Source organism: Pseudomonas sp. 910_23, assembly GCF_052850795.1.
In genome coordinates this window covers 1-113,443 of sequence record NZ_VXCZ01000016.1, presented here as the reverse complement: position 1 = coordinate 113,443, position 113,443 = coordinate 1, and the positions used below count along the sequence as shown (strand labels likewise).

Sequence of the window (113,443 nt, the reverse complement as noted above, 5' to 3'; positions counted from 1 at the left end):
GCGAGATCGTGGTCAAGGGCCTGGGACCACAGTTTGCCGGGGTACAGGGCGTGCCCGGTGCGACCATCCTCGGTGATGGCCGCGTGGTGTTGATCATTGACCTGCTCGCGCATATCCGCGCCCGCCAACCGGCCTTGCCGGCCCAGGCAGTGGATGTGCCACTGGTCCTCAACGACCCGCTGAAAAAACGCCCGCTGCTGGTACTGGTGGTGGACGACTCGGTCACCGTGCGCAAAGTCACCAGCCGCCTGCTGGAGCGCAATGGAATGAACGTGCTTACCGCCAAGGACGGCATTGATGCCCTCGCGGTGCTTGAAGAACACACCCCGGACCTGATGCTGCTCGACATCGAAATGCCGCGCATGGACGGCTTCGAAGTGGCTATCCAGATCCGCAACGACCCGCGCCTGATGCGCCTGCCGATTATCATGATCACCTCGCGCACCGGCCAGAAACACCGCGACCGCGCCATGGCCATCGGCGTCAACGACTACCTCGGCAAGCCGTACCAAGAGTCGGTGCTGCTGGAAAGCATCGCCTACTGGAGCAAGTCCCATGCTTGACCACCGCGCCAGCCAACTCACCGGCCTGCTGCTGCCCCTGGCCGACCGCCACCTGGTGCTGCCCAACGTGGCCATCGCCGAGCTGATCGACTTCCAGCGCGGCGAACCGGCCAGCGATGCACCGCCGTGGTACCTGCGGCAAGTGACCTGGCGTGATCGGCAAATCCCCTTGATCAGCTTTGAAGCCGTGTGCGGCGAAGCCAGCGTGACCGGAGAGCGCTCACGGATCGTGGTGCTGAATGCCTTGGGTGGAAGGCCGACGTTGAAGTTTATTGCGCTGGTGATCCAAGGCATTCCCCGCTCTTACAAGCTCGATAGCGAATTGAGCTATGTGGACGTGCCGCTGTGCCCACTGGAACTGGCGGCGGTGCAGGTGGGCGAGCAGGTGGCGAAGGTGCCGGATTTGATGGGGCTTGAAGCGCTGCTGGTAGAGTCCGGCCTGGCCTGATCCTAAGCCTTGTGAAATTCCAATGTGGGAGCTGGCTTGCCTGCGATGGCGGCTTGTCAGTCACTGCATCAACAACTGACCCACCGCTATCGCAGGCAAGCCAGCTCCCACACTGAATTGTGTTCAATCGCGCGTCAGGGTTTTCGTGACTAAAAAATTGTTGTTGATGATCTTACCTTTTGGCCATTTCGGATCTGCATCATGATGCAGATTGATCGCTCGCATGTCGGAATGGTTTGGAGTTGCTGTAGGCAAGTTCTGCATTTGGGTTAAGCGGGTTTTCAGGCCGGAGTGGAGTGGCTAGTTTCTGCGCTCCTCACTGCCAGCAAGGACTCGCAAATGGCCGTACCGTTAATGCCGCCCGGTGTTTCAATTCTTGAAAACATGGCGATGTCCCAATCCAAACGCATTCATCTCAAGCCCGGCTCCGCATTCGCCTATTCCTGGTTTTATTCTCAGGTCCGAGCGGCTGGCCCTTGGAACTACAAGAAGCGGGGGCGTCAGTATGAAGCTTTTGGTAACTTCAATTACGGTGCCACGGGCACGGTGCTGGGCATTCCCGAAAATGTGTTGCTACGAGCCGCCGGTGTGGCTCAAACCGTCGCCAAAACTACCCGTCCGGATTTTGGATTATGGTGGCGCGGTGAGCCTTTTGGTGATGACCCACGAGATCAATATTGGATAAGAAGAGGTATTGAATATGCCATTTCGCAAGGCCACTAAGCGCCTCATACCTGTTCTGCGTAATTGCCTGCTTGTGGTCTGCCTGATCTACATCGGCGGCAGTTGGATTTTGTCGCCCGGAACACCGGACCTGGATGAAGTGGTGTTGAAGCATTCCTTGGGCAACGGCATGTCGATTTATGGTGCGCGAGATGGTCAAGGTGGCGCGACGGTGGGATTTTCCTACAGGTACTACGTGCATAAGGATTTGGGGAGTGATCAGGAAATACTCAGCGCATTAGTGTCTGCACATCCTTTTCTCAAAACAAAAGAGCCGGATGTCCAAGTCAATAATGAAGGTGGTGCCCTGCAATTGGTTATTCAGGGAAGAGTGTATGAGTACCACAGTTATGCACTGGAGGGGCTGGGGAAGGTCAAGGTGATGATGGTGTTGTGATGGGCGAGTCCTCGGATTTTTCCTGCAAACTGTCGGGCTGTGCATGAACTTGTTGTGGGTAGTCGTGGCGGCTAGTCTTCGCTTCGTCATCGCAAAAAACGGTGACACGGACGTGCAAGTCCGAGAAACCTGTTTAGGCGCACAAAACGCCTAGAACCAAGGCGTTCCTTAATGAACCATTCAGGAACCGCGTATCATGTCGAACTCTTCCTCATCCAACATCTTCACCGTCAACCCCCACCAAACCACCGAAACCCTGCTGGTCAATGCCAGCGAAACCCTGTCCTCCCTCAACGCACTCACCTGCAACCTGGCCTTTGACCTGGAGACTTCCCAGCGCGCCATCATGCTCGGGATTCAGCAAATGGCAGAGTTCGGTCAGTTGTTGGTCGATAGGGCTCTGGAGCAAATCAGCCCTTCGCCGGAATTTTCAAGCGGTCCCAAATAGGGACTGATCGGTCCTCGTTTGGGGCCGATATCTAACAAACAACACTGAGCAAATGTGGGAGGGGGCTTGCTCCCGATTGCGGTGAGTCAGCAATAAGTTTGTCAACTGACACACCTCTATCGGGAGCAAGCCCCCTCCCACATTTTGAGCTTTGTTACTCCAGGCGTAACGGTCTGTCGCTGAGCTTGATTGATGGCCCCCGAATTCACTCCTAAGGTACAGCCCCACGACAGCAAACCCCGTGGAGCGACCATGACAACAACCATCACCCCCGACTCGCGCTGGACGCGGCGGCGCGACGAGAAGCAGCGGCGGCTCGGGCTGGTCAAACAGTATGCAGACGGGGCGGTGTTGCCCAGCGACAGGATCGTCGAGGCCCTGGAAGCGCTGATCCTCCCCGGCGACCGCGTGGTGCTGGAGGGCAACAACCAAAAGCAGGCCGACTTTCTCTCGCGCTCCCTGGCCAAGGCTGACCCGGCCAAGCTCCACGATTTGCACATGATCATGCCCAGTGTCGGGCGCGCCGAGCACTTGGACTTGTTCGAGAAAGGCATCGCCCGCAAGCTCGACTTTTCCTTCGCCGGCACTCAATCCCTGCGTATCAGCCAGTTGCTGGAAGACGGCCTGCTGGAAATCGGCGCGATCCATACCTACATCGAACTCTATGCGCGCCTGGTGGTGGACCTGATCCCCAACGTGGTGCTCTCGGCCGGCTTCATGGCCGACCGCGCCGGCAATATCTACACCGGCGCCAGCACCGAAGACACCCCGGCGCTGATCGAACCCGCCGCGTTCAGCGATGGCATCGTCATTGTGCAGGTCAACCAGTTGGTGGACGACGTCACTGACTTGCCCCGTGTGGACATCCCCGCAAGCTGGGTGGATTTCGTGGTGGTGGCCGACAAGCCTTTCTACATCGAACCGCTGTTCACCCGCGACCCGCGCCATATCAAGCCGGTGCATGTGTTGATGGCGATGATGGCGATCCGTGGCATCTACGAAAAACACAATGTGCAGTCGCTCAACCATGGCATCGGCTTCAACACCGCCGCCATCGAATTGATCCTCCCCACCTACGGCGAATCCCTGGGTCTGAAGGGCAAGATCTGCCGCAACTGGACCCTCAACCCACACCCCACGTTGATCCCGGCGATTGAAAGCGGTTGGGTCGAGAGCGTGCATTGCTTCGGCACCGAGCTGGGCATGGAAAACTACATCGCCGCCCGCCCGGATGTGTTCTTCACCGGCCGCGATGGCTCGATGCGCTCCAACCGCATGTTCTGCCAACTGGCCGGCCAGTACGCGGTGGACCTGTTTATCGGCGCCACCCTGCAAGTGGATGGCGATGGGCATTCCAGCACCGTGACCCGTGGCCGCCTTGCCGGTTTCGGTGGTGCGCCGAACATGGGCCACGACCCACGTGGTCGTCGGCACGGCACACCGGCCTGGCTGGATATGCGCCATGACGATGCGCCCGAGGCCTTGCTTGAGCGCGGCAAAAAACTTGTGGTGCAAATGGTCGAGACCTTCCAGGAGGGCGGCAAACCGACCTTTGTCGACACCCTCGACGCGGTGGAAGTGGCACGTAAAAGCGGCATGCCGCTGGCGCCGATCATGATCTACGGCGACGACGTTACCCACTTGCTCACCGAAGAAGGCATCGCCTACCTCTACAAGGCGCGCTCCCTGGAAGAGCGCCAGGCAATGATCGCTGCCGTCGCCGGGGTGACGGCAATCGGTATGCGCCATAACCCCAAGGACACCGCCCGTATGCGTCGCGAAGGCTTGATCGCCTTGCCCGAAGACTTGGGTATCCGCCGCACCGATGCCACCCGCGAATTGTTGGCCGCCAAGAGTGTGGCCGACCTGGTGGAGTGGTCCGGTGGCTTGTACAACCCGCCCGCCAAATTCAGGAGCTGGTAAATGCGCGCTCTAAAACAGCATGAATTGAGCCTGGCCGATCGCCTGGCGGATATGGCCGTCGACGCGCTGATCGATGAAGCGGATTTGTCGCCTAAACCCGCCTTGGTAGACCGGCGCGGCAACGGCGCCCACAGCGATTTGCACCTGGGCCTGATGCACGCCTCGGCGCTGTCGTTGTGGCCGATGTTCAAGGAAATGGCCGAGGCCGCCCTTGAATTTGGTGAAGTCGGTGTACCCCTGCGTGAAGCACTCGGCCGTCTTGGCCGCGAAGGCGAGCAAGCGATGCTCATCACTACCAACGGCGTAAATACCCATCGCGGCGCAATCTGGGCCCTTGGTTTGCTCACCGCAGCAGCGGCCCTGCAACCACGCGCCGTAACCCTGACCGCGGCCAAACTAGCTCTGCTCGAAGACCGCTTCGCGCCGCAACCACTAAGCCACGGCGCACAGGTCGCCCAGCGCTACGGCGCACGCGGTGCCCGTGAAGAAGCGCAACTGGGCTTCCCCGCTGTGATGCAACGCGGCCTGCCGCAACTGCATAAAAGCCGCGGGCAAAACGCCGGTGAGCAGAATGCCCGCCTGGATGCCTTGCTCGCGATCATGACCGAGCTGGCCGACACCTGCGTGCTCTACCGCGCCGGCACTGTAGGCCTTCAAGCCATGCAGCAAGGCGCCCAGGCCGTGCTCGACGCCGGCGGTAGCGCAACTCTCGCCGGTCGTCGCCAACTGCACGCACTGGACCAGCAACTCCTGGCCCTGAATGCCTCCCCTGGCGGCGCTGCCGACTTGCTCGCCGCTTGCCTGTTTATCGACCGCCTCGACGGAGCGTTGTGATGGAAACCTTATCCTTTGAATTCCCCGCGGGCCAGCCGCCAAAAGGCCGCGCGCTGGTGGGTTGCGTCGGTTCGGGCGACCTCGAAGTGCTGCTGGAGCCGGGCACTCCCGGCACGCTGACCATCCAAGTGCAGACCTCGGTCAACGGCGCCGAGCAACGTTGGCAGCACCTGTTCGAACGCATCTTCCAGGAGCAGACGCCACCTGCCTTGAACATCGATATCCACGATTTCGGCGCCACCCCCGGCGTGGTGCGTTTGCGCCTGGAGCAAGGTTTCGAGGAGGTCGGCCATGACTGATTTGCTCAACAAACACAGCTTCGTCGAACTCGGTGCGCGGCAGCGCGCCAAGGCGTTGTTGGATGCTGGCACTTATCGTGAACTGATCGACCCGTTCCAACGGGTCATGTCGCCGTGGCTCAGCCGCCAGGGCGTGGTGCCCCAGGCCGATGACGGTGTGGTGATTGCCAAGGGCAGCATCGGCGGTTTGCCGGTAGTGGTCGCCGCTATCGAGGGCAATTTCCAAGGCGGCAGCCTCGGTGAAGTCGGTGGCGCAAAAATCGCGGGGGCACTGGAACTGGCCGCCGAAGACAACCGCAACGGCATCCCGACCCGCGCCGTGCTGCTGCTGGAGACCGGCGGCGTGCGTTTGCAGGAAGCCAACCTGGGCCTTGCCGCGATTGCCGATATTCACGCGGCGATTGTCGACCTGCGCCAGTATCAGCCGGTGATCGGTGTGGTGGCGGGCAGTGTCGGCTGCTTTGGGGGCATGTCCATCGCGGCCGGGTTGTGCAGCTATTTGGTGGTCACCCGTGAAGCGCGCCTGGGGTTGAACGGGCCGCAGGTGATCGAACAGGAGGCCGGGCTGGAAGAATACGACTCCCGCGACCGCCCGTTTATCTGGAGCCTCACCGGCGGCGAACAACGTTTCAACAGTGGCTTGGCCGACCGTTACGTGGCGGACGATGTGGTGCAGATCCAGCAGACCGTGAGCGCGCTGTTGCAACACGGGGCGCCCGAACAACCCCGCAGCCGGCGCGCTGATTTCTACCTGGCGCGGCTGGCCGAACTCGACACAGCGGCGCAAATCGAGCCCGCGACGGTTCGCGCTCTGTATCAGGGAGAACGCCCATGAGAGGGTTACAGTGGTTCAATGCATTGAGCGCTGGCGCAGCACCCGTAGAGGGCTTGCCGGACTCATTGAAAGTCGCAGACGGCGTCTTGGGTGAACAGGCGGTGCGCTTTATCGCGGTGGTCACCGACCCGAATAACCGCTTCCCGCGTGCGCGCAATGGCGAAGTCGGGTTGCTGGAAGGTTGGGGGCTAGCCAAGGCCGTCGATGAAGCCATCGTGACGGGTGACAAACGCCCCATCATCGCCATCGTCGATGTGCCCAGCCAAGCCTATGGCCGTCGTGAAGAAGCCCTCGGCATTCACCAGGCCCTGGCCGCCGCCGCCGACAGCTACGCCCGCGCACGCCTGGCCGGGCACCCGGTGATTGCGTTGCTGGTGGGCAAGGCCATGTCCGGTGCGTTTCTGGCCCACGGTTACCAGGCCAACCGCTTGATCGCCCTGCGCGACCCTGGGGTAATGGTGCACGCCATGGGCAAGGCCTCGGCGGCGCGGGTGACCTTGCGCAGTGTTGAAGAGCTGGAAGCCTTGGCCGCCAGTGTGCCGCCGATGGCCTATGACATCGACAGTTATGCCAGCCTGGGTTTGCTCTGGGAGACCTTGTCGGTGAGCCAGATTGAACAGCCGACAACGGACGATGTGGCGCGGGTCAGCGATTGCCTGGTGCAGGCGATCAAAGATGTCGTGCAACCCGATTTAAAAGGACGTCTCGGTGCGACTAATCGCACCGCCTCAAGCCATGTACGCCAACTGCTGCGGGAACAATGGTGAACGCCCATGACTTGCTCTGGGGCATGACCCCGGCGCACCTGCCTGCGGATGCTCCGGCCTGGGTGCGGGCCGCGCTGAGCGCCGGCCATCCAGTAGTGGTGCGGCGCGCCATTACCAAAGCAGGTCAAGTGGCGGTTGGCGTACGTGGGCGTCTGCGTGAGCAGCGTTATGGGGCGGTGATGCCTGTTGCTGCGGTGCAACGGCGCGTGGCGCCCGAAGACTTGCGCCAGGTGATCTCGCCACGGGATTTACCGGCGCTGCGGGCGCTCGATCAACTGCGGCCAGTGTTGGCGCAGTATCACTGGGGCGTCAGCGGCAGCGCCGGATTTGAATTGGCGAGCGGCGTCGAAGCGTTGCATGCCATGAGTGATCTGGATTTGATCCTGCGCACTCCCGAACCGCTTGATCGCAACGCGGCGCGTGCATTGCTGGCGAAATTCGACACCGCACCGTGCGCCGTGGACCTGCAACTGCAAACCCCGTTTGGCGCCGTGGCCTTGCGCGAATGGGCCGGCGGATCTCGTCGTGTGCTGCTCAAAACCAGCAGTGGCGCGCACCTTGTACCCGACCCTTGGCAGGCTGTGGCATGAGCAGCCTCTTGGTGTTTCCGGGGCAGGGCGCACAACGCGTGGGTATGCTTCAGGCGCTGTCGGCCGAGGTTCTGGAAGAAGCCAGTGATGCCTTGGGTGAAGATGTTCGTCAACTCGATTCGGCGCAAGCCTTGGCGAGCACGCGTGCGGTACAACTGTGCCTGCTGATCGTCGGCGTCGCCCATGCCCGCCAGTTGCACCCTACGCCTGACTACGTGGCGGGCCTGTCCATCGGCGCCTACCCAGCCGCTGTCATCGCCGGTGCCCTGGACTTCGCCGACGCGGTAAAGCTGGTGAGCTTGCGTGGCGAGCTGATGCAGCAGGCTTATCCACAGGGCTACGGCATGACCGCCCTGATCGGACCCGACTTATCCACGGTTGAAGCCTTGCTGGCAGATATCCATAGCGACGCAACTCCGGTGTATCTGGCCAATATCAACGCCGATAACCAGTCCGTGATCGCCGGCAGCAATGAAGCGATGCAGCGTGTCGCCGAGCGCATCAAAGGCAACGGCATCGCCAAGCGTCTGGCAGTGAGCGTGCCGTCCCACTGTGCGCTGCTGGAAGCGCCGGCCAAGGTGCTTGCCCAAGCGTTCGTCCCACTCAAGGCGCCGTGCATCACCTATCTGAGCAGCACCCGCGCACGACCCATCCACAACCCCGAGCAACTGCGCGACGACCTGGCCTTCAACATGTGCCGCGTCGTCGACTGGCGCGGCACCGTGCAAAGCGCCTACGAGCGTGGCGTACGCCTGCAAATCGAACTGCCCCCGGGCGCGGTGCTCACCGGTCTGTCACGCCCCGTTTTCGAACAAGGCACGGTGATCGCCTGCGAAGGCGCACGCCTGGACACCTTGCAGGCCCTGCTGCAAGAGGAGGAACGCCGCCACCGATAAAGCAGTACCCAAGGCTTTCGAAGCACAACAACAACAATTTCGAACGAGCACTTTGAGGACAACAATAATGATTATCTACGGTGTGGCGTTTCTGGCGCTGTGTACCTTGGCTGGCCTGTTTGTCGGTGAGCTGCTGGGCAAATGGATGGGTATCCCGGCCAACGTCGGCGGGGTGGGTATCGCCATGTTGCTGTTGATCGGGCTGGGCAGTTACCTCGGTAAGCGCGGCTTGTTTACCGGCAAGTCGGAGCAGGGCGTGAGCTTCTGGGCCGCGATCTATATCCCGATTGTGGTGGCGATGGCGGCCCAGCAAAACGTATATGGCGCCATCAGCGGCGGGCCCATGGCGATTCTGGCCGGGACCGTTGCGGTGGTGCTGGGCTTTGCCTTGGTGCCGGTGCTGGTACGCATCGGCAACCGCGAGCCCGCTGCGGTTGTTCCCACCAAAGAAGCCGGGTGACCGCCATGTACGAATCGATGATGAAAGTGATCACCGGCTACGGCTTGATCAGTGGTTTTGCTGTGATCGGCCTGACCATGTGGGTCTCCTACTGGATTTCCGACACCTTTACCAAAGGCCGCCTGCATGGCTCGGCGATCGCCATTCTGCTGGGCTTGGCGCTGTCGTATGTGGGCGGAGCCTTTACCGGCGGCTCGAAGGGCGTGGTGGATATTCCGCTGTTGTCAGGTATCGGCCTGTTGGGCGGTGCCATGCTGCGGGACTTTGCCATTGTCGCCACGGCGTTTGGCGTGAGTGTCGATGAGCTCAAGCGCGCTGGGTATGTTGGCGTACTGGCGTTGTTTGTCGGCGTGGGTTCGTCGTTTATTGCCGGGGTCGGAGTGGCGATGGCGTTCGGTTATACCGATGCGGTGAGCCTCACCACCATCGGCGCCGGAGCCGTGACTTATATTGTCGGCCCGGTGACCGGCGCGGCGATCGGTGCCAGTTCCGAGGTGATGGCGCTGTCGATTGCCGCCGGGTTGATCAAGGCGATTCTGGTGATGGTGATGACACCGTTCGTGGCGCCGCTGATCGGGCTGAACAACCCGCGCAGTGCGGTGATCTTCGGCGGCTTGATGGGCACTTCCAGCGGTGTGGCGGGCGGGTTGGCGGCGACTGATCCGAAGTTGGTGCCTTATGGGTGTTTGACCGCGGCGTTTTATACAGCGCTGGGGTGTTTGTTGGGGCCGTCGTTGTTGTTTTTGGTGATGAGGGGGTTGGTGGGCTGACTTGGGATTTTCGCTGTTTGGTCTGACACTATCGGGGGCAGGCCCCCGATGGCGTTCTCAAGCCTGGCGATTGGCATACATCCGACACTCCGCCAGCAACGCCAGCAAGTTCGGATCACGCTCCTTGGCCTTCAAGAACACTACGCCGATCTGCTGCTGCAACCGATACCTGGGTTGCAGCGGTATCAGCTTCACGCGGTTCTCATACACCGCCGCAATCCGCCCAGGCAGCAGCGCATAACCCACCCCCGAGCTGACCATGCTCAGCAAGGTAAATATATCGTTCACCTGCATCGCCACCTTCGGTTCGAACCCCGCCTGCTTGAACACCCGGTTGCCATCCTGGTGCGTGGCGAAGCCCTGGGTGAGGGTGATAAAGGTGGCGTCACGCACGTCGGCCAGGTCGATTTCCTGATGACGGTCCAGGGGGGAATCGGCCGGTGTGGCAAGGAAGATGTCATCGCTGAACAGCGCGATCTGCTCACAGTCCGGATCGGTGGCGTGATCGTCCAGAGAGATGAGGATCGCATCCACCTCCATGTTCTTGAGCTTGTAGAACAGGTCGAAATTGGAGCCCAGGATCAGGTCGATATTGAGTTCGCTGCGGCGGATCTTCAGGCCCATGATCAGTTGCGGCACGGTCTTGACCGTCAGCGAGTACAGCGAGCCGAGCTTGAAGCGTTCGGCGCAGAAGCCGGCGGCTTCGCGGGTCAGGCGCACTCCCTCGACCACATCGGCTATCAGCTTTTGCGCACGCTCTTCGAGCACGTAGGCGCTTTCCAGCGGGGTGAGGTTGCGCCCTTCATGCTTGAACAGCGGGCAGCGCAAGGCACTTTCCAGGGAGTGGATGGCGCGGTGCACGCTGACGTTGCTGGTTTGCAGTTCGGCGGCGGCGCGGGCCAGGTTGCCGGTGCGCATGAACGCCAGGAAGATTTCCAGCTTCTTGAGGGTGAACTCTTCGTCGATCAGCATGGCCGTGGGCTCTTGTTCGATTGCGCTCGATTGTGCCTGCAAACGCAGCCCTCGTCGCTGGAACGTCACACGCTGCTTGCACTCTTATGCGCAAGGCTGGAGGCTTGCCGCCAGTCGTCAACGATGAGGGGAGGTTAACGATAGATGTATCACGGGGAACGGTTCAACGCCTGGAGCCATTTGCTCGGTGCAGTCGCGGCGTGTATTGGCGCCGTGTGGATGTTGGTGGTGGCGAGCCTGGACGGCAGCCCCTGGAAGATCGTCAGCGTGGCGATTTATGGCTTTACCCTGATGGTGCTGTACAGCGCGTCGACCGTTTACCACAGCGTGCGGGGGCGGCGAAAAGAGATCATGCAAAAGGTCGATCACTTTTCGATCTACCTGTTGATCGCCGGCAGCTACACACCGTTCTGCCTGGTGACTCTGCGCGGGCCCTGGGGCTGGACGCTGTTCGGGATTGTATGGGGGCTGGCGGTGATCGGCATCCTGCAAGAGATCAAGCCGCGCTCGGAGGCGCGGATTCTGTCCATCGTGATCTACGCGGTAATGGGCTGGATCGTACTCGTGGCAGTCAAGCCGCTGATAGCGGCGCTGGGCACGGCAGGGTTTATCTGGTTGGCGTCGGGCGGCGTGTTGTACACCGTGGGCATCATCTTTTTTGCCCTGGAAGATCGCCTGCGCCATTCCCATGGGATCTGGCATTTGTTTGTGATTGGCGGCAGCCTCCTGCATTTTGTGGCGATCATGCATTACGTGCTCTGAATGTGGGAGGGGGCTTCGGTGGTATTAGAGACGTGCCAGTAGCTCACAGGCGCGACTGCCGAAGATCTGCAGCAGCTTGGCCAGCATATGCGGCGGCGGTTCATCGCCACGGGTCAGGGCGTAGAGGGTGATCGGCAGGGGTGGCGTGAGGGTGCGGATGCAGGTGGTTGCCGTCGATGCGCCGAGGGCGGTAAAGGGGTCAATGACCGTCAAACCGGCGCCGGACTCCACCATCGCCCGGGCCAGGGAATAGGTTTGTACCGAGATGGTCACGCGTGGCGGTGGATCGACGTTCTCCAGGTAGCTGTCCAGCTTGGTTGCCAGCGGATCAGCACTGGAAAGCCCGATCAATGGCGCGCCCGCCAGTTCGCTCAGCGGCAATGGCTGGTTGATTTCAGCCGCCGACCAATAGCCCTTGGACGCCAATGCAACCAGCACGCCATTGGCCAGCACCTGGGTGGTCAACCCAGGATGGCCGGAAAAGTTGAGGGTCAGCGCCAGGTCGATTTCGCGCATCAGCAGCTTCTGGACCAGCTCACGGCTATGGTCGCTGGACAGCTCGCAAGCCATGTCGGGGTATTCGCGCTTCCATTCCAGAATCGCCGGAGGCAGCAGCGACAAGGCCAACGCCGGAATCGCACCAATGCGCACGCTTTGCCCTGGGGCGCGGCGCAGGCTCTTGGCTAGACGCCTTACACCTTGCAAGCTCTCGGTGACTTTCTCGACTTCACTTTCCAGTGCCAGGGCTTCCGGCGTGGGCTGCAATTTGCCGCGCACCCGCAGAAACAGCGCAAAGCCCAGCTGCAATTCGGCGTGCTGCAACACTTTGGTCACCGCTGGTTGCGAGACGTGCAGCAACTGCGCGGCAGCACTGATCGAGCCAGTCTGGCGAATGGCCTGGAAGATTTCGATATGACGCAAGCGCATGGCAAGTCCATAACCTTTGTTTATAGGTGACCCATCTTTATTCATTGTCGGTGGCCTGTCACCTGCGCCTACGCTTGGTCTTCAGTTAATCAACGGTCGGGGGCTGGGATGGCCAGGCAGGTTTGCATCATCGGTGGTGGGGTTATCGGCTTGGCCAGTGCTTATGCTTTGGTACGGGCTGGCCATGAGGTAACGGTGATCGACGCCCGCGATACCTTGGGCAGCGAAACCAGTTTCGCCAACGGTGGGCAGCTGTCCTATCGCTATGTTGCGCCATTGGCCGACGCGGGCGTGCCGCTGCAGGCGATTGGGTGGCTGTTGCGCGGCGACTCGCCGCTGAAGCTGCGCCCACGGCTTGACCTCCAGCAATGGCGCTGGATGGCAGCGTTCATCGGTGCCTGCCGGGGCTCGGTGAACAAGCGCAACGCTGCCCACTTGCTGCGGCTGGCGAGCCTGAGTCAAGGCACCTTGCAGCAATGGCGTGTCGATGATCGCCTGGACGGCTTCGACTGGCGGCGCAACGGCAAGCTGGTGACCTTTCGCAACGCCGAGACGTTTGAGCGTGCACGCAGCAAGGTCACCGACGTCCTGCAGCAGCAGGTGCTGTCTGCAGTGGATTGTACGCACCTGGAACCGGCGTTGGCGGCAGGTGGGTTTGTCGGCGGCATCTATACCCCGAATGAGGAAGTGGCGGACTGTCATGCTTTTTGCCAACGGCTGGCAGCTCGGTTAAAGGCTTCAGGGCGCTGTACATTTTTGCTGGGTCGCAAGGTTACCGGGATTCGTCACGCCGACGGTGCGGTGCAGGCCATCGAAATGGGCCATGACGTGATGCCGGTCGAACAGTTGGTGCTGGCTGCCGGGCATCGCAGCGCCGAGTTGGCGTTGCCGCGCTTGTCGCTGCCGCTGTACCCGCTCAAGGGCTACAGCCTGAGCGTGCCGATCGGCGCGCAGCACAAGGCGCCGAACGTGAGCATCACCGACTATGACCGCAAGATCGTCTACGCGCGCATTGGTGAGCAACTGCGGATCGCGGCCATGGTGGATATTGTCGGCTTTGATGCGCGTCTTGAGCCCAAGCGCCTGGCCTTGATAAAGCGTCAGGCGCTGGAGACGTTTCCTTTGGCCGGTGACTACGCCCACGCGGTCGAGTGGGCCGGTATGCGCCCGGCAACACCGACGGGCGTGCCGTTGATCGGTGCCAGCGCCTACCGCAATTTGTGGTTGAACCTGGGGCATGGCGCGCTTGGTTTTACCCTGGCCTGTGGCAGTGGCCAGCTATTGGCTGAGTTGATCAGCCAGCATGTTCCTTCCATTGATATGCAGGGCCTGGCGCCCCGCGCCGCTTGAGGATGCAGCCATGACTATCACCCGAATCAACAGCAACGAGCGTCTTAGCGCTGCCGTGACCTTCAAGGATTTGGTGTTTCTCTCGGGCCAGGTACCGGGCGATGGCCAGGACGTAGGCAGCCAAACCCGAGAAGTGTTGGCCAGGATCGACGCGCTGTTGGCCGAGGCGGGCAGTGACAAGGATCACCTGCTCAACGCGACGATTTACCTGAAGGACATCGGTACCGGTTTTACGCCGATGAATGAAGCCTGGTCTGCATGGCTTTCGCCAGGCATGGCGCCCACGCGTACCACCCTGCAAGCAGAGCTGGCGCGACCGAGTGTGCTGGTAGAAATCAGCGTGATTGCAATACGTAAATAACCGATCTACCAACGGAGAATAACAATGAAAAAAATCCTGTTGACCGGCTGCGCTCTTGGACTTTTTTTGAGCGCAAACGCCCATGCGACCGAAGCGCCTCTGGAGGGCACCTTGAGCAAGATCGCCAGCGCCAAGGCCATCACCCTGGGGTATCGCGATGCGTCGGTGCCGTTTTCCTACATTGGGGATAACAGTGGCAAGCCGATGGGCTACTCGGTGGACCTGGCGAACAAGATTGTCGAGCGCATCCAGCAGAAAATCGGGGTGAGTGAGCTCAAGGTGAAGTACAACCTGGTGACCTCCCAGACCCGAATTCCACTGGTGCAGAACGGCACCGTCGACCTGGAGTGCGGCTCCACCGGCGTGACCGCCGAGCGGCAGAAGCAGGTGGCATTTTCCTACGGGTTCATTTACGTGAAGGGGCAGTTGCTAACGGCCAAGGACAGCGGGATCAAAGGCTTTGCCGACCTCAAGGGCAAAAACGTGGTGACCACTGCCGGTACTACCAATGAACGCTTCCTCAAAAGTTACAATGCTGAACACAAAGCCAATATGTTCGTGATCAGCGCCAAAGACCATGGCGAGGCTTTCAAGATGCTCGAGACCGGCCGTGCGTTAGCGTTCTATATGGATGATGCGTTGCTCTACGGCGAGCGCGCCAAGGCCAGGGACCCGCACCACTGGGTGGTGGTGGGCGAGGAGCAGTCGCGGGAGATCTACAGCTGCATGGTGCGCAAGGACGACCCGCAGTTTCTCGCCGTGGTCAACGAGACTTTGGGTGATCTGTACCGTTCGGGAGAGATCAACGGGATTTACCAGCGCTGGTTTGAGCAGCCGATCCCGCCGAAGGGCCTGAACCTGGAATTCCCAATGACCAGCGAGTTGAAGGCGATCATTGCCAAGCCGGTGAGTGATCCGGTGGAGTGATCGCTCCGTTTAGAAATCACCCCAGAGTTGCTGGGCGACCGACAGCGCCACCACGGGCGCGGTTTCGGTACGTAATACCCGTGGCCCCAACCGCGCAGCATGGAAGCCAGCGCCTTGGGCGGTGTCGACTTCGCCGTCGGTCAAGCCACCTTCCGGCCCGATCAGAAACGCCAGGCTCGAAGGCTTCGCGTGACTGATCATCGGCTCGGCGACTGGGTGCAGCACCAGTTTCAGGTCGGCCTCGGTTTGCTTCAGCCAGTCGGCCAGCAACACCGGTGCGTGAATCACCGGCACCGTTGAACGCCCACACTGCTCGCACGCGCTGATGGCAACCTGACGCCAGTGCAGCAGGCGTTTGTCGGCGCGTTCGTCCTTGAGGCGCACCTCGCAGCGCTCGCTGAAGATCGGTGTGATCGCATTGACGCCCAGTTCAGTGGCTTTCTGGATCGCCCAATCCATGCGCTCACCCCGGGACAGGCCCTGCCCGAGGTGGATATGCAGCGGCGATTCATCTTGGCCGGCAAAGCTTTGCGTCAGTTGCACGGTGACGCGTTTTTTACCGACTTCCAGCAGCGTGCCACTAAACTCCTGGCCAGAGCCGTCGAACAGCTGTACGGCATCGCCTTCACCCATGCGCAACACACGGCTGATGTAATGCGCCTGGGCTTCAGGAAGTTCATGATCGCCGAGGCTCAGCGGGGTGTCGGTGAAAAAGCGGGACAGTCTCATTTCTGTTCTCTGAAGAGGTGTATGCAGGAGCGAGCTTGCTGTGGCAAGTCGGTTCTTACAGGGGTTGGTATCAACCCGGGTCACGAAAGCCAGGATGGAAATCTTTCGGCACAGCCACACTGACGTTGCTGTTAGTGGCGATATCAATCCCCTCGCTGGCCACTTCGGCCAGGAAGTCGATCTGCTCCGGTGTAATCACATAGGGCGGCAGGAAATACACCACGCTGCCCAGTGGCCGCAACAGCGCGCCACGCTCCAGTGCGTGTTCGAATACCTTCAAGCCACGGCGTTCCTGCCACGGGTAGGCGGCCTTGGTGGCTTTGTCCTGCACCATCTCGATCGCCAGCACCATGCCCGTCTGGCGCACTTCCGAAACGTGAGGATGGTCCACCAGGTGCGCGGTGGCGGTCGCCATGCGCTGGGCCAGGGCCTTGTTGTTTTCGATGACGTTGTCTTCTTCAAAGATATCCAGCGTCGCCAAGGCTGCCGCGCACGCCAGCGGGTTGCCGGTGTAGCTGTGGGAGTGCAGGAAGGCGCGCAGGGTAGGGTAGTCGTCGTAGAAGGCACTGTAGACATCTTCGGTGGTGACCACGGCGGCCAGCGGCAAGTAGCCGCCAGTGAGGGCCTTGGACAGGCACAGGAAGTCCGGGCGGATGCCGGCTTGTTCACAGGCGAACATGCTGCCGGTGCGGCCGAAGCCCACGGCGATTTCGTCGTGGATCAAGTGCACGCCGTAGCGGTCGCAGGCTTCGCGCAGCAGCTTGAGGTACACCGGGTGGTACATCCTCATGCCGCCGGCGCCCTGGATCAGTGGCTCGACAATCACTGCGGCAACGGTATCGTGGTGGTCAGCCAGGGTCTGTTCCATGGCGAGGAACATGTTGCGCGAGTGTTCTTCCCAGCTCATGCCGTCGGGGCGCAGGTAGCAATCGGGGCTCGGCACTTTGATGGTGTCGAGCAGCAGCGCCTTGTAGGTCTCGGTAAACAACGGCACGTCGCCTACCGACATCGCGGCGATGGTTTCGCCGTGGTAGCTGTTGGTCAGGGTGACGAAGCGCTTCTTGTTCGGCAGGCCACGGTTGAGCCAGTAGTGAAAGCTCATCTTCAATGCGACTTCGATACAGGATGAACCGTTATCGGCGTAGAAGCAGCGCGTCAGGCCTTCAGGCGTCATCTGCACGAGGCGCTCGGACAACTCGATCACTGGCTGGTGGCTGAAACCGGCGAGGATCACATGCTCCAACTGATCGACCTGGTCCTTGATGCGCTGGTTGATGCGCGGGTTGGCGTGGCCGAACACGTTGACCCACCAGGAGCTGACGGCGTCGAGGTAGCGTTTGCCTTCGAAGTCTTCCAGCCATACGCCTTCACCGCGCTTGATCGGGACTAGCGGAAGTTGCTGGTGGTCTTTCATCTGGGTGCAGGGATGCCACAGCACCGCGAGGTCGCGTTGCATCCACTGGTTGTTCAAGCCCATCGGTGATCTCCTCGAAGCGATCCTGCGGCGCGCGCAGGCGAAACAATCGCGCAAGCCTATGCAATGGTGGCGCGTGTCACAAGCCATTGTGGGGCAATTGGCGGTAAATGCAGGACGGTCTGTCGCGTTTCTTGGGAATAGTCTTAATCCCTTGTTAATTTATGATACCTAGCCTCTTCATCGTATTTCTCGATATTTCAAAGCGAAATTTTCCGCTTTAATTCGATAGGTAAAACGCTAGTCTTGGGCACAGTTCTTACGGGATTAAGTACATGCAGCTACGCAATTCTCCCGCCCGGTACGGCTGGGTCAGCATGGTTCTACACTGGGGCGTCGCCTTGGTGGTGTTTGGTTTATTCGCATTGGGCCTGTGGATGGTCGGCCTCGACTACTACAGCGCCTGGCGCAAAGATGCGCCTGACTTGCACAAGAGCATTGGCATCACGCTGTTTGCCATCATGCTGGTGCGTATCGTCTGGCGTCTGGTCAGCCCGCCGCCACCGCCGCTGGCCAGCTATAGCCGTATGACGCGGATCGGTGCTGCATTTGGCCATGCGTTCCTGTATCTGGGGCTGTTTGCCGTGATGATTGCCGGTTACCTGATTTCCACCGCCGACGGTGTCGGTATCCCGGTGTTTGGTTTGTTTGAAATTCCTGCCGTGGTTTCCGGTCTACCGGACCAGGCAGACACAGCCGGTTGGGTGCATCTGTACCTGGCCTGGGTGCTGGTGGTCTTCGCCGGTTTGCATGGCGTGGCTGCATTGAAACACCACTTTATCGATCGTGATGCGACCCTGACACGAATGCTGGGGCGCAAAGCCTGATGTTCAACCTCGACTCACAAGGAATAGAAAGCATGTTGAAAAAAACACTCGCTGCGCTGGCAATCGGTTCTGCTCTGCTGTCCGCAGGTTCGGCGATGGCCGCTGACTACGTGATCGACAAGGAAGGCCAGCACGCCTTCGTCGATTTCAAGATCAGCCACCTGGGCTACAGCTACATTACCGGTACCTTCAAGGACCTGGATGGCAAGTTCAGCTTTGACGCCGCCAAGCCGGAAGACGCCAAGATTGAAGTTAACGTGCGTACTGCCAGCGTGTTCTCCAACCACGCCGAGCGCGACAAGCACGTCAACACCAAGGACTTCCTGGAGTCGGGCAAATTCCCTGATGCCAAGTTCGTCTCCACCAGCGTCAAGCCAACTGGCAAAAATGCTGATGGCAAGCTGACTGCTGATGTGACCGGCGACCTGACCTTCCACGGTGTGACCAAGCCGATCCTGGTCAAAGCCACGTTCCTGGGCGAAGGCAAGGATCCATGGGGCGGCTACCGTGCCGGCTTTGAAGGCACCACCAACATCAGCCGCAAGGAATTCAACAAAGACGGTATGGACGTAGGTCCACAGTCTGACAACGTTCAGTTGTACATCACGTTTGAAGGTGTGAAAGCGAAGTAATTTTCGCCGCGCATAAAAAATGCCCTGCATCGAAAGATGCGGGGCATTTTTTTGGCTGGGGATTCGTGTTGCCTAGCCGGGCCTCATCGCAGGCAAGCCAGCTCCCACACTTGAAATGCATTCCCTTGTGGGAGTGGGCTTGCCCGCGATGGCGATGTAACAGTCAACGCCTATGGCTTTGGAACTCAGCGGTTGCGGGTCAGCAGCGCCGGTTTCTCACCACGAGGACGGCCTGGCAGTTGGTCCAACTGCTCGGGTGTCGGGAAGCGATCAGCTTTCGACTCCTTGTGGATGATCTTCGGCGCCGGGCCACCACGCGGGTTTTGCACCGCTGGCTCGGACAGGCGTGGCTGGTCGTCACGGGCCGGGCGGCGGTTGTTGCTGCGCGAATCTTCGCGACGCGCCTGGCCGTCACGCGGTGCACCATTACGCGGGCCGCTGCGCTTGGCAGGCGGAGTACCGGTGCTGCCGCCGCTGCTGTTGCGCGGGCCGTTCTGACGGCCACCCTGTGGCTGGCCGCCACGCGGAGCACCCGCACCGGCGCCTTGTGCCGGGGCACCTGGACGACGGCCACGGCCCTGGGCCGGCTTGGCCTGGGGCACGTAGTCGACGCGGTTACCGAAGTTATCCACATCGTCGTCGAGGAACTCGTCCGGGGCACGGTCAGCGGCGGCGCGTGGCGGCTGGCTCGGCTGGCGCTGTTCGCGGGCCGGGGTGCCTTCACGTGGCTTTTGCTCACGGGCCGGGCGTTCACCTCGGCTGCTGGTGGCGGACTTTTCCTTGCCCTTGTCCTTGCCTTTGTCGCGACGACCACCGCCGCCATTCGGGCCATCGCCCTTCGGACCGCGTGGGTTGCGCGGGTTACGCACATCCGGACGCTCGCGGGCTTCAGGTTTCTCGGCCTCCACGGCGCTGGCATCGAAGCCCATCAGGTCGCCGTCGGCGATTTTCTGCTTGGTCATGCGTTCGATACTTTTCAGCAGTTTTTCTTCGTCCGGTGCGACCAGGGAAATGGCCTCGCCCGAACGACCGGCACGGCCAGTACGGCCGATACGGTGCACATAGTCTTCATCGACGTTCGGCAGTTCGAAGTTGACCACGTGTGGCAACTGGTCGATATCCAGGCCGCGGGCGGCGATATCGGTGGCGACCAGGATGCGCACAGTGCCGGCCTTGAAGTCGGCCAGGGCTTTGGTGCGAGCGTTCTGGCTCTTGTTACCGTGGATGGCAACAGCGGTGAGGCCGTGTTTGTCCAGGTACTCGGCCAGGCGGTTGGCGCCGTGCTTGGTGCGGGTGAAGACCAGCACCTGTTCCCACGCGCCGTGGGTGATCAGGTGCGCCAGCAGCGAGCGCTTGTGGCTGGCGGCGAGGCGGAATACGCGTTGCTCGATACGCTCGACCGTGGTGTTCGGTGGCGTGACTTCGATGCGCTCCGGGTTGTGCAGCAGCTTGCCGGCCAGGGCCGTGATGTCCTGGGAGAACGTTGCCGAAAACAGCAGGTTCTGACGTTTGGCCGGCAGGCGTGCGAGGACCTTTTTCACGTCATGGACAAAGCCCATGTCGAGCATGCGGTCGGCTTCGTCCAGCACGAGGATTTCCACGTGGGACAAATCGACGCTGCCCTGGCCGCACAGGTCGAGCAAACGACCCGGGCAAGCGACCAGTACGTCAACGCCGCGGGACATGGCCTGAACCTGTGGGTTCATGCCGACACCGCCGAAGATGCAGGCGCTGACGAACTTCAGGTCGCGGGCGTACAGCTTGAAGCTGTCGTGGACCTGGGCTGCGAGTTCGCGGGTAGGGGTCAGGACCAGTACACGCGGTTGGCGCGGGCCGTGACGCTGGGATTTGTCCGGGTGACCGTTGGGAAACAACCGCTCCAGAATCGGGAGGGCGAAACCACCGGTTTTACCGGTACCTGTCTGAGCCGCGACCATCAGGTCGCGACCTTGCAACACGGCGGGAATGGCCCGCTGTTGCACCGGAGTAGGCTCGGTATAGCCCGCTGCCTCGATGGCGCGGACTAAAGCCTCGGAGAGACCGAGGGAAGCAAAGGACATGAGTAATCCTGTTTTAGTTAGGGCTTGGCCCAAAGGGATAATCTTGCCGGGCGTGAATGGCGCTTAGGGGAGCGCAATCCCGTCCGGTCCTGCTGTGTCTGGCGGGCACTCCACCGGCTCGCGCGGGCTGCAAAGCTGCGCAGTAGCTGGGTTGGGTGCCTTTTTCAAGACCCGAGCGGCCGGGCGTAAGCCTGGCGGAAAGGCCGGAGTATAACAGAGCAATCACGGCGCGCTGCTTTCCTGCTGCTCAACGGCGTGTTCGGAGGCTGATATCGGGGAGGTTTGCGCCTGCATCCCACCATATTTGGCGCTCAAGGCGGCATAGGCCGGCTCTTGCTTGAAGCGCTTGAGCTCGGCGGCAAAGCGCTGTACCAACAGGTCCATGCCGGCTCCACGGCGCACCGCGAGAAATTGTTGTTGGCGGCTGACCACCACTGCCGCCTGGCTGACTTTGCCCTCAAGGCCCAGCGTCTTGATGATGTGCTGCCCCACTCGCCGGTCAGTCACGACCATGTCGATGCGTCCGAGCATCAGCTTGCCGAAATTGGCTTCATGGCTGGGGGCAGGCTCGCGCTCGAATGCGCTGGACCCACTAAACGTCTCGCCATAGAGGTAGCCGGGTGAGATGCCGACAGTCAGGCCACGCAGCTCATCGAGGGTTGTGGTGGGGTGAGGGCGATCATTGGCGTAGAACAGGACGAATTCGACTTCCGACAAGGGTTCACTGGGGTAGAGCAACTGGGCGTCGCGTTCATGGCTGTGGAAAATATCTAGCGCGCCATCGGCGTGACCCTGCTCGAGCATCGCCAGGCAGCGCTTCCAGGGCAGGAATTGCCATTGCACTTCCACGCCCAGACGTTGGAACACGGCCACTGTGGTTTCGTAATCCAGGCCGGCCCTGGTGCCGTTATCGTCGTAGACATAGGGCGCCCAGGGCTCGGTGACAATGCGCAGTTTCTCGCCATGAGCGACCAGGCTCAGGCAAGAAAAAAGCACGGCGGTCAGTAGCTTGAAAATGGCGGGCATACCTTGAGGTTACGACGCTCCCGACAGAAAGAGAAGCTCTACCACGCGCATTGGCGGGCGGTGTTATTTCGCCGGAGCGTCCAGCAAGTGTTCGTGGATCGCGGCGCGACGCTCGCCCAGTATCAGCCGCACCACGGGGTTGGCGAACCAGTGTTCCAGTTGGTGGGCATCCAGTGGGCGCTTCTGGCGTTCTTCCTGGTTTTGTCGTGCCTTGTCCCACCAAACCGGACCGCAGGCCTGATCGAACTCGTTTTCGTGCTCGTAGCAACCATAGAGGATTTCACGAATGAACTGTTGCTGGTGCTTGGGCAGCAGCAGGGTGATCAGCTTGTACATCAAGCGCTGCAAGCGCGGCGGGCGCGGCAGGTGCGAGGAGACCTGGCGGGTATCGGCCAGGGCCTGCGCACTGGTTGGGGCACTGGCGTGTTTGGCGATCCACGCCTTGACCTTGGCCCGGAACAGCTGTTTGCGGCTCCAGTAATGGTGGATCAGGTCCGGGCATTCGCGCACGTTGACGGTGCGGTAGGCGGCGATGGACAGGCAGAACTCTTCCAGGGTGTAGGCGCCCTGGGCGTGGGGGAACAGTTCATCCATCAATTCGATGGAGCGGTCGAGGATGTGTGCATCCTGTTGGGTCAGGCCCATGACCCCGGAATTGAGGGTCATCATGTCATCGTCGGCCACGCCCATCTCCAGCAGGCGCTGGTGCAGGGCGGTGTAGAGGATGCTTTCGTGGTTGTCGCCGTACTTGGTGTAGAAGGCGTTGCACAGCAGGGTGCCGGGCTGCACGCGCTCGAACAGGGCCATGGGCGAATGGTGGAAGAACGTGTCGGTGTCGATCAGCAGCGCCACCTGCGACTCTTCCAGTACCTGGCGCAGTACCACGTGTTTGGTGCGGAAATGATAACCGTGGGGCTCGCTCCAGCGTTTGCGAGTGGCCTCGTCCAGTGGGCGCACGCGTACCGGCAGCAAGTGATAAGGCTCGGGATTGTCGGTGAACACCTGGATGTCCACGTTCGCGTCCGGGGTGTCCTGCAGGAACGCCAGTGCGCTGGCGATGCTGAATACCGCTTCCTGGTGGTAGGTCTGGGCACCGAAGACCAGATAGACCAGTTGCGGGCGGGAAGTCGGGGACACTGTATTCATGGACTGCGGGGTTCCGTGGGTCACGTAAAACGACAAAGGCCCTCGTCTGAGGGCCTTGGTACAACCGAACAGACCTCAGCGTGGCAGCTTGAGGTTGTTCCAGACAGCAAGACTGGGTTCAGATTGGTTCAGGGTATAGAAATGCAACCCTGGCGCACCACCCTGCAACAATTGCTCACACATCTCGGTGATGACCTGCTCGCCGAAGGCCTGGATGCTTTTGACGTCGTCGCCATAGGCTTCCAGTTGCTTGCGCACCCAGCGGGGGATTTCGGCACCGCAGGCGTCGGAGAAACGTGCCAGCTTGCTGTAGTTGGTGATCGGCATGATGCCCGGCACGATCGGGATATTCACACCCATCGCTTGTACACGCTCGACGAAGTAGAAGTAGCTGTCGGCGTTGAAGAAGTACTGGGTGATCGCACTGTTGGCGCCGGCATTGGCCTTGCGCACGAAGTTCTGCAAATCGTCTTCGAAATTGCGCGCCTGGGGGTGCATCTCCGGGTAAGCGGCCACTTCGATATGGAAGTGATCGCCGCTTTCTTCGCGGATGAAACTCACCAGGTCATTGGCGTAGCGCAGCTCACCGCTGGCCATGCCCATGCCGGACGGCAGGTCGCCACGCAAGGCGACGATACGCTTGATGCCGGCAGCTTTGTATTGGGTCAGCAGACCACGCAGGTCGGCCTTGCTGTCGCCCACGCACGACAAGTGCGGAGCGGCGGGAATTTTGACTTCGCTTTCCAGCTGCAACACGGTGTTGATCGTGCGGTCGCGGGTCGAACCGCCGGCGCCGTAGGTGCAGGAGAAGAAGTCGGGGTTGTAGCTGGCCAGCACCTTGGCAGTGGCCATCAGCTTTTCATGCCCAGCATCGGTCTTGGTCGGGAAAAACTCGAAGCTGTAGCGACGGTCTTGGGACATGGTCATACCCTTTGAAACCCAGAATTGCGGAGTGTGTACACCGTCGATGTGGGAGGGGGCTTGCTCCCGATGGCGGAGTGTCAGTTAATAAATATATTGACTGACCCACCGCCATCGGGAGCAAGCCCCCTCCCACATTAAAGCCCGTTCCCCCACAGGGAGAGTGGGCAGCAGGTGTATCAGTAGCGGTAAGCGTGCGGCTTGAACGGGCCCTCAACCGTCACACCGATGTAGTCGGCCTGGGTCTTGGTCAGTTGAGTCACGACGCCGCCGAAGCCGCGGACCATTTCCAGGGCCACTTCTTCGTCGAGTTTCTTGGGCAGTACTTCAACGGTCAGGCGCTCGGCTTTCTGGGCTGGCGACAGGTCGGCGTACTTCTGTTCGAACAGGAAGATCTGCGCCAGCACCTGGTTGGCGAACGAGCCGTCCATGATGCGGCTTGGGTGACCGGTGGCGTTGCCCAGGTTAACCAGGCGGCCTTCGGCCAGCAGGATCAGGTAGTCATCGTTCTGCGGGTCGAAATTGCCGGCGCCGGTACGGTGAACCTTGTGCACCTGCGGTTTCACTTCTTCCCATGCCCAGTTCTTGCGCATGAATGCGGTGTCGATCTCGTTGTCGAAGTGGCCGATGTTGCAGACAACGGCGCGCTTCTTCAGGGCCTTGAGCATGTTCGCATCGCACACATTCACGTTACCGGTGGTGGTGACGATCAGGTCGATCTTGCCCAGCAGGGACTTGTCGATGCTTGCTTCGGTACCGTCGTTGATACCGTCGATGAACGGCGAAACCACTTCGAAACCGTCCATGCAGGCTTGCATGGCACAGATCGGGTCAACTTCGGAGACCTTGACGATCATGCCTTCCTGACGCAGGGACTGGGAGGAACCCTTGCCCACGTCACCGTAGCCGATCACCAGGGCTTGCTTGCCCGACAGCAGGTGGTCTGTGCCACGCTTGATCGCATCGTTCAGGCTGTGACGGCAGCCGTACTTGTTGTCGTTCTTGCTCTTGGTCACCGAGTCGTTGACGTTGATGGCCGGGATCTTCAGCTCGCCCTTGGCCAGCATATCCAGCAGGCGGTGCACGCCCGTGGTGGTTTCTTCGGTCACGCCGTGGACGCGGTCGAGGATCTGCGGGTACTTCTTGTGCAGCAGTTCGGTCAGGTCGCCGCCGTCGTCGAGGATCATGTTGGCATCCCATGGCGCGCCATCCTTGAGGATGGTTTGCTCCAGGCACCACTCGTACTCTTCTTCGGTTTCGCCCTTCCAGGCAAATACCGGGATACCGGCGGCAGCGATAGCGGCGGCGGCCTGGTCCTGAGTCGAGAAGATGTTGCACGAGGACCAACGCACTTCGGCACCCAGGGCAACCAGGGTTTCGATCAGTACGGCGGTCTGGATGGTCATGTGGATGCAGCCCAGAATCTTCGCGCCCTTGAGCGGCTGTTCAGCGGCGTACTTGCGACGCAGGCCCATCAGGGCCGGCATTTCGGATTCGGCGATAAAGGTTTCGCGACGGCCCCAGGCAGCGAGGGACATGTCGGCGACTTTGTAGTCGTTGAAATCTGCAGGCGTCATTACAGCGCTCATAGAGAGCCTCCATTCGTAGTGTGCGAATGGGCGCCGTTGTGCGTTTAGTATCAGGCCAGGGCAACCAGGCCGGACAACGCCCCATCCGAGCCTGACAGGTTGAACCTGCTGCAGCGCCCCTCGGACAGGTGGCGGGAGAACGGTATCAATCGAAGATGACCGTTTTGAAACGGAGGCGATTATAGCCGTGTATGTGGCACTTCCCAAGCCTTTCTGTCGGCGGCATGAAGATCGTGCATGAGGGCGATAGGCAATGGCTCATAGAGCTTGGGCCCTGGCTCTGCCATGATGTTGCCCATCATTTGGCAAGACGCTTTGGAGTGATCATGAACTTCCACACCCGCAAATGGGTAAAACCCGAAGACCTCAACCCCAACGGCACCCTGTTCGGTGGCAGCCTGCTGCGCTGGATCGATGAAGAAGCAGCCATTTACGCGATTGTCCAATTGGGCAACCAGCGCGTGGTGACCAAATACATCTCCGAAATCAACTTTGTCAGCGCCTCGCGCCAGGGCGACATCATTGAACTGGGTATCACCGCCACTGAGTTCGGCCGCACCTCCATCACTCTGACCTGTGAAGTGCGCAACAAGATCACCCGCAAAAGTATCCTGACGGTGGAAAAAATGGTCTTCGTCAACCTGGGCGAAGACGGTTTGCCGGCGCCCCATGGCCGTACCGAAATCAAGTATGTGAAGGACCAGTTCCAGGACGACGGTCTTTCTGAGTAACACCTGCGCGACGTGATTTGCGTTACCAAATCATTCCGTGTGGATCCTTCCGAGGCTCTCTCATCACTCAGGCCTACACCCTGTAGAGAGAGCCTCATGTATGAAAGTCTCCAGTTCTGTTGTAGAAAATAAGCCTCTTTCGTCTCAAACCTTCAGCCAGGACGTGAAGACGCCTTTGGTCAAGGGCGTGGGCGAGCGCAACCTGAGTATTTATCGGCATAGCGATGGCCGCGTCGAGGTGGTGCTGTCACCGCCGCCGCCCGCTCACTTGGTGCTCAGTGGCGGTGGCGCCAAGGGCATTGCCTTTCCCGGGATGGTGCAGGCGCTTGAAGACGCCGACAAACTCAAAGGCGTCAAGGTGGTGTCGGGCTCGTCTGCCGGTGCGATTTCTGCAGCGTTACTCGCCAGTGGCATGGACGCGAAGGCGTTCACGCAGTTGTCGAACAGCCTCGACTTGCCCAGCCTGCTCAATAGCAAAGATCCGATCCTGGCCTGGCTGCAGGATGCCAGTTCCAAACTTGGCAAGCTTGCGGGCAATCTACCTGGCCCGGGCGGCAATATTTCGCAACTGCTGCTGACCCTGCTGCCGCGCCTGCAAACCGAGGGGCAGCCCCTGGAAGAATTGATTCGCAACCAGTCACGTCAATCGATTCTTGCCCATATCGAGCGCATGCCCAAGGCGGACCGCTCGCCTGAAGTCACGCAAATCGCCGACCGGCTCAAAGCCGGAGCCGCGCCCACCTTTCGCGACCTGGAGGTGTTGAGCCGCCATATTCCGGCGATCAAGCAACTGAACATCACGGGCACAGGCATGTTCGACGGTCGTCCACAGTTGGTGGTGTTCAATGCCAGCCTGACGCCAGATATGGACATCGCCCGTGCTGCGCTTATTTCGGGGGCGTTGCCGGGCCTGTTCAAGAGCCCGTCCGAACAGGGCCACGGGTTTCAGGCGGATGCAGAGGTTACGGCGTTTCAAGACGGAGGGCTGCTCCTCAATACCCCTGCCCCCGGTGTCATTGAACGTTCGTTTCCGGAGAGCCCTTTGGGCAAGGACGAATCGCTGATCGTCAAGTTCGAATCCGAGCAGAGCTCACCACCGCGCCAGAGCGGTGGCTTTTTCAGCCATTTGGCTGACAAGTTCACAGGCACGCCGCATACCGCGGCTGAAACCTACCAAGATGACCGGCTCAAGGCGTTTTCGGATCAAACGGTGACATTGCCGTTGAACTCGAACAAAGGCGATTTTCGCGGCCTGCTCAACGGCACCGTCAACTTCACCATGACGCTTGAACAGAAACAGCATTTGCAGGCCCAGGCTCGCCAATCGGTGTCGAGCCACCTGCAAAAGCGTGAACTGACACGTGAGCGCCATGAGTTCGCCTCCCTGGACGATGCTGTGTTGGCGATGGATGATCAAATGCTTGCCAGCGTGCAGGGTGAATTGCGCAAGGACCCCGCCAGCGCAGACGCACTGCGGTTTCGCGATGAGGCGAAACAGGCGTTGGAGGCGTTGGACAGTGCAATTACCGAAGCCAACCAATCCGACACGTCCCTGAAGATTACTCCGAAGATTGCTACGGCCTTACGCAACCTGGACTCTCTCGCCAGCAGGCCCGAGCACATCGAGTGGTTGGGCAAACGTCTGAATACGCCGGGCCAGCGTAATTTCCAGCAGCTTTTACAGGTGGGCGCCAAGCAAAAATCGGGCAGTGTGCCAAGTATGTCCAAGGTATTGAGCAGTGCCGTCGCCGAGATGCAAAGTCGGGATATCGGGGTGAAAGCTGAAAACTTTACGCGGGAGGTCATCTACCCATCGCTGTACCGTCCTGGCCAGCCGGCATCCAACGTTGAGCTGCTGCAACGTGCGGTGCGTGACTTAAAAGAGGCGAAGACGCCACAAGACTTCAATAGCGTGCTCGATGGCATCATCAAATACTATCAAGCGCGCAATAAACCTTGGAGCAAACCCGTGAGTTCCACCACCGTGGAACAGGCCAAGGCGTGGCGCATTCCGGTTTAATTGCCGGGCCATTGAACAGCCATCGTCGCGGCATGTCGTAGCTTCAGGCACCCCTCGGACTTTGGTACATCATGGCCACTCAAGCAGACGGCAAGACCCCCAACCTGTCGCAGGAAGAGCAGCAGGACGTCGACAAGAACCAGCCGCCCCGCGCGGCGGTTCTTCACGAAATCATCCGTACCCAGGGTGACCAGGAGCTGGAGCGCAGTGTCGCCGCCTTATGGTGGTCGGCACTGGCCGCCGGACTCACCATGGGCCTGTCGTTGATGGCGATGGGTTTGCTCAATTCACGCCTGCCGGACGCCGAGGGCTTCAAGGTGATAGCCAGTTTTGGCTATTGCGCGGGGTTTCTGGCGGTGATCCTCGCACGCCAGCAACTGTTCACCGAAAACACCCTGACCGCGGTGCTGCCGGTCATGAGCAAACCCACTCTGGGCAATGCTGCACGTCTGCTACGACTATGGACAGTCGTGCTGGTAGGCAATCTGTGCGGCACTTTGCTGGTGGCTTACGTGATGTTGCATTTACCGATTTTCGATACCAAGACCGACCTGGCCTTTCTTGAAATCGGACGCAAGATCATGGAGAACGATTCTGGCCAGATGTTTGCCAAGGGCATCGTTTCCGGCTGGATGATCGCCACCATGGTGTGGATGATCCCATCAATGGAAAGCGCAAAGATGTGGATCATTATCCTGATCACATACCTGATGGCCCTGGGTGACTTCACGCATATCGTCGTCGGTTCGGCGGAAGTGTCATACCTGGTGTTTGCCGGCGAGCTGCCGTGGAAGGATTTCTGGCTGGTGTTTGCCGGACCGACCCTGGCGGGCAATATCATCGGCGGCAGTTTTATCTTCGCCCTGATCAGCCATGCGCAGATTCGCAGTGAGAGCGGGGCACCCCGCTCTGATAAGCCGGGGCCCGGTGAGCGTCGTGCGAATCGATCCGAATCAGCAAAGGGTGAATGACCGCTGCCCGCATCAGACCTGGACGGGAGGAGCGGCGGGTTCTACCGGCTCCTCACTGTTCGGCGCCCTGAGTTGGCCTTCCCAGCGAGCGATAACCAGTGGCGCAAGCGCATTGCCCAGCACATTGAGCGCCGTCACCGGCATGTCCATCAACCGGTAGACACCGGCGATGATCGCCACCCCCTCCACTGGCAAACCGGCCGCTGTCAAGGTTGCAGTGAGGATGATGAACATGAAGCCCGGCACGCCTGCCGCACCTTTTGATGTCAGCACCATGATCAGCACCAGCATCGCCTGATCAGCCAGGCTCAAATCGATCCCGTAGGCCTGGGCAATGAATAGCGTGCCCAACGCGGCAAATAAAGACGCGCCGTCCAGGTTGAACGAGTACCCCAGTGGAATGACCATGCTGGTGATCGAACGAGGCGCGCCGTAATGCTGCATCTTTTCGATCAGTTGTGGCATTACCGTCGCCGACGCGGCGCTGCTGTAGGCCAGCAACAGCTCGCTGCGGATTTCTCGTATCAAGTGGAAAAAACCGACCCCTACCATGCGCGCCACCAGCCCCAGAACACAGAGCGCAAACAGTGCGACAGCCACATAGGTGATACCGATCAGCTTGATCAGGGGTAGCAAGGCACTGAGACCGAAACTGGCTACCGTCACACCGATCAAGCCGAAGATGCCGATCGGTGAGTAGTGCATAACCAGGTGGGTGACCTTGAACATGGTGTCCGAAACGGTTTGCATGACGGCCACCAGTGGGGCTTTTTGCTGGGGTGGCAGCAGTGATAACGCACAGCCGAACAGGATGGCGAAGAACAAAACCGAGAGCAGCTTGCCCTGTGACATTGCCAGCACAATGTTGTCCGGTACGATGTTAACCAGGACGCGGCCCAGGCTTTGCGCTTCGCCGCTGGTGGTCAAGCCCGTTACCGGTGTCTGCAATGTACTGCTGAAGTCGGCGCCGGCGCCGGGCTGGAACACATTGCCGATGATCAGGCCGAACACGATGGCGATGCTGGTAATCGTGAAGAAATACGTGAATGTCTTGATACCGATGCGACCCAGTGCGCGGGTACTGCCCGCCCCGGCAATGCCGACGACCATGCAGGCAAACACCAGCGGCACGACGATCATCTTCATCAACCGGATGAACAAGTCACCGGCCGGTTGCAGCAGGTTGTCGATAAACCAGGTTTTGTGCTCCGGGAATTGATTGAGCAGGATGCCCACGATCACGCCGGCCGCGAGGCCTATCATGATGCGGGTGACAAGGCTGGAGGATGGTTTTGTACTCATGCTGTAACCCTTTCTTATTGTTTTGGTGAGGGGAGGTCAGTGGGCGAACAGGCCCTCGAAGTCCTTGAAACCCTTGACTTCGATCGGGTTGCCGCTGGGGTCGAGAAAGAACATTGTCCGTTGCTCGCCGGGTTCGCCAGCAAACCGGATCACGGGTGGGATTTCGAAGGTAGTGCCCAGTCGGGTCAGGCGCTCGGCCAATTCCAGCCATTCATCCAGTGGCAGCACCACGCCCAGGTGCGGCATCAGTACATGGTGTTCGCCGACCAGGCCGGTACGTGTGGTCGCAAAGGGTGTACCCACGTGCAGTGAAAGTTGATTGCCGAAAAAGTCGAAGTCGATCCAGGTCGCACTGCAACGGCCTTCCGTGCAGCCCAAAACATCTCGATAAAAAATGCGCGCCTTGTCTAAGTCATAAACATGGTATGCAGCGTGAAAGGGTCTGTGCATGGTGGAATCTCCGAATGTGAGAGTCCCCAGATTAAACAGGCCTTATAAGCGGGTAAAACGTCTTCGCCTTAGTCTGAGCGAAAGGAAAACTGATGGATGTCCGATTCCTGAGAAGCCTGGTCGCTGTGATTGAAACGGGGTCCATAGCCGCCGCAGCGCGCCGCGAAAACCGCACTGCCGCTGCGATCAGCCAGCGGGTCAAGGCGCTTGAGCGCACGCTGGGTTGCACGCTGCTCACGCGCACGGCGCATGCCGCATGGCCCTCGGACCAATGCCTGCGCCTATTACCAAAAATTCAGGCCGTCGTTGAACAAGCGCGCGAGTTGGAGGAATACCTGAGCCGGGACGAGATATCAGGGGAGATCAAGATCGGCGCAATTTCAACGGCGTTGACTGGCGTTTTGCCGGGAGTGATCGAGCGCCTGACGGTGTCGGCACCGAAACTGAGGCTGAAGATCACACCCGGTGACTCCAGGAGCCTCTACGAGAAGTTACTTAACCAGGAGTTGGATGCGGCGATACTTGTCAGGCCGCCGTTTCAACCGCCTAAAGCCTTGTCGATGGACTTGCTGCGCGCCGAGCCATTGATTCTGGTTGCGCCCACCGAATGCAAGACCCAGGCATTTGCCGCCTTGCTGCGCGAACGCCCGTTTATTCGCTACGACGCCCGCTCTTGGGGCGGGCAGATCGCCCAGCGTTTTCTGGATGAGCAGTTCTTCGATCCAGAGGTGTTATGTGAATTGGATGCATTGGAAACCATCCTGATGCTGGTGGCCCAAGGGATGGGGGTGTCGCTGGTGCCGCAGTGGATGGGGATGCCGTGTAACGGGGTCCGGGTTGTGCCGGTTGACGACCAGCAGCGCTATGCGCGAGATCTGGTCGTCATGTACAGCTCGACACCGCGCCGCCCGTTGGCGATGCGGCACCTGCTTGAAATGCTGCGTGGTGCCCTTACTGCGACTGCGTCACGCGCTTTACAACGCGACCAATCGTCAACCCCTGCAGCAGGATCGAAGACAGCACCACGATGTAGGTGATGCTCAGCAACAAGTCGCGCTCCGGGCCCAGGGGCAGCGCCAAGGCCAAGGCCACCGAGACACCGCCACGCAAACCACCCCAGGTCAGGATGCGGATAGTACCGCGCGGTACCGTGCGCCAGCGCCGCAGCAGCAAGATCGCCGGGGCCACCGTCAACAGGCGCGAGAGCAGGATCGCCACAGCGAGCAAACTGGCCGCGAATACGTGCAGCCAGTTGAATGGCAACAGCAGCAACTCCATGCCGATCAGCGCAAACAGCAAGGCGTTGAGCATGTCATCAAGCAGTTCCCAGAAACCATCCAGGTAGCGACGCGTCATGTCGTTCATCGCCAGCTTGCGCCCCAGGTTGCCGATGATCAGCCCCGCGACCACCATTGCAATCGGCGCGGACACGTGCAGTTCCGAAGCCATGGCCGAACCGCCGATCACCAGGGCAAGGGTCAGCATCACTTCGATCTGGTGCTGTTCGATACTCTTGATCATCAGGTACACGAGGTAGCCGATCAGCCCGCCGAATACCACGCCGCCTATGGCCTCGTGGGCAAACAGCAGGGCAGTGGCGCCCACGGTGGGCGTCTCGCCCAACTGCGCGATACCCAACAGCACGGTAAACACCACCACGGCGGTGCCATCATTGAACAGCGACTCGCCGACAATGGTGGTCTTCAGTGGTTTCGACGCATTGGCGGTACGCAGCACGCCGAGCACCGCAATCGGGTCTGTAGGCGAAATCAGCGCGCCGAACAGCAGGCAGTAGAGGAAGCTCACGTGCCAGCCGAACAGGGCGAAGATGTAGTACGCCAGGCTGCCGATCACCACGGTAGCGATCAACACACCAAAGGTGGCCAGCAGGCCGATGGGCCAGCGGTAACTGCGCAAGTCGTTCAAGTTGACATGCAAGGCGCCAGCGAACAGCAGGAACGAGAGCATCCAGTTCATCAGCAAGTCGCCGAAGTCGATCTGGCCGATCAGTTGCTGGATGCGCTCTTCCAGGCCGGGATAGCCGATAAAGCTCAGGCCCTGCAGGATCAGGGAAAAAAGCAGCGCAGTGACCATTACACCGATGGTCGGCGGCAGGCCGATAAAGCGGTAGTTCACATAGGTGAGCAGGGTGGTGAGGCAAATGAAGGCGGCGACAAGTTCGAGCATCCGGGGTCCTTGGAGCAGGGAAATGTAGGCGCATGGGGGGCGCCGAGGTGGCGTTTAGTATAAACAGGTGAAGTTACATCACGAATCAATTGAGGAGGTTCTGGTGGTAGCGACAGCCCTGGTGCTGGTCGCACCCGCTGGATTACCTGGTGTGGCTGACATTGATCAGTGCCTGGCCATTTCCGTTGCTGGCGCTGGTGCGCAAGCGTGCGGCCTTCAGCCTGTTCTGGCGCACTCAATGGCGGTTGGGCCTTAGCGTGGGATTGTGCGTGTTGTTGAGCTACGCTTTGGTGCTTTGGGCCATGCAGTTGGGCTCGATTGCCGAGGCGGCGGCGTCGCGGGAAGTCAGCGTGATCCTGGTGGTGCTGTTCGGCATGCGTTACTTGAAAGAACCTTTTGGCCGTCCACGGCTCATAGCTTGTGGGTTGGTGCTGATCGGCATGTTCGTGATGAAACTCTAACCGTCGGATAAATCCAAAAAAGGAATGAGTGATGACAGTCGCTTTCTGGTGTGTGTTGATCGCAATTTTTCTGCCCTATCTATGCACGGGTGTCGCCAAGTTCAGCACGGGCAAGTTCGGAGCTCGGCACAACCACGACCCGCGTGCTTTCCTCGATACCGTTGAGGGCGTCGCCAAGCGCGCCAACAATGCGCAACTCAACAGCTTTGAAGTGACCCCGGCGTTTGCCGCGGCGGTGGTCATTGCGCACATGGCCGGCAACGCCGAACTGGTGACGATCAATGTGCTGGCGGTGCTGTTTATCACCAGCCGCCTGCTGTACATCATTTGCTACCTGGCCGATTGGGCGATTTTGCGTTCGCTGGTGTGGGCCGTGGGAATGGCGTTGATTGCGAGTTTCTTCTTTGTCTCGATCTAACGCCTGATGCAAATCCTTTGTGGGAGAGGGGCAAGGCGAATCGTCGCACCGCCCCTCCCACATTTCATTATCAGCGTCTGTCAGGTGCCGGCGGGGGCATCGGGTACTTGCGGCAGCGCCGCGCCTTTGGGCCACAGCATCCAGATTTGCCCTTGTTGTTTCATATTTCCTGCCAGCTCTCCCGCCGCATCACCTGTGCCCCAGAACAAGTCTGCCCGTACTTCGCCGGTGATTGCGCCGCCGGTGTCCTGGGCCGCGACAGGTCTGGTGATCGATGAACCATCGGGTTTGGTGGTCGACAACCACAATAGGCTACCCAGCGGGATGACCTTGCGGTCCACTGCCACGCTGTAGCCGGCGGTCAATGGCACGTTCAGCGAACCGCGTGGGCCTTCGTTACTGTCGGGGCGTGCGCTGAAGAATACGTAGCTGGGGTTGCTCGCCAGCAGTTCGGGAATGCGCTGCGGATGTGCCTTGGCCCAGGCGCTGATGGCGCCCATGGTCACCTCTTCTTTTTTCAGCTCGCCTTGCTCTACCAGCCAACGGCCGATTGGGCGGTACGGGTAGCCGTTCTGGTCGCCGTAACCTACGCGCAGTTGGCGCCCTCCCGCCAGTTGGATACGCCCTGAGCCCTGGATTTGCAGGAATTGCAGGTCCATTGGGTCGGTCAGCCAGGCGATCGGCTTGGCAGTGGAGCCCTGGCTGTTGACGGTGCTTGCGTCGTCATAAGGCTTGAGCACCCGACCTTCCAGGCGTCCACGCAGGCGCTTGCCTTTAAGCTCCGGGTAGATACTTTCGAGGTTGACGATAATCAAGTCATCCGGCACGCCGTAGACCGGCACATGGGCGGTAGCGGTTTTGGTCAGGCTGCCGGGGTAGACCGGCTCGTAATAACCGGTGATCAAACCATTGGGTGTGTTGTTGGCCGAACGCAAGCCGAAGACATCGAGGTGTTCCTTGAGAAAGCCGCGAACCGCCACGGCATCGCCCGGTACGCTGGCCGCTGCCGCGCAGGTGGTGCCCCATACCGGGTCGGCTTTGAGGCGCTGGCAGGCGCTGCGCCAGGATTCAAAACCGGCCAGCAAATCGCTGTCGGAGACCACCGGCAAGGCTTCCCAAGGTGCGCTCACATAGGTGGCGACCGCATGGGGTTTGGCTTCTTCTTTGGCGACCTCTTTGCCGGCATCTTTACCTGCATCGCAGCCGGCCAGCAGTGCGATCATTGGCAGAGCCCACGCGAGTCGGCGGCTCCAGGGTTTCGCGGTGATATTCATGTAAGCATTTCCTGAAGCGATTACCCATGCTTCATTGCATTCGGGCAACCCTTATTATTAATAGGGCTATTGGTCTTTGCGGGCGGGGCGAGGATACTGGCCGCCGTTTCCCGTGACCTGAAGCCATCATGATTCTAAAAAAACTGACCGTTGTACTGCTGGCCTGCCTGGCCTTGTCCGCCTGTGGCGGTGTTGACCCCAATTCCCCACTGGGCCAACGCAAGGCGATCTTCAAGCAGATGCTCAAGACCGGCGAAGACCTGGGCGGGATGTTGCGCGGGCGTATCCCGTTCGACGGTGCCAGGTTTGCAGAAGGCGCGGTCAAGCTGGATGCGTTGTCCCATGAGCCGTGGAAGCACTTCCCAAGCGTGCGCGAAGAAGATCACACCAGCGCCAAGGACGACGTGTGGCAGAAACAGGCGCAGTTCCAGCAACTGGCCCGCGACCTTGAGGCGGCCACCGGTGAATTGGTGATCGCCAGCCAAGTGCAACCCTACAAGGCCAGTAACCTTCAGCCGGCGGTGCAAAAAGTCGAAGACGCCTGTAGTGCCTGCCATAAACAGTTCCGCGATCACTGATCGTTTTTACTGGTCGAGTTCTTCCACCGCGTCCTGTAGTTCTTTGCGCGACTCGGCCAGTTTGTCCTTACGCTTGTTGATCTTGTCCGGATCGCCTTTTTTCATGGCCTTGTCGAGGTCGGCCTGACGGCGGGAGACTTCGTGCTTGGCGTCGAGCACCTTGTTTTCACGTTCTTTTTTCAAGGTGGCGTCGGTGCAGTTGGCGGTGACTTCGCTCAGGGCTTTTTCCAGGCCGGCCTGTTGGGCGCTGTTACCGTGGGCCTTGGCTTGTTCGATCTGGGTGCTGATGGCCTGGCGCTTGGCGGCGCAGCCGGTGAGCGGCTGCGCTTCTTCAGCGGCCAGCAGTGGCATGGTTGTGAAACTTGCGAGGGTCAGCAAGGCAAAGGGGGCGAGAAATTTCATCTATAAAGCTCCAAGGTCGCAATCAGGTGGCCGGGTGGCGTTCAAAACCCATCTATCCCGGCCTCGCGTAATGTTTCAGCCAAGGCTTGCACCTGCGGGTCGCGAAAAAACGCGCTCAGTTGCGCTGCACGACCCGGGCCGATGCCGTCTGAGGCCAGCCAGGCTTGGGTGTCTTTGGCGGCCAGCGTCTGCCAGTCGCCCTCCAGGTTGTTGCGCGCCGCTGGCGGTACGCCCAAGGCCTTGAGCCATTGTGAAAAAGGGCGTTGCCGGGCGTTGTTAAAACTGTCGAGCACTCGCTCACGAGTGCGATCACCGAAGCCCTCAATGGTAGCAAGCTGCGCCGCATCCAGGGTTAACCAATCGAGAAAGCCTGCGATTAGACCGGCCTGGATCAATATGTTCCAGGTTTCACGGCCCATATGTGGCAAGGCCAGGCCCTGTTTGCCGCTCAGCCAGGTGAGGCGGGCGAGTAATTGATCTTCGCAGCCGGGCTCCATTTGCCAGCAACTCAGGGCGTGAAAATCGCGAGGGTTGGGTAGCTGCATGTCCACACGGGTTTCGTTGCGCAGGATCACCTCGTCCAGTCGGGGAATGACCTGGCCCGCCAGGCTGATCGACACATGGTCGCCGGGGCGGATATCCAGGGCTTGCCAGCGTTTCAGGGAGCCGGCGCTGACCCGGCTGATCTGCCGATCATCCAGCCACACGGGTTCCAGTTCTAGGATGGGGGTGATGCGCCCGGTGCGACCGATCCTGAATTGCACCTTACGCACCAGTGCCAGGGCTTTGATGGCTGGATACTTCCAGGCGACCATCCAATAAGGCGCACTGGCTTGCCAGCGCTCGGCGGGTGCCCGTGCAGCCTGGTGCAGCACCACGCCATCGCTGGCGAAGGGCAGCGGTGCGTTGTACCAATGCGTGCGCCAATGAGTGGCTTCGCTGATGTGCTCAATGGGGTGGCTATAACGCTGTGTATCGCTGAAGCCCCAGCGCGTCAGGGTGGCCAGGCGCTCGGTGAAGTCCACCGGACCGTCAGGCCAGGCCCAGACGAACAAGCCGATGCCTGCCGCCTCAGCGTCGCTCAATTGTCGCCGGTTCATCAGGCCGGCCACTTTGCTGCGCGCATTGAGCCCACCGTTTATCGCTTGCACATGGTGATCAAGGCGCCAGTAAAGTTCGCCTTGCAGCACCACATCAATCGCGTCTGGCAGCTGTTGGACGATACCGGGGATCCTGGCGGCCGAGGCCGACCAATCGTGGCCCAGCACGCCATCGCCTCGGCTGATGAGTTGCTGCAAGCGGCCCTCGCGATAGACGAGCGTCACCGCCACCCCATCGACCTTGGGTTGGATCCATACATCCTGGCGGGTGCTGAGCCACTCCTTGACTGCCGGTTCGTCTGGCAGCTTTTCCAGGCCGGTGTGCGCGACTGGGTGCCGTAACGTGCCGCGTGAACTGGCCAGCGGGTTGTCCGCTTTCGGCGTGGCTTGGCGTGTGCATTCACGCCATTGCGCCAGGCGCTGGCGGGCCTGGTCGTAGAGTTCGTCACTGATGGGGGATTGGCCCTGGCGGTGGTAACTGTCGTCCCACTGGCTGATCTGCCTGGCCAAGCTGTCGAGTTGCAGGTGAGCGTGATCGGGGCACGTTTCTGCCCACGTCCAGCTGGATAAAACACTGAGAAAAAAAGCCATGAACTTATGCATCATGAGCATCCTTGCTCGAAAAGGGAGCCCAGCCTAAGTCATCCAGGCGCCCACAAAAAAGCCCCGATTGCTCGGGGCTTTTTACCGGGTGTTTCTGTATACAGCGCGAACGCTTACAGGCCGGCAGCGATACGCAGGTCGTTGGCTCGGTCGGTTTTTTCCCAGGTGAAGGTGCTGAAGGTGTCATCGCCAACAGTCTTCTGCGCAGGGGTACGGCCGAAGTGGCCGTAGGCTGCGGTTTCCTGATACATCGGGTGCAGCAGGTCGAGCATGGTGGTGATTGCGTAGGGGCGCAGGTCGAAGATTTCACGCACCAGCTTGACGATTTTCTCGTCGCTGATCTTGCCGGTGCCGAAGGTGTTCAGCGAGATCGACGTAGGCTGCGCCACGCCAATAGCGTAGGAAACCTGAATTTCGCAGCGCTCGGCCAGGCCGGCAGCCACGATGTTCTTGGCCACATAACGACCGGCATAAGCGGCCGAACGGTCAACCTTGGACGGGTCTTTACCCGAGAACGCGCCACCGCCGTGACGGGCCATGCCGCCGTAACTGTCGACGATGATCTTGCGACCAGTCAGGCCGCAGTCGCCCACGGGGCCGCCGATGATGAACTGTCCGGTCGGGTTGATGTGGAACTGGGTGTCCTTGGTCAGCAACTCGGCAGGCAGCACGTGCTTGACGATCAGCTCCATCACGCCTTCGCGCAGGTCGGCGTAGGACACGTCCGGGTTGTGCTGTGTCGACAGCACAACGGCGTCGATACCCACGACTTTGCCGCCTTCGTAACGGCAGGTCACCTGGGACTTGGCGTCCGGGCGCAGCCAAGGCAATACCCCGGATTTACGTGCTTCGGCCTGGCGTTGCACCAACTGGTGCGAGAAGGTGATCGGCGCCGGCATCAGCACGTCGGTTTCATTGCTGGCGTAGCCGAACATCAGGCCCTGGTCGCCGGCGCCCTGATCTTCAGGCTTGGCACGGTCTACACCCTGGTTGATGTCAGGCGATTGCTTGCCGATGATGTTCATCACGCCGCAGGTCGCGCCGTCGAAGCCGACGTCGGAGCTGTTGTAGCCAATGTCGGTGATCACGTCACGAACGATCTGCTCCAGGTCGACCCAGGCTGTAGTGGTGACTTCACCGGCGATGATCGCCACGCCCGTTTTCACCAGCGTCTCGCACGCCACGCGGGCGAACTTGTCTTCAGCGATGATAGCGTCCAGCACCGCGTCAGAGATCTGGTCGGCGATTTTGTCCGGATGCCCTTCAGACACGGACTCGGAGGTGAAAAGGGAGTATTCGCTCATCTCGATGTTTTCCTGATATTTACCGATGGTGAGTGTCGCCAGCCGGCCGCTGAAAATGGCGGACCTGAATCTGGAAACCATTACGTAAACCTACATAGAGGCTTTCCCCGGGAACGAGTCCCGCAGCGGTGGCCCAACGGGCCAGATCGTCCTGTTCAAAACCCAGCCAGAGATCACCGCAGGCCTCCTTGGCCCAATTCTGGTTGTGGCTGCATAAATCCGTAACCAGCAGGCTACCGCCGGGGTGCAGCAACCCGGCCATTTGCTTGAGGGCATCGGCCGGTGCGGCGAAATGGTGCAAGACCATGTTCAGCACCACGCAATCGGCCCGCAGGCCGGTGTCACCCAGGGCGTCGGCCAACTGCAGGCGCACATTGCCCAAGGCTTCGCGCTCACAGAGCTGGCGCGCCAGATCCAGCATCGCCGGGCTGTTGTCCAGCGCCGTGACCTGCACGAAGCGGCGCGCCAATTCCGGCAGGAAACCGCCGTCGCCAGGGCCGACTTCCAGGGCCGTGGCCTCAGTACTGAAGCTCAGCTTGTCCAACAGCGCCAGTACGCTTTCGCGGTATTGGGGCAAGCCGGCGATCAGGTCCTGCTGGGCGCGAAACTTGTCGGCAACCCGGGAGAAAAAGTCCTGGCTGGCGGCGGCGCGTTGCCCGTGGACCTGGCCGATGCGCGACTGTACGTCGCTCGGCAGGCCCAGGTTATCCACTTCCTCAAGCAAGGCGGCGTGCAGTTTGCCGCCCAGCTGTTCGGTATGGGGCAGGGCGCGGCGGTAAAAAATCGCATTACCTTCGCGGCGCGTGGCGACCAGGTCGGCCTGGGCCAGCACCTTCAAGTGGTGGCTCATGCCGGATTGGCCGATGGCGAAGATCTGCGCCAGTTCCAGCACCCCGAACGAATCGTTGGCCAGTGCGCGCAATACGTTCAGGCGCAACGGATCACCTGCAGCCTTGCAAAGGGCTGCCAGTTCATCGCCGTCGTCAGGACGTAGGGAGGGCACGGGTAGGTTCATAAGGCCAGCAGTCTAGTGACGGGTGTAAATCCCTGCAAGGTCAATATCAAAAAGTTTTGATATTGATCGATAAGTGGCGGTTATAAGCCGCCGCTATAACCTTTAGACGAACCAGTTAAAGGTTTCTGCAACCTATTGCCGTTCAAACCACAGGAAAAACACCCTCAAGTGACTATCTGTCATTGCCCGCAGGCGGTGGCTGAGGGAAAATGCCGGTCCTTTTTTCCGTTTCTTTATAAGTAAACTCCAGGAGATCAGCGATGCCCAGCCGTCGTGAGCGTGCCAACGCCATTCGTGCCCTCAGCATGGATGCCGTGCAAAAAGCCAACAGCGGCCATCCCGGTGCCCCGATGGGCATGGCGGATATCGCCGAGGTACTTTGGCGTGACTACCTGAAACACAACCCGAGCAACCCGTCGTTCGCCGACCGTGACCGCTTCGTGCTGTCCAACGGCCACGGCTCGATGCTGATCTATTCGCTGCTGCACCTGACCGGCTACGACGTCACCATCGACGACCTCAAGAGCTTCCGTCAGCTGCACAGCCGCACCCCCGGTCACCCGGAATTCGGCTACACCCCAGGCGTGGAGACCACTACCGGTCCCCTGGGTCAGGGCCTGGCCAACGCTGTCGGCTTCGCGCTGGCTGAAAAAGTTCTGGGCGCGCAATTCAACCGCCCTGGCCACGACATCGTCGACCACCACACCTATGTGTTCCTGGGTGATGGCTGCATGATGGAAGGCATCTCCCACGAAGTCGCCTCCCTGGCCGGCACCCTTGGCCTGGGCAAGCTGATTGCCTTCTACGATGACAACGGCATTTCCATCGACGGCGAAGTCGAAGGCTGGTTCACCGACGACACCCCCAAGCGTTTCGAAGCCTACAACTGGCAGGTGATCCGCAACGTCGACGGCCACGATCCGGAAGAAATCAAGATCGCCATCGACACCGCTCGCAAGAGCGCGCAGCCAACCCTGATCTGCTGCAAGACCACCATCGGTTTCGGCTCGCCGAACAAGCAAGGTAAAGAAGACTGCCACGGCGCCCCACTGGGTGACGCGGAAATCGCCCTGACCCGTGAAGCGCTGAAGTGGAACCACGGCCCGTTTGAAATCCCGGCCGACATCTATGCCGAATGGGACGCCAAGGAAAAAGGCCTGGCCACCGAAGCCGAATGGGACCAGCGTTTCGCTGCCTACTCCGCCGAATTCCCGGAACTGGCCAACGAGCTGGTACGCCGTCTGGCCGGTGACCTGCCTGCCGACTTCTCGGCAAAAGCCTCGGCCTACATCGCCGAAGTCGCGGCCAAGGGCGAGACCATCGCCAGCCGTAAAGCCAGCCAGAACACCCTGAACGCCTTTGGCCCGCTGCTGCCTGAGATCCTCGGCGGTTCGGCCGACCTGGCCGGTTCCAACCTGACCCTGTGGAAAGGCTGCAAAGGTGTCTCGGCAGAAGATGCCAGCGGCAACTACATGTACTACGGCGTGCGCGAGTTCGGCATGAGCGCCATCATGAACGGCGTGTCCCTGCACGGCGGCCTGGTGCCATACGGCGCGACCTTCCTGATGTTCATGGAATACGCCCGTAACGCCGTGCGCATGGCCGCACTGATGAAGAAGCGTGTGATCCATGTGTACACCCACGACTCCATCGGCCTGGGTGAAGACGGCCCGACGCACCAGCCGGTCGAGCAACTGACCAGCCTGCGTACCACGCCGAACCTGGACTGCTGGCGCCCAGCCGACGCGGTCGAATCCGCCGTGGCCTGGAAGCACGCCATCGAGCGCAAGGACGGCCCATCGGCGCTGATCTTCTCGCGCCAGAACCTGCAACACCAGGTGCGTACCGACGCGCAGATCGCCGACATCAGCCGTGGTGGTTATGTGCTCAAGGACTGCATCGGCGAGCCGGAGCTGATCCTGATCTCCACCGGTTCCGAAGTGGGCCTGACCGTTCAGGCCTACGACAAGCTGACCGCCCAGGGCCGCAACGTTCGCGTTGTATCCATGCCATGCACCAGCGTGTTCGAAGCCCAGGACGCCGGCTACAAGCAATCGGTGTTGCCGCTGCAGGTCAGCGCGCGTATCGCCATCGAAGCGGCTCACGCTGACTACTGGTACAAGTACGTGGGCCTGGAAGGCCGCGTGATCGGCATGACCACCTATGGTGAGTCGGCGCCGGCACCAGCGTTGTTCGAAGAGTTCGGTTTCACCCTGGAAAACATCCTGGGTCAGGCTGAAGAGTTGCTGGAAGACTAAGTCAGTCTGCGTTGTCTGCACTGGCGCTATCGCGGGCAAGCCCGCTCCCACATTTGGATCGCGGTCTAATGTGGGAGTGGGCTTGCCCGCGATGGCGTCAGAACATTCAACACCGAACTAACCTTGATCGAGAACCCCATGCCCCAACCGCGTCCCTACAAAGTTGCACTCAACGGCTACGGCCGCATTGGTCGTTGCGTCTTGCGTGCTCTGTTCGAGCGAGGGGCGGCAGCCGGGTTTGAAATTGTTGCAATCAACGATCTGGCCGACATGGCCAGCATCGAATACCTGACACGCTTTGACTCCACCCACGGGCGCTTTCCCGGCGAAGTGCGAGTCGACGGCGATTGTCTGCATATCAATGGCAACTGCGTACAAGTGTTGCGCAGTGCCACCCCCGAAGGCATCGACTGGAAAGCACTGGGCGTCGACCTGGTGCTGGAATGCTCCGGTGTCTATAACACCCGTGCCGATGGCCAGCGTTTTCTCGACGCCGGTGCGCCGCGTGTGCTGTTTTCACAGCCGATGGCCAGCGAGGCGGATGTCGACGCCACCATTGTCTATGGCATCAACCAGGATTGCCTGACCGGTGATGAGCTGCTGGTGTCCAACGCTTCGTGTACCACCAACTGCAGCGTGCCATTGTTGCGCCTGCTGGATCAGGCGATCGGCCTGGATTATGTGTCGATCACCACGATTCACTCGGCGATGAACGACCAGCCGGTGATCGACGCCTATCACCACGAAGACCTGCGCCGCACGCGTTCGGCGTTCCAGTCAGTGATTCCGGTGTCCACAGGCTTAGCTCGCGGCATCGAGCGACTGTTGCCGGAACTTGCCGGGCGAATCCAGGCCAAAGCCGTACGGGTGCCGACGGTAAACGTGTCTTGCCTGGATATCACCATGCAAACCGTCAGCGACACCGATGCGACGGAGGTCAACCGGATACTGCGTGACGCCGCCACCAGCGGCCCGCTCAAAGGCCTGCTGGCCTACACCGAGTTGCCCCACGCCAGTTGCGATTTCAACCATGACCCGCATTCGGCGATTGTCGATGCCAGCCAGACTCGCGTTTCCGGCCCCAGGCTGGTGAACATCCTGGCCTGGTTCGACAACGAATGGGGTTTTGCCAACCGAATGCTGGATGTTGCGGAACATTATCTGCACATCGCCTCTAAACAACCTCAACAGTAATTCAGGAACTGCGACCCATGACCGTGTTGAAGATGACCGACCTCGATCTGCAAGGTAAACGCGTACTGATCCGCGAAGACCTCAACGTCCCAGTCAAGGACGGTGTTGTCACCAGCGATGCGCGAATCCTGGCCTCGCTGCCGACCATCAAGCTGGCCCTGGAAAAAGGCGCGGCCGTGATGGTTTGCTCCCACTTGGGTCGCCCGACCGAAGGTGAGTTCTCTGCCGAAAACAGCCTCAAGCCTGTCGCCGAGTACCTGAGCAAGGCCCTGGGCCGTGACGTGCCACTGGTCGCAGACTACCTGGGCGGCGTGGACGTGAAAGCCGGTGACATCGTGCTGTTCGAAAACGTGCGCTTCAACAAGGGCGAGAAAAAGAACAGCGACGAACTGGCCCAGCAATATGCCGCCTTGTGCGATGTGTTCGTGATGGACGCTTTCGGCACTGCTCACCGCGCCGAAGGTTCGACCCACGGTGTGGCCAAGTTCGCCAAGGTTGCCGCTGCCGGCCCACTGCTGGCTGCTGAGCTGGATGCGTTGGGCAAGGCCCTGGGCGCTCCGGCCCAGCCAATGGCGGCCATCGTTGCCGGCTCCAAGGTCTCCACCAAGCTGGATGTACTCAATAGCCTCAGCCAGATCTGCAACCAGTTGATCGTCGGCGGCGGCATCGCCAACACCTTCCTGGCCGCAGCCGGCCACCCGGTGGGCAAGTCCCTGTACGAACCGGACCTGCTGGATACCGCCCGCGCCATCGCCGCCAAAGTCAGCGTGCCATTGCCGGTGGACGTGGTCGTTGCCAAAGAGTTCGCTGAAAGCGCCGAAGCCACCGTCAAGCTCATCGCTGACGTGGCCGCTGACGACATGATCCTGGACATCGGCCCGCAAACCGCGGCCAACTTCGCCGAACTGCTCAAGGCATCCCAGACTATCCTGTGGAATGGCCCGGTAGGCGTGTTCGAGTTCGACCAGTTCGGCAACGGCACCAAAGTGCTGGCCAAAGCTATTGCTGAAAGCTCGGCCTTCTCCATCGCCGGCGGCGGTGACACCTTGGCGGCCATCGATAAATATGGCGTTGCTGATCAGATCTCCTACATTTCTACCGGTGGCGGCGCCTTCCTCGAATTCGTCGAGGGCAAGGTTTTGCCAGCCGTGGAAGTGCTGGAAACCCGAGCCAAGGGCTAAGGCTCGCGTGATCAGGAAAAGGAGTGTTCCCATGATCAAGTCGTTGGCACTGGTGATCGCAGCGGGCTTGTTGGCCGGCTGCAGCGGCACACCCAGCGCGGCGCCGGAGGCGGACAACGCCAAGGCTCCGTTGAACAAAAGCTGTTACCAGGCTGACTGGCAAGCCGAGACCATGCCGGTGATCAACAAGCGCATCGGCAACGAACGGCTGGAGAAATACGACTCCGCGCCCAACGGTCAGGAACAGGGTTGCCCTTGACGGGTCTGATCCACTAACCAACAGCAACGGCGGCCCCAGGTCGCCCTGCGAGGATTGGCAATGAAAGGCGTTTTCGCCCTGGCAGCCCTGGCCCTGTTGGCCGGTTGCAGCAGCATGAACATGTTCAGCAAGGCCGCAGAGCCTGCCGACAAGTGGACCACCTGGACCTGCGACAGTAAGGCCGAGATCAACTGGCGCTTCGCCAACCAGGCCCGTTCCGAAGTGGATGTACGCCTCGGCGGTTCGGACCAGGTTTACCGTCTCAAGCAAGAGGTAGCCGCCTCCGGCGTGCTGTATAGCGACGGCCAGTTGGCGTTTCACACCAAAGGTGAGGAAGGCCTGGTGTACTGGGTTGCCACCGATGATTTGATTGGGCGCGGCTGCAAAGCCAACTGAACCCAACAGCAATAACGATTCAGCAGCTCAAGCTTAACCCCTTGATCTGCAATAACTTGAATAGCAGCCGCCGCTACGGCAGGCTTGCACGATTAACGACCCTCGACCGGGAGAGACAACACAATGGCACTTATCAGCATGCGTCAAATGCTGGACCACGCAGCCGAGTTCGGCTACGGCGTCCCAGCCTTTAACGTCAACAACCTTGAGCAGATGCGCGCCATCATGGAAGCCGCTGACAAGACCGACTCCCCTGTGATCGTCCAGGCTTCGGCCGGTGCGCGCAAATACGCCGGTGCCCCGTTCCTGCGTCACCTGATCCTTGCAGCCATCGAAGAATTCCCACATATCCCGGTGTGCATGCACCAGGACCACGGCACCAGCCCTGACGTGTGCCAGCGCTCCATCCAGCTGGGCTTCAGCTCGGTGATGATGGATGGCTCCCTCGGCGAAGACGGCAAGACCCCAACCGACTACGAGTACAACGTACGCGTCACCCAACAAACTGTGGCCATGGCTCATGCCTGCGGCGTGTCGGTCGAAGGCGAGCTGGGCTGCCTGGGTTCGCTTGAAACCGGCATGGCCGGCGAAGAAGACGGCATCGGCGCCGAAGGCGTGCTGGATCACAGCCAGATGCTGACCGACCCGGAAGAAGCGGCCGACTTCGTCAAGAAGACCCAGGTCGACGCCTTGGCCATCGCCATCGGCACCAGCCACGGCGCCTACAAGTTCACCAAGCCACCTACCGGCGACGTGCTGGCTATCGACCGCATCAAGGAAATCCACAAGCGCATCCCCAACACCCACCTGGTGATGCACGGCTCTTCCTCGGTCCCGCAAGAGTGGCTGGCGATCATCAACCAGTACGGCGGCGACATCAAAGAAACCTACGGCGTACCGGTTGAAGAAATCGTCGAAGGCATCAAGTACGGCGTGCGCAAGGTCAACATCGACACCGACCTGCGCCTGGCCTCCACTGGCGCAATGCGTCGCCTGATGGCCACCAACCCGAGCGAGTTCGACCCACGTAAATTCTTCGGTGCCACCGTGACCGCAATGCGCGACGTGTGTATTGCTCGCTACGAAGCGTTTGGTACTGCGGGTAATGCTTCGAAGATCAAGCCGATCTCGTTGGAAGCGATGTACCAGCGGTATTTGAAGGGTGAGTTGAACGCTAAGGTGAACTAAGCCTCAAGTGTTAATAAAAAGCCCGCAGCGATGCGGGCTTTTTTATGGACACCATTTAATCAACTTGCAGGTGACGCGCCGAAACCACGGTGTTCAATGACTCGAAACACATCACTCACGTCCTGCACCAGAATGCGGGCAGTATTGGCCACGTTGTTCAGGTCTCGCTCGGCGAAATCCGGCAGGCTGGAGCAAGCCATCAGGTTTAGGTGTTCGAGAGCGGCATTGAGACGTTCGCGCAGGCAGGCGTGGAGGTCGAGCAGTGGGGCTTCGCTGTCGATCAACAGCACGGGGTAGTCGGTGGCGGTTTCGGTGCAGGGGGTGAAACGGCGGGGTGGTAGTTGTTGGGTCATGGTGAATCCTTAACTCGAAAGAAGATTGACCATCGTTTGCTGCGAAACAAATTAGGTGGCAGCTGTACGCGGGTTCGCAGACCGAGGAGTTAAGACCCGGCAGACCCGAAGGTCTCCCACGCACAGCCGCCATAACAAAGACGGCCGTCGGCAAGAATACCGGGGCTGTTTTTGACGGGTGCGGTTTTAACTCTGTAGGGCTGCGAAACCCTATCGCTGATCAACGCCGGCGACGGGGCGAGCTATAAGCGGCGAGTTGGCTGACCGCAACGGTCCTGTAGGACGAACACCAGGCCCTCAGGCCACACAGGCCAAATGTGGGAGGGGGCTTGCTCCCGATTGCGGTGGGTCAGTCACAGCTATTGGAGCTGACACACCGCTATCGGGAGCAAGCCCCCTCCCACAGGGGATTTAATCGTCTGGATTTATCGGGGAATGATCCTTGGGCTTGTCGGACGTTGCCTACTCGAAATAGGCTAATCCATTCACTCGTGATCAATATCCAACTTCGCAAACGTCACCCGCGCGCCTTCCTTGCTGTCCCCACTGTTGTCCTGCACATACACCCCCGCCTTGAAGTACAACGGCTTGTCGCCCCAGGCAGCGCCAATGCGTTCATTCCACTCGCTGTCGGCCGCGTACACGCTGAGCAGCCCGGCTTTATTGAGATTAATAACGTAGGTGAAGCTCTTCTCCAGCGGCACGTCGGAGGCGACGATGATGACCTGGCTCTCGGAATCGTCCGGGCGCATGCGCACCTTGGCGACGATGTTGCCGGTCTGGGTTTTTTCCTTGAACTGGTACTCCAGCTTGATCAGTGGTTTCTGGCTGTCATAGGCGTGGATCTGGCCGATGACGACTTTGCCAGAGGTGGGTACCTGGTTGACCGTGAGGGTGGCGCGCAGGAAGTTGTCGGCCTCGGGGTAGGTCCAGTTGCGCAGGCGCCCGTCGGCGTAGGTTTCGCGCAGTTCGCTGCGTGGGTAAATGGCGTTTTCGGTGCGGGTGCCGGTCACGGGGGTCCAGAACTGCACATCGCTGCCTTCGGCCTGGAAGTATTGATCGTTGAAGCCACTCAGCAGCCTTGGGGTGTCGATGGTCGTGGGCGGGGAGCCGACCGGAATGCTCAGGTTCCAGGTGGAGAGGTCGATCATGGTGTTGGCCTTTTACAGAGGGTGAAAACGTTGGCCCAGAGGCCTTACCGGTTCTTTATAGGCGGTGCTGGTGCAATTGTTAAACAATCGCTGGCAATTAATTGGCGTCAGAGGAATGCCAAAAAGCCATGTTGCCCATGAGCCGCGGGCTGCAGGGCCTTACCGTTAGTCGGCTTCCTGGCTTTTGTTTCAATGAGGGCATCCACGTCACTTCTGCTTTTTTGGAACCGAGGCTAGAGTGAGCCCTCAGTATTTATCCGGGTTTGGTAACAGAACTGACCGGTGCAGCTCCCCAAGGAAGAGACGTAGCATGGATTGCGCTCCACACCCAGGCGATGCCAGTTCGGTCCTTTTGGTGGTCGATGACTACCCGGAAAATCTCGTCAGCATGCGTGCGCTATTGCAGTGTGAAGACTGGCGGGTAATGACCGCCGCTTCCGGCCTGGAAGCCTTGGAATTGCTGCTGGCCCACGACGTCGACCTGGTGTTGCTGGACGTGCGCATGCCCGGTATGGATGGCTTCGAGGTGGCACGTCTGATGCGTGGCAGCCAACGCACGCGCATGACGCCGATTATCTTCCTGACAGCCACTGCCCATTCACCCGATGCGGTACTTGAAGGGTATGCCAGCGGTGCGATCGACTACCTGTTCAAGCCGTTTGACCCACTTATCCTCAAGCCCAAGGTGCAGGCGTTGCTGGATCACCAGCGTAATCGCCGCGCTTTGCAGCGCCTGAGCCATGACCTGGAACTGGCCCGCGCCTTTAATGCCTCGGTGCTGGATAACGCCGCCGAGGGCATTCTGGTGGTGGGCGAAACCAGTGTGATCGAGTACGCCAACCCGGCCATTTCGCGGCTGCTCAATGCCACGATGGCCGAGTTGCAGGGGGAGAGTTTCCTCAGTTTTCTGCAAAAACCTCATGTGCCCACTTGGCTGGGCTTCCCGATGTACGAGGCGTATCGCAAGGGCCAGACGTGGCGCCAGCACGATGCCATTTTGCGTACTGGTCGCGGGCAGCAGGTGCCGGTGGCGTTATCCTGCGCGCCCTTGCCTGCCGAGCAGCAGGCGATGGTGGTGACAGTGCTGGACATGTCTGAAGTGCGCCACCTGCACCAGCAGCTGGAGTTCCAGGCCGTGACCGACCCGTTGACCGGGCTGCTGAACCGGCGGGGTTTTCATCAGGCGGTGGAGAATACGTTGCTGCGCGGCGAACGCAGCGAGCAGGCGCTGGTACTGCTGTATCTGGACCTTGATGGCTTCAAGCGGGTCAACGATACGTTGGGCCACGACGCCGGTGATCGCGTGCTGCGTTGGGTGTCTGAACAAATGCAGGCATGTCTGCGTTCCTACGACATTCTCGGACGCATTGGCGGGGACGAGTTCACCGCCTTGCTGGAGCTTGAGTTCCCCGAACAGGCTGCGAAGATCGCGGAAAAGCTGATCGAGCGAGTGTCTGTGTGCCAGCAGGTCGACGGTCTGGATGTGATGCTCGGCGTCAGTATTGGCATTGCGACGTTTCCGGATTGCGGCTCGGACCTGAGCGGTCTGTTACGGGCAGCAGATATCGCTATGTACGAAGCCAAGCGCGCCGGACGTCAGCAGTATCGTTACTACGACCAGGAAATGAACGGCCGCGCCCGTTCGCGGCTGATGCTCGAAGACAGCGTACGCACAGCCATTGCGAACAAGGATTTCACCTTGGTGTACCAACCCCAGATGTGCCTGGAGGATGGGCGTCTGCGCGGTGTCGAAGCACTGTTGCGCTGGCAGCATCCGAGTGTCGGCGATGTGCCACCAGGTTTGTTTTTGCCGTTGTTGGAAGAGGCGCGCTTGATCAGCCAGTTGAGCACCTGGATCTACCAGCAAGTCGCTGCTCAGCGCCAGGCCTGGCAAGCTACCTTCGACCCTGAGCTGGTGCTGAGCGTGAGCCTGAGCAGCAGCCAGTTCAATATGCCCAACCTGGCCAACCAACTGCAGCAGGTACTGGAGCGACATGGGCTGCGTGGGCGGCAGTTGGAGGTGGAAATCGGTGAAGACTGCCTGATGAATAATCTTGAGGAGTCGACCAAACAGTTGCAGTTACTGCGCCGCATTGGCGTGCGTATAGCCCTGGATGACTTTGGTGCTGGCCACTGCTCCCTGGCCCATTTGCGCGATCTTGCGTTCGACACCCTCAAGCTTGACCCGCAGTTGGTGGCGCGCCTGCCAGGCTCGTCGCGGGATGCCGCAATGGCACGCAGCATCATCCAGTTGTGTGGGCATTTTGATGTGTTGGTGATCGCTGAAGGCGTAGAGACCCTTGAGCAAACAGAATGGCTCAAGGCCAATGGCTGCACGTATATCCAGGGGCCGTGGGCGGCGTTGCCGTTGATGGCCGAGGACGTTGCAGGCTGGTCGTACCCTCGCGTGCGTTGAATTCGCTACACTGGCGCCCGTCCCATTTGCGTTGCATACCCCATGACTGCGTTGAAATACCTCCAGGCCTATCCCGCTGCGCTTCAGGAGCAAGTGCGTCAACTGATCGCCAAGGACCAGTTGGGTGCCTATCTGGAGCAGCGTTACCCCGAACGCCACGCCGTGCAGAGCGACAAGGCGCTGTATGCCTACGCGCTGGCCTTGAAGCAGGAACACCTGCGCAACGCGCCGTCCATCGACAAGGTGCTGTTCGATAACCGGCTGGACCTGACTCATCGCGCCTTGGGTTTGCACACCACGATTTCCCGGGTACAGGGCGGTAATCTCAAGTCCAAGAAAGAGATTCGCATCGCTTCGCTGTTCAAGGAGGCCGCCCCGCAGTTTCTACGCATGATCGTGGTGCATGAACTGGCGCACTTCAAGGAATCGGACCACAACAAGGCGTTCTACAAACTCTGCCAATACATGATGCCGGACTACCATCAGGTGGAATTCGACCTGCGGGTATACCTGACCTGGCGAGATTTGCAGGGCAAGCCCTAACCACAAGGCGACAGACCATGGATGTGAGCAAGACCAAAAGCAGCTTCTATCGCCGCCTGTATGTGGCGTATTTGATCGACAGCCAGTTGGCCAGCAGCGTCCCGGCGCTGACCGAGGCCACTGGCATGCCACGGCGCACGGCCCAGGACACGATTGCGGCGTTGGCTGACCTGGATATCGTGTGCGAGTTTGAGCAGGAAGAGGGGGCGCGTAATCACGCTGGGCATTATCGGATTCGTGATTGGGGTGCGATTGACCGGGGGTGGATCGCGGCCAATCTTGCGATGATCAAGCAGGTGTTGGGTTACCCCTGACACAGGTGGTGGCTGGGCTGGCACTATCGGGGGCAAGTCGAATCGTCGCACCGCCCCCGATGAGGCCATCAAGCCCGCCGCATACCAATATGTGGAATATCGTCTTCCAGGTATTCCTCGCCCGCCACTACGAACCCATAGCGCCCGTAATACCCCTGCAAATGCGCCTGGGCCGAGAGAAAAATCGGCATTTCTGGCCAGATACTCTCAATGCGCTTGAGCGCTTCCTCCATCATTTGATGCCCCAGCCCGGTGCCCCGTGCCACCTTTGCTACGATGACGCGGCCGATCACTACGTCGTCGCCCTGGGACTCAGGGTCCAGTAACCGCAGGTAGGCCACCAGCTCATCATCTTGCCAGGCCATCAAGTGGTGGGTATCGCCCGCCAGATCCTGGCCGTCGATGTCCTGGTAAACGCATTGTTGCTCGACGACGAAGACCTCGTTGCGCAGGCGCAGGATGGCGTACAGCTGTTCCTTGCCCAAGTCGTCGTGATGTTTGCAGACCCAATCAACCGTCATGATGTGTGCTCGTATAAAGACGTGCCAAGAATAGTAAGCGCGGCGGGCGCTGGTGTCTAAAATGGTAATTTTGTGAATGGCATCAATTTGCCATCATTCGGCGCGGGCACCGCGGGTTTCTTTGTGTAATCTGCAGTGCACTCTCATTGATGAGCTACTGTTATCAGGCCACTGCCTGCCCGCCAAGGACTTTGAGCATGCCGCGATTGACTCGTGCCGTTGCTTTGATCGCCGTGTTGTTACTGGCCCAACCGGTGTTGGCACAACGCCTGCGCCTGGTGGCGGATAGCTGGCCGCCGTTTACCGATGCCACCCTGATCAATGGCGGCCTGGCCACGGATATCGTCAGCACGGCCCTGGCCCGTGCGGGGTATGCCAGTGATTTTGACCAGGTGCCTTGGGCTCGCGCCTTGAAAGGGGTGGGGGACGGACGCTACGACGTGCTGATCAACGCCTGGTACGACGAGGCCCGTACGCAGTTGGGGCAGTTTTCCGGCGAGTATTTGCTTAACCGTGTGCGCTTTCTCAAGCGTAGCGACGATCCCATTGCTTATCGCAACCTGACAGAACTGCACGACGAAACGATCGCCGTGGTGCGCGGTTACGCCTACTCGGCAGCGTTTGACCAAGACACGCTGTTGCAGAAAGTGCCGGTGCACAACTTTGCCATGGCCGTGCGCATGTTGGCGGCCCGGCGCGTGCGGTTGACGCTGGAGGATGAATACGTAGCGCGTTACTACCTGGCGCGGGAATCGCCGCGGGTGCGCAATGCCGTGGCGTTTGTGGGCGAGCCCTTGAGCCAGAACAGCTTGCATATCCTGGTCAGCCTGAAGAACCCCGAACACGCGCAGATTGTTGCCGGTTTTGATCGGGAGATTGCGCGGATGAAGGCGGATGGCAGTTATGCGCGGTTGATGAAGGCGCATGGGATGTAGCGGCCTAAGCCGCGCTGGTGTCTTTGATCAAGTGCGCGGCCAACGTGCGCAACGGCCCCAGCTGCCGACAAATCAACGCCAACTGCGTTTGCACCAGCCGCTGCGCCTCATCGATCTCATCCGGCATTTGCTCCAACTCTGCCGCCAACCCTTCCTCGGCATCACTCTGGATCGCAATCGGCTGTTTGTTGGCCAGGCCGCTGGCGATCTCATCAATGCTTGCCGCCAGGCTGTTGCCTGCGCCTTCGATCAAATGCTCACGCACGTCGGCCGGTAGCTGGGTTTCGCGGTGCGCACCCAAACCCGACAAATAGCTGAGCAAGGTGTGTGACAGCACCAGAAAGCGAAAGCCTACGTCGGCCTCCTTACGAAAGTGCCCAGGCTCCATCAGCATATTCGCCAGCGTAGTGGATAGCGCGGCATCGGCGTTATGCGCGTTGCGCCGGGCCAGGCGGTAGGCCAGGTCGTCGCTCTTGCCGGCGGCGTATTGCTGCATGATCTGGCGCAGGTAGATGCTGTTGCAGGTCAGGGTATTGGCCAGCACTTTGTTCAGGCGCCGGCCTTGCCAGTCCGGCAGGAACAGGAATACCGCCAGCCCCGCGATCAGGCTGCCAAGCAGGGTATCGAACAGGCGAGGCAGAAACAGCCCGTAGCCATCGCCCACCTGGTTGAAGCAGAACAGCACCATCAGGGTGATCGCTGCAGTCGCCAGGGTGTAGCGCGTGGTGCGGTTGATAAAGAACACCAGGCCCGCAGCGATGGCGAACATCGATTGCACGACCGGGTTGGGGAACAAATCGAACAGCGCCCAGGCCACGGTCAGGCCGATGGCGGTGCCGATGATCCGCTGGCCGAGTTTGCGGCGGGTGGCGCCGTAGCTCGGCTGGCAGACGAACAGGGTGGTGAGGATGATCCAGTAACCTTGGGACGCGTGGATGGCGTGCAGGGTGCCATAGCCGATGGTCAATGCCAGTGACAGGCGCAAGGCGTGCCGAAACAGCAATGACGTCGGCGTGAGTTGGGTGCGCAGGCGCGTCCACATTTCCTTGAAGTTACGCGGGGCGCGGTCCAACAGGTTGCTGTCGGTAGCGTCGGCCAGGGCATCGGGGTTGCTGGCGTCGCCCAGCAGGCGGTCGAGGGTGGACAGGTTGGCGGCCAAGGCGCGCAACGAGCGCAACAGGCCACGCCAGGCGGGGTTGCTCTGGATGCGCAGGTGCTCCAGGGAGGCGTTCAGGTCGCCCAGGGCCTCGGCGAAGCTGTCGTCATAGATGAACGGTTGGCGCAGTTGGATCGATTCGGCCAGGGTCTGGCAGGCTTTGCCTTGCTGGCGCAGCAGGCGCTGGCAGCGAAACAGCACATCGCTGTGGAAAAAGGCATCGGTCAGGGCGTTGTACGGGTAGTGAGACGAACTGGCGCGTTCGTGGATGTCCTGGGCCAGGAAATACAGCTTCAGGTAGCGGCTGACCTTCGAGCCCGGTCGGCCATTGCCGACACGGTGCAGAATGATTTCCTTGGCCGCATTCAGCGCGGCGACCACCCGGCCATTTTGCTGGGCCAGTTCCAGGCGCCGGGCTTCCACATCCAGTTGGCGGATCGGCTCGAACAAGGATGACTTGAGCTTGAGATAGCGCCCCAGCTCACGGAACAACCGCGCCAGGCTCTGCTGCACCGGCTGGTTGGAAAACAGCGCCTGCCACAGCACCGACAGCACGCCGTACCAGGCGGCGCCGGCCACCAGCAGCAGCGGCTCATGCCAGAAGTCGGTGACGGCGCCGCCGCGCTGGTCCACGCCGATCATGGTGTAGACCGACAGAATCAAGGTGGCCGAGGCAATCGCGCCATAGCGTTCGCCCAGCGCACCGAGCATGGTCAGGGAGAAACTGGCCAGGGCCAGGGCGATGGCAAAGATCCAGGGGTAGGGGAACAGCAATTCCACCGACAGCGCGGCGATGCTGAAACACACCAGTGTCACCGCCAGGGCGTTGAGGCGGCCCTGCCAACTGTCATCAGTCTCGGCCAGGGCACTGGCGATAATCCCCAGGAACAGCGGGATCAACAGCGTCATTTCATCCTGGTACCAACACAGCGCCATGCTGCCGGTGAGGGCGATGAACACCCGTACGCTGTAGCTGAATTTATCCAGCGCCCACAGGCGCCGCATGGACTGCTTGAACGAGGTCGATGACATGAAGTCTGGAGTCTTCCGGGACGTTGTCGCTAAATTGAGCTATCAAGGACGCCACGGCAAGTGTGGTGATCACATCCAACAGCAAATTTTTCAAGATCACTACAAAACCAATGTTGGAGGGGGCTTGCTCCCGATGGCGGTGTATCAGTAACAGATGTACTGACTGATACACCGCCATCGGGAGCAAGCCCCCTCCCACATTTTTACTGCGTTGTGTCAGGCGTATTGCGCGGCTGCGTAGCCCGACGCCCAGGCCCACTGAAAGTTGAACCCGCCCAAGTGACCGGTCACATCCAGCACTTCGCCGATGAAGTACAGGCCAGGGCTTTTCAGTGATTCCATGGTCTTGGACGACACTTCCCGCGTGTCCACTCCACCTAAGGTTACCTCGGCAGTGCGATAGCCCTCGGTGCCGGCCGGTACGAGTTGCCAGCTCCCAAGCTTTTGCGCGATATCGGCAATTTCAGCATGGGTGTACTGCTTCATCGGTTTGGATTCGAACCAGCTTTGGGCCAGCAGGTTGGCCATCTTCTTGGTGAAAATCTCCCCCAGCAGGGTCTTTAGCTCGCTGTTGGGATGCTCGGCCTGTTGCTGTTGCAGCCAGTCATGGGCGTCATGATCGGGCAACAGGTTGATTTCCACCGTGTCGCCGGATTCCCAGTAAGACGAGATCTGCAAAATCGCCGGCCCGCTCAGGCCGCGATGGGTGAACAGCATGTTCTCGCGAAAGCTCTGGCCGTTGCAGCTCACCAGGCAATCCACTGAAGTGCCGGATAACTCACTGCACAATGGCTTGAGCTGGTCGGTGATGGTGAACGGCACCAGCCCGGCGCGGGTTGGCAGCAGTTCGTGGCCAAATTGCTTGGCCACTTGATAGCCAAAACCGGTGGCGCCCAATGTGGGGATCGACAAGCCACCGGTGGCAATCACCAGCGACTCGCAGTGCAACTCGCCGAGCGTGGTCTGCAATTGGTAGCCGCTATCGAGCCTGGCGATTTCCTCGATGGAGGTGTCCAGGTGCAGGCTCACGCCGGTCTGGATGCACTCATCGAGCAACATGCCGAGGATGTCGCTGGACTTGTTATCGCAGAACAGCTGGCCGAGTTTTTTCTCGTGGTACGGCACACCGTGCTTGGCCACCAGCCCAATGAAATCCCACTGGGTGTAGCGCGCCAGGGCCGACTTGCAGAAGTGCGCGTTATGCGAGAGGAAGTTGGCAGGCTCGGTGTACATATTGGTGAAGTTGCAGCGGCCACCACCGGACATCAGGATCTTCTTGCCGGCCTTGTTGGCGTGGTCGATCAGCATCACTTTGCGCCCACGCCCGGCGGCAGTCAGCGCGCACATCAAGCCTGCCGCGCCGGCGCCAATGATCACAACTTCGGTCGAGCGCAAAACGGTGTCCTCATACAAATTCTGAATTGAAATACAGTCAAATGTGGGAGGGGGCTTGCTCCCGATGGCGGTGGTTCAGTCACATCTATATTGACTGAGACTCCGCTATCGGGAGCAAGCCCCCTCCCACATTTGAATCTCCATTGGTGTGCGAGATATTTACAGGATCCGCACGCGCAACGAACGGCCTTTGATCTTGCCGTCATTCAAGCGCTGCAACGCCTGCTTGGCGATCCCGCGTTCCACGGCCACGAAGGCCTGGAAGTCAAAGATCGCAATCTTGCCGACCTGGGCGCCCGGAATGCCGGCTTCACCGGTCAATGCACCCAGAATGTCGCCTGGGCGGACTTTGTCTTTACGCCCGGCGGCGATGCACAGGGTGCTCATCTGCGGCAGCAGCGGGCCACCGCTTTGCGGCTTGAGGTTGTCCAGTTGGTCCCAGTTCAGCGGCGACTTCTGCAGTTGCTCGATGGCCTGGGCGCGGTGCGCTTCGGACGGCGCCACCAGGCTGATGGCGATACCGGTCTCGCCAGCACGACCGGTACGGCCAACGCGGTGGATGTGGATTTCCGAGTCGCGGGCCAGTTCGACGTTGATCACCATGTCCAGCGAGTCGATGTCCAGGCCACGGGCAGCCACGTCGGTAGCCACCAGCACCGAGGTGCTGCGGTTGGCGAACATCGCCAGTACCTGGTCACGGTCGCGTTGTTCCAGGTCGCCGTGCAGGCCGACGGCGGAAATGCCTTTGGCTGTCAGGTGGTCGACAGTTTCCTGCACTTGCTGCTTGGTGAAGCAGAACGCCACGCAGGAAGCCGGGCGGAAGTGCGCGAGCACCTTGGTCACCGCGTCCATGCGCTCTTCCGGCGAGATTTCGTAGAAGCGCTGTTCGATCTGGTCATCGGAGTGGAACGCCTCTGCCTTCACCTGCTGCGGCGCACGCATGAACTTGGACGCCAGTTGCTTGATGCTCACCGGGTAGGTGGCCGAGAACAGCAGGGTCTGGCGGCGTGGCGGGGTCTTGCTGATGATGTCTTCGATGGCGTCGTAGAAGCCCATGTCGAGCATACGGTCGGCTTCGTCGAGGATCAGGGTGTTCAGGCCATCCAGTACCAGCGAGCCTTTGCGCAGGTGCTGCTGGATGCGGCCCGGAGTGCCGACGATGACGTGGGCGCCATGCTCCAGGGAGGCGATCTGCGGGCCGAGGGACACGCCGCCGCACAGGGTCAGCACCTTGATGTTGTCTTCGGCACGGGCCAGACGACGGATTTCCTTGGCGACCTGGTCGGCCAGTTCACGGGTGGGGCACATCACCAGCGCCTGGCAACCGAAGTAACGTGGGTTGATCGGGTTCAACAGGCCGATGCCGAAGGCGGCGGTCTTGCCGCTGCCGGTCTTGGCCTGGGCAATCAGGTCCAGCCCCTTGAGGATCACCGGCAAGCTTTGCGCCTGGATCTGCGTCATCTCGACGTAACCCAGCGAGTCGAGGTTAGCCAGCATGGCGGCGGACAGGGGCAAAGTATTAAAAGCGGTGGCGATGGTAGTCACGGGACTGGCTCTGCAAAACAAAATGTCGCGCAGTGTACCAGCCCTGTGGGATTTTCCCCGCAAGTTCTCGACGAGAAGCCCGTCAGTGCTCGATATCGTGCTCGCGGCTGACCACGCGTTTGCCGTCTTTTGGCGACAATTGCAGGAAGATCGCCGCCGCCAGCATCGCCATGATACCCACGGTGAGGAAGGTCAACTGGAACGCGCCGAGGACACTTTCCACACCGTCATTGCCGGCCTCGGCAGTAAACCCGCCAAGCAACGCGCCGGCGCAGGCTACGCCGAGGCTGAGGGACAACTGCGCCACCACCGACAACAAACTGTTGCCGCTGCTGGCCTGGGTGTCGTCGAGGTCGATCAGGGTCACGGTGTTCATCGCCGTGAATTGCAGCGAGTTGATCGCCCCCAGCACCGCCAGCATTGCCAGCAGCAGCGGGTAGGGCGTGTGCTCGCTGACCAGGCCCATGCTCGCCAGCATGATGCCCAGAGCCAAGGTGTTGCCGGTCAGCACGATGCGATAACCGAGGCGCTCGATCAACGGCCTTGCCACGGATTTGGCAAACATCGCCGCCGCCGCGAGTGGCAGCATGCTCATCCCGGCTTCCGATGGCGAGTAACCCAGTGCCACCTGCAACAGCAGCGGTACCAGGAACGGCAGTGCGCCGCTGCCCAGCCGCGCAAACAGGTTGCCCAGAATGCCGACGGCAAAGGTGCGGGTCTTGAACAGCACCGGCGAGAACAACGGGTTATCAATATGCCCGGCGCGCAGCCAGTACGCCGCCAGGCAGGCGAACCCGCCGAACAGCAGCAATATGACCCGCAGGTGCGGCAGGTGCAGTTCGCCCAGGCCCTCCATGGCGATGGTGATCAGCACCATTGCCGCGCCGAACAGCAGGAAACCCAGGCCGTCGAAGCGCGTGCGTTCGCTGCCGCGCAGGTCGGGAATGAATTTCCACACGGCATAGCAGCCGATCATGCCCACCGGCAGGTTGATCAGGAAGATCCAGTGCCAGGTCAGGTATTGCACCATCCAGCCGCCCATGGTCGGGCCCAGTAATGGGCCGAGCAGGCCGGGGATGGTGATGAAGCCCATGATGCGCACCAACTCGGAACGTGGATAAGCGCGCAGCACCACCAGCCGCCCGACCGGCAGCATCAGCGCACCGCCCAAGCCCTGGATCACCCGTGCGCCCACCAGCATGGTCAGGCTGCTGGACAACGCGCACAGCAGCGAGCCGAGGCTGAACAGCATGATCGCGCCAAAGAAAATCTTCTTGGTGCCAAAGCGGTCAGCGATCCAGCCAGATGCGGGAATCAGCAGGGCGACGGTGAGCATGTAGGCAATCACCACCCCCTGCATGCGCAGCGGGTTCTCCGCGAGGTCCCGAGCCATGGCCGGCAGGGCCGTGTTGAGGATCGTCCCATCCAGCGATTGCATGAAGAAGGCAATCGCTACCACCCAGGGGAGCCAGCGGGCGGTCTTGGCATCGAGAGGGGCACGATTCGGCATGGGGACCCTTTTATTAGCAGGCTATGTGTTGGCGATTATGCGCCATTCGTCGCTCCTTTTCCCACTGGCGGTTCGTCTAAGTCCGACAACGTTGCGTGCTCTCCGACCAGGAAATCCAGCAATGCACGGTGAACTGCCAGCGCCGCCTCCCGAGACTCCAGGTCCAGCAGGTGGCCGGTATGCTCGGCCACCGCAAAGCTGCTGCGGCCTACATATTGTTTGAACAGCTGGGCCTCGGCGGCCGGGGTGTATTCGTCCAGGGCACCGTTGAGAAAGTGCACCGGCGTCTCGATCTGTCGCAGCGCTGGCAAGTAGTTGCCATCGCCCAAGGCCAGGACCTGGTGAATGTGAAAGCGCGCCTGGCGGTACTCGGTAGTGGCCATGGTCGACAGGTGCCGATGGTTGTTGCGCTTGAGGCGCGGCGACAGGTATTTGCCGACCGTCTCGTTGAGCAGGTGGCCGACCGCAGATTTGTCATCGGCCTCGATCAACACGCGCACGCGCTCCACGTATTCGAGCATGGCCTGGTTGAGGTTGGGCGCCAGGGCCATCACCACCGAGCTTTCGATGGAGGGCGGGTTGTGCGCCAGGGTCAGCAGCGTAGAGATGCCGCCCCACGAGGCCGACACCAGATGGTTGACCTCAAAGCGTTCCACCAGGGCACGCAGGATTTGCACCTCGTCGTCCTTGGTGACCAGGTCAAGGTCGTTGTTGTGCTCGCGCGAGTAGCCGGAGAACGGCAAGTCGAACAGCAGCACATTGAAATGCTCGGCCAGGCATTTGCTGGTGCGGGCAAAGGAGCGCGTGGTGGACAGCGCGCCATTGACCATCAGTACGGTTTTTCTATGCGGATGGTTACCGAGCTGCTCTACGTGAACGTTGTAGTGTTTGAACAGCTTCTCTATGACAAAACTTCCATGGTTCATCTGAAGGCTCCAGCTTGCCCAGTCCAGGCAAGGTCATGCATCACGTGCGGGCACGTGGGTGGGGTGGCGGGATGCCATCAAGCCTTATAACGAGGAATCAGGGAGGGGACAATAGGCGGATTCGCCAAATGAGAGCACCGCAGAAAGTTTACCAGTGGGAAGGGATTTGCCTGACAGATGAGTCCACTTACAGGCAAGTCAGGCAAAGATTGATTTAAGCCAACACCAATACGGTATTTTCTTTACTGTCGAATGGTGAGTCGCCAAGAGGAACTTTGATACTCCACAAGTCGATATGGCCATCAATGACGGCGACAGAATGGCTGGAGTTGGCAAGGGTACCTATCGCTCCATTTTTTAATTCCTCAAGAGTGCCGCTGCGCATAGAGTGCTTGAGCCCAAGGCGTGTTAGCGCTTCACCAGGGTGTTCTCCGTCGTTCAAGGTGTCCATTGCGGTCTTAAAGTTCTGGCTGGCCCGGTGGTCATTGTTTTCGTTCTGCGCCCGCTTTGCGCTGGCCGCATATAGAAAAACGGCATGTCGCAAGACCTTGCCGCTACCAGCGAATCCTGTGTGCTCCATGGCTTGAAGCAGTTCTTGATGGGTCAGGGTGATGCGGACATCGTCGCGCATCACTACGTCATAACCTTCAGGTGTCCGGGTTATCTTTTTATAAATACCCTCTGGATGGCTGCCGAACTTGGCCATCGCCGCCTTGATGGCTGACACCGTGACACAGTTACCTTCGGTGACTTGAAAGAAATCTCGCCATATGTTTTTTGGTCTGATGCCCGAGTCGGTGGTCGAGCGAACAATTGTACGGGCGGGGGCATCATCTTTGCGGGTGTAGGCAGCATTAAATTCGCCTTTTTCCAAGTGGCGATTGTTGATGCGACTATTATCGTAAGGGGTTGGATAGTTGAGGCCATTAAGTGGAGAGAAACCGATATTCATAGTAATTGACTCGGGGTGCATAAAGGAGACTGTCGGTGAACAGGTTGTCTGAGAACTGACGGTGAGGATTTATTATTATGCGAGTTGATATCCGTGGGTGTGTACCTTCTCATCCCCAGGAAGGTTTTTACCTTCCTTTATGAGCCTGCCGTTGTAGAACAGCCCACCAGCGTTACTGCCGATCAACACGGTCAGGCCATCGGCATCGCCTGCTCTTTCCATGTATTTAATAGATGAGCTCACGCCCATCCCTTCCAGAACATTTTTTACCGTACGGCCATCAATGTTGCCAATCAATGCTGCTTCGAAACTCTGCCCAAAGGAACGCACGGGGGGCTGGAGTTGTTGACGTTTGATGTAGGCTGCGAAGATGAAGTTGGCGTCCTTTATCATGCCATCATCGTGCCCGATAAATAAGGAGTGTTGTTGGGCTTGCTCAAGTTCGTCCCGCGAGAGGGTCAATTCAAATCCGTCCCTAAAGGTGACCTGATAGGCGTTATGGGCGAATTTTACATTTGAAAAAACATCGGTTGGGCTCTGCCCGAACTTGGACATCAGCAATTTTATGACATCGGCGTGGGTTGAAGTCTCACCTTGAAAGACAAAAGGTCTTTGCGTATAAAACCCGGTGACCAGGTTATCTGGTTTCTGTCCATTTCGTTTGGCAGAAAGCTCCGGAAGTTCATGGTCGGCCTGAACATCACCTTCAGTGGGAAGGGGGTCGAGCGTGAAGGTGGGAGGTGTTGATATCTGAGGGACCGCAATAGGCGTGGGCATGGAGGTGTGGGGGGCCTTGAGGACAATAAAGCTTTCTATCCATTGTGGTACTTTTTTCTTGTGCCCGTAGTTTTCCATAAAGCCGTCATTAATCATGCCGCGCTTACTCGAAAATACCTTCATTGCCGGTACGGCTACCTGGTTCCCTACGTCCTGAGACCACACATGCTGTAGTTGGTAGTCAAGCCCTAAAAGCTTTAGACCCTCGTACCCGCTGATCCCGTAATCAGAAGAGCTCAGAACAGCACCAAAGCTGTGTTGGTGAATATGGGTGCGATAATCGATTTTTCTGTAGTTGTATTGTGCTTCAAGGTGCTTGCGTTTATTCATGATCGCAAAAATAAAGCGTGCATCTTTTAGCATGCCCTCATCGTCGCCCGCAAACTTGGCATGGTGGGTAGCCAGTGCTAGTTCATCGTTGGATATATGCAGTTTGAAGCCGTCTTTCATGGTGATGTTGTAGCCGTTTCCGGTGTCCTTGACTTCATCAAAAATACTCAAGGGGCTCTGGCCGAGGCCCGACATGGCGGCCTTAATTACCGCCACCCAGTCATCGTGGTCATAACGGCCAAAGTAGGGGTATTTTTCATAGGTGGCATACAAGCCAGTCCACAAATTACTGGGTGGGGCGCCTCTATCTTTTCCTGACATGACATGTGTTGCGGATGTTTCGGTAGGCACAGCGCGGAGGAGGTGTGAAGACAATAGTTTGTTTTCAGCGCTCGACGTGTTATTTGCGGATTTGCCCCTTGTGTGTGAATAGCTATTTACGCTCGACCGATGACTGCCGGTGGGCGTCGAAATGCTCAGGCTCATAAGTATGCTCCGCAGTTGATAGTGGGTTGCCCGCAAATGAATCACTGTTGTAAGTGTCCTGTTGCTGCAATGCGTTCCCGCTATAGGTGAGAGGATAGGTTACAGAGAGTGACCTCGATTGGTTTTGGATGCAGGATAAATCCGGCCTTGGGTCGGTTTGTACGCAGGAAGGGAAATAGCCGGACACTTATATAACTAATGGCAGCCGGAGTGGCTGCCATTAGTTTTTACGCGGGCTGTGAAAGTTTCACAGCGTCAAGGTCAGGCGCTTGACCAAGGCACCCGGCAGCAGGTTGGAGGCGGTATTGCGCTGGCTGTAAGTGCTGGCCGAGAGCAACAACTCCCGATCAGCGGTCAGGGCCTCAAGTTGCGAGCCGAGCAACTGATAGACACTGTCATCAAAACGCATGGTGCTGACCGGCGCCTTGATTTCGCCGTTTTCCACCCAGAACGTGGCGAAGCGCGTCATGCCGGTCAGGCGCGCCGCTGGCAGGTCGGAATAGTTCAGGTACCAGAGGTTGCTGATATATAACCCGGTGCCCAACTGCTTGAGGATATCGGCCTGGGCCAGGCTGCCTGCCGCCATTTGCAAGGCGCTGGGCGACTCGTCGCTGCTGGCGCCGTTGGTGCTCAAACCGTATTCGGCGGCGCTGCGAGAGTTGATCAACTGACCCTCGGCCTTGCCTGCCCGGATCAGGGGCACATCCCCGCGCGGGTAGCCTTCGGTGGAAAACGCCTGGCTCAGGGAACCGCTGATCTGTTCATTGATTGTCACCAGCGGGCTCAGTGATTGTTCACCGGCATACAGGCGCTGCAACGAACTGCCTTTGCTGGCGATGGCCTGGGCCGAAAAACCACCCCAGGTAATGATGCTGATGATTTCTTCCAGCGCTGGCGGTGCAAGGTAGGCACGGTATTGGCCGGGCGCCAGCTTGTGCAGCGGCCGCCCCAGAAACGCCAGTTGCTCGCGGGCCTGTTGAAAGCGTGCGGCAAATTCGGCGCTGTCCCAGGTGTGCCCGGCGTAGCTGGCCTTGACCGCTTCGCCATTGGCGTGGAACAGGCTGAAATCGAAGTTGAAGCTGTTGGCGCAATGCCAGCCGAACGCGCCCGAGGAACTGGCGAAACCACGGCTGATGGGGCCGGCGGCGTAGAAACCGACCAGGTCGACGCCGTCGGCAGCCTGGCTGATATCGTCCAGCACCTGGGCCAGCGCCGGCAGCGGCCGTCGCTGTTCGTTGCTGCTTTGCCAGGCGTTGTGGTTGAGCAGCAGGTACGGATCACGTGGCAGTAGCGGCAGGGTTTCACGCAGCTGTTGCAGGGCATCGGCCAGACGCTGGCGATCCAGTGCCGCCTCGCCGGACAGGGTGATGCCCAGGTCGGCGTGGCGGCCATCGTTGATCAGCTTGAGGTTCAGGCTGGCCTGTTGCACTTGGCCGGCCTGGCGCACCTGTGCGTGGTTAAAACGCACGAACTCGGACGATTCATCCGCGTAACCCAGGTGGAACTGCTCCTTGTCGGTGACGGCCTGCTTGAGCCAGTCCACCAGTGCCTTGAAGTGGTTCATCAGGCATCGCCCCCAAATACGTCAATGTTACTGAATACACAGGCCGGCGACGCATGGCCGACGCGGATCACCTGGTTGGGCTCGCCCTTGCCGCAGTTGGGCGTGCCCAATACCTTGAAGGTGCTGGCGTCGCCGACCGCGCTGAGGTTGCGCCAGAATTGCGCGGAAATTGCCCGATAGTTGGGGTTCTTCACCACGCCCTTGAGTTCGCCGTTTTCGATCAACTGGCCCCACTCGCAACCGAACTGGAACTTGTTGCGCGCATCGTCGATGGACCACGAACGGTTGGTCGACATCAGGATGCCGTTTTCAATGCCACCCACCAGTTGCTCCATGCTTTTATCGCCGGCCTCGATATTCAGGTTGGCCATGCGGTCGATGGGCGGGCGGTTCCAGCCGCAGGCGCGGCTGTTGGCAACGCCTGGCAAGTCGGCGCGAAATTGCGACAACGCACCGCCCAGGGGCTTGAGCAGCAGGCCATCGCGGATCAGGAATTGCTTGCTGGCGCGGGTGCCGTCGTCGTCATGGCTGTAGCTGGCGAGCTGTTCGGGGATGTCCGGGTCGAAGGTCACGTTAAGCAGCGGTGAGCCGTATTGCAGATGGCCGAAGTCGCTGGCCTTCACAAAACTGGTGCCGGCGTAGTTACGCTCGTCACCGAGGATGCGGTCGAGTTCCAGCGGATGGCCGATGGACTCGTGGATCTGCAGGATCATCTGGTCGGGCATCAGCAGCAGGTCACGTTGGCCGTGGGGCGTATTGGGTGCGAGCAGCAATTGCAGGGCTTCGTCGGCCACCTTGCGGGCGGCGCCCACCAGGCCAAAGCGCTGGATCACACCGGCACTGCCTTGCTGGCCGAAGTTGGTACCGCCCAGGGTGCGGGTCTGGCTGTCGTTGCCGTCGAAGGCGGTGACACTCAGGCCAGGGAAGACGAAGCGCTGAGCCTGGCGCAATTGCGCGCCGGCGCTGTTGAGGTAGATCTGCTCAACATGGGTGGTGCCCAGGCTGACTTCCCAAGTCACCAGGCGTTCATCCTTGGGCACGGCGGCAGATTCATCGCCGAGCAATTGGTAGCAGTCGCTCAGGGGTGGGAAGGGCTGATCAAGGTCCGGAGACAGGTAGTCGGCGACTTCATTGGAAACCGGCTGCTGGTGCAGGTCGAGCAGGGCGTGGGGCTGGATCATCCGGGCTTGCTGTTCGGCGCGCTCAAGGGCCGCTTGCAGGCCGGCAAGGGAAATGTCGTTGGTCGCGGCATAGGCTTCCACGCCATTGAGACGCACGGTAAGCATGGCGCCTTCATCGTGGCTCAGGTGTGGTGGCTCGGCGACGTTCTTGCGTACCGACAGGTACTGACCGGATTCGCGTACGTAGCGCAGGGAGAAGAATTCGGCACGGGTGCGCAGGGCACTGAAGTGCTGTTTGAGCCGCTGGTGGTTGTCGAACATTCGGAGAACCTCCTTGTAGTGGAGCGCTGAGGCAGCAGTGGCAGCGTGGGGTGTGAGTGCGGCATCAGGGTAGGCGGGTGTGGAGGAGGTATCAAGTTTGGGGCTTCGGCTTAGATAATTATGTGCTTTCTTATTGGGTTCTTATTCGTAAATAGACTACCTGGCTGTTAGTTTTCACAGGTGGCGGCATCTGTTTAATTATGTAGCTTTAGGATGTGCGGCAGAGATTGCCGCGTTTATTTAATAAGGTGAATTTTATGAGCACGGATCGTGGAAAGTCATTTATAGCTTCGGTGTGGGTAGAAGGCGTGCCCGTAAGTTTTTCTAAAGTCGAAGATAGTCACGGAACACCTCGTAATAAAGAATGGAAATATATGTGCGCGAATTCTCACGCTGATGAGCCTGCGCAGATATATTTCAGGTATAGACATGATCACTATGTTTTATTTTTTAGGGGGGGTGGAGCAGCCGGTGCTGGGTGTATCGGCTCGGTCAGGGAGACATCAGGAACGACCCTGGGTGGCGCTTCTACACATGATTTCCTCTGTGGGGGGGAGCCGGATGATGATTCTATGTATGTTTATTTGCTCAACTCTGCTGGGGAGCATGTCACACTCGATCACCTTAGCCAAGATGAAGTAAAAGTGGGTATGCATTTCCATTTTCCGAAAACCTTTGCCAAGACTACTTATTCACTTTGTTTGAAGGAGAAAAAGAATGTTTTATCACAATGGTGGGCCCACCTAGTGGCCGTAGGCGCAGGTATAGTTCCAAGTAATCCAATTTTTACACTGAAAATTTTGGAGCGTAACGCCGCTTATTTAAGCCAACCCAATGAAGTATGAAGTCTTGGCAATTTTCACATAGCCCGAAGGGGTTAGTGGCCGTGGTGTTGCAGGAGCGAGTAAGACCAGATGTCCCCTCGCTCCTGCATTAGCAGTATCAGTGCGCAGCCGGCCCTACTTCACGCATCGGCTTGCCACGAACCGGCGCATCGCCTGCCACGTAGTAGTCGGCGGTGCTGCGCGGCAGTGGCTTGCGGCCACGGATCTTGTCGGCGATTTTTTCGGCGATCATGATCGTCGGCGCGTTCAGGTTACCGGTGGTGATGATCGGCATGATCGACGCATCGACTACACGCAGACCCTGCATGCCATGCACGCGGCCTTCGCCATCCACTACGGCCATCTCGTCGGTGCCCATCTTGCACGAGCAGGACGGGTGGAACGCTGTTTCGGCGTGCTCGCGGATGAACTTGTCGAGCTGCTCATCGGTTTGCACTTCAATACCCGGGCTGATTTCGCGGCCACGGTATTGATCCAGTGCCGGCTGCTGCATGATTTCACGGGTCAGGCGGATGCCATCGCGAAACTCCTGCCAGTCCTGCTCGGTGGCCATGTAGTTGAAGAGGATGCTCGGGTAGTCCCGTGGGTTCTTCGACTTCAGTTGCACGCGGCCACGGCTTGGCGAACGCATGGAGCCCATGTGTGCCTGGAAACCGTGCTCTTTCACACCGTTGCTGCCGTTGTAGTTAATCGCAACCGGCAGGAAGTGGTACTGGATGTTCGGCCATTCGAATTCCGGACGCGAACGGATAAAACCGCCGGCTTCGAACTGGTTGCTGGCGCCAATGCCAGTGCCGTTGAACAGCCACTCGGCACCGATGGCCGGCTGGTTGTACCAGAGCAGCGACGGGTACAGCGACACCGGCTGGGTGCACGCATATTGCAGGTACAGCTCAAGGTGATCCTGCAGGTTTTCGCCGACGCCCGGCAGGTCGTGGACCACCGGGATGTCGAGGCTTTCCAGCAGCTTGGCCGGGCCGACACCGGAGCGTTGCAACAACTGCGGCGAAGCGATTGCACCGCTGCACACCAATACTTCTTTACGCGCACGGGCTTCAACGCGCTCTTCGGCGGCGCCGATCAGGTAGCGCACGCCAACGGCACGCTTGCCTTCGAACAACACTTTGTCGGTAAGGGCATGGGTGACGATGGTCAGGGTCGAACGCTTTTTAGCCGTGTCCAGGTAACCGCGTGCGGTGCTGGCGCGACGGCCATTCGGCGTGACGGTACGGTCCATCGGGCCGAAGCCTTCTTGCTGGTAACCGTTCAAGTCTTCGGTCCGCGGGTAACCGGCTTGTACGCCGGCTTCGACCATGGCGTGGAACAACGGGTTGTTGCCCGCTTTCGGCGTAGTCACGCTGACCGGGCCTTCGCCACCGTGGTAGTCGTTCGGGCCAATATCGCGGGTTTCTGCCTTGCGGAAATACGGCAGGCAATCGAGGTACGTCCAGTCTTCCAGACCGGGCAGCTTCGACCAGTTGTCATAGTCCATGGCATTGCCACGGATATAGCACATGCCGTTGATCAGCGAAGAACCACCCAGGCCCTTGCCGCGCCCGCATTCCATCCGGCGGCCGTCCATGTGAGGCTCAGGATCGGTTTCGTAGGCCCAGTTGTAGCGGCGGCCTTGCAGCGGGAAAGCCAGGGCGGCGGGCATCTGGGTACGGAAGTCGAGGCGGTAGTCCGGGCCACCGGCCTCCAGCAGCAGGACGGTGACGCCTTCGTCTTCGGTCAGACGGGTCGCCAGGGTGTTACCGGCGGAGCCGGCACCCACAATGATGTAATCGTATTCTTGGGACATTGGATGCACCCTCTTTGAAGTCTAGTCAGGTCGGGCCTCATCGGGAGCAAGCCCCCTCCCACATTTGATCGGGTTCACACAGTCAAAGGTGGGAGGGGGCTTGCCCCCGATGGCGGCCTTACAGGCAATACAAGGCTCGGGTGTTAGAACACCGAGGCGTAATCGCCCAACTCAACCTGTACCGATTTGATGCGGGTGAAGTTGTTCAGCGAGCTGATCCCGTTCTCACGGCCCACACCGGATTGCTTGTAGCCACCGACCGGCATCTTGGCGTCGGACTCGCCCCAGGCGTTGATCCAGCAGATACCCGCTTCCAGTTGATGAATCACGCGGTGGGCGCGGTTCAGGTCCTTGGTCACCAGGCCGGCAGCCAGACCGAAGTCGGTGTCGTTGGCGCGACGGATCACTTCTTCTTCGGTCTCGTAGGTGAGGATGCTCATCACTGGGCCGAAGATTTCTTCACGCACGATGGTCATGTCATCGGTGCAGTCGGTGAACACGGTCGGGGCCACGAAGGCGCCTTTGGCGAAGTCGCCGTCGGTCAGGCGATCGCCGCCGCACAGCAGGCGGGCGCCTTCTTCCTTACCTTTGGCGATGTAGCCCAGCACGCTTTCCATGTGGGCGAAGCTGACGAGCGGGCCGAAGTTGGTGTTGTCGTCCTGCGGGTCGCCGACACGGATGCGCGCAACGCGCTCGACAATCTTGGCTTCAAACGCAGCTTGCAGATGCTTGGGCACGAACACACGAGTGCCGTTGGTGCAGACCTGGCCGGAGCTGTAGAAGTTGGCCATCATCGCGATGTCGGCGGCGCGATCCAGGTCGGCGTCTTCGAACACGATCAGTGGCGACTTGCCGCCCAGTTCCATGGTCACTTCCTTGAGCGACGAGCTCGAGGCGCTGGCCATGACTTTCTTGCCGGTGTCGGTGCCGCCGGTGAACGAGACTTTCTCGATGCGCGGGTGCTCGGTCAACCAGGTGCCGACTTCACGGCCGCTGCCGGTCAGTACGTTGAACACGCCAGCCGGAACGCCGGCTTCGGTGTAGATCTCGGCCAGTTTCAGGGTGGTCAGCGAGGTGACTTCGCTTGGCTTGAAGATCATCGCGTTGCCTGCGGCCAGGGCCGGGGCGGATTTCCACAGGGCGATCTGGATCGGGTAGTTCCACGCGCCGATACCGGCGACTACACCCAGCGGCTCGCGGCGAGTGTAGACGAAGGAGGTGTCGCGCAGCGGGATCTGCTCGCCTTCGATGGCTGGCACCAGGCCTGCGTAGTATTCCAGCACGTCGGCGCCGGTGACGATGTCGACGTACTTGGTTTCGGAGAAGGCTTTACCGGTGTCCAGTGTTTCCAGGGCGGCCAGTTCATCGTTGCGCTCGCGCAGGATGTCGACAGCACGACGCAGGATGCGCGAACGCTCCATGGCGGTCATGGCAGCCCAGATTTTCTGGCCCTTTTCAGCGCTGACCACGGCACGCTCGACGTCTTCTTTCGTGGCGCGTTGCACTTGGGCGAGAACTTCACCGTTAGCCGGGTTGATGGCTTCGAAGGTGGCATCGCTGCCAGCGTCGCTGTAGCCGCCGTCAATGTAGAGTTTTTGCAGGTCGAAACGGGCCATAAAGTCCTCGCAAGTGCATAAGTGGTTGGCGTTACCCGCCGTACAGTGGGCCATGGAGTTGTGGCAACACTGAGCGGCGGACGTTCAGGGGTTGAGCGTTTATAAGTGCTCTAACTCACCTGCTTGGCCAATTGGAAATCCATGTATTCGTAAGCGATCCGTTGCGCTTGCTCCGTGTCGAAAGCGTCTCCCGACAGGGCGCCGCGCAACCACAAACCGTCGATCAAAGCCGCCAGGCCGCGGGCTGCGCTGCGTGCCTCGGGTAACGGCATCGCACGGCGGAACTGGCAACACAGGTTGGAATACAGACGGTGATCGTTGATCCGCTGCAACCTGTGTAATGACGGGTGGTGCATGCTGGTGGCCCAGAAGGCCAGCCAGGTTTTCATTGCCGGGCCATTGACCTGGCTGGCGTCGAAGTTGCCTTCGATGATCACCTGAAGGTGTGCCCGTGGGCTGTCTTCCTTCAAGGCACGCCTGCGTTCGTGGACGTTCTCGATCAACGCATTCATCAGGTAGCGCATGGTCGCTGCGATCAGGCCGTTCTTGTCCTGAAAGTAGTGACTGATGATGCCGTTCGAGACGCCGGCCAGCCGCGCAATCAGCGCAATGCTGGCATCTCCCATTCCGACCTGATCGATGGCCGTCAAGGTGGCTTCGATCAACTGCTGGCGGCGTATGGGTTGCATACCGACCTTGGGCATGTAGCACCTCTCCTTAGGCCTGCCGATGGGCGATCCACGTCCGTCGGCTTGAGGGCCAGTCTATTTTGTTTTGATTGAACGTTCAATCAACAAAGAATAAGATCTGCGACAAATGGTCGCTGCCTACAGATATTTCCTACCTGCGAGCTGCAACCTCTGACACCTGCAAAAACCCTTGAAACAGGCCACTTCAGAGCCTGATCACCGCTTCGGCGGGCTCAAGAATTTTCGGGGTGTCTTTATAACACCCGTCCGTCGACTGCCGAAAAATCGATGTTCCGGGATAACCGTTGCCTTGTGTTTCTCTCTCGCACTGCCTGGAGCATCTGCGCCATGAGTTCTGCCTCTCTTATAAAGACCCCGCCGGAAAAGGTCCGGGTCAACGGTTGGGTGTTCTACACCTCCACCGCGCTGATTCTGATATTGACCGCCATTCTGATCATCGCCCCGCAGGAGGCCGGGCGCCTGCTCGGCGTAGCCCAGGCGTGGCTGTCGAAAAGCTTCGGCTGGTACTACATGGTGGTCATCGCCGCCTACCTGGTGTTTGTGGTCGGCCTGGCGTTTTCGTCCTACGGGAAATTGAAACTGGGTAGTAAGGACGACACCCCGGACTTCAGCTACGGCGCCTGGGCCGGCATGTTGTTCTCGTCGGGCATCGGCATTTCGCTGTTGTATTTCGGTGCGTCCGAGCCGCTGGACCACTACTTCAACCCGCCCGAAGGCGCAGCGGCCAGCAATGGCGCGGCACGCCAGGCGCTGCAACTGACCTTTCTGCACTGGGGCCTGCACGGCTGGGCGATCTATGCCCTGGTCGGTTTGGCCGTGGCGTACTTTGCCTACCGCCATAACCAGCCGCTGGCCTTGCGTTCGGCGCTGTACCCATTGGTGGGCGAGCGTTGGGTGAAGGGCGCGGCCGGCCATGCGGTAGACGGTTTCGGCATGTTCGTCACCTTGCTGGGGCTGGTGACCAACCTGGGTATCGGCTCGATGCAGGTGTCGTCGGGGCTGGAAAACCTGTTCGGCATGGAGCACAGCAACACTAACTTGCTGATCGTGATCATCGTGATGAGCACCGTAGCGACCATCGCTGCTGTATCGGGCGTGGAGAACGGCATTCGCCGCCTGTCCAACCTCAACATCGTGCTGTTCAGCGGCTTGCTGATTTTTGTGCTGCTGTTCGGCCCGACCCTGCACCTGCTCAACGGCCTGGTGCAGAACACCGGCGATTACCTCAACGGCATCATTCTGAAAACCTTCGACCTGTATGTGTACGAAGGCGACGCTGCCAAGACCGAGCGCTGGATGGGCCTGTGGACCCTGTTCTACTGGGCCTGGTGGATTTCCTGGGCGCCATTTGTGGGCATGTTCATCGCACGTATTTCCCGCGGTCGTACCGTGCGTGAGCTGGTAGCTGGCGTGTTGCTGATCCCGCTGGGCTTTACCTTGGCGTGGCTGTCGATCTTCGGTAACTCGGCCCTGGACCTGGTGTTGAACCACGGGGCGGTGGAGTTGGGCAAGACGGCTCTGGAGCAGCCGTCGATGGCCATCTACCAACTGCTTGAGCATTACCCGGCATCGAAAATTGTCATCGGCGTATCGATCTTCGTGGGCTTTGTGTTGTTCCTGACCCCGGCGGATTCCGGCGCGGTGATGATGGCCAACCTGTCCTGCAAAGGCGGCAATGTGGACGAAGATGCGCCGCACTGGTTGCGGATCTTCTGGTCGGCGGTCATTACGCTGGTGACGATCGGCCTGTTGTTTGCCGGCAACTTCGAAGCCATGCAAACCATGGTAGTGCTGGCAGGGCTGCCGTTCTCGGTGGTGCTGATCTTCTTTATGTTCGGTTTGCACAAGGCGATGCGCCAGGACGTGGCCATCGAACAGGAGCAGGCGCAACTGGCTGAACGCGGGCGTCGTGGGTTCAGCGAGCGCTTGACGGCGCTGGACCTGCAACCGAGCCAGGCCACCGTGCAACGCTTTATGGACAAGCACGTAACGCCGGCGCTGGAAGAAGCGGCGGTTGCGCTGCGTGAGCAAGGTTTGGAAGTGCAGACACTGCTGGGCAAATCCAAGCGCTGCATTGGTGTGCGTATCGAGATGGAAGAGGGCAACCCGTTTGTCTACGAAGTGAGCCTGGATGCTTACTCGTCGGCGCCGGCTGACTTGCCTGAAGAAGAGCGCACCCGTTATTACCGTGCCGAGGTGTACCTGCACAACGGGCCTCAGGAATACGACCTGATGGGCTTCACCCAGGAACAGATCACCCGGGATGTGCTCGATCAGTTTGAAAGCCATCGGCAGCTCCTTGGCCGTGTCTATAGCTGATAGTCGAAGCCTGGTGGTGCTTTGAATGTGGGAGGGGGCTTGCTCCCGATGGCGGTGTATCAGTAACAGATGTACTTACTGACACACTGCATCGGGGGCAAGCCCCCTCCCACATTTTGCTTTGCAGTGTTTGCTAGCCCAGGTTCTTGCCTAAGAGGGCATGGTAGAGCTCACTGTCACCCAAGATCCCCACCACCTTGTTGTTGTCATGCAGCACCAGTTTGTTCCCCGTCTGGTAGCGAATCTGCAACGCATCGCGCATACCGATGTTGGAGTCCACCAGCGTCGGCACCCGGCCCAGACCTTCCACCGCTTGCCCTGGCGCCCAATTCTGCAGGTTCATCGCCACGCCATTCTGGCGTGCGCCCTGGATGGTGTTGCCTTCGGCCAGGTCCAGCCACGAGTCACCACCCGGATCAAGGCACACCGAACCGTTCACGCGCTTGCAGTTGTCCAGCGTGCGCATCAGGCTGCGTCCGCACAGCACGTTCAGTGGGTTGGTGTGGGCGACGAAGGTGCGCACATAGTCGTCCGCCGGGTTCAGCACGATCTCTTCCGGCACGCTGTACTGGATGATCTTGCCGTCTTTCATGATCGCGATACGGCTGCCCAGTTTCAGCGCTTCATCCAGGTCGTGGCTGACGAACACGATGGTCTTGCTCAACTTGCGTTGCAGCTCCAGCAGCTCATCCTGCAAACCTTGGCGAATCAGCGGGTCGAGGGCCGAGAAGGGTTCGTCCATCAGCAGGATATCGGCGTCCATCGCCAGGGCGCGGGCCAGGCCGACGCGTTGCTGCATACCGCCGGACAGCTCGTCGGGCTTCTTGTTGCGCCATTGGCTCAGGCCCACCAGTTCAAGCTTTTCATCCACCAGCGTGCGCCGTTCCTTCTCCGGACGGCCCTGCATTTCCAGGCCGAAGCTGATGTTCTCGCGCACCGTCAGCCAAGGCATCAGGGCGAACTTCTGAAACACCATGGCGATGCGTTTGGTGCGCATCATTTTCAACTCGGCGGGGGTGCAGGAGGCGATGTCGATCTGGCGACCTTCATGCTCTACAAACAGTTGGCCACGGCTGACGGTGTTGAGGCCGTTGATGCAGCGCAGCAGGCTCGACTTGCCGGAACCCGACAAGCCCATCAGCACACAGATCTCGCCTTTCTCGATATCCAGGCTGGCCTTTTCAACGCCGACAATCTGCCCGGTCTTCTTCAGGATTTCGTTACGGCTCATGCCCTGGTCCAGCAGCTTGAGCGCTTCGCGTGGGTCTTTGGAAAAGATCACGTCGACATTGTCGAATCGGATAATGCTCATGCATCACCCCCTACTTTAGCGTCGGGTTGTTTGCAGATACGGTCGAGCATGATGGCCAGCAAGACGATCGCCAGCCCCGCTTCAAAGCCCAGGGCGATGTCAGCGGTGTTCAGTGCGTTGACCACCGGCTTGCCGAGGCCGTCGGCACCCACCAGGGCGGCGATCACCACCATCGACAACGACAGCATGATGCATTGGGTAATGCCGGCGGCGATGCTCGGCATGGCGTGGGGCAACTCGATGCGCGAGAGTAACTGGCGGCGCGAGCAGCCAAAGGCTTTACCGGCGTCCATCAGCTCTTGCGGCACATCGCGGATACCCAGGTAGGTCAGGCGGATCGGCGCGGCAATCGCGAACACCACCGTGGAAATCAGCCCGGGCACCACACCCAGCCCGAAGAGGGTCAGGGTAGGGATGAGGTAGACGAAGGTCGGTACGGTCTGCATCAGATCGAGCACCGGCCGCATCATGGTGTAGAACATCGGCTTGTGCGCGGCAACAATACCCAGCGGCACGCCGATGACCACGCAGACCAGGGTGGCGAACAGCACCTGCGCGAGGGTTTCCATGGTTTCCTGCCAGTACCCCAGGTTGAGGATCAGCAGGAAGGAGGCAATGACAAACACCGTCAGGCCCCATTTGCGTTGAATAAAGTGAGCCAGCAGCGCAATCAGACCGATCAATGCCAGCGGATTGAACCAGGTCAGCGCAAACGTCACGCCGTGGATCATCGTTTCCAGTGTCGATGCGATTGCGTCGAAATAGTTGGCACCGTGTTGGGTCAACCAGTCGACGAAGGCAGCGATGTACTGGCCTAGAGGGATTTTCTGTTCAGTCAGCATGGTAGTGAATGTCCACATGCGAAGGGGAAAACATCCCGGGCCAGCGCACCGGCCCGGGGTCAGCGGGTGCTATTTGGCGAGGTAAGCTTTGACGGCATCGAGCCCTGGTTTGCCATCGACGGTGGTGACACCGGCGAGCCAGGTGTCGAGCACTTGCGGGTTCTTCTGCAGCCAGGCCTTGGCGGCGGCGTCGGCCTTCATCTTGTCGTCCAGGACGTTACCCATCAGGGTGCTTTCCATGTCCAGCGTGAACACCAGGTTTTTCAGCAACTGGCCGACGTTGCTGCATTCCTGGGTGTAGCCCTTGCGGGTGTTGGTGTAGATGGTGGCCTGGCCGTAGTTGGGGCCGAACGAATCGTCGCCGCCGGTCAGGTACTTCATCTTGAAGCGGGTGTTCATCGGGTGCGGTTCCCAGCCGAGGAACACAATGGCCTGGTTGCGCTTGGAGGCGCGTTCAACCTGGGAGAGCATCCCGGCTTCGCTGGACTCGACCACCTTGAAGCCGGCGGTCTTGAGGCCGAAGGCGTCTTTGTCGATCAGTGTCTGGATAGTGCGGTTGCCGTCGTTGCCCGGCTCGATGCCGTAGATCTTGCCGCCCAGCTCATCCTTGAATTTGGCGATATCGGCGAAGTCTTTCAGGCCCTTGTCGTACAGCGCCTGTGGGACTGCCAGGGTGTACTTGGCGTTTTCCAGGTTGGCGCGCACGGTTTCCACGGTGCCGGCATCACGGTACTGCTTGATGTCGTTTTCCATGGTCGGCATCCAGTTGCCGAGGAAGATGTCCATGTTCTTGCCGTCGGCCAGGGACTTGTAGGTCACCGGTACCGAAATCATCGTGGTGCGCGGTTTGTAGCCCAGGCCCTTGAGGATTTCGCTGGTGGTCGCGGTGGTGACGGTGATGTCGGTCCAGCCGACATCGGAGAAGTTGACGGTCTTGCACTGTTCCGGTTCTGCGGCGTGTGCCATGACGGGCAGACTCAGCATGGCGGCCAACAACAACGAGGGTGAACCTTTCATCGGGGTAGACTCCTGTGTCTTTTCTGGCGGCATTCGCCGCGCTTTATAAGTGTTGCGGTTGGAGCGTGCGAGAACAGCTCTGGCGCGGTGCCTTGCAAACGAGTCGAGACTGATCATGTACCAGTGAAAATCTGACGCCTACAGGGGGCGTCGTATCCAGTACAGGGAGGGTCGCATCCAGTACCGATGACGTCGCTTACAGCTTTTTCCCAAGGTAAAACTGCTGTTTTTACCCATCTGCACCGCAAAAAACGGCCAAAACAGGCGTTCGCACGCGAGCGACGCTGGTGAGCATGGATGCGTCGGTGTGAGACGCCGTGGCGAGCAACAAAAGCTTGATGATGCCGCCATCTGGGCGATCTGAGCGTAGCACCTCGTTCAAGCCCGGCCCGCGCTTATCGAGGAGTTACACGTTAATGGCTATCAGCGTTTTCGACCTGTTCAAGATCGGCATCGGGCCTTCGAGTTCTCACACCGTGGGCCCCATGCGCGCCGCGGCGTTGTTCGTGCAGGCGTTGCGTGAGCGTGAACTGTTGGAACGGGTTCGGCGTGTCGAAGTGCAACTGTACGGCTCGTTGTCTGCCACTGGCATCGGCCATGGCAGTGACACCGCAACCATCATGGGCCTGATGGGCGAGTGGCCGGACGCAATCGACCCCTCGCAAATCGGCGTACGCATTCAAACCTTGCGTGAAACCGACACCCTGTTGCTGGACAGCCGCTTGCCGGTGCCATTTGTGTGGGCGCGGGACATGCGCTTGCTCGACGAGAACCTGCCGTTCCACCCCAACGCCATGACCCTGGTGGTATGGGGCGATGACGGCGAACTGCATCGCGATACCTACTATTCGGTCGGCGGTGGCTTTGTGGTGGATGAGGCCCAGGCCCAAAGCGGCGTGGCCGATATGGATCGCACCGAATTGCCTTACGATTTTTCCAGTGCGGTGGAGCTGTTGCAGTTGTGCAAGACCCACAACCTGCGCGTCGCCGAACTGATGCTGGCGAACGAAAAGACTTGGCGCTGCGAAGAAGAAATCCGCAGCGGCCTGATGAAACTCTGGCGCGCCATGCAGGATTGCGTGGAGCAGGGCCTCAAGCACGAAGGCATCCTGCCTGGCGGTCTCAATGTGCGCCGTCGCGCCGCCAAGTTGCATCGCAGTTTGCAAGAGCTGGGCAAACCCAATGTGATCGGCTCGACCTTGAGCGCCATGGAGTGGGTCAACCTGTTCGCCCTTGCGGTCAACGAAGAAAACGCCGCCGGTGGGCGCATGGTGACGGCGCCCACCAATGGCGCGGCGGGGATCATCCCGGCAGTGCTGCACTACTTCATGAAGTTCAGTGAGGAGGTCACCGAAGCCAACGTGGTCGACTATATGCTCGGCGCGGCGGCGGTAGGTATCTTGTGTAAGAAGAACGCTTCGATCTCCGGTGCTGAAGTCGGCTGTCAGGGTGAAGTAGGCTCGGCTTGCGCGATGGCCGCAGCTGGCTTGGCGGAGATTCTAGGTGCCACGCCGGAGCAGGTGTGCAACGCCGCTGAAATCGGCCTGGAACATAACCTCGGCCTGACCTGCGACCCGGTCGGCGGCCTGGTACAGGTGCCGTGTATCGAGCGCAATGCGATTGCGGCGGTGAAGGCCATCAACGCGGCGCAAATGGCCCTGCGCGGCGACGGCCAGCACTTTATCTCCCTGGACCGGGTGATCCGCACCATGCGTGATACCGGGGCCGATATGCATGACAAGTACAAAGAGACATCACGCGGTGGGTTGGCGGTGAGTGCGGTTGAGTGCTGAGACCCAGTCGCCTGCATCGGGGCTTGCCCCCTCCCACACTTGATTTGTGAACACCTTCAAAATGTGGGAGGGGGCTTGCCCCCGATAGCAATAGTGCAGACACAATTGCTCATAAAGTGAACACCAGATCAAAAAACGCCACCTTTTAGCGCGTCGCAAACAGATAAGTAGCTACCAAACGATTTCCCTCTCGTCACCTGCGCATTGTGCTTTGGGTGACAGACATGTCCTACGCCCGCAAAGCGCCTTCCCACAAGTGCTACCGATTTGCTCACACGCTTTGAGTAGCACCCTTCTCACGTCATATCCCGCACCCCACGCGCGGGCTTATATAGACGCATCAATAGGTCGTTTTCAGGAGTTATTGAATAGCCATTCAATTTTCGGCATGGCATTTGCTCTGTCAATTCAAAGCCTCTCTCCCCTCGCAGGGGATGAGCGCAATAACAAGAGCCTCGCCTGAGGCCATCACCCGCTTTGTGTGAGGAGATACCGCGATGACGTCGTTCAACTCCGGGGCCCAACCCCAGAACCGTGCGCCTCAATCCATCGGCTTTTTGCTGCTGGACAATTTCACGCTGATTTCACTGGCGTCGGCCGTGGAACCCCTGCGCATGGCCAACCAGTTGTCCGGCCGCGAGCTGTACCGCTGGACAACCCTGAGCGTGGACGGCAACCAGGTATGGGCCAGCGACGGCCTGCAAATCACCCCGGACGCCTCCATGCACAAAGCGCCGGCGCTGGACACGGTCATCGTCTGTGGCGGCGTGGGTATCCAGCGCACGGTCACCCGTGAGCATGTGTCGTGGCTGCAAAGCCAGGCGCGTCAATCCCGTCGCCTGGGTGCCGTGTGTACCGGCAGCTGGGCCCTGGCTTGCGCGGGTTTGCTCGACGGTTTTGATTGCAGCGTGCATTGGGAATGCCTGGCGTCGATGCAGGAAGCCTTCCCGCGCGTCGCGATGAGCACGCGTCTGTTCACGCTCGACCGCAACCGCTTCACCAGCTCCGGCGGCACTGCGCCGTTGGACATGATGCTGCACCTGATCAGCCGCGACCACGGCCGTGAATTGTCGGCTGCCATCTCCGAGATGTTCGTCTACGAACGCATCCGCAACGAACAGGATCACCAGCGCGTGCCGCTCAAGCACATGCTCGGCACCAACCAGCCGAAGCTGCAGGAAATCGTCGCGCTCATGGAAGCCAACCTGGAAGAGCCGATCGACCTGGATGAACTGGCGGTGTATGTCGCCGTGTCGCGCCGCCAGTTGGAGCGGCTGTTCCAGAAATACCTGCACTGCTCGCCGTCGCGTTATTACCTCAAGCTGCGCCTGATCCGTGCGCGGCAGTTGCTCAAGCAAACACCGATGTCGATCATCGAAGTGGCGTCGGTGTGCGGGTTCGTGTCCACGCCGCACTTCTCCAAGTGCTACCGCGAATACTTCGGCATACCGCCACGCGATGAACGTGTCGGCTCCAACACTACCCAGCAAGTGGCGATGATGCCGATTCCGCAGGCACTGGTGTTGTCACCGTTGTCGGGGCCGATGTCGGCGTTGAGCCAGGCCAGGAACGAGTCGACGTTTGCCAGTGTAAGGCTCTAAACCGAGTCGTCTGCATCGCAGGCAAGCCAGCTCCCACCTTGGAATGCGTTCTCCTGTGGGAGCTGGCTTGCCTGCGATAGCGGTATTTTCAGGCGCCGGAGTTCTGTTTGAATTGCATCAGCGCCGGCAACAACTGCTTGTCGATCGCCTGGCGTACCGCCGGCAAAATCGTCGCACTGCCGCTGTACATCTTTTCAACCATGCCCTTGAGCGCCTTGGCCCGCGCCTCGCTCAAACCGCGCACCGCACATTCACACGCCTGCTCGGCGGTGGTTCCGCTGGATACTTCAAAACCCAGCGAGCGCAGTTGGCTCAGCAGGTCATCCTGGTCAATCAAATCCGCGTGCATCATGACGTTTATCCTGGTGTAGGGAACAGGGATTGACCTGGATTCTGGTTGGCCCCCGCTGGGTGGGCAAGAGCAGAATCGAGCAATGGCTTGGATGGCTATGAACAGGTCGTTTTCGGGTCACTTGGCAATACGGTTAATAGGCACACTGATCCCAGGCACGCAGCTTGACGGTTTGGTCACCCTCCAGATGCACAGCTCACACAAGGCCCCTCTGCCCCGATCCAGTCACGGCTGGCCCGGGGCTTTTTTTGCCGGTAAACCGATGACACGGCCAAGCAGGGCGGGCCTTGGCAGCTCGGCCTGTGCAGCGCTGATCGCGGCGAGCCGTTGCAGCGTGGCCTCGGTGAACGGCGTAGCCTGCGGCCCCGCCAGATCGACGTGCAGCAGCATCTGTTCATTACCGGCTAGTTCCTTGTCATCGCCCACCCGGTGCAGGCTGTGATACAGGTGCAGGCGCTTGGCGTCATGGGCGATCAGTTGGGTGTGCACTTCAACCTCGGCGCCCAGTTTCACTTCGTGCAGGTAGTTCAGATGCAGCTCCAGGGTGAACAATGAGTGGCCGCTGGCTTCACGGTTGTCGCTGTCCAGGCCCAGGGTGTCCATCAGCGCGTCGGTGGCGTAGCTGAAGATCAGCAGGTAGAACGCGTCGCGCAGGTGGCCGTTGTAGTCCACCCAGTCGGGAAGGACTCGGGTGGTATAGGTGGTCAATGCGGGCATTATCGGTTCCCTTTATTCGGCGAAGGTCATGCCGTGCCGGGCCTTGGTGGTTTTCACCGCCTCAAGCACTGCCAACAGGCAATCATCACGATAGCGCTCCAGCGCCGAAATGCTGTGTTGGCCTAACTGATCGCTAGTGCCATCGACGACGTCGTCAATCAGCTTGTCGGTCAGCTCCGGTGCTGGCAGGTAGGTCCATGGTAACTGCAACGCCGGGCCGAATTGCGCCATGAAGTGCCGCATACCGGCATCACCGCCTGCCAGGGTGTAGGTGAGGAAGGTACCCATGAACGACCAGCGCAAGCCGGCGCCAAAGCGAATCGCGTCATCGATTTCGCCGGTGGTGGCCACGCCGTCATTGACCAGGTGCAGCGCCTCGCGCCACAACGCTTCGAGCAGCCGGTCGGCAATAAAACCGGGCACTTCCTTGCGCACATGCAGCGGGCGCATTCCGAGGGATTCATACACCTTGATGGCCGCCTGGATCGCTTCAGGCGCAGTGCGCTTGCCGCCCACCACCTCCACCAAGGGCAGCAGGTAAACCGGGTTGAACGGGTGGCCGACCACGCAGCGTTCCGGGTGGGTCGAACCTTCATAGAATTCGCTTGGCAACAGCCCGGACGTGCTCGAACCGATCAACGCATTTGGCTTGGCCGCCGCGCTGATCTGGCTGTGTAACTGCAGCTTGAGCTCCAGGCGTTCCGGGGCGCTTTCCTGAATGAAGTCGGCGTCCTTGACGCACTCCTCGATGGTGCTGACAAAGCGCAGCCGATCCTGGGAGGCACCCGGTGCCAGGCCTTGTTTTTCCAGCGCACCCCAAGCATTGGCGACGCGTTTGCGCAAGGCTGCTTCGGCACCGGGGGCAGGGTCCCAGGCGACCACATCCAGGCCGTGGGCGAGGGCACGGGATACCCAACCGCTGCCGATAACACCGCTGCCCAAGGCAGCGAAGGTTTTGATGTCAGTGATAAAGCTCATTGGCACATTCCTAAAGAGTTCGGGGATCCCCTCCCACATTTTTAACCGCGTTTGGTCAGGCCCATCTTGATTCGGCCCTCGGCCGGGGTCATGACCCGCGCACCCAGCCGGCTGAGGATTTCACGGGCGCGTTCCACCAACTGGCCGTTGGTGGCGAGCACGCCTTTGTCCAGCCACAGGTTGTCTTCCAGGCCCACCCGTACATTGCCGCCCAGCAGCACCGCTTGCGCGGCCATCGGCATTTGCATGCGACCAATCCCGAACCCTGCCCACACCGCGTCGGCGGGCAGGTTGTCGACCATGGCTTTCATGGTGGTGGTGTCGGCCGGCGCGCCCCAGGGAATGCCCAGGCACAGTTGGAACAGCGGGTTATCGAGCAGCCCTTCCTTGATCATCTGCTTGGCGAACCACAGGTGGCCGGTGTCGAAAATTTCCAGCTCGGCCTTTACGCCCAGGGCCTGGATACGCTTTGCGCCGGCCCGCAGTTGCGCCGGGGTGGATACGTAAATGGTGTCGCCGTCGCCGAAGTTGAGGGTGCCGCAGTCCAGGGTGCAGATCTCCGGCAGCAGCTCCTCCACATGCGCCAGGCGGGTCAGTGGGCCGACCAGGTCAGTGTTGGGGCCGAAGTCCATCGGGTTCTCGCCGCCACCGATTTCCAGATCGCCGCCCATGCCGGCGGTGAGGTTGACGATGATGTCGATGTCGGCCTCGCGGATGCGTTCCATCACTTCACGGTACAGGGCTACATCGCGGCTGAATTTGCCGGTGTGCGGGTCGCGCACATGGCAGTGCACCACGGTGGCGCCGGCCTTGGCGGCTTCTACTGCGGCGGCGGCAATTTGTTTGGGGGTGACCGGCACGTGCGGGCTTCTGGCGGTCGTGTCGCCAGCACCGGTGAGTGCGCAGGTGATGATGACGTCGTGGTTCATGAGGCGGTTCCTTACAGGCGTGGTGGTGCCGTTCGCGGTCGCAAGTGGCCGCGAAACGGTGATTCGGAGAAGGTTATTTGCTGGTGAGTTTCAGGTTGGCGGCCGCGGGTTTGCCATCGAACGTGGTCACGCCCTCCAGCCAGCGCTGCTGGTCTTGAGGGTGATCCTTGAGCCACTGCCTGGCGGATTCCAGGGCATCCTTGTGATCGAGCAGCGGCTGCATCATGCGGCTCTCGTCGGCGGCGGTGAACGTCAGGTTGGTCAGCAGCGTGTGCACGTTGGGGCACTGCTCGGCGTAGGTTGGCGACGTGACGGTCCATACGCTGGCCCGGCCTTCGTTCGGCCCCAGGGCGTCTTCGCTGCCGGTGAGGTAGGTCATCGCCACATTCACGTTCATCGGGTGCGGCGCCCAACCAAAGAACACCACGGCTTCCTTGCGGCGCACGGCGCGGTCCACGGCGGCCAACATGCCGGCTTCGCTGGACTCCACCAGTTGGAACTTGCCCAGGCCAAACTGGTTCTTGGCAATCATCGCCTTGATCTGGGTATTGGCACCCGAGCCAGGCTCGATGCCGTAGATCTTGCCACCCAGCTCTTTCTGGAACCTGGCGATGTCAGCGAAGGTCTTCAGGCCCTTGTCCGCCAGATAAGTCGGCACCGCCAGGGTGGCGCGCGCGTCTTCCAGGCTGGGTTTATCCAGGACCTTGACCTGCCCGGCCTCGACAAACGGCGTGATGGTCTGGGTCATCAGCGGGTTCCAGTAGCCCAGGAACAGGTCCAGGCGTTGGTCGCGGATACCGGCGAAGATGATTTGCTGGGAGGCGCTGGTCTGTTTGGTCTTGTAGCCGAGGCCGTCGAGCAGCACTTGAGTCATGGCGCTGGTGGCGATCACGTCGGTCCAGTTCACCACGCCCATGCGTACGTTCTGGCATGAAGCGGCATCCGCTGCCATGGCGTTAGTGCTCAAAACGGCGCTGGCGCTGAGTGCAAGTACGCAACGGCGGATCAGTCGGTTCATGGTGGGTCCCTCGGCAGGTCGTTATTGTGGGGGCCGGTGTCTTTGTGCACCGTGACGCCACGTTACGCAGCTTGGCGAACCACAAAGCGCACGACGGCGACCGGCTCTTGCACTGCAGCGACCTGTCCCCTTGAATCCGTGCATGAACGGGAGTATCACAGTGCCACGCTGCCCGCCCCACGAGAGCGCCACCATGTCCCAGGATTTCTACTTCTTGCTGATGCCGGGTTTTTCGGCCATCGGTTTTATCTCGGCCTTGGAACCGTTACGGGTCGCCAACCGCTTTCGTGGCGAGTTGTACCGCTGGCACATATTGAGTGCAGATGGCGGTGCGGTGCTGGCGAGCAACGGTATGTCGGTCAACGCCGACGCCGCGCTGGAGCCGCTGGAAAAAGGCGCCACATTATTAGTGGTGGCCGGTTTCGAGCCTTTGCAATGCTCCACCCCGGCGCTGGAGCATTGGCTGCGTCGCCTCGATCACGACGGCGTGACCTTGGGCGCCATCGACACCGGCGCCTGTGTGCTGGCCGAAGCGGGGCTGCTCGATGGCCACCGCCTGACCCTGCACTGGGAAGCCATCGACGCCTTCAAGGAAGCCTATCCGCAGTTGAGCGTGACTCAGGAACTGTTCGAGATCGACCGTCGCCGCATTACCTGCGCCGGCGGCACCGCGTCCATCGACTTGATGCTCGATCTGATCGCCCAGGCCCACGGCTCGGAACTGGCGGTCCAGGTCTCGGAGCAATTCGTGCTCGGCCGTATACGCCCACGCAAAGACCACCAGCGCATGCAGATCGCCACGCGCTACGGCATCAACAACAAGAAACTGGTGCACGTGATCGGCGAAATGGAGCAACACACCGAACCGCCCTTGAGCACCCTGGCCCTGGCCAACGCGATCAAGGTCACCCGGCGTCAATTGGAGCGCCTGTTTCGTCTGCATCTGAACGACACCCCGAGCAACTTCTATCTCGGCCTGCGCCTGGAGAAAGCCCGGAAACTGCTGCGCCAGAGCGACATGAGTGTGCTGGAAGTGAGCATTGCGTGTGGGTTTGAGTCGCCGTCCTATTTCACCCGCAGCTATCGCGCCAGGTTTGCCAAGTGTCCTAGGGAGGATCGGCGACGGGAGGTGGTTTGACGGACAATTATAGTCAATTATACTCTTCGCTATAATTTATAGTCCTTTCCATAATTGAGTATAAAACCATGTCCACGCACAGCGGCTTTGTGTTTCGCCGCCCCACCCTGGCAAGCAGTATTGCCGATGGCCTGGTGGGGGCAGGTATTCAGGATTTCACCTCTGGCCTGTTTCTCGCGGCGCCCCGACGCACGGGAAAAAGCACTTTTCTGCGCGAAGACCTGATTCCGGAATGTCAGCTCCGGGGCTGGCTGGCGGTGTATGTCGACCTGTGGGCCAACAAGGAAAAAGACCCCGCCGAGCTGATCGCGAGTGCCATTGCGGGGGCGTTGGTGCCGTTTGAAAAGGGCATTCGCAAACTGGCAAAGAACATTGGCATCGAGAAACTAAGCTTTCTGCGTACGCTTTCCTGGGACTTTACCAAGCCACAATTGCCTGTCGGTGCGACGCTGACCCAAGCGTTGGAATTGCTCCATAGGGCTGCAGGAAAACCCGTTGTGCTGGTGATTGACGAAGCACAGCACGCATTAACCACCAAATCAGGTATCAATGCGATGTTCGCGTTGAAGGCTGCCCGGGATCAGCTCAACCAAGGCCGTGACGAGGAGGGCAGCGGTTTGCGCCTGGTGTTTACCGGATCCAATCGCGACAAACTCGCCCATTTGGTATTGGGTAAAAGCCAGCCATTCTTCGGTTCCAGCATCACGCCGTTTCCGCTGCTGGGCAAAGAGTTCACCCAGGCCTACACCGTGCACCTCAACGCGCACCTGGCCAAGAACAACCAATTCAACGCGGCTGATATTGATGAGGCGTTTGAGCGGGTAGGTCGGCGTCCCGAGATGTTGCGCACGATCATCGGTGAAGTCGCATTGGAACTGGGCGAGGCGAGCAATCTGGGCCAACTGCTGCACAGTCGTGCAGAACTGCTGCGCGCGGGTGTATGGACCGAGTTCGAAAGCGCCTGGAACGCCCTGACCATCCCTCAGCGCGCCGTGCTGGAGGTGATGGTGGAGCGTTCTCAAAACAACGAACCCTTCGCGCCATTCACCGATAGCACCCTCACGGCTGTCAGCAAGGCGCTGGAAAAGATGGGTAGCGACGTGGTGCCGGGTACCCAGACCATCCAGGCCTGCATCGATGCCCTGCGCGACAAGGAACTGGTGTGGAAGTCGAGCCGAGGCGGCTATGCCCTGGAGGACAAAACCTTCGGTGACTGGCTGCAACACAAGAGCCCTGCACCGCGCTAAAAGGCCGGCTCCTAAAGAGAGCGGGTGTGGCTTATTTCTTTACCAGGGCCGAGCATGCCGCCTTGTAGGCTTCATGCTGGTACTTGTTCAGCGTCGCGGGCAGATCAAAGGTGTGCTTCTTGTTCTGTGCATTGATGGTCTGCGGCGACAGCAGCGTCACCTCCACCCCGTCCAGCAACTGAAACACCCCTTCAATCTTGAACGTCGTCGGGCCGCCGGCAAACTCGCCTTTTTTGCTGCGCTTCTTGATCGCGATACGGGTAATGGCGTTCGCCTGCACGAAGGCCTTTACTTGGGCGGCGAAGGCTTTGACGTTGGCCGCTTCATCGTCGTCATCAAGGGCGATTTTCTTGGTGGCCAGGGCGATGTGGGTCAGTGCCTGGTTGTCCAGAGCGGCGAGGGCGATGATGGCTTCGCTGCCTTTGATTTCGATGCCGCAGATGATCATGACGTTGCCTTGAGCGGATAAAGAGGGCGTGAATGGTAGCAGCCCGGGCCTGGTTCGCGGTGTAGACCGTTCGTCAGAGACTGTGCCGAACCTGTCAGATCTGACAGTAGCTCCTGATGCTGGATCTCAACTAGATTCAAGGCTGGAGCCCGTGCGCGGTTCCATGCTTTCGGATGGAGTGGGTTAGCAATGAATATACGCAAGGAAATTCGAACACTGAGCGGGCCTGAACGACTAGCGTTTACCAATACTCTGTTGGCCCTCAAGCGCAATGGCGGATATGACAAGTATGTGCATTGGCACCACGCAGTGATGGTGCCTACGGTTCATCCCGATGAACCCCAAGACCCCGACTATCGTAACGGGGCTCACTTGGGGCCGGCCTTTTTGCCGTGGCACCGTGAGATGTTGTTGCAGTTGGAGGCCGACCTGCAATCGATTACGCCTGGCATCACGATACCTTACTGGGATTGGACGTTGGATGCGGCCGACCCGACGAACTCACCGGTGTGGGAGCAAAGCTTGATGGGTGGTGACGGTGACACTACCGATGAGTCCAGGGTGCAAGATGGGCCCTTTGCACACCGTTACGGCAATTGGCCCGTGCCTGCGTACCCTGAAGACGACCTGCCGGGCCCGGGCCTGAAGCGACAATTCTCGCAATGGGTCACCTCGCTGCCTACGGCTGACGACGTGAAGATGGCAATGAATGAAGGTTTGTATGACGAGCCTAATTACAACGCCAGCCCGTTCAACCGAGGCTTCAGGAACCGACTTGAAGGATGGATCACCCAGAAGGGCGACCCGCAAGTCAGCACACCGGGCTCGCAGTTGCACAACCGAGTCCATCTGTGGATCGGCGGCAACATGTTGGCAATGACGTCCCCCGAGGATCCGGTGTTTTTTCTGCATCACTGCTTTATCGACAAGATCTGGGCCGACTGGCAGGCGCAAATGAAGCTGGATAAGCCTGATCTGGCGCCTCATTACTGCCCAATGCAAGGTGGTCCGGCCGGGCACAATTACGATGATGTGATCAAACCCTGGCAGCGTCGTATCCGCGACGTGATGGACATCACCACCCTGGGTTATGCCTACGAACCAGGCGTGCCGCTGACCAAGAGGCCGTTCAAGTCACCTTTCATGGCTTGAATGGGGCAAGGCCCTTCCCGCGTCTCAGCCGTGTGGAAGGGCGTTTACTCCTGCCCAATCGACTCCAAAAACTCCGACCGCTCATCACTCATCCGCGCCAGGCAATCATTCTGCGCAATCGCATACTCCTTGCTGCCATTGACCGCCGGGAAGGTGTCCACCGCGCAATCGGCATCGCGCAGTTTTTCCCATTTCTGCTGGGCGTCCTTCAGACGGGCGGTAATGTCGGCCAGTTTGGTCTTGTCGCTGCCGTAGGTTGAAGCCATGCGCTCCAGCAGGCCCTGATAGTTATCCTTGAGCAATTGCTCGGCGGTGGTTTTGTTGTAGGCGGCGCAGGCCAGGGTCTGTTTGTCGTTTTCGATGCCGTCGCACGGCGTGCTGTCGGTGTCTTCGGCTGCGTGAACGCCGGTTGCGATGAGTGCCAAAGCCAGGAAAATCGATTTCATTGCGCCGTCTCATATCACGTGATGCGCAATTCTGGCTCAAGCGTAAGACAAAGAACAGCCGCCCGTCAGGCATGTCTACAGAGCCTTTGTCGTGGATTGACGCTTTCGGCAATTCCCCTGTCGTTTTTGCACCCGGCTCGGGTTGTCCCTGGGCATATGCTGGCCCCAAAGCGCCGGCAGACGATTCGGCGCATGAATCGCCAATAAGGGGACGCCTGATGAGCCCAGCCGAGTTGCACGCCGACAGCATCGTTATCGACGGTCTGATTATTGCCAAGTGGAACCGCGACCTGTTCGAAGACATGCGCAAAGGCGGCCTCACCGCCGCCAACTGCACGGTGTCGGTGTGGGAAGGCTTCCAGGCCACGATCAATAACATCGTCGCCAGCCAGACCCTGATCCGCGAGAACAGTGACCTGGTGATCCCGGTGAAAACCACCGCCGACATCCGCCGTGCCAAGGAACAGGGCAAGACCGGCATCATCTTCGGCTTCCAGAATGCCCATGCGTTTGAAGACCAGCTCGGCTATGTCGAGATCTTCAAGCAGCTCGGCGTTGGCGTGGTGCAGATGTGCTACAACACCCAGAACCTGGTGGGCACCGGCTGCTACGAGCGCGACGGCGGGTTGTCGGGCTTCGGGCGCGAAATCGTCGCCGAGATGAACCGTGTCGGCATTATGTGCGACCTGTCTCACGTCGGTTCCAAGACCAGCGAAGAAGTCATCCTCGAATCGAAAAAGCCGGTGTGCTATTCCCACTGCCTGCCGTCCGGGCTCAAGGAACACCCGCGCAACAAGTCCGATGAAGAACTCAAGTTCATCGCCGACCACGGTGGGTTTGTCGGCGTGACCATGTTCGCGCCGTTCCTGGCCAAGGGCATCGATTCGACCATCGACGACTACGCCGAAGCCATCGAATACACCATGAATATCGTCGGCGAAGACGCCATCGGCATTGGCACCGACTTCACCCAGGGGCATGGTCAGGATTTCTTTGAAATGCTTACCCATGACAAGGGCTACGCCCGCCGCCTGACCAGCTTCGGCAAGATCATCAACCCGCTGGGCATCCGCACCGTGGGTGAATTCCCCAACCTCACCGAGACCCTGCTCAAGCGTGGCCACCCCGAGCGCGTGGTACGCAAGATCATGGGCGAGAACTGGGTCAACGTCTTGAAGGACGTCTGGGGCGAATAAGCCAGACACCTACCGGCAACACCACAACGAATTTTTCTGGAGTTAAGTTTCCATGGCCAAGATCGCCCCGCAATTGCCAATCGAAGTCGACAGCGAAACCGGTGTCTGGACCTCCGACGCCCTGCCCATGCTGTACGTGCCGCGCCATTTCTTCGTCAACAACCACATGGGTATCGAAGAAGTGCTGGGCGCTGATGCCTACGCCGAGATCCTCTACAAGGCCGGCTACAAATCCGCCTGGCACTGGTGTGAGAAAGAAGCCGAGTGCCACGGCCTGGAAGGCGTCGCGGTGTTCGAACACTACATGAAGCGCCTGTCGCAACGCGGCTGGGGCCTGTTCAAGATCCAGGACATCGACCTGGATAAAGGCACCGCCAGCGTCAAGCTTGAGCACTCGGCGTTCGTCTACGTGTACGGCAAGGTCGGCCGCAAAGTCGACTACATGTTCACCGGCTGGTTTGCCGGTGCCATGGACCAGATTCTTGAGGCCCGTGGCAGCAAGATCCGCACTGTCGCCGAACAAGTCTACGGAGGCTCCGAAGCGGGCCACGACGATGGCCTGTTCACCGTCAAACCGTTGTAAGCCGAGGACCGTGCCATGGCTTTCGAAGCAATGTTTGCGCCGATCCAGATCGGCAAGCTGACCATCCGCAACCGCGTGCTCAGTACCGCCCACGCCGAGGTGTATGCCACCGACGGCGGCATGACCACCGACCGCTATGTGAAGTACTACGAAGAGAAAGCCAAGGGCGGTATCGGCCTGGCGATCTGCGGCGGCTCCTCGGTGGTGGCCATCGACAGCCCCCAGGAATGGTGGAGCTCGGTGAACCTGTCCACCGACCGCATCATCCCGCACTTTCAGAACCTGGCCGACGCCATGCACAAGCATGGCGCCAAGATCATGATCCAGATTACCCACATGGGCCGTCGCTCACGCTGGGACGGCTTCAATTGGCCGACCCTGATGTCGCCGTCCGGCGTGCGTGAGCCTGTGCACCGTGCCACCTGCAAGACCATCGAGCCGGAAGAAATCTGGCGCGTGATCGGCAACTACGCCCAGGCGGCGCGTCGTGCCAAGGCCGGTGGCCTGGACGGGGTTGAACTGTCTGCCGTGCACCAACACATGATCGATCAGTTCTGGAGCCCGCGGGTCAACAAGCGTACCGACGAATGGGGCGGCAGCTTTGAAGGCCGCATGAAGTTCGGCCTGGAAGTACTCAAGGCCGTGCGTGCCGAAGTGGGCGATGACTTCTGCGTGGGCATGCGCCTGTGCGGTGACGAGTTCCACCCGGACGGCTTGTCCCATGAGGACATGAAGCAGATCGCCAAGTATTACGACGACACCGGTATGCTCGACTTCATCGGCGTGGTGGGCTCGGGGTGCGACACCCACAACACCCTGGCCAACGTGATCCCGAACATGAGTTACCCGCCGGAGCCGTTTCTGCACCTGGCAGCCGGGATCAAGGAAGTGGTCAAGGTTCCGGTGCTGCACGCGCAGAACATCAAGGACCCGAACCAGGCCACGCGCATCCTCGAAGGCGGCTATGTGGACATGGTCGGCATGACCCGTGCGCACATCGCCGACCCGCACCTGATCGCCAAGATCAAGATGGGCCAGATCGACCAGATCAAGCAATGCGTGGGCGCCAACTACTGCATCGACCGCCAGTATCAGGGCCTGGACGTGCTGTGCATCCAGAACGCCGCGACCTCCCGTGAATACATGGGCGTGCCGCATATCATCGAGAAAACCACTGGGGCCAAGCGCAAGGTGGTCGTGGTGGGCGCAGGCCCCGCTGGTATGGAGGCAGCACGTGTCGCCGCCGAACGCGGCCACGACGTAACCCTGTTGGAGAAAAAAGAGTTCATCGGCGGGCAGATCACCACCGCTTCGAAAGCGCCGCAGCGCGACCAGATCGCCGGTATCACTCGCTGGTACCAGTTGGAGTTGGCGCGCTTGAAAGTCGACCTGCGCCTGGGCGTGGCGGCGGATGCCGAGACCATTCTGGACCTGCGTCCGGACGTGGTGGTGCTGGCGGTGGGCGGGCATCCGTTCATCGAACAGAACGAACATTGGGGCGCCGCCGAAGGCTTGGTGGTGAGCAGTTGGGATGTGCTTGACGGCAAAGTCGCGCCGGGCAAGAACGTGCTGGTGTACGACACCATTTGCGAGTTCACCGGCATGTCGGTGGCGGACTTCCTGGCCGACAAAGGCTGCCAGGTGGAAATCGTCACCGACGACATCAAGCCCGGTGTGGCAATTGGCGGTACGTCGTTCCCGACGTACTACCGCAGCATGTACCCCAAGGAAGTGATCATGACCGGCGACATGATGCTGGAAAAGGTCTATCGCGAGGGCGACAAGCTGGTGGCAGTGCTGGAGAACGAATACACCGGCGCCAAAGAAGAGCGCGTGGTCGACCAGGTGGTGGTGGAGAACGGCGTACGCCCGGACGAGGCCCTTTACTACGGGCTCAAGGAAGGCTCACGCAACAAGGGCCAGATCGACGTTGAAGCCTTGTTTGCGATCAAACCGCAGCCGTGCTTGAGCGAGGCGGGCGAGGGGTACTTGCTGTTCCGCATTGGTGACTGTGTGGCCCAGCGCAACACCCACGCTGCGATCTACGACGCCCTGCGCCTGTGCAAGGATTTCTAAGCCGACACCGAACCAAAAAGTGGACTCGGTTCAAATGTGGGAGGGGGCTTGCCCCCGATAGCGGTGGGTCAGCTACAACAGTATCAACTGACACTCCGCCATCGGGAGCAAGCCCCCTCCCACATTTCAAGGCCAGTTTCACAGTAGACCTGTGTGGTCTGTGGGAGCTTCATCATGTTGAACACCTTGCTGCCTATTCTGTTGTTTGCCGCTTTGGGCCTTGCGGTCCTCGGCGCCCTGCGCCGGGTGAACATGTGGCGCCGTGGGCGTGCATCCAAAGTCGATCTGCTGGGCGGTCTTCTGGCCATGCCCAAGCGCTATATGGTTGACCTGCACCACGTGGTCGCCCGCGACAAATACATTGCCAATACCCACGTCGCCACGGCGCTGGGCTTTGTGCTGTCAGCGCTGCTGGCTATTGCGGTGCACGGCTTCGGCCTGCAGAACCGCATTCTTGGCTATGCCTTGCTGCTGGCTTCGGCGTTGATGTTTGTGGGCGCGATCTTCATGTATCTGCGCCGCCGCAATCCGCCTGCTCGCCTGTCCAAGGGCCCATGGATGCGCCTGCCCAAAAGCCTGATGGCGTTTTCGGTGAGCTTTTTCCTGGTGACCTTGCCGGTGGCCGGGATTCTGCCCGCTGACTTTGGCGGCTGGCTGCTCGCTGCGCTGCTGAGCGTGGGCGTGCTGTGGGGCGTATCGGAAATGTTCTTCGGCATGACCTGGGGCGGGCCGATGAAGCACGCCTTCGCGGGTGCCCTGCACCTGGCCTGGCACCGCCGCGCCGAGCGCTTCGGTGGTGGCCGCTCCACCGGTCTGAAGCCGCTGGACCTCAGTGATAAAACCGCGCCGCTTGGCGTGGAAAAGCCCAAGGATTTCACCTGGAACCAGTTGCTCGGCTTCGACGCCTGCGTGCAATGCGGCAAGTGCGAAGCAGCGTGCCCGGCGTTCGCTGCCGGCCAGCCGCTGAACCCGAAAAAGCTGATTCAGGACATGGTCGTTGGCCTGGCCGGTGGCACCGATGCCAAGTTCGCCGGTAGCCCATACCCAGGCAAACCGGTGGGCGAACACGGCGGTAACCCGCATCAGCCGATCGTCAATGGCCTGGTGGGTGCCGAGACGTTGTGGTCGTGCACCACCTGCCGCGCCTGCGTGGAAGAGTGCCCGATGATGATCGAGCATGTCGACGCCATCGTCGACATGCGCCGCCACCTCACCCTGGAAAAAGGCGCCACGCCGAACAAGGGCGCCGAAGTCCTGGAAAACCTGATTGCCACCGACAACCCCGGCGGTTTCGCACCGGGCGGTCGCCTCAACTGGGCGGCGGACCTGAACCTGCCGTTGCTCAGTGACAAGGGCAGCTGCGAGGTGCTGTTCTGGGTCGGCGACGGTGCCTTCGACATGCGCAACCAACGCACCCTGCGGGCGTTTGTCAAAGTGCTCAAGGCGGCGGGGGTGGACTTTGCGGTACTTGGCCTGGAAGAACGCGACAGCGGTGACGTAGCGCGGCGTCTGGGCGATGAAGCAACTTTCCAATTGTTGGCCTCGCGCAATATCCAGACGTTGGGCAAATATAGCTTCAAGCGCATTGTTACCTGCGACCCGCACAGTTTCCATGTGCTGAAAAACGAGTACGGCGCCTTCAACGGCAATTACGTTGTACAGCATCACAGCACCTTCATGGCCGAGTTGATCGGCGACGGCGCGCTCAACCTGGGCCAGCACAAAGGCAGCAGCGTGACCTACCACGACCCTTGTTACCTGGGCCGCTACAACGGCGAATACGAGGCACCGCGCCAAGTGCTGCGGGCGTTGGGCATCGAGGTCAAGGAAATGCAACGCTCAGGCTTCCGTTCGCGCTGCTGCGGCGGTGGCGGCGGCGCGCCGATCACTGACATTCCCGGCAAGCAACGTATCCCCGACATGCGCATGGAAGACATCCGCGAAACCGGTGCCGAACTGGTGGCCGTGGGCTGCCCGCAATGTACGGCGATGCTTGAAGGTGTGGTCGAGCCGCGGCCATTGATCAAGGATATTGCCGAGCTTGTGGCCGACGCTTTGCTTGAAGACCCTGTGCCGGCAAAAGCGCCTAAACGTGAACCCGCGGAGGTGCATTGATGAGCGATATTATTCGCCGTGACCCTCGGGCCGAATGGATCGCCCGTAACCGTCTTCACCCCTTGCACGCGGCCATGCAGCCCGTGCAGCAGAGCTGGATGGGGCCCAACGGCATCATTCGTAAAAACGTGCACGGTGTCGGTTTTATCGGCCCCAACGGCATCAAGCGTATTGACCGCAGCGGTGCCCAGCAGGGCGGTGCGGCCAAGCGTACGGCGGCGGTGGAGGTACAGTTGCCACTGCATCAGGTGCCAACGCCCGCGTTCTACATCAGTGTGGTGCCGGACATGGTCGGTGGCCGCTTGAGCAGCCACGACCGTGACTTGCTTGGCCTGGCCAGGCAACTGGCTGGCAGCGACGGCGCGGTGCTGGCCGTGGTGTTTGGTGAACACAAGGAAAACGCCTTCGCCACTGCCGGTGTCGATCGCCTGCTGGTACTGGACGGCCACGCGTTCGACGGTTATTCACCGGAGCAACGCGTACAAGGCCTGCGCGCTGTGGATAACCAGTTCAATCCGCGCCACTGGCTACTGCCGGACAGCCGCAGCGGCGGCGGTGAATTGGGTCGGCGCTTTGCCGCCAGCCTCAAGGAACGCCCGGCGACACGCGTTTGGCAAATCAAGGGCGATGAGTGCATCGGCCGTGCGGGGGCGGGCCAGCAAGATTTGGCCCGGCCGCTGCCGCGCCTGATCCTGGCGGCCGTTGAGTGTGCCGACCCGGTCAGCGAGACCCGGCATGAGGTACTGCCCGTAGAGTTATCCACAAGCCTGGCGCGCAGTTTGTCGCGTATCGAGGACCTGGGGGCGGTGGCGGTGGATCCGGCGGCGATTCCCATGGCCGAAGCGGAATTCATTTTCTCCGGTGGCAATGGCGTGAAGGACTGGGCGCTGTTCCACCAGACCGCCGCAGCCCTGGGCGCCACCGAGGGCGCGTCGCGGGTGGCGGTGGACGATGGCTTCATGGCGCGTGATCGTCAGGTCGGCGCCAGCGGCACCTGGGTCACGGCGCGGGTGTACGTGGCCGTGGGTATTTCCGGGGCGATCCAGCACCTGCAAGGCATCGGGGCCTGCGACAAGGTGGTGGCGATCAACCTCGACCCGACCTGCGACATGATCAAGCGTGCCGACCTGTCGGTGATCGGCGAAAGCGCCGCGATTCTGCAAGCCTTGATCGATGCGGTGCAGGCCTACCGCAACGGCGCCAAGCGCGATGCAGCTTAGGGACATGACCATGACAACCACTGTAATCAGCTTGGTATCCATCGGCGCCCACCCCACTTCCGGGCGCCCGCGCCGTGCGGAGCAGGACGCCCGCGCTGTCGAGCTGGGCCTGCAAATGGCTGGGGATAAGTTGCAGGTGCTGCACGCCGGCGATATCAACGAGCCGACCTTGCGCAGCTACCTTGGGATGGGGCTGGCGCAACTGCATGTACTGGAACAACCGCCCGGCGCCGATGCCTTGCCGGTACTCAGTGAATACCTGCATGACGCCGGCGCCCAGGTGGTACTCACCGGCAGTCAGGCGGAAACCGGTGAAGGCTCGGGCATGTTGCCGTTTCTGCTGGCAGAACAATTGGGCTGGCCCCTGGTTGTAGGGTTGGCCCAGGTGGAATCCATCGACGCCGGCGTGGCCCATGTACTGCAAGCCTTGCCTCGCGGCCAGCGGCGGCGCCTGAAAGTGCGCCTGCCGTTTCTGGCCACCGTGGATAACGCTGCGCCCAAACCGCGCCAGAGTGCATACGGCCCGGCGCAACGTGGCGAACTGGCGGCCCATGAGGTGGAGATCGAACAGGACGAGTTATTCACAGGCGCCCTGCTGCAACCGGCCAAGCCAAGGCCCAAGCGTCTCAAGGTGATCAAGGCCAAGAGCGGCGCCGACCGTATGAAGGCTGCCACGGCCAAGGCCAGTGGCGGTGGTGGGCAGGTGCTCAAGGGTGTGAGTGCTGAAGAGGGCGCTCAGGCGATTCTCAAGCTGTTGATTGAAGAGGGTGTCGTACGCTGATCCGCTGTGGGAGGGGCGCGCTCCCTCCCGCATGAGTTCTGCGGTTTACCCACAATCGCTGTTGATCCGCTTGTGGATAACCTGTTCGCGGTTGTCCACACCCCCTATGTATCAAGCCTTGCAGCCCTCTGTACGAAAAATAGCCAGCCTAAACTGCGGTTTTTCCAGGAGTTTTCCCGGTTGGCAGTACTGACTTGCCCCCAAAGTCTGTTGGCGCATCTGTGGATAAGATGTTCGCTATCTTCTGTAAGTCATGTAAACAAAGGCTTTCAGGAGGTTGATCGAAATTCGAGCAATTTCGGGTTTTTTCTGCATTGAAACCCCGGGAAGCCCGATTTATGCAGGGTTTGTGCGCTTTTCCACAGGTTGGATAAAGTTGCCCCCAAAGTCTGTTGGTGCATCTGTGGATAAGGTGTTCGCTTAGTGCTGTAGACCATATGAATCAAGGTCTGCACAGATATGATCAATAAATGATCAGGTAAGGATGGATACCTTGGTTTCAAATAAGTCACGGATTTTCTTGATTTAATTTAAGCCGCACACTGACTTGCCCACAATTGCTGTGGGTGGCTTTGTGGATAAGTTGTTGGGCAAAGGCTGGAGGGCAGGGTGTTAGCGGTCTGCGCGAGAGTTGATCAAATAGTAGGCAGCGTCTGCTTGAAGTGTGGGAGGGGGCTTGCTCCCGATAGGGATGGCTCAGCTTGCACATGCATTGGCTGATACTCCGTTATCGGGAGCAAGCCCCCTCCCACATTTTTGATCCATAGGGCGTCAGTTACTCGTGTGCAGCCACACCTTTGAGGTACGGAGCAGGCGCGGCACCCAAGTTGTTCAACATGCGCTCGCTGTACCAGTCCACAAAGTTCACCACGCCAAACTCATAGGTCTTGGAGTACGGGCCAGGCTGGTAGGCGGTGGAGTTGATGCCGCGCTGGTTCTCCTCGGCCAGGCGACGGTCCTGGTCGTTGGTCGCGTCCCACACCTGGCGCATGCGCTCCACATCGTAGTCCACGCCTTCCACGGCATCTTTGTGCACGATCCACTTGGTGGTGACCATGGTTTCCTGGGCGCTGATCGGCCACACGGTGAACACGATGATGTGATCGCCCATGCAGTGGTTCCACGAATGAGGCAGGTGCAGGATGCGCATCGAGCCCAGGTCCGGGTTCTTGATGCGGCCCATCAGTTTGGCGCAGCCCTGCTTGCCGTCCAGGGTCATCGACACTGTGCCCTTGAGCAGCGGCATACGCACGATGCGGTTACGCAGGCCGAAGCTGGCGTGGGCGTAAGGGATCTTCTCGGCATCCCAGGCGGCGGCGGAGGCGGCTACGTGGTCCTTGAACGCCTGGTCGGCGCGCGGGTCGGTGACGTCGTCCCATTCCAGCAGGGTTTTGAGCAGTTCCGGGTGCGACGCGTTGCAGTGGTAGCACTCGCGGTTGTTTTCCAGCACCAGCTTCCAGTTGGCTTTTTCGAACAAGGTGGTCTGGATCGCCACCTTGGTGTTTTCCATGTCGTAGGGTTCCATGTAATGGCTGAGCGTCGACAGGAAGTCATCGATAGCCGGCGGGGTCTCGGCCAGGCTGATGAAAATGTAGCCGCCGGCGGTCTTCACGTTTACCGGTTTCAAGCCGTACTGCTTCATGTCGAAGTCGGCGCCCATCTCGGTACCGGCGAACAACAGGCGACCGTCCAGTTCGTAGGTCCATTGGTGGTAGTGGCAAACCAGTTTGGCGACCTTGCCCTTTTCGCTGGTGCACAAGCGCGAACCACGGTGGCGGCAGACGTTGTGGAATGCATGCACCACGCCTTCGGCGCCACGGATCACGATGATCGGGTTCTTGCCCACTTGCAGGGTCAGGTAGTTGCCCTTGGTGGGGATTTCGCAGGTCATGCCGGCAATCAACCACTCTTTCTGGAAGATCTCCTGCATGTCGATATCAAACAGCCGCTCATCAGAGTAGAACGGCTGTGGCAGCGAAAAGGTGCGCTCGCGCTCGTGCAGCATTTGCGCGGTGGCCTTGCGTGCGGGTTCCAGCGGATCGCCCAAGCTTAAGGTTGCGGTGACGTCCATCGTGTGTGTCCTCATGGCCATTCTGTGTGGCCGGCGAATAGTGGCTGATCAGGTTTGCAGCAAGGCGTAAAGAACGCGTCTTTGTTGGGAGCGAGTGTGGGCCCGGCGTTGGGTCGAACCTTATCCATGGGCGACATGGCCCAATCTGATCCCGACGCGCAAGGCCCTGTCTTTGGGGGCTGGTCGCCGTAAGTATGTGAATGTCGCAGATAGGTAAATGGGTGGCCCCGGCGTTACGCAGAATCGCCACCATAAGGCCGACGTCGGCGGTGGAGAACAACATGTCTAGCAATTTCCTGAATCCGGTAACCACCCAGACCTGGGCCAATGGTCGGCACATCGTCCGTTGCGTCAAAGTCATCCAGGAAACCTGGGACGTGCGCACCTTCTGTTTTATGGCTGACCAGCCGATCCTGTTCTTCTTCAAGCCCGGGCAATTCGTCACCCTGGAGCTGGAAATCGAAGGCCAGCCGATCATGCGCTCCTACACGATCTCCAGTTCACCGTCGGTGCCTTACAGCTTTTCGGTAACCATCAAGCGTGTACCGGGCGGGCGTGTGTCCAACTGGCTGCATGACACGCTGCACGAGGGCCAGGAGCTGGCGGTGCACGGCCCGGTCGGGCTGTTCAACGCGATCGACTTCCCCAGCCCGAAAGTGCTGTACCTGAGCGGCGGGGTGGGGATCACCCCAGTCATGTCCATGGCGCGCTGGTTCTACGACACCAACGCTAATGTGGACATGACGTTTGTTCATAGCGCGCGTTCACCCAAGGACATCATCTACCACCGCGAGCTGGAGCACATGGCATCGCGGATCGACAACTTCAGCTTGCACCTGATTTGCGAAAAGCATGGCCTGGGTGAACCCTGGGCCGGCTACCGCGGTTATCTGAATCACAAGATGCTGGAACTGATGGTGCCGGACTTCCTGGAGCGCGAAGTATTCTGTTGCGGCCCGACGCCTTACATGAGCGCAGTGAAACGCCTGCTGGAAACCGCCGGTTTCGATATGGCGCGTTATCACGAAGAATCCTTTGGTGCGACGCCGCCGGAAGCGCGGGCCGACGCCGTGGAGCAGGCCGAGCAAGCGGCGGATGCGCCGGAAGTCGACCTCGCGGATCTGCACCAGGTGGAGTTCATCGCATCGGGCAAAAGCATTCGGGTGGCCCCCGGCGAGACTGTCCACGCGGCAGCTGCCAAGCTTGGCCTGTTGATCCCCAAAGCCTGCGGCATGGGTATCTGCGGCACGTGCAAGGTGATGAAGCTGGGCGGGGAGGTGGAGATGGAACACAACGGCGGGATCACCGAGGAAGACGAAGCTGAAGGCTACATCCTGTCGTGCTGCAGTGTGCCGAAGGGCGATGTGCGCATCGAGTTCTAATACCTCGCACATTCCCACGCAGGAGCGTGGGAATGTGCGGTCGGCTGTGCGCCGAGGGTCATGAGTCTTCGGCGCGGGCTTCCAGGAGTAACGGTTACTGCGCGTAGATATGCACGACGAAATGCTGGCCTGATGCTGTCAATTCATAGGCTTTATCGTAGATCCTCAACGTCCTCGAAGGTTCGCGGATGGTGTCCCCGACTTTGGCGTACTTCCTGAACTCATCCCAGTCAATCACCGTGGTGCTGATAGTGCCATCGCTTTGCAGGGTGTTGCCGTTGCTTTGATATTCCATGATTAAGCTCTCCATTGGATTTACGTTTCCAGCCGATTATTCGGCGGGTAGCGAACCCGGAAAGTGGCGGTTATGACTGCGTTTTCCTTCCGGGTACCAAGAGGCTAGTCAACGAATATCCAGCGCGTAGCTGTCAGAAATATCAAAAAACAGACTCGGCAATCGGCCAGTATTCGCTGGCCGAATTCCCACGTTAAGCCCTCATGACTTCCCTGATATCGGCGGCTAATTCTCGTACACGCTCTTCTTCTGTGTCCCACGCACACATGAATCGCGCCCCACCTTTACCGATAAAGGTGTAGAAGCGCCAACCCTTGGCTGTAAGCCCCGCAATGGCTGGCTCCGAGAGTTGCAGGAATACGCCGTTGGCTTGCACAGGGAACATCAATTCCACGCCGGGGATGTCCGCAACCAGGCTGCTGAGCAATTGCGCGCAGTGGTTGGCGTGGCGTGCGTGCTTGAGCCAGGCATCGTTTTCCAGCAAGCCTACCCACGGGGCGGACAGGAAGCGCATCTTTGATGCCAACTGGCCAGCCTGTTTGCAGCGGTAGTCGAAGTCTTCGGCCAGCTTGTGATTGAAGAACAGGATGGCTTCACCCACCGCCATGCCGTTCTTGGTGCCGCCAAAGCACAGCACGTCCACCCCGGCTTTCCAGGTCAGGTCGGCCGGTGAGCAACCCAGGAACGCACAGGCGTTGGAGAAGCGGGCACCGTCCATGTGCAGGTTCAGGCCCAGCTCTTTGCAGGTGGCGCTGATGGCGCGGATTTCTTCCGGGGTGTACACGCTGCCGACTTCGGTGGCCTGGGTCAGGGTGACCACGCGCGGTTTGGGGTAGTGGATGTCCTGGCGCTTGAGGGCGATCTCGCGGATCGATTCCGGTGTCAGCTTGCCGTTCTCGGTGCGTGCAGTGAGCAGCTTGGAGCCATTGGAGAAAAACTCCGGTGCGCCGCATTCGTCGGTTTCAACGTGGGCGGTTTCCGAGCAAATCACGCTATGGTAGCTCTGGCACAGCGAGGACAGTGCCAGGGAGTTGGCGGCGGTGCCGTTGAAGGCGAAGAACACTTCGCAGTCGGTTTCGAACAAATTGCGGAAACCGTCGGCGGCGCGATGGGTCCACTCGTCATCACCGTAGGCGCGTTGATGGCCGTGGTTGGCTTGTTCCATGGCGGCCCAGGCTTCCGGGCAGATGCCGGAATAGTTGTCGCTGGCGAATTGTTGGCTCTTGTCGGTCATGGCCCATTCCTGTGGTCGATGTTGGTGCGCACTTTAACCAAGATTGTCAGGGGCGCGCACGCTCTGTAAATGCAAAGTCGTTGGGGAATTATGCACGGTACTCACACCTTGCCTGTCGGACGTGTCCGAGATGGCGCTTTGGACTTACTCAAGTGGCTGGCGCTGCTGAGCATGGTGCTCGATCACCTGCGCTATGTGGGGTTGAGCCTGGATGGGCTGTATGTGCCTGGGCGCCTGGCGTTCCCGTGGTTTTGCCTGGCGATTGCGGCCAATTTGCACAGGGCCCGGACCGCTCCGGTGACCGGCCATTGGCGCTACCTGGGGTGGTTGCTGCTGTTCAGCATGATCAGCGAAGTGCCTTATCGGATGTTCATCGAAGATGCCGATACCTTGAACGTGTTGCCGACTCTGGCGCTGGGCCTGCTGGTTGCCCGAGGTTGGCAGCAGAAGGCGTTGGTTGATCGAGGATTGGCGCTGATCGCCGTCACAATAGCAGCTGTGTTTTCAACCCAGTTGATGTTCGGTTTCTTTGGTGTATTGCTGCCACTGGCGATGCTGTTGGTGTTTCGCCGGCCCTGGTATTTCAGCGTGCTGCCGGGTTTGGTCTGCGTCGCCGCGAATCAATGGCAGATTCTGCTTAATAGCGGCACGCCTGTGGCGCAGTTGGGGTTGGCTGCATGTCTGATTGCGCCGCTGGCAGGATTGGTCTTATTGCGACATGGCAAAAACGCCAATCCACCCGCCATGCGGCGCTGGGCCTATGCCCTGTATCCCATGCATTTTCTTCTGTTGCTACTCGTTCGCAAGCTCATCGCCTGACCCCTGTGGGAGCTGGCTTGCCTGCGATGCAGACACCTCGGTCTGCTAGTTGCACCGCAGCGATGCCATCGCAGGCAAGCCAGCTCCCTCACAAGCTTTGCACATTCTTCAGTCCATGTCGTAAACGCACCTTTGTGTGGCGTGCGCAGGCATTTGACCTGTACGCGCCAGCCCTACCATCGCATCAAAGGGCCCTGCGAGGGCTTCAACAATACGAAAGGCTGGGAGAGACGCGATGTTCAGCAAACAAGACCAGATCCAGGGATATGACGACGCACTGTTGGCGGCGATGAATGCCGAGGAGCAGCGTCAGGAAGATCATATCGAGCTGATCGCGTCGGAGAACTACACCAGCAAACGCGTGATGCAAGCCCAAGGCAGCGGCCTGACCAACAAGTACGCCGAAGGCTACCCGGGCAAGCGCTACTACGGTGGCTGCGAGCATGTGGACAAGGTCGAGGCCCTGGCCATCGAGCGCGCCAAGCAGCTGTTCGGCGCCGATTACGCCAACGTGCAGCCGCACTCCGGTTCGTCCGCCAACAGCGCGGTGTACCTGGCGCTGATCAATGCCGGCGACACCATTCTGGGCATGAGCCTGGCCCACGGCGGTCACCTGACTCACGGTGCCAAAGTGTCGTCCTCGGGCAAGCTGTACAACGCAGTGCAATACGGCATCAACACCGACACCGGCCTGATCGACTACGACGAAGTCGAGCGCCTGGCGGTCGAGCACCAGCCGAAGATGGTGGTGGCCGGTTTCTCTGCCTACTCCAAAACCCTGGATTTCCCACGCTTCCGTCAGATTGCCGACAAAGTGGGCGCGCTGCTGTTCGTCGACATGGCCCACGTCGCTGGTCTGGTCGCCGCTGGCCTGTACCCGAACCCGCTGCCCTACGCCGATGTGGTCACCACCACCACTCATAAGACCCTGCGCGGTCCACGGGGCGGCCTGATCCTGGCCAAGGCCAACGAAGAGATCGAAAAGAAACTCAACGCCGCGGTATTCCCCGGTGCCCAGGGCGGCCCGCTGATGCATGTGATCGCCGGCAAGGCAGTGTGCTTCAAGGAAGCCCAGGAGCCAGGCTTCAAGGCCTACCAGCAACAAGTGATCGACAATGCCCAGGCCATGGCCAGCGTGTTTATCAAGCGCGGGTATGACGTGGTCTCCGGTGGTACCGACAACCACCTGTTCCTGGTCAGCCTGATCCGCCAGGGCCTCACCGGCAAAGAGGCGGACGCCGCCCTCGGTCGCGCCCACATCACCGTCAACAAGAACGCCGTGCCGAATGACCCGCAGTCGCCGTTCGTGACCTCGGGCCTGCGCATCGGCACTCCGGCGGTGACCACCCGTGGTTTCAAGGTGCCGCAGTGCATCGAGTTGGCTGGCTGGATCTGCGACATCCTCGACAACCTCGGCGACGCCGATGTCGAGGCCAACGTGGCCAAGCACGTGTCTGCCTTGTGCGCTGATTTCCCGGTTTATCGCTGAGCGCGGTTTTGGAGTAATGACTATGCAACGCTACTCAGGCTTCGGCCTTTTCAAGCACTCCCTCAGCCATCACGAAAACTGGCAGAAAATGTGGCGCACGCCCACCCCGAAAAAAGTCTACGACGTGGTCATCGTCGGTGGCGGCGGGCATGGTCTGGCGACCGCCTACTACTTGGCCAAGGAGCACGGCATCACCAACGTGGCCGTGGTCGAGAAAGGCTGGCTGGGCGGCGGTAACACTGCGCGCAATACCACCATCGTGCGTTCCAACTACCTGTGGGACGAGTCCGCGCATTTGTACGAACATGCGATGAAACTCTGGGAAGGTTTGTCTCAGGACCTCAACTACAACGTGATGTTCTCCCAGCGCGGCGTGTACAACCTGTGCCACACCCTGCAAGACATCCGCGACTCCGAACGCCGTGTGAGCGCCAACCGCCTCAACGGCGTGGACGGCGAACTGCTCAATGCCCAGCAAGTAGCTGACGAGATTCCATACCTGGACTGCTCGAAAAACACCCGCTACCCCGTGCTGGGCGCCACCGTGCAACGTCGCGGCGGCGTAGCCCGTCACGATGCCGTAGCCTGGGGCTTTGCCCGTGCTGCCGATGCCTTGGGCGTGGACTTGATCCAGCAAACCGAAGTGATCGGGTTCCGCAAGGAAAACGGCGTGTGCATCGGTGTGGAAACCAACAAGGGCTTTATCGGCGCCAAGCGCGTCGGCGTCGTCACTGCCGGTAACTCCGGGCACATGGCCTCGCTGGCCGGTTTCCGCCTGCCGATCGAATCTCACCCGTTGCAAGCGTTGGTGTCGGAGCCGATCAAGCCGATTATCGACAGCGTGATCATGTCTAACGCCGTGCACGGCTACATCAGCCAGTCCGACAAGGGCGACCTGGTGATCGGTGCCGGTATCGACGGCTACAACGGCTACGGCCAGCGTGGTTCGTACCCGGTCATTGAGCACACCATTCAGGCCATCGTCGAGATGTTCCCGGTGCTGTCGCGGGTGCGCATGAACCGCCAGTGGGGCGGCATCGTCGACACCACACCGGATGCCTGCCCGATCATCTCCAAGACCCCGGTACCGAACATGTTCTTCAACTGCGGTTGGGGCACCGGTGGCTTCAAGGCCACGCCGGGCTCAGGCAACGTCTTTGCTGCCAGCCTGGCCAAAGGTGAAATGCACCCATTGGCCGCGCCTTTCTCCATCGACCGTTTCCACAACGGTGCGCTGATCGACGAACACGGCGCTGCGGCCGTCGCCCACTAACAGGAGAAATTCCCTATGTTGCATATCTTCTGTCCTCACTGTGGCGAACTGCGCTCTGAAGAGGAATTCCACGCGTCCGGCCAAGCGCATATCCCGCGCCCACTGGATCCGAATGCCTGCACCGATGAAGAGTGGGGCGACTACATGTTCTTCCGCGACAACCCTCGCGGCCTGCACCACGAACTGTGGATCCATGCCGCCGGTTGCCGCCAGTACTTCAATGCCACCCGCGACACCGTCACCTACGAAATTCTTGAAACCTACAAGATTGGCGAAAAACCCCAGTTCACCGCCAAGGCTTCTGGAGAGAAGGTATGAGCCAGATCAATCGCCTGTCCAACGGTGGCCGCATCGACCGCAATAAAGTCCTGACTTTCAGTTTCAACGGCCAGACTTACAAAGGCTTTGAAGGCGATACCCTGGCCGCCGCGTTGCTGGCCAACGGCGTCGACATCATCGGCCGCAGTTTCAAGTACTCGCGCCCTCGCGGCATCTTTGCCGCCGGCGCCGAAGAGCCGAACGCAGTGCTGCAGATCGGTGCTACCGAAGCCACGCAAATTCCTAACGTGCGCGCCACCCAACAGGCGCTGTACCAGGGCCTGGTTGCCACCAGCACCAACGGCTGGCCGAACGTTAACAACGACGTGATGGGCATTCTCGGCAAGGTCGGCGGCAAGCTGATGCCGCCGGGCTTCTACTACAAAACGTTCATGTACCCGCAGTCGTTCTGGATGACCTACGAGAAGTACATCCGCAAGGCCGCAGGCTTAGGCCGCTCGCCGACCGAGAACGACCCGGACACCTACGACAACTTCAACCGTCATTGCGACGTGCTGGTCGTGGGCGCAGGCCCTGCCGGCCTCGCGGCTGCATTGGCCGCTGCGCGCAGCGGTGCGCGGGTGATCATCGCCGACGAGCAGGAAGAGTTCGGTGGCTCGCTGCTCGATTCCCGTGAAAGCCTCGACGGCAAGCCGGCCACCGAATGGGTTGCCAGCGTCATTGCCGAATTGAAAGCCCTGCCGGACGTGGTACTGCTGCCCCGCGCCACCGTCAACGGCTACCACGACCATAACTTCCTGACCATTCACGAGCGCCTCACCGATCACCTCGGTGACCGTGCGCCGATTGGCGTGGTGCGTCAGCGTATCCACCGTGTGCGTGCCAAGCGCGTGGTGCTGGCCACCGGTGCGTGCGAGCGTCCGCTGGTGTACGGCAACAACGATGTGCCGGGCAATATGCTGGCCGGAGCGGTCTCTACCTATGTGCGCCGCTACGGTGTGGCGCCGGGCAAAAAACTGCTGCTGTCGACCAACAACGACCATGCCTATCGCGTCGCGCTGGACTGGTTTGATGCGGGCCTTTCGGTGGTGGCGGTGGCTGATGCCCGTCACAACCCACGTGGCGCGCTGGTGGAAGAAGCCCGCGCCAAAGGCATTCGCATCCTCACCGGCAGCGCCGTGATCGAAGCGCGTGGCAGCAAGCATGTGACCGCTGCCCGCGTGGCCGCGATCGATGTGAAAGCGCATAAAGTCACCAGCCCCGGCGAGTGGCTGGACTGCGACCTGGTCGCCAGTTCCGGCGGTTACAGCCCGGTGGTCCACTTGGCCTCGCACCTGGGCGGCAAGCCGACCTGGCGTGAAGATATCCTCGGGTTTGTACCGGGCGAAGCACCGCAGAAACGCGTGTGCGTCGGCGGTATCAACGGTGTCTACGGCCTTGGCGATTCCCTCGCCGATGGTTTTGAAGGTGGCGTGCGTGCGGCCAGTGAAGCCGGTTTTGCGCCGGTGGAAGGTGTGCTGCCTAAAGCCTTGAGCCGTCTGGAAGAGCCGACGCTGGCGCTGTTCCAGGTGCCCCACGAAAAAGCCACTGCACGGGCGCCGAAGCAATTTGTCGACCTGCAAAATGACGTCACCGCAGCCGCCATCGAACTGGCCACCCGCGAAGGTTTCGAATCGGTCGAGCACGTCAAACGCTACACCGCGCTGGGCTTCGGTACTGACCAGGGCAAGCTGGGTAACGTCAACGGCCTGGCCATCGCCGCCCGTTCGCTGAACGTGACCATCCCGCAGATGGGTACCACCATGTTCCGTCCCAACTACACGCCAGTGACGTTCGGCGCGGTGGCGGGCCGTCACTGTGGGCACATTTTCGAACCGGTGCGCTACACCGTGCTGCAAGCCTGGCACGTGAAGAACGGCGCCGAGTTTGAGGATGTCGGCCAGTGGAAACGCCCATGGTATTTCCCGCGTAACGGTGAGGATCTGCACGCCGCGGTGAAGCGCGAATGCCTGGCGGTGCGTGACAGCGTCGGCCTGCTGGATGCCTCCACCCTCGGCAAGATCGATATCCAGGGCCCGGATGCGCGTGAGTTCCTCAACCGCATCTACAGCAACGCCTGGACCAAGCTCGATGTGGGCAAGGCGCGCTACGGTCTGATGTGCAAGGAAGACGGCATGGTCTTCGACGACGGCGTCACTGCCTGTCTGGCCGACAACCACTTCCTGATGACCACCACCACCGGCGGCGCCGCCCGCGTTCTCCAGTGGCTGGAAATCTACCAACAGACCGAATGGCCTGACCTCAAGGTGTACTTCACCTCGGTCACGGACCATTGGGCGACCATGACCCTGTCCGGCCCCAACAGCCGCAAGCTGCTGGCGGAAGTCACCGACATCGACCTGGACAAGGATGGCTTCCCGTTCATGACCTGGAAGGAAGGTTTGGTCGGCGGTGTACCGGCGCGGGTGTTCCGTATCTCGTTTACCGGTGAGCTGTCGTACGAAGTCAACGTGCAGGCCGACTACGCCATGGGCGTGCTGGAAAAGATCGTCGAGGCCGGCAAAAAGTACAACCTGACCCCGTACGGCACCGAGACCATGCACGTCCTGCGCGCCGAGAAGGGCTTCATCATCGTCGGGCAAGACACCGACGGCTCGATGACCCCGGACGACCTGAACATGGGCTGGTGTGTAGGCCGTACCAAACCGTTCTCGTGGATCGGCTGGCGCGGCATGAATCGCGAAGACTGTGTGCGTGAAGAGCGTAAGCAACTGGTGGGCTTGAAGCCGATTGATCCAAACGTATGGCTGCCGGAAGGCGCGCAGTTGGTGTTCGATCCAAAGCAGACGATTCCGATGAAGATGGTCGGTCACGTCACTTCAAGCTATGCGCACAACTCCCTGGGTTATTCGTTTGCCATGGGTGTGGTGAAGGGTGGCTTGAAGCGCATCGGTGAGCGGGTGTTCTCACCGCAGGCCGATGGCAGCGTGATCGAGGCGGAGATTGTGTCCTCGGTGTTCTTTGACCCGAAAGGTGATCGCCAGAACATTTGATAGACCGCGTCGCGGCCATCGGGAGCAAGCCCCCTCCCACATTTTGATTTGTGAATATCTTCCAATGTGGGAGGGGGCTTGCTCCCGATGAGGCCATCAGCCTCACAACAGAATTCAGGAAAGGTGCTTTATGACAGCAGCCAATGTTTACCAACAACGCCCCACCACCAGCGCCAAGGCCGAGTCGTCGCTGCACCATGCAGACCTCGCCAGCCTGGTCGGCAAGGGCCGCAAGAACGCCGGCGTGACCGTGCGTGAAAAGAAACTCCTCGGCCACCTGACTATCCGTGGCGATGGCCATGATGCCGCCTTCGCCGCTGGCGTACTCCAGGCCGTCGGCATTGAACTGCCCGGCCCGCTAAGCGTGACCGTCAACGGCGAGACCAGCCTGCAATGGCTCGGCCCGGACGAGTGGCTGCTGATCGTGCCGAGCGGCGATGAATTTGCCGCTGAACAAAACCTGCGTGCCGCCTTGGGGGATTTGCACATCCAGATCGTCAACGTCAGCGGCGGCCAGCAGATTCTCGAACTCAGCGGCCCTAACGTGCGCGATGTGCTGATGAAGTCCACCAGCTACGACGTACACCCCAATAATTTCCCGGTGGGCAAGGCGGTGGGCACGGTGTTCGCCAAGTCGCAATTGGTGATCCGCCATACCGCTGAAGACACCTGGGAACTGCTGATCCGTCGCAGCTTCTCCGATTACTGGTGGTTGTGGCTGCAGGATGCCTCGGCCGAATTCGGTCTGAGCGTTCAAGCCTGAGGAATCGCCCATGAGCCGCGCACCCGATACATGGATTTTGACTGCCGACTGCCCCAGCGTGCTCGGCACGGTGGACGCGGTCACCCGCTACCTGTTCGAGCAGGGCTGCTATGTCACTGAGCACCACTCGTTTGATGATCGTCTCTCGGGCCGGTTTTTCATTCGTGTGGAGTTTCGTCAGCCTGACGGTTTTGACGAGCAGGCGTTCCGCGATGGCCTGGCGACCCGTGGTGAAGCCTTCGGCATGATCTTCGAGCTGACGGCGCCGAACTATCGGCCGAAAGTGGTGATCATGGTCTCCAAGGCCGATCACTGCCTCAACGACCTGCTGTACCGCCAGCGCATCGGCCAACTGTCGATGGACGTGGTCGCGGTGGTGTCCAACCACCCCGATCTCAAGCCGTTGGCCGACTGGCACCAGATTCCCTACTACCATTTCCCGCTCGACCCCAACGACAAACCATCCCAGGAGCGGCAGGTGTGGCAAGTGGTGGAAGACACCGGCGCCGAACTGGTGATCCTTGCGCGCTACATGCAGGTGCTGTCGCCGGAGCTGTGCCGCAAGCTGGATGGCAAGGCCATCAACATTCATCACTCGTTGCTGCCGGGGTTCAAGGGCGCCAAGCCGTATCACCAGGCGTACAACAAGGGCGTGAAACTGGTGGGGGCCACGGCGCATTACATCAACAATGATTTGGATGAGGGGCCGATCATCGCCCAGGGTGTGGAGGTGGTTGATCACAGCCACTATCCCGAGGATTTGATCGCCAAGGGCCGTGATATCGAAGGGCTCACATTGGCGCGTGCGGTGGGGTATCACATTGAGCGGCGGGTGTTCTTGAATGCCAATCGCACCGTCGTTCTTTAGATCGCTATCGCAGGCAAGCCAGCTCCCACATTCCAGGATGTGTGAACCCGATCCACTGTGGGAGCTGGCTTGCCTGCGATGAGGCCCTTACAAGCAACACAAGAAACAGCATCTGTACCCGAGCACTAACGCGCTGCCCACCCAAGCGGCAACGCAGTTCCATAAAAACAACAGCGAGGTGAAAGCATGTCTGGTAATCGTGGTGTCGTGTATCTCGGCAACGGCAAGGTCGAAGTACAGAAAATCGACTATCCCAAAATGCAGGACCCGCGCGGCAGGAAGATTGAGCACGGCGTCATCCTGCGCGTGGTCTCCACCAACATCTGCGGCTCCGACCAACACATGGTGCGTGGCCGCACTACTGCCCAGACCGGCCTGGTGCTGGGGCATGAAATCACCGGTGAAGTGATCGAGAAAGGCAGCGACGTTGAGAACCTGAAAATCGGCGACCTGGTTTCCGTGCCGTTCAACGTCGCGTGCGGCCGCTGCCGCTCGTGCAAGGAGCAACACACCGGCGTGTGCCTGACCGTCAACCCGGCGCGTGCCGGTGGTGCCTACGGCTACGTCGACATGGGCGACTGGACCGGCGGCCAGGCCGAGTATGTGCTGGTGCCGTACGCCGACTTCAACCTGCTCAAACTGCCGGATCGCGACAAGGCCATGGAGAAAATCCGTGACCTGACCTGCCTCTCCGACATCTTGCCCACCGGCTACCACGGCGCCGTCACTGCAGGCGTTGGCCCAGGCAGCACCGTTTACATCGCCGGTGCCGGCCCAGTCGGGCTTGCCGCTGCTGCCTCGGCTCGGCTGTTGGGTGCAGCCGTTGTAATCATTGGCGACGTCAATTCCATCCGCCTGGCCCACGCCAAGGCCCAGGGTTTTGAAATCGTCGACCTGTCCACCGATACGCCGCTGCACGAACAGATTGCTGCGTTGCTGGGCGAACCGGAAGTGGATTGCGCCGTCGACTGCGTAGGCTTTGAAGCACGCGGCCATGGCCACGACGGCGTCAAGGCCGAAGCCCCGGCCACCGTGCTCAACTCACTGATGGGCGTGGTGCGTGTGGCAGGCAAGATCGGTATCCCTGGCCTTTACGTCACCGAAGATCCGGGTGCTGTCGATGCCGCCGCGAAAATGGGCAGCCTGAGCATTCGCTTCGGTCTGGGTTGGGCCAAATCCCACAGCTTCCACACCGGGCAGACGCCGGTGATGAAGTACAACCGCCAGTTGATGCAGGCGATCATGTGGGATCGGATCAATATCGCCGAAATCGTCGGTGTGCAGGTGATCAGCCTGGACGATGCGCCACGCGGGTATGGCGAGTTCGACGCGGGTGTACCGAAGAAGTTTGTGATTGATCCGCATAAGTTGTTCAGTGCGGCGTAAAGCGTTGGGCAAATGACAAAGGGCGACCCTTGGGTCGCCCTTTTTTGCGTCTGCGCTTAAGCCTGCAAACGCCGGCTGATGAAGATCAAATGTGGGAGGGGGCTTGCTCTCGATAGCGGTGGGTCAGTCGGTACTGCTGTGACTGGCCTGCCGCTATCGGGAGCAAGCCCCCTCCCACAAGGGTTTTATGGTGTTTAGGAATCAGCGAGTGGCCAGTGCGCCCTGGTATACAGTCGGGCCTGTCGGTTGTTTGCTGATGGAGCCACCCTTGGTCTCCGAACTCACCATCAACTCCACCGGCTTGCTGATGGTTTCCTGCTGACGCGGGTTCAGGCCGATGATGCCCTCGCCGTCTTCCGGCAACAGGCCCAGCGACACCGGTGTGCCATCTTTAGGGATTGCCCACAGCTCCAGGCTTTGGTCTGGCGCCGGCGCCGTGGAGGCAATCGGCTGCACTTCAAGATAATCCTTGTGGGCCATGATTTGCGCGGCCGGCTGCTGGGTAGTGTTCACCAGCGTTGCCGCGGATTTGACGCTGTCCTGGGTGTAGAGCGCGCCGCCGATACCGGCAACCACCACCACACAGGCGCCGATGAACAGGCGTGGGCGGCTCCAGAATGGAGGCTTTTGCTCAATCACTTGGGGTTGGATCGCAGTCATAAGTCTCTTCTCGACAAATTTTGTAGTCTGTCCATGGACCCGATTATCCCGATTGGGTTCCGGGCAGGGCTTGGAACAACCGACGGGATACCTAGTCCAACGCTTGCTTTTGCATCCATCTCCTGAGGTTGTATTGATGAAGATTTCACGCGGTTTTGCCCTTTCCTGCCTGCTGTCCATGGCCGCCGGCCCGGTGTTCGCCGCAGGTTTCAGCCTTGGCGATGCAGCCAACGCGATTTCCGGTATGCAGGGTGGCAACAACAAAGCCGCTGCCGCCGCACCCTCGTCCGAGACGGCCGGCCTGCTGAGCGCCCTGACCTCGCAACTGAACATCACCCCCGAGCAAGCGGTGGGCGGCACGGGCGCCATGCTGGGCCTGGCCAAGAACAAACTGAGCGGCAACGACTATTCGCAACTGGGCAACAGCGTGCCGGGCCTCGATCAATTGTCGGGTAACAACGCATTGGGCAGTCTCGGCGCTTTAAGCGGGATGCTCGGCCAGAGCGGCGGCAGCAAGACCAGCGGCCTTGATGGTTTGCTGGGTAACGTGAAGAACACCAACGACCTGAATACCGCGTTCAGTGCCTTGGGCATGGACAGTGGCATGGTAAGCCAGTTTGCCCCGGTGATCCTCAAATACCTGGGCGGGCAAGGCGCCAGCGACTCGGTGCTGGGCAAGCTTGCCCAGGCTTGGGGGGCCAGCAGTTAAGCGGCCTTCTCCAAGAATCGCGTTTCCTATAGTTATTTCTGAATCATCTTTCATGATGCGTTGGATGTGGACGAAATAAATTGTAGTGAACCAGTAGGAACGGCAGGAAAGTTGGGTGCCACGTAGTAGTAACTTTCGCAGCATCACGTGGTGCTGTTCGAAGGTCAATCGACGAACTAACTACATGGTGCCTGATGAGTTCTATTAACCAGCTGCAAACCACACTCCAGAATATATACAACCAGGTTGGCGCCAATGTGCCGGCCAGCAAGGCTGGGCTGATCGACCACAATGTGTTGCATAACCTGGGGTTGAGCGCGAATTTGCTGCAGAACTTGCGCAACGATCTGAGTGCCGTCGCTAACGGATCGAATTCTGAGCGGGCACTCAATAACTTGATGTCTGGGCTGCAACAAATCTCGGGTTCTACCAATGCTCGGGCCAAAGAGTGGCCGGCAGACAAACTGTTGCCTGAAGGCGGCGTGCACCTTGTGAAGGGTGCGGACGGTCAACCAGAAGCAGTCACTGCTGCTAAAGAGTGGCCGGCAGGCAAACCGTTGCCTGAAGGCGGCGTGCACCTTGTGAAGGGTGCGGACGGTCAACCAGAAGCAGTC

General features: G+C 60.0%; 106 protein-coding genes, 1 pseudogene and 1 riboswitch (1 of these 108 cut by a window edge). Of the genes and pseudogenes, 61 read left to right on the top strand and 46 right to left on the bottom strand.

The annotated features are described in order from the left end of the window. From FW800_RS19320 to madM, 14 genes are all read left to right on the top strand, one after another. Positions 1-563, top strand: partial view of an Hpt domain-containing protein gene (locus tag FW800_RS19320; RefSeq protein ID WP_446438255.1) — the 3' end only. 5,257 nt of this gene lie to the left of the window's left edge; 563 of the gene's 5,820 nt are visible here — the last part of the coding sequence; the start codon falls outside the window, past its left edge; its stop codon occupies positions 561-563. Further along, positions 556-1,011, top strand: a complete 456-nt coding sequence (locus FW800_RS19315; protein ID WP_005792246.1) for a chemotaxis protein CheW — start codon at positions 556-558, stop codon at positions 1,009-1,011. Before FW800_RS19320 ends, FW800_RS19315 begins: the two co-directional genes overlap by 8 nt. Before the next feature lie 339 nt (positions 1,012-1,350). Continuing rightward, entirely contained in the window at positions 1,351-1,734 is a 384-nt protein-coding gene (locus FW800_RS19310) for a polymorphic toxin type 44 domain-containing protein (protein WP_078822551.1), read from the top strand. Next, positions 1,712-2,131, top strand: a complete 420-nt coding sequence (locus FW800_RS19305; protein WP_078822550.1) for a hypothetical protein — start codon at positions 1,712-1,714, stop codon at positions 2,129-2,131. Before FW800_RS19310 ends, FW800_RS19305 begins: the two co-directional genes overlap by 23 nt. A 196-nt stretch (positions 2,132-2,327) precedes the next feature. Further along, positions 2,328-2,579, top strand: a complete 252-nt coding sequence (locus FW800_RS19300; RefSeq protein ID WP_446438254.1) for a DUF6124 family protein — start codon at positions 2,328-2,330, stop codon at positions 2,577-2,579. A gap of 252 nt (positions 2,580-2,831) precedes the next feature. Then, a complete protein-coding gene (gene mdcA / locus FW800_RS19295; protein WP_032878949.1) occupies positions 2,832-4,502 on the top strand; it encodes a malonate decarboxylase subunit alpha in 1,671 nt (556 codons plus the stop codon). Continuing rightward, positions 4,503-5,336, top strand: coding sequence for a triphosphoribosyl-dephospho-CoA synthase (locus FW800_RS19290; protein ID WP_446438253.1), 834 nt, complete (start codon positions 4,503-4,505; stop codon positions 5,334-5,336). Next, entirely contained in the window at positions 5,336-5,635 is a 300-nt protein-coding gene (locus tag FW800_RS19285; protein WP_025857695.1) for a malonate decarboxylase subunit delta, read from the top strand. Before FW800_RS19290 ends, FW800_RS19285 begins: the two co-directional genes overlap by 1 nt. Beyond that, on the top strand, positions 5,628-6,470 hold the full coding sequence (locus tag FW800_RS19280) for a biotin-independent malonate decarboxylase subunit beta (protein ID WP_248127957.1): 843 nt from the start codon (positions 5,628-5,630) through the stop codon (positions 6,468-6,470). The genes FW800_RS19285 and FW800_RS19280 overlap by 8 nt, the downstream gene beginning before the upstream one ends. After that, the gene (gene mdcE, locus FW800_RS19275; protein WP_223017726.1) at positions 6,467-7,237 is read left to right on the top strand and encodes a biotin-independent malonate decarboxylase subunit gamma; all 771 of its coding nucleotides are present in this window, start codon (positions 6,467-6,469) and stop codon (positions 7,235-7,237) included. The genes FW800_RS19280 and mdcE overlap by 4 nt, the downstream gene beginning before the upstream one ends. Continuing rightward, complete coding sequence (locus FW800_RS19270; RefSeq protein WP_446438252.1) at positions 7,231-7,827, top strand: malonate decarboxylase holo-ACP synthase; 597 nt, start codon at positions 7,231-7,233, stop codon at positions 7,825-7,827. Before mdcE ends, FW800_RS19270 begins: the two co-directional genes overlap by 7 nt. Next, positions 7,824-8,723 carry a malonate decarboxylase subunit epsilon gene (gene mdcH / locus FW800_RS19265; RefSeq protein WP_217880873.1) on the top strand — a complete coding sequence of 300 codons (900 nt, stop codon included), beginning with the start codon at positions 7,824-7,826 and terminating at the stop codon, positions 8,721-8,723. The genes FW800_RS19270 and mdcH overlap by 4 nt, the downstream gene beginning before the upstream one ends. Before the next feature lie 67 nt (positions 8,724-8,790). Then, positions 8,791-9,183 carry a malonate transporter subunit MadL gene (madL, locus tag FW800_RS19260; RefSeq protein ID WP_043046248.1) on the top strand — a complete coding sequence of 131 codons (393 nt, stop codon included), beginning with the start codon at positions 8,791-8,793 and terminating at the stop codon, positions 9,181-9,183. A 5-nt stretch (positions 9,184-9,188) separates the two neighbouring features. Then, positions 9,189-9,953 carry a malonate transporter subunit MadM gene (madM, locus tag FW800_RS19255; RefSeq protein ID WP_217880874.1) on the top strand — a complete coding sequence of 255 codons (765 nt, stop codon included), beginning with the start codon at positions 9,189-9,191 and terminating at the stop codon, positions 9,951-9,953. 57 nt (positions 9,954-10,010) lie between these two features. Here the strand turns inward: madM and FW800_RS19250 are convergent, their stop codons facing one another. Then, on the bottom strand, positions 10,011-10,925 hold the full coding sequence (locus tag FW800_RS19250) for a LysR family transcriptional regulator (RefSeq protein WP_032878959.1): 915 nt from the start codon (positions 10,923-10,925) through the stop codon (positions 10,011-10,013). 144 nt (positions 10,926-11,069) lie between these two features. Between FW800_RS19250 and trhA the strand changes: the two genes are divergently transcribed. Next, on the top strand, positions 11,070-11,687 hold the full coding sequence (gene trhA, locus FW800_RS19245) for a PAQR family membrane homeostasis protein TrhA (protein WP_005792233.1): 618 nt from the start codon (positions 11,070-11,072) through the stop codon (positions 11,685-11,687). 24 nt (positions 11,688-11,711) lie between these two features. Here the strand turns inward: trhA and FW800_RS19240 are convergent, their stop codons facing one another. Beyond that, positions 11,712-12,614, bottom strand: a complete 903-nt coding sequence (locus FW800_RS19240; RefSeq protein ID WP_446438251.1) for a LysR family transcriptional regulator — start codon at positions 12,612-12,614, stop codon at positions 11,712-11,714. Positions 12,615-12,722: 108 nt separating this feature from the next. Between FW800_RS19240 and FW800_RS19235 the strand changes: the two genes are divergently transcribed. From FW800_RS19235 to FW800_RS19225, 3 genes are read left to right on the top strand one after another with little or no spacing between them, the layout of a single operon-like run. Then, positions 12,723-13,964 (top strand): D-amino acid dehydrogenase, encoded by a 1,242-nt coding sequence (locus FW800_RS19235; protein WP_032878963.1) that lies wholly within the window; start codon positions 12,723-12,725, stop codon positions 13,962-13,964. A gap of 10 nt (positions 13,965-13,974) precedes the next feature. Beyond that, positions 13,975-14,325, top strand: coding sequence for a RidA family protein (locus FW800_RS19230; RefSeq protein WP_446438250.1), 351 nt, complete (start codon positions 13,975-13,977; stop codon positions 14,323-14,325). A gap of 24 nt (positions 14,326-14,349) precedes the next feature. After that, positions 14,350-15,252, top strand: coding sequence for a transporter substrate-binding domain-containing protein (locus tag FW800_RS19225; RefSeq protein ID WP_446438249.1), 903 nt, complete (start codon positions 14,350-14,352; stop codon positions 15,250-15,252). 9 nt (positions 15,253-15,261) lie between these two features. Here FW800_RS19225 and FW800_RS19220 read toward each other — a convergent pair whose 3' ends face one another. Both FW800_RS19220 and FW800_RS19215 read right to left on the bottom strand, forming a co-directional pair. Further along, positions 15,262-15,981, bottom strand: coding sequence for a 16S rRNA (uracil(1498)-N(3))-methyltransferase (locus FW800_RS19220; protein ID WP_032878968.1), 720 nt, complete (start codon positions 15,979-15,981; stop codon positions 15,262-15,264). 70 nt (positions 15,982-16,051) lie between these two features. Continuing rightward, positions 16,052-17,458, bottom strand: a complete 1,407-nt coding sequence (locus tag FW800_RS19215; RefSeq protein WP_216090424.1) for an adenosylmethionine--8-amino-7-oxononanoate transaminase — start codon at positions 17,456-17,458, stop codon at positions 16,052-16,054. Positions 17,459-17,730: 272 nt separating this feature from the next. Here FW800_RS19215 and FW800_RS19210 point away from each other — a divergent pair, with 272 nt between their 5' ends. Both FW800_RS19210 and FW800_RS19205 read left to right on the top strand, forming a co-directional pair. Then, the gene (locus FW800_RS19210) at positions 17,731-18,282 is read left to right on the top strand and encodes a cytochrome b (RefSeq protein ID WP_032878972.1); all 552 of its coding nucleotides are present in this window, start codon (positions 17,731-17,733) and stop codon (positions 18,280-18,282) included. A gap of 32 nt (positions 18,283-18,314) precedes the next feature. Then, complete coding sequence (locus FW800_RS19205) at positions 18,315-18,914, top strand: YceI family protein (RefSeq protein WP_124388566.1); 600 nt, start codon at positions 18,315-18,317, stop codon at positions 18,912-18,914. A 185-nt stretch (positions 18,915-19,099) separates the two neighbouring features. On the opposite strand, the gene FW800_RS19200 is transcribed toward FW800_RS19205, so the two are convergent. From FW800_RS19200 to ahcY, 5 genes are all read right to left on the bottom strand, one after another. After that, a complete protein-coding gene (locus FW800_RS19200; protein WP_446438248.1) occupies positions 19,100-20,974 on the bottom strand; it encodes a DEAD/DEAH box helicase in 1,875 nt (624 codons plus the stop codon). Between the two features lie 222 nt (positions 20,975-21,196). Beyond that, on the bottom strand, positions 21,197-22,000 hold the full coding sequence (locus FW800_RS19195) for a substrate-binding periplasmic protein (RefSeq protein WP_446438247.1): 804 nt from the start codon (positions 21,998-22,000) through the stop codon (positions 21,197-21,199). Between the two features lie 63 nt (positions 22,001-22,063). Beyond that, on the bottom strand, positions 22,064-23,146 hold the full coding sequence (locus tag FW800_RS19190; RefSeq protein ID WP_446438246.1) for a hypothetical protein: 1,083 nt from the start codon (positions 23,144-23,146) through the stop codon (positions 22,064-22,066). 75 nt (positions 23,147-23,221) lie between these two features. Continuing rightward, positions 23,222-24,067: a methylenetetrahydrofolate reductase [NAD(P)H] gene (gene metF, locus FW800_RS19185; RefSeq protein ID WP_005792219.1), complete on the bottom strand. Its 846-nt coding sequence runs from the start codon at positions 24,065-24,067 to the stop codon at positions 23,222-23,224. Between the two features lie 179 nt (positions 24,068-24,246). After that, positions 24,247-25,656 (bottom strand): adenosylhomocysteinase, encoded by a 1,410-nt coding sequence (ahcY, locus tag FW800_RS19180; RefSeq protein ID WP_446438245.1) that lies wholly within the window; start codon positions 25,654-25,656, stop codon positions 24,247-24,249. 21 nt (positions 25,657-25,677) lie between these two features. Further along, positions 25,678-25,784: riboswitch (S-adenosyl-L-homocysteine riboswitch) on the bottom strand. Between the two features lie 198 nt (positions 25,785-25,982). Here ahcY and FW800_RS19175 point away from each other — a divergent pair. The 3 genes from FW800_RS19175 to FW800_RS19165 all read left to right on the top strand — a co-directional run bounded on the left by FW800_RS19175 (position 25,983) and on the right by FW800_RS19165 (position 29,378). Continuing rightward, positions 25,983-26,387, top strand: a complete 405-nt coding sequence (locus FW800_RS19175; protein ID WP_032878978.1) for an acyl-CoA thioesterase — start codon at positions 25,983-25,985, stop codon at positions 26,385-26,387. Between the two features lie 100 nt (positions 26,388-26,487). Then, on the top strand, positions 26,488-28,407 hold the full coding sequence (locus tag FW800_RS19170; RefSeq protein ID WP_446438244.1) for a patatin-like phospholipase family protein: 1,920 nt from the start codon (positions 26,488-26,490) through the stop codon (positions 28,405-28,407). Between the two features lie 71 nt (positions 28,408-28,478). Beyond that, positions 28,479-29,378, top strand: coding sequence for a formate/nitrite transporter family protein (locus tag FW800_RS19165; RefSeq protein WP_248129998.1), 900 nt, complete (start codon positions 28,479-28,481; stop codon positions 29,376-29,378). 12 nt (positions 29,379-29,390) lie between these two features. Here FW800_RS19165 and FW800_RS19160 read toward each other — a convergent pair whose 3' ends face one another. Together FW800_RS19160 and FW800_RS19155 are read right to left on the bottom strand one after the other, a co-directional pair. After that, complete coding sequence (locus tag FW800_RS19160; protein WP_446438271.1) at positions 29,391-30,641, bottom strand: cation:dicarboxylate symporter family transporter; 1,251 nt, start codon at positions 30,639-30,641, stop codon at positions 29,391-29,393. Positions 30,642-30,716: 75 nt separating this feature from the next. After that, positions 30,717-31,130 carry a VOC family protein gene (locus FW800_RS19155; protein WP_446438243.1) on the bottom strand — a complete coding sequence of 138 codons (414 nt, stop codon included), beginning with the start codon at positions 31,128-31,130 and terminating at the stop codon, positions 30,717-30,719. 92 nt (positions 31,131-31,222) lie between these two features. On the opposite strand from FW800_RS19155, the gene FW800_RS19150 reads away from it, so the two are divergent. Next, positions 31,223-32,167: a LysR family transcriptional regulator gene (locus FW800_RS19150; protein WP_446438242.1), complete on the top strand. Its 945-nt coding sequence runs from the start codon at positions 31,223-31,225 to the stop codon at positions 32,165-32,167. Here the strand turns inward: FW800_RS19150 and FW800_RS19145 are convergent. After that, positions 32,082-33,317 (bottom strand): cation:proton antiporter, encoded by a 1,236-nt coding sequence (locus tag FW800_RS19145; RefSeq protein WP_446438241.1) that lies wholly within the window; start codon positions 33,315-33,317, stop codon positions 32,082-32,084. The genes FW800_RS19150 and FW800_RS19145 overlap by 86 nt on opposite strands. Before the next feature lie 125 nt (positions 33,318-33,442). Here FW800_RS19145 and FW800_RS19140 point away from each other — a divergent pair. Continuing rightward, positions 33,443-33,778: pseudogene (locus FW800_RS19140) on the top strand (EamA family transporter); the annotation flags it as partial. Positions 33,779-33,809: 31 nt separating this feature from the next. Further along, the gene (locus FW800_RS19135; RefSeq protein ID WP_032878985.1) at positions 33,810-34,196 is read left to right on the top strand and encodes an MAPEG family protein; all 387 of its coding nucleotides are present in this window, start codon (positions 33,810-33,812) and stop codon (positions 34,194-34,196) included. 80 nt (positions 34,197-34,276) lie between these two features. On the opposite strand, the gene mltA is transcribed toward FW800_RS19135, so the two are convergent. Continuing rightward, entirely contained in the window at positions 34,277-35,470 is a 1,194-nt protein-coding gene (gene mltA, locus FW800_RS19130; RefSeq protein WP_446438240.1) for a murein transglycosylase A, read from the bottom strand. Positions 35,471-35,598: 128 nt separating this feature from the next. Here mltA and FW800_RS19125 point away from each other — a divergent pair, with 128 nt between their 5' ends. Beyond that, on the top strand, positions 35,599-36,048 hold the full coding sequence (locus tag FW800_RS19125; RefSeq protein WP_005792207.1) for a c-type cytochrome: 450 nt from the start codon (positions 35,599-35,601) through the stop codon (positions 36,046-36,048). 6 nt (positions 36,049-36,054) lie between these two features. Here FW800_RS19125 and FW800_RS19120 read toward each other — a convergent pair whose 3' ends face one another. The 4 genes from FW800_RS19120 to FW800_RS19105 all read right to left on the bottom strand — a co-directional run bounded on the left by FW800_RS19120 (position 36,055) and on the right by FW800_RS19105 (position 40,472). Next, the gene (locus FW800_RS19120) at positions 36,055-36,450 is read right to left on the bottom strand and encodes a DUF1090 domain-containing protein (RefSeq protein ID WP_446438239.1); all 396 of its coding nucleotides are present in this window, start codon (positions 36,448-36,450) and stop codon (positions 36,055-36,057) included. Positions 36,451-36,491: 41 nt separating this feature from the next. Further along, on the bottom strand, positions 36,492-38,156 hold the full coding sequence (gene ligB / locus FW800_RS19115) for an NAD-dependent DNA ligase LigB (RefSeq protein ID WP_446438238.1): 1,665 nt from the start codon (positions 38,154-38,156) through the stop codon (positions 36,492-36,494). Positions 38,157-38,266: 110 nt separating this feature from the next. Next, positions 38,267-39,457: a methionine adenosyltransferase gene (gene metK / locus FW800_RS19110; RefSeq protein ID WP_032878996.1), complete on the bottom strand. Its 1,191-nt coding sequence runs from the start codon at positions 39,455-39,457 to the stop codon at positions 38,267-38,269. A 19-nt stretch (positions 39,458-39,476) separates the two neighbouring features. Continuing rightward, complete coding sequence (locus FW800_RS19105; RefSeq protein ID WP_446438237.1) at positions 39,477-40,472, bottom strand: ArsR/SmtB family transcription factor; 996 nt, start codon at positions 40,470-40,472, stop codon at positions 39,477-39,479. 260 nt (positions 40,473-40,732) lie between these two features. On the opposite strand from FW800_RS19105, the gene tkt reads away from it, so the two are divergent. From tkt to fba, 6 genes are all read left to right on the top strand, one after another. After that, on the top strand, positions 40,733-42,730 hold the full coding sequence (tkt, locus tag FW800_RS19100) for a transketolase (RefSeq protein WP_005792201.1): 1,998 nt from the start codon (positions 40,733-40,735) through the stop codon (positions 42,728-42,730). Positions 42,731-42,868: 138 nt separating this feature from the next. Then, the gene (epd, locus tag FW800_RS19095; RefSeq protein ID WP_103734253.1) at positions 42,869-43,924 is read left to right on the top strand and encodes an erythrose-4-phosphate dehydrogenase; all 1,056 of its coding nucleotides are present in this window, start codon (positions 42,869-42,871) and stop codon (positions 43,922-43,924) included. A gap of 17 nt (positions 43,925-43,941) precedes the next feature. After that, positions 43,942-45,105: a phosphoglycerate kinase gene (locus FW800_RS19090; RefSeq protein ID WP_032879003.1), complete on the top strand. Its 1,164-nt coding sequence runs from the start codon at positions 43,942-43,944 to the stop codon at positions 45,103-45,105. A gap of 31 nt (positions 45,106-45,136) precedes the next feature. Beyond that, the gene (locus FW800_RS19085; RefSeq protein ID WP_005792197.1) at positions 45,137-45,364 is read left to right on the top strand and encodes a hypothetical protein; all 228 of its coding nucleotides are present in this window, start codon (positions 45,137-45,139) and stop codon (positions 45,362-45,364) included. Positions 45,365-45,424: 60 nt separating this feature from the next. Then, a complete protein-coding gene (locus tag FW800_RS19080) occupies positions 45,425-45,760 on the top strand; it encodes an MliC family protein (RefSeq protein WP_446438236.1) in 336 nt (111 codons plus the stop codon). A gap of 123 nt (positions 45,761-45,883) precedes the next feature. Beyond that, a complete protein-coding gene (gene fba, locus FW800_RS19075) occupies positions 45,884-46,948 on the top strand; it encodes a class II fructose-bisphosphate aldolase (protein WP_003177554.1) in 1,065 nt (354 codons plus the stop codon). Positions 46,949-47,007: 59 nt separating this feature from the next. Here fba and FW800_RS19070 read toward each other — a convergent pair whose 3' ends face one another. Together FW800_RS19070 and FW800_RS19065 are read right to left on the bottom strand one after the other, a co-directional pair. Then, a complete protein-coding gene (locus FW800_RS19070; RefSeq protein ID WP_446438235.1) occupies positions 47,008-47,301 on the bottom strand; it encodes a fructose-bisphosphate aldolase in 294 nt (97 codons plus the stop codon). 485 nt (positions 47,302-47,786) lie between these two features. After that, entirely contained in the window at positions 47,787-48,452 is a 666-nt protein-coding gene (locus tag FW800_RS19065; RefSeq protein WP_446438234.1) for a polysaccharide lyase family 7 protein, read from the bottom strand. A gap of 310 nt (positions 48,453-48,762) precedes the next feature. Here FW800_RS19065 and FW800_RS19060 point away from each other — a divergent pair, with 310 nt between their 5' ends. From FW800_RS19060 to FW800_RS19050, 3 genes are read left to right on the top strand one after another with little or no spacing between them, the layout of a single operon-like run. Then, on the top strand, positions 48,763-50,868 hold the full coding sequence (locus tag FW800_RS19060) for a putative bifunctional diguanylate cyclase/phosphodiesterase (protein ID WP_446438233.1): 2,106 nt from the start codon (positions 48,763-48,765) through the stop codon (positions 50,866-50,868). Between the two features lie 42 nt (positions 50,869-50,910). Beyond that, on the top strand, positions 50,911-51,411 hold the full coding sequence (locus FW800_RS19055; protein WP_032879017.1) for a M48 metallopeptidase family protein: 501 nt from the start codon (positions 50,911-50,913) through the stop codon (positions 51,409-51,411). A 17-nt stretch (positions 51,412-51,428) separates the two neighbouring features. Next, a complete protein-coding gene (locus FW800_RS19050; RefSeq protein WP_005792184.1) occupies positions 51,429-51,725 on the top strand; it encodes a winged helix-turn-helix domain-containing protein in 297 nt (98 codons plus the stop codon). A 68-nt stretch (positions 51,726-51,793) separates the two neighbouring features. Here the strand turns inward: FW800_RS19050 and FW800_RS19045 are convergent, their stop codons facing one another. Next, entirely contained in the window at positions 51,794-52,246 is a 453-nt protein-coding gene (locus tag FW800_RS19045) for a GNAT family N-acetyltransferase (RefSeq protein ID WP_103735277.1), read from the bottom strand. A gap of 197 nt (positions 52,247-52,443) precedes the next feature. On the opposite strand from FW800_RS19045, the gene FW800_RS19040 reads away from it, so the two are divergent. Beyond that, positions 52,444-53,181, top strand: a complete 738-nt coding sequence (locus FW800_RS19040; protein WP_032879022.1) for a substrate-binding periplasmic protein — start codon at positions 52,444-52,446, stop codon at positions 53,179-53,181. 4 nt (positions 53,182-53,185) lie between these two features. Here the strand turns inward: FW800_RS19040 and yccS are convergent, their stop codons facing one another. From yccS to FW800_RS18995, 9 genes are all read right to left on the bottom strand, one after another. Continuing rightward, on the bottom strand, positions 53,186-55,369 hold the full coding sequence (yccS, locus tag FW800_RS19035; RefSeq protein ID WP_005792181.1) for a YccS family putative transporter: 2,184 nt from the start codon (positions 55,367-55,369) through the stop codon (positions 53,186-53,188). A gap of 216 nt (positions 55,370-55,585) precedes the next feature. Further along, entirely contained in the window at positions 55,586-56,764 is a 1,179-nt protein-coding gene (locus FW800_RS19030; protein ID WP_032879024.1) for an NAD(P)/FAD-dependent oxidoreductase, read from the bottom strand. A gap of 159 nt (positions 56,765-56,923) precedes the next feature. Beyond that, positions 56,924-58,261 (bottom strand): ATP-dependent RNA helicase DbpA, encoded by a 1,338-nt coding sequence (dbpA, locus tag FW800_RS19025; RefSeq protein WP_232289440.1) that lies wholly within the window; start codon positions 58,259-58,261, stop codon positions 56,924-56,926. Positions 58,262-58,391: 130 nt separating this feature from the next. Beyond that, positions 58,392-59,819, bottom strand: a complete 1,428-nt coding sequence (gene mdtD, locus FW800_RS19020) for a multidrug transporter subunit MdtD (RefSeq protein ID WP_446438232.1) — start codon at positions 59,817-59,819, stop codon at positions 58,392-58,394. A 35-nt stretch (positions 59,820-59,854) separates the two neighbouring features. Next, positions 59,855-60,745 (bottom strand): alpha/beta fold hydrolase, encoded by an 891-nt coding sequence (locus FW800_RS19015; protein WP_248130619.1) that lies wholly within the window; start codon positions 60,743-60,745, stop codon positions 59,855-59,857. 214 nt (positions 60,746-60,959) lie between these two features. Beyond that, a complete protein-coding gene (locus FW800_RS19010) occupies positions 60,960-61,697 on the bottom strand; it encodes a hypothetical protein (RefSeq protein ID WP_050549381.1) in 738 nt (245 codons plus the stop codon). A 75-nt stretch (positions 61,698-61,772) separates the two neighbouring features. Then, complete coding sequence (locus tag FW800_RS19005; RefSeq protein ID WP_446438231.1) at positions 61,773-63,077, bottom strand: hypothetical protein; 1,305 nt, start codon at positions 63,075-63,077, stop codon at positions 61,773-61,775. Between the two features lie 460 nt (positions 63,078-63,537). Further along, entirely contained in the window at positions 63,538-64,854 is a 1,317-nt protein-coding gene (locus FW800_RS19000; RefSeq protein WP_032879031.1) for a TldD/PmbA family protein, read from the bottom strand. Further along, a complete protein-coding gene (locus FW800_RS18995) occupies positions 64,854-66,296 on the bottom strand; it encodes a TldD/PmbA family protein (protein WP_032879033.1) in 1,443 nt (480 codons plus the stop codon). Before FW800_RS18995 ends, FW800_RS19000 begins: the two co-directional genes overlap by 1 nt. A gap of 257 nt (positions 66,297-66,553) precedes the next feature. Here FW800_RS18995 and FW800_RS18990 point away from each other — a divergent pair, with 257 nt between their 5' ends. Then, positions 66,554-67,141 (top strand): hypothetical protein, encoded by a 588-nt coding sequence (locus FW800_RS18990; protein ID WP_146097895.1) that lies wholly within the window; start codon positions 66,554-66,556, stop codon positions 67,139-67,141. Positions 67,142-67,238: 97 nt separating this feature from the next. On the opposite strand, the gene betA is transcribed toward FW800_RS18990, so the two are convergent. The 3 genes from betA to betI form a co-directional block, all read right to left on the bottom strand. Next, the gene (gene betA, locus FW800_RS18985) at positions 67,239-68,942 is read right to left on the bottom strand and encodes a choline dehydrogenase (RefSeq protein ID WP_032879035.1); all 1,704 of its coding nucleotides are present in this window, start codon (positions 68,940-68,942) and stop codon (positions 67,239-67,241) included. A gap of 143 nt (positions 68,943-69,085) precedes the next feature. Beyond that, the gene (gene betB / locus FW800_RS18980; RefSeq protein WP_032879038.1) at positions 69,086-70,558 is read right to left on the bottom strand and encodes a betaine-aldehyde dehydrogenase; all 1,473 of its coding nucleotides are present in this window, start codon (positions 70,556-70,558) and stop codon (positions 69,086-69,088) included. 110 nt (positions 70,559-70,668) lie between these two features. Beyond that, positions 70,669-71,262 carry a transcriptional regulator BetI gene (gene betI, locus FW800_RS18975; protein WP_032879040.1) on the bottom strand — a complete coding sequence of 198 codons (594 nt, stop codon included), beginning with the start codon at positions 71,260-71,262 and terminating at the stop codon, positions 70,669-70,671. 390 nt (positions 71,263-71,652) lie between these two features. Here betI and FW800_RS18970 point away from each other — a divergent pair, with 390 nt between their 5' ends. Further along, positions 71,653-73,587, top strand: a complete 1,935-nt coding sequence (locus FW800_RS18970; protein ID WP_446438270.1) for a BCCT family transporter — start codon at positions 71,653-71,655, stop codon at positions 73,585-73,587. Between the two features lie 133 nt (positions 73,588-73,720). Here the strand turns inward: FW800_RS18970 and choV are convergent, their stop codons facing one another. The 3 genes from choV to FW800_RS18955 all read right to left on the bottom strand — a co-directional run bounded on the left by choV (position 73,721) and on the right by FW800_RS18955 (position 76,758). Continuing rightward, positions 73,721-74,899, bottom strand: a complete 1,179-nt coding sequence (gene choV, locus FW800_RS18965; RefSeq protein WP_005792170.1) for a choline ABC transporter ATP-binding protein — start codon at positions 74,897-74,899, stop codon at positions 73,721-73,723. Then, positions 74,896-75,741: a choline ABC transporter permease subunit gene (choW, locus tag FW800_RS18960; protein WP_003194913.1), complete on the bottom strand. Its 846-nt coding sequence runs from the start codon at positions 75,739-75,741 to the stop codon at positions 74,896-74,898. Before choW ends, choV begins: the two co-directional genes overlap by 4 nt. A 69-nt stretch (positions 75,742-75,810) precedes the next feature. After that, a complete protein-coding gene (locus tag FW800_RS18955; RefSeq protein ID WP_032879044.1) occupies positions 75,811-76,758 on the bottom strand; it encodes a choline ABC transporter substrate-binding protein in 948 nt (315 codons plus the stop codon). 416 nt (positions 76,759-77,174) lie between these two features. Between FW800_RS18955 and FW800_RS18950 the strand changes: the two genes are divergently transcribed. Together FW800_RS18950 and gbdR are read left to right on the top strand one after the other, a co-directional pair. After that, entirely contained in the window at positions 77,175-78,551 is a 1,377-nt protein-coding gene (locus tag FW800_RS18950; protein WP_446438230.1) for an L-serine ammonia-lyase, read from the top strand. A gap of 497 nt (positions 78,552-79,048) precedes the next feature. Beyond that, a complete protein-coding gene (gbdR, locus tag FW800_RS18945; RefSeq protein WP_005792167.1) occupies positions 79,049-80,152 on the top strand; it encodes a choline metabolism transcriptional regulator GbdR in 1,104 nt (367 codons plus the stop codon). Between the two features lie 88 nt (positions 80,153-80,240). Here the strand turns inward: gbdR and FW800_RS18940 are convergent, their stop codons facing one another. The 5 genes from FW800_RS18940 to FW800_RS18920 all read right to left on the bottom strand — a co-directional run bounded on the left by FW800_RS18940 (position 80,241) and on the right by FW800_RS18920 (position 84,146). Next, the gene (locus tag FW800_RS18940) at positions 80,241-80,504 is read right to left on the bottom strand and encodes a hypothetical protein (protein ID WP_032879047.1); all 264 of its coding nucleotides are present in this window, start codon (positions 80,502-80,504) and stop codon (positions 80,241-80,243) included. Positions 80,505-80,729: 225 nt separating this feature from the next. Then, a complete protein-coding gene (locus FW800_RS18935) occupies positions 80,730-81,221 on the bottom strand; it encodes a thioesterase family protein (protein ID WP_446438229.1) in 492 nt (163 codons plus the stop codon). A 12-nt stretch (positions 81,222-81,233) separates the two neighbouring features. Then, positions 81,234-82,199 carry an L-carnitine dehydrogenase gene (locus FW800_RS18930; RefSeq protein ID WP_194439448.1) on the bottom strand — a complete coding sequence of 322 codons (966 nt, stop codon included), beginning with the start codon at positions 82,197-82,199 and terminating at the stop codon, positions 81,234-81,236. Between the two features lie 41 nt (positions 82,200-82,240). Next, positions 82,241-83,128: a 3-keto-5-aminohexanoate cleavage protein gene (locus tag FW800_RS18925; RefSeq protein WP_078822523.1), complete on the bottom strand. Its 888-nt coding sequence runs from the start codon at positions 83,126-83,128 to the stop codon at positions 82,241-82,243. A gap of 73 nt (positions 83,129-83,201) precedes the next feature. After that, positions 83,202-84,146 (bottom strand): choline ABC transporter substrate-binding protein, encoded by a 945-nt coding sequence (locus tag FW800_RS18920; protein WP_032879054.1) that lies wholly within the window; start codon positions 84,144-84,146, stop codon positions 83,202-83,204. A 193-nt stretch (positions 84,147-84,339) separates the two neighbouring features. On the opposite strand from FW800_RS18920, the gene FW800_RS18915 reads away from it, so the two are divergent. Further along, the gene (locus tag FW800_RS18915) at positions 84,340-85,284 is read left to right on the top strand and encodes a GlxA family transcriptional regulator (RefSeq protein ID WP_446438228.1); all 945 of its coding nucleotides are present in this window, start codon (positions 84,340-84,342) and stop codon (positions 85,282-85,284) included. A gap of 68 nt (positions 85,285-85,352) precedes the next feature. Beyond that, on the top strand, positions 85,353-86,531 hold the full coding sequence (locus FW800_RS18910; protein WP_446438227.1) for an AAA family ATPase: 1,179 nt from the start codon (positions 85,353-85,355) through the stop codon (positions 86,529-86,531). A 31-nt stretch (positions 86,532-86,562) separates the two neighbouring features. Here FW800_RS18910 and FW800_RS18905 read toward each other — a convergent pair whose 3' ends face one another. Then, on the bottom strand, positions 86,563-86,979 hold the full coding sequence (locus tag FW800_RS18905) for a DUF3010 family protein (protein WP_446438226.1): 417 nt from the start codon (positions 86,977-86,979) through the stop codon (positions 86,563-86,565). 189 nt (positions 86,980-87,168) lie between these two features. Here FW800_RS18905 and FW800_RS18900 point away from each other — a divergent pair, with 189 nt between their 5' ends. Next, on the top strand, positions 87,169-88,131 hold the full coding sequence (locus FW800_RS18900) for a tyrosinase family protein (protein ID WP_446438225.1): 963 nt from the start codon (positions 87,169-87,171) through the stop codon (positions 88,129-88,131). Between the two features lie 44 nt (positions 88,132-88,175). Here FW800_RS18900 and FW800_RS18895 read toward each other — a convergent pair whose 3' ends face one another. Further along, positions 88,176-88,577 carry a lysozyme inhibitor LprI family protein gene (locus tag FW800_RS18895; protein ID WP_005792155.1) on the bottom strand — a complete coding sequence of 134 codons (402 nt, stop codon included), beginning with the start codon at positions 88,575-88,577 and terminating at the stop codon, positions 88,176-88,178. Between the two features lie 218 nt (positions 88,578-88,795). Between FW800_RS18895 and FW800_RS18890 the strand changes: the two genes are divergently transcribed. The 6 genes from FW800_RS18890 to etfB all read left to right on the top strand — a co-directional run bounded on the left by FW800_RS18890 (position 88,796) and on the right by etfB (position 96,548). Further along, positions 88,796-89,773, top strand: a complete 978-nt coding sequence (locus FW800_RS18890; RefSeq protein ID WP_005792153.1) for a dipeptidase — start codon at positions 88,796-88,798, stop codon at positions 89,771-89,773. A gap of 52 nt (positions 89,774-89,825) precedes the next feature. Then, positions 89,826-90,356, top strand: a complete 531-nt coding sequence (locus FW800_RS18885) for a DUF5943 domain-containing protein (RefSeq protein ID WP_446438224.1) — start codon at positions 89,826-89,828, stop codon at positions 90,354-90,356. 15 nt (positions 90,357-90,371) lie between these two features. Beyond that, positions 90,372-92,432 (top strand): dimethylglycine demethylation protein DgcA, encoded by a 2,061-nt coding sequence (gene dgcA, locus FW800_RS18880; RefSeq protein WP_032879068.1) that lies wholly within the window; start codon positions 90,372-90,374, stop codon positions 92,430-92,432. Between the two features lie 174 nt (positions 92,433-92,606). After that, positions 92,607-94,547, top strand: coding sequence for a dimethylglycine demethylation protein DgcB (gene dgcB, locus FW800_RS18875; protein ID WP_446438223.1), 1,941 nt, complete (start codon positions 92,607-92,609; stop codon positions 94,545-94,547). After that, on the top strand, positions 94,547-95,767 hold the full coding sequence (etfA, locus tag FW800_RS18870) for an electron transfer flavoprotein subunit alpha (RefSeq protein WP_032879074.1): 1,221 nt from the start codon (positions 94,547-94,549) through the stop codon (positions 95,765-95,767). Before dgcB ends, etfA begins: the two co-directional genes overlap by 1 nt. A 10-nt stretch (positions 95,768-95,777) precedes the next feature. Next, positions 95,778-96,548 carry an electron transfer flavoprotein subunit beta gene (gene etfB, locus FW800_RS18865; RefSeq protein ID WP_005792147.1) on the top strand — a complete coding sequence of 257 codons (771 nt, stop codon included), beginning with the start codon at positions 95,778-95,780 and terminating at the stop codon, positions 96,546-96,548. A gap of 775 nt (positions 96,549-97,323) precedes the next feature. Here the strand turns inward: etfB and gbcA are convergent. Continuing rightward, complete coding sequence (gene gbcA / locus FW800_RS18860) at positions 97,324-98,619, bottom strand: glycine-betaine demethylase subunit GbcA (RefSeq protein WP_032879076.1); 1,296 nt, start codon at positions 98,617-98,619, stop codon at positions 97,324-97,326. Between the two features lie 281 nt (positions 98,620-98,900). Here gbcA and gbcB point away from each other — a divergent pair, with 281 nt between their 5' ends. Next, positions 98,901-100,001, top strand: a complete 1,101-nt coding sequence (gene gbcB, locus FW800_RS18855) for a glycine-betaine demethylase subunit GbcB (protein ID WP_005792144.1) — start codon at positions 98,901-98,903, stop codon at positions 99,999-100,001. Positions 100,002-100,095: 94 nt separating this feature from the next. Here the strand turns inward: gbcB and FW800_RS18850 are convergent, their stop codons facing one another. Both FW800_RS18850 and FW800_RS18845 read right to left on the bottom strand, forming a co-directional pair. Then, positions 100,096-100,296 carry a hypothetical protein gene (locus FW800_RS18850; protein ID WP_078822512.1) on the bottom strand — a complete coding sequence of 67 codons (201 nt, stop codon included), beginning with the start codon at positions 100,294-100,296 and terminating at the stop codon, positions 100,096-100,098. A 193-nt stretch (positions 100,297-100,489) separates the two neighbouring features. Beyond that, entirely contained in the window at positions 100,490-101,530 is a 1,041-nt protein-coding gene (locus FW800_RS18845) for a threonine aldolase family protein (RefSeq protein ID WP_032879081.1), read from the bottom strand. 90 nt (positions 101,531-101,620) lie between these two features. Between FW800_RS18845 and FW800_RS18840 the strand changes: the two genes are divergently transcribed. The 8 genes from FW800_RS18840 to fdhA all read left to right on the top strand — a co-directional run bounded on the left by FW800_RS18840 (position 101,621) and on the right by fdhA (position 111,460). Continuing rightward, entirely contained in the window at positions 101,621-102,349 is a 729-nt protein-coding gene (locus FW800_RS18840) for a TraX family protein (protein ID WP_446438222.1), read from the top strand. A gap of 235 nt (positions 102,350-102,584) precedes the next feature. Next, positions 102,585-103,838, top strand: coding sequence for a serine hydroxymethyltransferase (gene glyA / locus FW800_RS18835; protein WP_446438221.1), 1,254 nt, complete (start codon positions 102,585-102,587; stop codon positions 103,836-103,838). Positions 103,839-103,860: 22 nt separating this feature from the next. Continuing rightward, positions 103,861-105,111, top strand: a complete 1,251-nt coding sequence (locus FW800_RS18830; RefSeq protein WP_003176546.1) for a sarcosine oxidase subunit beta — start codon at positions 103,861-103,863, stop codon at positions 105,109-105,111. A gap of 15 nt (positions 105,112-105,126) precedes the next feature. Beyond that, entirely contained in the window at positions 105,127-105,429 is a 303-nt protein-coding gene (locus FW800_RS18825) for a sarcosine oxidase subunit delta (RefSeq protein WP_027605979.1), read from the top strand. Continuing rightward, positions 105,426-108,443, top strand: coding sequence for a sarcosine oxidase subunit alpha (locus FW800_RS18820; protein WP_446438220.1), 3,018 nt, complete (start codon positions 105,426-105,428; stop codon positions 108,441-108,443). Before FW800_RS18825 ends, FW800_RS18820 begins: the two co-directional genes overlap by 4 nt. A gap of 130 nt (positions 108,444-108,573) precedes the next feature. Next, complete coding sequence (locus FW800_RS18815; protein WP_032879088.1) at positions 108,574-109,206, top strand: sarcosine oxidase subunit gamma; 633 nt, start codon at positions 108,574-108,576, stop codon at positions 109,204-109,206. Between the two features lie 10 nt (positions 109,207-109,216). Further along, on the top strand, positions 109,217-110,074 hold the full coding sequence (gene purU, locus FW800_RS18810; RefSeq protein WP_005792124.1) for a formyltetrahydrofolate deformylase: 858 nt from the start codon (positions 109,217-109,219) through the stop codon (positions 110,072-110,074). Positions 110,075-110,260: 186 nt separating this feature from the next. Next, positions 110,261-111,460: a formaldehyde dehydrogenase, glutathione-independent gene (gene fdhA, locus FW800_RS18805; protein WP_005792122.1), complete on the top strand. Its 1,200-nt coding sequence runs from the start codon at positions 110,261-110,263 to the stop codon at positions 111,458-111,460. A gap of 201 nt (positions 111,461-111,661) precedes the next feature. On the opposite strand, the gene FW800_RS18800 is transcribed toward fdhA, so the two are convergent. Continuing rightward, positions 111,662-112,120 (bottom strand): anti-sigma factor domain-containing protein, encoded by a 459-nt coding sequence (locus FW800_RS18800; RefSeq protein WP_005792120.1) that lies wholly within the window; start codon positions 112,118-112,120, stop codon positions 111,662-111,664. Between the two features lie 136 nt (positions 112,121-112,256). On the opposite strand from FW800_RS18800, the gene FW800_RS18795 reads away from it, so the two are divergent. Continuing rightward, a complete protein-coding gene (locus tag FW800_RS18795; protein ID WP_032879089.1) occupies positions 112,257-112,829 on the top strand; it encodes a DUF2780 domain-containing protein in 573 nt (190 codons plus the stop codon). A 194-nt stretch (positions 112,830-113,023) separates the two neighbouring features. Beyond that, a partial coding sequence (locus FW800_RS18790) for a hypothetical protein (RefSeq protein WP_446438219.1) occupies positions 113,024-113,443 on the top strand: 420 nt, incomplete at its 3' end.

Excerpts from the sequence above, each read along its gene's own strand:
- FW800_RS19315 (WP_005792246.1), top strand. The coding sequence starts at position 556 with ATGCTTGACCACCGCGCCAGCCAACTCACCGGCCTGCTGCTGCCCCTG.
- FW800_RS19310 (WP_078822551.1), top strand. The coding sequence starts at position 1,351 with ATGGCCGTACCGTTAATGCCGCCCGGTGTTTCAATTCTTGAAAACATG.
- FW800_RS19305 (WP_078822550.1), top strand. The coding sequence starts at position 1,712 with ATGCCATTTCGCAAGGCCACTAAGCGCCTCATACCTGTTCTGCGTAAT.
- FW800_RS19300 (WP_446438254.1), top strand. The coding sequence starts at position 2,328 with ATGTCGAACTCTTCCTCATCCAACATCTTCACCGTCAACCCCCACCAA.
- mdcA (WP_032878949.1), top strand. The coding sequence starts at position 2,832 with ATGACAACAACCATCACCCCCGACTCGCGCTGGACGCGGCGGCGCGAC.
- FW800_RS19290 (WP_446438253.1), top strand. The coding sequence starts at position 4,503 with ATGCGCGCTCTAAAACAGCATGAATTGAGCCTGGCCGATCGCCTGGCG.
- FW800_RS19285 (WP_025857695.1), top strand. The coding sequence starts at position 5,336 with ATGGAAACCTTATCCTTTGAATTCCCCGCGGGCCAGCCGCCAAAAGGC.
- FW800_RS19280 (WP_248127957.1), top strand. The coding sequence starts at position 5,628 with ATGACTGATTTGCTCAACAAACACAGCTTCGTCGAACTCGGTGCGCGG.
- mdcE (WP_223017726.1), top strand. The coding sequence starts at position 6,467 with ATGAGAGGGTTACAGTGGTTCAATGCATTGAGCGCTGGCGCAGCACCC.
- FW800_RS19270 (WP_446438252.1), top strand. The coding sequence starts at position 7,231 with ATGGTGAACGCCCATGACTTGCTCTGGGGCATGACCCCGGCGCACCTG.
- mdcH (WP_217880873.1), top strand. The coding sequence starts at position 7,824 with ATGAGCAGCCTCTTGGTGTTTCCGGGGCAGGGCGCACAACGCGTGGGT.
- madL (WP_043046248.1), top strand. The coding sequence starts at position 8,791 with ATGATTATCTACGGTGTGGCGTTTCTGGCGCTGTGTACCTTGGCTGGC.
- madM (WP_217880874.1), top strand. The coding sequence starts at position 9,189 with ATGTACGAATCGATGATGAAAGTGATCACCGGCTACGGCTTGATCAGT.
- FW800_RS19250 (WP_032878959.1), bottom strand. The coding sequence starts at position 10,925 with ATGCTGATCGACGAAGAGTTCACCCTCAAGAAGCTGGAAATCTTCCTG.
- trhA (WP_005792233.1), top strand. The coding sequence starts at position 11,070 with ATGTATCACGGGGAACGGTTCAACGCCTGGAGCCATTTGCTCGGTGCA.
- FW800_RS19240 (WP_446438251.1), bottom strand. The coding sequence starts at position 12,614 with ATGCGCTTGCGTCATATCGAAATCTTCCAGGCCATTCGCCAGACTGGC.
- FW800_RS19235 (WP_032878963.1), top strand. The coding sequence starts at position 12,723 with ATGGCCAGGCAGGTTTGCATCATCGGTGGTGGGGTTATCGGCTTGGCC.
- FW800_RS19230 (WP_446438250.1), top strand. The coding sequence starts at position 13,975 with ATGACTATCACCCGAATCAACAGCAACGAGCGTCTTAGCGCTGCCGTG.
- FW800_RS19225 (WP_446438249.1), top strand. The coding sequence starts at position 14,350 with ATGAAAAAAATCCTGTTGACCGGCTGCGCTCTTGGACTTTTTTTGAGC.
- FW800_RS19220 (WP_032878968.1), bottom strand. The coding sequence starts at position 15,981 with ATGAGACTGTCCCGCTTTTTCACCGACACCCCGCTGAGCCTCGGCGAT.
- FW800_RS19215 (WP_216090424.1), bottom strand. The coding sequence starts at position 17,458 with ATGGGCTTGAACAACCAGTGGATGCAACGCGACCTCGCGGTGCTGTGG.
- FW800_RS19210 (WP_032878972.1), top strand. The coding sequence starts at position 17,731 with ATGCAGCTACGCAATTCTCCCGCCCGGTACGGCTGGGTCAGCATGGTT.
- FW800_RS19205 (WP_124388566.1), top strand. The coding sequence starts at position 18,315 with ATGTTGAAAAAAACACTCGCTGCGCTGGCAATCGGTTCTGCTCTGCTG.
- FW800_RS19200 (WP_446438248.1), bottom strand. The coding sequence starts at position 20,974 with ATGTCCTTTGCTTCCCTCGGTCTCTCCGAGGCTTTAGTCCGCGCCATC.
- FW800_RS19195 (WP_446438247.1), bottom strand. The coding sequence starts at position 22,000 with ATGCCCGCCATTTTCAAGCTACTGACCGCCGTGCTTTTTTCTTGCCTG.
- FW800_RS19190 (WP_446438246.1), bottom strand. The coding sequence starts at position 23,146 with ATGAATACAGTGTCCCCGACTTCCCGCCCGCAACTGGTCTATCTGGTC.
- metF (WP_005792219.1), bottom strand. The coding sequence starts at position 24,067 with ATGTCCCAAGACCGTCGCTACAGCTTCGAGTTTTTCCCGACCAAGACC.
- ahcY (WP_446438245.1), bottom strand. The coding sequence starts at position 25,656 with ATGAGCGCTGTAATGACGCCTGCAGATTTCAACGACTACAAAGTCGCC.
- FW800_RS19175 (WP_032878978.1), top strand. The coding sequence starts at position 25,983 with ATGAACTTCCACACCCGCAAATGGGTAAAACCCGAAGACCTCAACCCC.
- FW800_RS19170 (WP_446438244.1), top strand. The coding sequence starts at position 26,488 with ATGAAAGTCTCCAGTTCTGTTGTAGAAAATAAGCCTCTTTCGTCTCAA.
- FW800_RS19165 (WP_248129998.1), top strand. The coding sequence starts at position 28,479 with ATGGCCACTCAAGCAGACGGCAAGACCCCCAACCTGTCGCAGGAAGAG.
- FW800_RS19160 (WP_446438271.1), bottom strand. The coding sequence starts at position 30,641 with ATGATAGGCCTCGCGGCCGGCGTGATCGTGGGCATCCTGCTCAATCAA.
- FW800_RS19155 (WP_446438243.1), bottom strand. The coding sequence starts at position 31,130 with ATGCACAGACCCTTTCACGCTGCATACCATGTTTATGACTTAGACAAG.
- FW800_RS19150 (WP_446438242.1), top strand. The coding sequence starts at position 31,223 with ATGGATGTCCGATTCCTGAGAAGCCTGGTCGCTGTGATTGAAACGGGG.
- FW800_RS19145 (WP_446438241.1), bottom strand. The coding sequence starts at position 33,317 with ATGCTCGAACTTGTCGCCGCCTTCATTTGCCTCACCACCCTGCTCACC.
- FW800_RS19135 (WP_032878985.1), top strand. The coding sequence starts at position 33,810 with ATGACAGTCGCTTTCTGGTGTGTGTTGATCGCAATTTTTCTGCCCTAT.
- mltA (WP_446438240.1), bottom strand. The coding sequence starts at position 35,470 with ATGAATATCACCGCGAAACCCTGGAGCCGCCGACTCGCGTGGGCTCTG.
- FW800_RS19125 (WP_005792207.1), top strand. The coding sequence starts at position 35,599 with ATGATTCTAAAAAAACTGACCGTTGTACTGCTGGCCTGCCTGGCCTTG.
- FW800_RS19120 (WP_446438239.1), bottom strand. The coding sequence starts at position 36,450 with ATGAAATTTCTCGCCCCCTTTGCCTTGCTGACCCTCGCAAGTTTCACA.
- ligB (WP_446438238.1), bottom strand. The coding sequence starts at position 38,156 with ATGATGCATAAGTTCATGGCTTTTTTTCTCAGTGTTTTATCCAGCTGG.
- metK (WP_032878996.1), bottom strand. The coding sequence starts at position 39,457 with ATGAGCGAATACTCCCTTTTCACCTCCGAGTCCGTGTCTGAAGGGCAT.
- FW800_RS19105 (WP_446438237.1), bottom strand. The coding sequence starts at position 40,472 with ATGAACCTACCCGTGCCCTCCCTACGTCCTGACGACGGCGATGAACTG.
- tkt (WP_005792201.1), top strand. The coding sequence starts at position 40,733 with ATGCCCAGCCGTCGTGAGCGTGCCAACGCCATTCGTGCCCTCAGCATG.
- epd (WP_103734253.1), top strand. The coding sequence starts at position 42,869 with ATGCCCCAACCGCGTCCCTACAAAGTTGCACTCAACGGCTACGGCCGC.
- FW800_RS19090 (WP_032879003.1), top strand. The coding sequence starts at position 43,942 with ATGACCGTGTTGAAGATGACCGACCTCGATCTGCAAGGTAAACGCGTA.
- FW800_RS19085 (WP_005792197.1), top strand. The coding sequence starts at position 45,137 with ATGATCAAGTCGTTGGCACTGGTGATCGCAGCGGGCTTGTTGGCCGGC.
- FW800_RS19080 (WP_446438236.1), top strand. The coding sequence starts at position 45,425 with ATGAAAGGCGTTTTCGCCCTGGCAGCCCTGGCCCTGTTGGCCGGTTGC.
- fba (WP_003177554.1), top strand. The coding sequence starts at position 45,884 with ATGGCACTTATCAGCATGCGTCAAATGCTGGACCACGCAGCCGAGTTC.
- FW800_RS19070 (WP_446438235.1), bottom strand. The coding sequence starts at position 47,301 with ATGACCCAACAACTACCACCCCGCCGTTTCACCCCCTGCACCGAAACC.
- FW800_RS19065 (WP_446438234.1), bottom strand. The coding sequence starts at position 48,452 with ATGATCGACCTCTCCACCTGGAACCTGAGCATTCCGGTCGGCTCCCCG.
- FW800_RS19060 (WP_446438233.1), top strand. The coding sequence starts at position 48,763 with ATGGATTGCGCTCCACACCCAGGCGATGCCAGTTCGGTCCTTTTGGTG.
- FW800_RS19055 (WP_032879017.1), top strand. The coding sequence starts at position 50,911 with ATGACTGCGTTGAAATACCTCCAGGCCTATCCCGCTGCGCTTCAGGAG.
- FW800_RS19050 (WP_005792184.1), top strand. The coding sequence starts at position 51,429 with ATGGATGTGAGCAAGACCAAAAGCAGCTTCTATCGCCGCCTGTATGTG.
- FW800_RS19045 (WP_103735277.1), bottom strand. The coding sequence starts at position 52,246 with ATGACGGTTGATTGGGTCTGCAAACATCACGACGACTTGGGCAAGGAA.
- FW800_RS19040 (WP_032879022.1), top strand. The coding sequence starts at position 52,444 with ATGCCGCGATTGACTCGTGCCGTTGCTTTGATCGCCGTGTTGTTACTG.
- yccS (WP_005792181.1), bottom strand. The coding sequence starts at position 55,369 with ATGTCATCGACCTCGTTCAAGCAGTCCATGCGGCGCCTGTGGGCGCTG.
- dbpA (WP_232289440.1), bottom strand. The coding sequence starts at position 58,261 with ATGCTGGCTAACCTCGACTCGCTGGGTTACGTCGAGATGACGCAGATC.
- mdtD (WP_446438232.1), bottom strand. The coding sequence starts at position 59,819 with ATGCCGAATCGTGCCCCTCTCGATGCCAAGACCGCCCGCTGGCTCCCC.
- FW800_RS19015 (WP_248130619.1), bottom strand. The coding sequence starts at position 60,745 with ATGAACCATGGAAGTTTTGTCATAGAGAAGCTGTTCAAACACTACAAC.
- FW800_RS19010 (WP_050549381.1), bottom strand. The coding sequence starts at position 61,697 with ATGAATATCGGTTTCTCTCCACTTAATGGCCTCAACTATCCAACCCCT.
- FW800_RS19000 (WP_032879031.1), bottom strand. The coding sequence starts at position 64,854 with ATGAACCACTTCAAGGCACTGGTGGACTGGCTCAAGCAGGCCGTCACC.
- FW800_RS18995 (WP_032879033.1), bottom strand. The coding sequence starts at position 66,296 with ATGTTCGACAACCACCAGCGGCTCAAACAGCACTTCAGTGCCCTGCGC.
- FW800_RS18990 (WP_146097895.1), top strand. The coding sequence starts at position 66,554 with ATGAGCACGGATCGTGGAAAGTCATTTATAGCTTCGGTGTGGGTAGAA.
- betA (WP_032879035.1), bottom strand. The coding sequence starts at position 68,942 with ATGTCCCAAGAATACGATTACATCATTGTGGGTGCCGGCTCCGCCGGT.
- betB (WP_032879038.1), bottom strand. The coding sequence starts at position 70,558 with ATGGCCCGTTTCGACCTGCAAAAACTCTACATTGACGGCGGCTACAGC.
- betI (WP_032879040.1), bottom strand. The coding sequence starts at position 71,262 with ATGCCCAAGGTCGGTATGCAACCCATACGCCGCCAGCAGTTGATCGAA.
- choV (WP_005792170.1), bottom strand. The coding sequence starts at position 74,899 with ATGAGCATTATCCGATTCGACAATGTCGACGTGATCTTTTCCAAAGAC.
- choW (WP_003194913.1), bottom strand. The coding sequence starts at position 75,741 with ATGCTGACTGAACAGAAAATCCCTCTAGGCCAGTACATCGCTGCCTTC.
- FW800_RS18955 (WP_032879044.1), bottom strand. The coding sequence starts at position 76,758 with ATGAAAGGTTCACCCTCGTTGTTGTTGGCCGCCATGCTGAGTCTGCCC.
- FW800_RS18950 (WP_446438230.1), top strand. The coding sequence starts at position 77,175 with ATGGCTATCAGCGTTTTCGACCTGTTCAAGATCGGCATCGGGCCTTCG.
- gbdR (WP_005792167.1), top strand. The coding sequence starts at position 79,049 with ATGACGTCGTTCAACTCCGGGGCCCAACCCCAGAACCGTGCGCCTCAA.
- FW800_RS18940 (WP_032879047.1), bottom strand. The coding sequence starts at position 80,504 with ATGATGCACGCGGATTTGATTGACCAGGATGACCTGCTGAGCCAACTG.
- FW800_RS18935 (WP_446438229.1), bottom strand. The coding sequence starts at position 81,221 with ATGCCCGCATTGACCACCTATACCACCCGAGTCCTTCCCGACTGGGTG.
- FW800_RS18930 (WP_194439448.1), bottom strand. The coding sequence starts at position 82,199 with ATGAGCTTTATCACTGACATCAAAACCTTCGCTGCCTTGGGCAGCGGT.
- FW800_RS18925 (WP_078822523.1), bottom strand. The coding sequence starts at position 83,128 with ATGAACCACGACGTCATCATCACCTGCGCACTCACCGGTGCTGGCGAC.
- FW800_RS18920 (WP_032879054.1), bottom strand. The coding sequence starts at position 84,146 with ATGAACCGACTGATCCGCCGTTGCGTACTTGCACTCAGCGCCAGCGCC.
- FW800_RS18915 (WP_446438228.1), top strand. The coding sequence starts at position 84,340 with ATGTCCCAGGATTTCTACTTCTTGCTGATGCCGGGTTTTTCGGCCATC.
- FW800_RS18910 (WP_446438227.1), top strand. The coding sequence starts at position 85,353 with ATGTCCACGCACAGCGGCTTTGTGTTTCGCCGCCCCACCCTGGCAAGC.
- FW800_RS18905 (WP_446438226.1), bottom strand. The coding sequence starts at position 86,979 with ATGATCATCTGCGGCATCGAAATCAAAGGCAGCGAAGCCATCATCGCC.
- FW800_RS18900 (WP_446438225.1), top strand. The coding sequence starts at position 87,169 with ATGAATATACGCAAGGAAATTCGAACACTGAGCGGGCCTGAACGACTA.
- FW800_RS18895 (WP_005792155.1), bottom strand. The coding sequence starts at position 88,577 with ATGAAATCGATTTTCCTGGCTTTGGCACTCATCGCAACCGGCGTTCAC.
- FW800_RS18890 (WP_005792153.1), top strand. The coding sequence starts at position 88,796 with ATGAGCCCAGCCGAGTTGCACGCCGACAGCATCGTTATCGACGGTCTG.
- FW800_RS18885 (WP_446438224.1), top strand. The coding sequence starts at position 89,826 with ATGGCCAAGATCGCCCCGCAATTGCCAATCGAAGTCGACAGCGAAACC.
- dgcA (WP_032879068.1), top strand. The coding sequence starts at position 90,372 with ATGGCTTTCGAAGCAATGTTTGCGCCGATCCAGATCGGCAAGCTGACC.
- dgcB (WP_446438223.1), top strand. The coding sequence starts at position 92,607 with ATGTTGAACACCTTGCTGCCTATTCTGTTGTTTGCCGCTTTGGGCCTT.
- etfA (WP_032879074.1), top strand. The coding sequence starts at position 94,547 with ATGAGCGATATTATTCGCCGTGACCCTCGGGCCGAATGGATCGCCCGT.
- etfB (WP_005792147.1), top strand. The coding sequence starts at position 95,778 with ATGACAACCACTGTAATCAGCTTGGTATCCATCGGCGCCCACCCCACT.
- gbcA (WP_032879076.1), bottom strand. The coding sequence starts at position 98,619 with ATGGACGTCACCGCAACCTTAAGCTTGGGCGATCCGCTGGAACCCGCA.
- gbcB (WP_005792144.1), top strand. The coding sequence starts at position 98,901 with ATGTCTAGCAATTTCCTGAATCCGGTAACCACCCAGACCTGGGCCAAT.
- FW800_RS18850 (WP_078822512.1), bottom strand. The coding sequence starts at position 100,296 with ATGGAATATCAAAGCAACGGCAACACCCTGCAAAGCGATGGCACTATC.
- FW800_RS18845 (WP_032879081.1), bottom strand. The coding sequence starts at position 101,530 with ATGACCGACAAGAGCCAACAATTCGCCAGCGACAACTATTCCGGCATC.
- FW800_RS18840 (WP_446438222.1), top strand. The coding sequence starts at position 101,621 with ATGCACGGTACTCACACCTTGCCTGTCGGACGTGTCCGAGATGGCGCT.
- glyA (WP_446438221.1), top strand. The coding sequence starts at position 102,585 with ATGTTCAGCAAACAAGACCAGATCCAGGGATATGACGACGCACTGTTG.
- FW800_RS18830 (WP_003176546.1), top strand. The coding sequence starts at position 103,861 with ATGCAACGCTACTCAGGCTTCGGCCTTTTCAAGCACTCCCTCAGCCAT.
- FW800_RS18825 (WP_027605979.1), top strand. The coding sequence starts at position 105,127 with ATGTTGCATATCTTCTGTCCTCACTGTGGCGAACTGCGCTCTGAAGAG.
- FW800_RS18820 (WP_446438220.1), top strand. The coding sequence starts at position 105,426 with ATGAGCCAGATCAATCGCCTGTCCAACGGTGGCCGCATCGACCGCAAT.
- FW800_RS18815 (WP_032879088.1), top strand. The coding sequence starts at position 108,574 with ATGACAGCAGCCAATGTTTACCAACAACGCCCCACCACCAGCGCCAAG.
- purU (WP_005792124.1), top strand. The coding sequence starts at position 109,217 with ATGAGCCGCGCACCCGATACATGGATTTTGACTGCCGACTGCCCCAGC.
- fdhA (WP_005792122.1), top strand. The coding sequence starts at position 110,261 with ATGTCTGGTAATCGTGGTGTCGTGTATCTCGGCAACGGCAAGGTCGAA.
- FW800_RS18800 (WP_005792120.1), bottom strand. The coding sequence starts at position 112,120 with ATGACTGCGATCCAACCCCAAGTGATTGAGCAAAAGCCTCCATTCTGG.
- FW800_RS18795 (WP_032879089.1), top strand. The coding sequence starts at position 112,257 with ATGAAGATTTCACGCGGTTTTGCCCTTTCCTGCCTGCTGTCCATGGCC.